The sequence below is a fragment of the Curtobacterium sp. PhB115 genome (genome assembly GCF_003752025.1).
Classification (GTDB): Bacteria; Actinomycetota; Actinomycetes; order Actinomycetales; family Microbacteriaceae; genus Curtobacterium.
Genome location: NZ_RJKR01000005.1, coordinates 398,495 through 511,040 on the forward strand (window position 1 = coordinate 398,495; position 112,546 = coordinate 511,040).

At 69.8% G+C, this 112,546-nt stretch carries 110 protein-coding genes and 1 riboswitch (1 of these 111 only partly in view); of the genes, 47 read left to right on the forward strand and 63 right to left on the reverse strand.

What is annotated here, in order from left to right:
- Window positions 1-644, reverse strand: partial view of an ATP-dependent helicase gene (locus EDF19_RS02085; protein WP_123679882.1) — the 5' end (the start) only. The gene continues 1,087 nt to the left of window position 1, outside the view; only the first 644 of its 1,731 coding nucleotides appear in the window; its start codon is at window positions 642-644; the stop codon falls past the left edge of the window.
- Window positions 645-763: 119 nt separating this feature from the next.
- Complete coding sequence (gene nudC, locus EDF19_RS02090; protein WP_123679275.1) at window positions 764-1,699, reverse strand: NAD(+) diphosphatase; 936 nt, start codon at window positions 1,697-1,699, stop codon at window positions 764-766.
- A gap of 104 nt (window positions 1,700-1,803) precedes the next feature.
- On the opposite strand from nudC, the gene EDF19_RS02095 reads away from it, so the two are divergent.
- Entirely contained in the window at window positions 1,804-2,802 is a 999-nt protein-coding gene (locus tag EDF19_RS02095; RefSeq protein ID WP_123679883.1) for a phosphotransferase, read from the forward strand.
- A 401-nt stretch (window positions 2,803-3,203) separates the two neighbouring features.
- Here EDF19_RS02095 and EDF19_RS02100 read toward each other — a convergent pair whose 3' ends face one another.
- Both EDF19_RS02100 and EDF19_RS02105 read right to left on the reverse strand, forming a co-directional pair.
- Window positions 3,204-6,455: an ATP-dependent DNA helicase gene (locus EDF19_RS02100; RefSeq protein ID WP_185022629.1), complete on the reverse strand. Its 3,252-nt coding sequence runs from the start codon at window positions 6,453-6,455 to the stop codon at window positions 3,204-3,206.
- A complete protein-coding gene (locus tag EDF19_RS02105; RefSeq protein ID WP_185022630.1) occupies window positions 6,452-9,607 on the reverse strand; it encodes a UrvD/REP family ATP-dependent DNA helicase in 3,156 nt (1,051 codons plus the stop codon). The genes EDF19_RS02100 and EDF19_RS02105 overlap by 4 nt, the downstream gene beginning before the upstream one ends.
- 127 nt (window positions 9,608-9,734) lie before the next feature.
- On the opposite strand from EDF19_RS02105, the gene EDF19_RS02110 reads away from it, so the two are divergent.
- Complete coding sequence (locus EDF19_RS02110; RefSeq protein ID WP_123679885.1) at window positions 9,735-9,959, forward strand: DUF3107 domain-containing protein; 225 nt, start codon at window positions 9,735-9,737, stop codon at window positions 9,957-9,959.
- A 4-nt stretch (window positions 9,960-9,963) separates the two neighbouring features.
- On the forward strand, window positions 9,964-10,260 hold the full coding sequence (locus EDF19_RS02115) for a hypothetical protein (RefSeq protein ID WP_123679277.1): 297 nt from the start codon (window positions 9,964-9,966) through the stop codon (window positions 10,258-10,260).
- Between the two features lie 30 nt (window positions 10,261-10,290).
- Here EDF19_RS02115 and EDF19_RS02120 read toward each other — a convergent pair whose 3' ends face one another.
- Entirely contained in the window at window positions 10,291-11,007 is a 717-nt protein-coding gene (locus tag EDF19_RS02120) for a ferritin-like domain-containing protein (protein ID WP_260216855.1), read from the reverse strand.
- Window positions 11,008-11,097: 90 nt separating this feature from the next.
- Here EDF19_RS02120 and EDF19_RS02125 point away from each other — a divergent pair, with 90 nt between their 5' ends.
- Window positions 11,098-12,600 carry a DEAD/DEAH box helicase gene (locus tag EDF19_RS02125; RefSeq protein ID WP_123679278.1) on the forward strand — a complete coding sequence of 501 codons (1,503 nt, stop codon included), beginning with the start codon at window positions 11,098-11,100 and terminating at the stop codon, window positions 12,598-12,600.
- A gap of 189 nt (window positions 12,601-12,789) precedes the next feature.
- On the opposite strand, the gene EDF19_RS02130 is transcribed toward EDF19_RS02125, so the two are convergent.
- The gene (locus EDF19_RS02130) at window positions 12,790-13,662 is read right to left on the reverse strand and encodes a PHP domain-containing protein (protein WP_123679279.1); all 873 of its coding nucleotides are present in this window, start codon (window positions 13,660-13,662) and stop codon (window positions 12,790-12,792) included.
- A gap of 69 nt (window positions 13,663-13,731) precedes the next feature.
- Here EDF19_RS02130 and EDF19_RS02135 point away from each other — a divergent pair, with 69 nt between their 5' ends.
- Both EDF19_RS02135 and EDF19_RS02140 read left to right on the forward strand, forming a co-directional pair.
- Window positions 13,732-15,216 (forward strand): aminopeptidase P family protein, encoded by a 1,485-nt coding sequence (locus EDF19_RS02135; RefSeq protein ID WP_123679280.1) that lies wholly within the window; start codon window positions 13,732-13,734, stop codon window positions 15,214-15,216.
- Between the two features lie 9 nt (window positions 15,217-15,225).
- Entirely contained in the window at window positions 15,226-15,702 is a 477-nt protein-coding gene (locus EDF19_RS02140) for a GNAT family N-acetyltransferase (RefSeq protein WP_123679281.1), read from the forward strand.
- A gap of 137 nt (window positions 15,703-15,839) precedes the next feature.
- Here the strand turns inward: EDF19_RS02140 and EDF19_RS02145 are convergent, their stop codons facing one another.
- The gene (locus EDF19_RS02145; protein ID WP_123679282.1) at window positions 15,840-16,766 is read right to left on the reverse strand and encodes a general stress protein; all 927 of its coding nucleotides are present in this window, start codon (window positions 16,764-16,766) and stop codon (window positions 15,840-15,842) included.
- A gap of 106 nt (window positions 16,767-16,872) precedes the next feature.
- Between EDF19_RS02145 and EDF19_RS02150 the strand changes: the two genes are divergently transcribed.
- Genes EDF19_RS02150 through EDF19_RS02165 form a run of 4 tightly spaced genes read left to right on the forward strand, consistent with a single transcriptional unit; the run spans window position 16,873 to window position 20,757 of the window.
- Window positions 16,873-18,192 carry a magnesium transporter MgtE N-terminal domain-containing protein gene (locus EDF19_RS02150; RefSeq protein WP_111084991.1) on the forward strand — a complete coding sequence of 440 codons (1,320 nt, stop codon included), beginning with the start codon at window positions 16,873-16,875 and terminating at the stop codon, window positions 18,190-18,192.
- Between the two features lie 52 nt (window positions 18,193-18,244).
- Window positions 18,245-18,745, forward strand: a complete 501-nt coding sequence (locus tag EDF19_RS02155) for a DUF1003 domain-containing protein (protein ID WP_123679887.1) — start codon at window positions 18,245-18,247, stop codon at window positions 18,743-18,745.
- Window positions 18,738-19,898 (forward strand): P-loop NTPase, encoded by a 1,161-nt coding sequence (locus tag EDF19_RS02160; RefSeq protein WP_123679283.1) that lies wholly within the window; start codon window positions 18,738-18,740, stop codon window positions 19,896-19,898. The genes EDF19_RS02155 and EDF19_RS02160 overlap by 8 nt, the downstream gene beginning before the upstream one ends.
- A gap of 10 nt (window positions 19,899-19,908) precedes the next feature.
- Window positions 19,909-20,757 (forward strand): bifunctional 2-polyprenyl-6-hydroxyphenol methylase/3-demethylubiquinol 3-O-methyltransferase UbiG, encoded by an 849-nt coding sequence (locus tag EDF19_RS02165; RefSeq protein ID WP_123679284.1) that lies wholly within the window; start codon window positions 19,909-19,911, stop codon window positions 20,755-20,757.
- A gap of 69 nt (window positions 20,758-20,826) precedes the next feature.
- Here the strand turns inward: EDF19_RS02165 and EDF19_RS02170 are convergent, their stop codons facing one another.
- Complete coding sequence (locus EDF19_RS02170) at window positions 20,827-21,195, reverse strand: twin-arginine translocase TatA/TatE family subunit (RefSeq protein WP_123679285.1); 369 nt, start codon at window positions 21,193-21,195, stop codon at window positions 20,827-20,829.
- A gap of 65 nt (window positions 21,196-21,260) precedes the next feature.
- Between EDF19_RS02170 and EDF19_RS02175 the strand changes: the two genes are divergently transcribed.
- The gene (locus tag EDF19_RS02175; protein ID WP_123679286.1) at window positions 21,261-21,893 is read left to right on the forward strand and encodes an O-methyltransferase; all 633 of its coding nucleotides are present in this window, start codon (window positions 21,261-21,263) and stop codon (window positions 21,891-21,893) included.
- A gap of 2 nt (window positions 21,894-21,895) precedes the next feature.
- Here EDF19_RS02175 and EDF19_RS02180 read toward each other — a convergent pair whose 3' ends face one another.
- The 4 genes from EDF19_RS02180 to EDF19_RS02195 all read right to left on the reverse strand — a co-directional run bounded on the left by EDF19_RS02180 (window position 21,896) and on the right by EDF19_RS02195 (window position 24,014).
- Window positions 21,896-22,444 (reverse strand): PIN domain-containing protein, encoded by a 549-nt coding sequence (locus tag EDF19_RS02180; RefSeq protein WP_123679287.1) that lies wholly within the window; start codon window positions 22,442-22,444, stop codon window positions 21,896-21,898.
- A gap of 2 nt (window positions 22,445-22,446) precedes the next feature.
- The gene (locus tag EDF19_RS02185; protein WP_221180602.1) at window positions 22,447-22,962 is read right to left on the reverse strand and encodes a helix-turn-helix domain-containing protein; all 516 of its coding nucleotides are present in this window, start codon (window positions 22,960-22,962) and stop codon (window positions 22,447-22,449) included.
- A 37-nt stretch (window positions 22,963-22,999) separates the two neighbouring features.
- A complete protein-coding gene (locus EDF19_RS02190) occupies window positions 23,000-23,728 on the reverse strand; it encodes an AAA family ATPase (RefSeq protein ID WP_123679288.1) in 729 nt (242 codons plus the stop codon).
- A gap of 115 nt (window positions 23,729-23,843) precedes the next feature.
- Entirely contained in the window at window positions 23,844-24,014 is a 171-nt protein-coding gene (locus tag EDF19_RS02195) for a DUF3117 domain-containing protein (protein ID WP_017887054.1), read from the reverse strand.
- A 238-nt stretch (window positions 24,015-24,252) separates the two neighbouring features.
- Here EDF19_RS02195 and EDF19_RS02200 point away from each other — a divergent pair, with 238 nt between their 5' ends.
- Window positions 24,253-25,350 carry an AI-2E family transporter gene (locus EDF19_RS02200; RefSeq protein ID WP_221180603.1) on the forward strand — a complete coding sequence of 366 codons (1,098 nt, stop codon included), beginning with the start codon at window positions 24,253-24,255 and terminating at the stop codon, window positions 25,348-25,350.
- Here the strand turns inward: EDF19_RS02200 and EDF19_RS02205 are convergent.
- Both EDF19_RS02205 and dapE read right to left on the reverse strand, forming a co-directional pair.
- A complete protein-coding gene (locus EDF19_RS02205; RefSeq protein WP_123679290.1) occupies window positions 25,329-26,573 on the reverse strand; it encodes a hypothetical protein in 1,245 nt (414 codons plus the stop codon). The two genes, EDF19_RS02200 and EDF19_RS02205, sit on opposite strands and share 22 nt — an antisense overlap.
- A complete protein-coding gene (gene dapE, locus EDF19_RS02210) occupies window positions 26,558-27,640 on the reverse strand; it encodes a succinyl-diaminopimelate desuccinylase (RefSeq protein WP_123679291.1) in 1,083 nt (360 codons plus the stop codon). Before dapE ends, EDF19_RS02205 begins: the two co-directional genes overlap by 16 nt.
- Window positions 27,641-27,771: 131 nt before the next feature.
- On the opposite strand from dapE, the gene dapD reads away from it, so the two are divergent.
- Window positions 27,772-28,758 (forward strand): 2,3,4,5-tetrahydropyridine-2,6-dicarboxylate N-succinyltransferase, encoded by a 987-nt coding sequence (gene dapD, locus EDF19_RS02215; RefSeq protein ID WP_123679292.1) that lies wholly within the window; start codon window positions 27,772-27,774, stop codon window positions 28,756-28,758.
- 752 nt (window positions 28,759-29,510) lie between these two features.
- On the opposite strand, the gene EDF19_RS02220 is transcribed toward dapD, so the two are convergent.
- From EDF19_RS02220 to typA, 7 genes are all read right to left on the reverse strand, one after another.
- Window positions 29,511-30,809: a citrate synthase gene (locus EDF19_RS02220; RefSeq protein ID WP_123679293.1), complete on the reverse strand. Its 1,299-nt coding sequence runs from the start codon at window positions 30,807-30,809 to the stop codon at window positions 29,511-29,513.
- A 186-nt stretch (window positions 30,810-30,995) separates the two neighbouring features.
- Window positions 30,996-32,114 (reverse strand): succinyldiaminopimelate transaminase, encoded by a 1,119-nt coding sequence (dapC, locus tag EDF19_RS02225; RefSeq protein ID WP_123679294.1) that lies wholly within the window; start codon window positions 32,112-32,114, stop codon window positions 30,996-30,998.
- An 11-nt stretch (window positions 32,115-32,125) separates the two neighbouring features.
- Window positions 32,126-32,443: a ferredoxin gene (gene fdxA, locus EDF19_RS02230; RefSeq protein WP_058728223.1), complete on the reverse strand. Its 318-nt coding sequence runs from the start codon at window positions 32,441-32,443 to the stop codon at window positions 32,126-32,128.
- A gap of 35 nt (window positions 32,444-32,478) precedes the next feature.
- Complete coding sequence (locus tag EDF19_RS02235; RefSeq protein ID WP_185022631.1) at window positions 32,479-33,663, reverse strand: PIG-L family deacetylase; 1,185 nt, start codon at window positions 33,661-33,663, stop codon at window positions 32,479-32,481.
- 19 nt (window positions 33,664-33,682) lie between these two features.
- Window positions 33,683-34,225, reverse strand: a complete 543-nt coding sequence (locus EDF19_RS02240) for a hypothetical protein (protein ID WP_123679296.1) — start codon at window positions 34,223-34,225, stop codon at window positions 33,683-33,685.
- A gap of 134 nt (window positions 34,226-34,359) precedes the next feature.
- Entirely contained in the window at window positions 34,360-35,553 is a 1,194-nt protein-coding gene (locus tag EDF19_RS02245; protein ID WP_260216856.1) for an amidohydrolase, read from the reverse strand.
- Window positions 35,554-35,615: 62 nt separating this feature from the next.
- Window positions 35,616-37,538, reverse strand: a complete 1,923-nt coding sequence (gene typA, locus EDF19_RS02250; RefSeq protein WP_123679298.1) for a translational GTPase TypA — start codon at window positions 37,536-37,538, stop codon at window positions 35,616-35,618.
- Between the two features lie 121 nt (window positions 37,539-37,659).
- Between typA and EDF19_RS02255 the strand changes: the two genes are divergently transcribed.
- The 3 genes from EDF19_RS02255 to EDF19_RS02265 all read left to right on the forward strand — a co-directional run bounded on the left by EDF19_RS02255 (window position 37,660) and on the right by EDF19_RS02265 (window position 39,710).
- The gene (locus EDF19_RS02255; RefSeq protein ID WP_123679299.1) at window positions 37,660-38,409 is read left to right on the forward strand and encodes a CPBP family intramembrane glutamic endopeptidase; all 750 of its coding nucleotides are present in this window, start codon (window positions 37,660-37,662) and stop codon (window positions 38,407-38,409) included.
- A 75-nt stretch (window positions 38,410-38,484) separates the two neighbouring features.
- A complete protein-coding gene (locus tag EDF19_RS02260) occupies window positions 38,485-38,964 on the forward strand; it encodes a peroxiredoxin (protein ID WP_123679300.1) in 480 nt (159 codons plus the stop codon).
- A 194-nt stretch (window positions 38,965-39,158) separates the two neighbouring features.
- The gene (locus EDF19_RS02265) at window positions 39,159-39,710 is read left to right on the forward strand and encodes a hypothetical protein (RefSeq protein ID WP_123679301.1); all 552 of its coding nucleotides are present in this window, start codon (window positions 39,159-39,161) and stop codon (window positions 39,708-39,710) included.
- Window positions 39,711-39,879: 169 nt separating this feature from the next.
- Here EDF19_RS02265 and EDF19_RS02270 read toward each other — a convergent pair whose 3' ends face one another.
- A complete protein-coding gene (locus EDF19_RS02270; protein ID WP_123679302.1) occupies window positions 39,880-41,655 on the reverse strand; it encodes an ABC transporter ATP-binding protein in 1,776 nt (591 codons plus the stop codon).
- Window positions 41,656-41,771: 116 nt separating this feature from the next.
- On the opposite strand from EDF19_RS02270, the gene EDF19_RS02275 reads away from it, so the two are divergent.
- Window positions 41,772-42,401, forward strand: coding sequence for a PH domain-containing protein (locus EDF19_RS02275; RefSeq protein WP_123679303.1), 630 nt, complete (start codon window positions 41,772-41,774; stop codon window positions 42,399-42,401).
- A 14-nt stretch (window positions 42,402-42,415) separates the two neighbouring features.
- On the opposite strand, the gene EDF19_RS02280 is transcribed toward EDF19_RS02275, so the two are convergent.
- The 3 genes from EDF19_RS02280 to EDF19_RS02290 form a co-directional block, all read right to left on the reverse strand.
- Window positions 42,416-43,441 (reverse strand): ABC transporter permease, encoded by a 1,026-nt coding sequence (locus EDF19_RS02280; RefSeq protein WP_123679304.1) that lies wholly within the window; start codon window positions 43,439-43,441, stop codon window positions 42,416-42,418.
- A gap of 79 nt (window positions 43,442-43,520) precedes the next feature.
- Window positions 43,521-45,044 (reverse strand): ABC transporter permease, encoded by a 1,524-nt coding sequence (locus EDF19_RS02285; protein ID WP_123679305.1) that lies wholly within the window; start codon window positions 45,042-45,044, stop codon window positions 43,521-43,523.
- Between the two features lie 237 nt (window positions 45,045-45,281).
- Window positions 45,282-47,042 (reverse strand): ABC transporter family substrate-binding protein, encoded by a 1,761-nt coding sequence (locus EDF19_RS02290; protein ID WP_123679306.1) that lies wholly within the window; start codon window positions 47,040-47,042, stop codon window positions 45,282-45,284.
- A 319-nt stretch (window positions 47,043-47,361) separates the two neighbouring features.
- Here EDF19_RS02290 and EDF19_RS02295 point away from each other — a divergent pair, with 319 nt between their 5' ends.
- Entirely contained in the window at window positions 47,362-49,368 is a 2,007-nt protein-coding gene (locus EDF19_RS02295; protein ID WP_221180604.1) for a S9 family peptidase, read from the forward strand.
- A gap of 159 nt (window positions 49,369-49,527) precedes the next feature.
- Here EDF19_RS02295 and gcvP read toward each other — a convergent pair whose 3' ends face one another.
- Genes gcvP through gcvT form a run of 3 tightly spaced genes read right to left on the reverse strand, consistent with a single transcriptional unit; the run spans window position 49,528 to window position 53,931 of the window.
- Window positions 49,528-52,449, reverse strand: coding sequence for an aminomethyl-transferring glycine dehydrogenase (gcvP, locus tag EDF19_RS02300; protein WP_123679307.1), 2,922 nt, complete (start codon window positions 52,447-52,449; stop codon window positions 49,528-49,530).
- The gene (gene gcvH / locus EDF19_RS02305) at window positions 52,446-52,823 is read right to left on the reverse strand and encodes a glycine cleavage system protein GcvH (protein ID WP_111084964.1); all 378 of its coding nucleotides are present in this window, start codon (window positions 52,821-52,823) and stop codon (window positions 52,446-52,448) included. The genes gcvP and gcvH overlap by 4 nt, the downstream gene beginning before the upstream one ends.
- A gap of 4 nt (window positions 52,824-52,827) precedes the next feature.
- Window positions 52,828-53,931, reverse strand: coding sequence for a glycine cleavage system aminomethyltransferase GcvT (gene gcvT / locus EDF19_RS02310; protein WP_123679308.1), 1,104 nt, complete (start codon window positions 53,929-53,931; stop codon window positions 52,828-52,830).
- A 49-nt stretch (window positions 53,932-53,980) separates the two neighbouring features.
- Window positions 53,981-54,086: riboswitch (glycine riboswitch) on the reverse strand.
- Window positions 54,087-54,368: 282 nt separating this feature from the next.
- Between gcvT and EDF19_RS02315 the strand changes: the two genes are divergently transcribed.
- Genes EDF19_RS02315 through EDF19_RS02330 form a run of 4 tightly spaced genes read left to right on the forward strand, consistent with a single transcriptional unit; the run spans window position 54,369 to window position 56,271 of the window.
- The gene (locus EDF19_RS02315; RefSeq protein WP_123679309.1) at window positions 54,369-54,743 is read left to right on the forward strand and encodes a BlaI/MecI/CopY family transcriptional regulator; all 375 of its coding nucleotides are present in this window, start codon (window positions 54,369-54,371) and stop codon (window positions 54,741-54,743) included.
- A gap of 13 nt (window positions 54,744-54,756) precedes the next feature.
- Window positions 54,757-55,497, forward strand: coding sequence for a M56 family metallopeptidase (locus EDF19_RS02320; protein WP_123679310.1), 741 nt, complete (start codon window positions 54,757-54,759; stop codon window positions 55,495-55,497).
- Between the two features lie 40 nt (window positions 55,498-55,537).
- A complete protein-coding gene (locus tag EDF19_RS02325) occupies window positions 55,538-56,020 on the forward strand; it encodes an FBP domain-containing protein (RefSeq protein WP_181437480.1) in 483 nt (160 codons plus the stop codon).
- Window positions 56,017-56,271: a hypothetical protein gene (locus EDF19_RS02330; protein WP_123679312.1), complete on the forward strand. Its 255-nt coding sequence runs from the start codon at window positions 56,017-56,019 to the stop codon at window positions 56,269-56,271. The genes EDF19_RS02325 and EDF19_RS02330 overlap by 4 nt, the downstream gene beginning before the upstream one ends.
- Window positions 56,272-56,292: 21 nt before the next feature.
- Here the strand turns inward: EDF19_RS02330 and EDF19_RS02335 are convergent, their stop codons facing one another.
- A complete protein-coding gene (locus EDF19_RS02335) occupies window positions 56,293-57,177 on the reverse strand; it encodes a LysR substrate-binding domain-containing protein (RefSeq protein WP_123679313.1) in 885 nt (294 codons plus the stop codon).
- Window positions 57,178-57,245: 68 nt separating this feature from the next.
- On the opposite strand from EDF19_RS02335, the gene EDF19_RS02340 reads away from it, so the two are divergent.
- From EDF19_RS02340 to EDF19_RS02350, 3 genes are all read left to right on the forward strand, one after another.
- Window positions 57,246-57,734: a GNAT family N-acetyltransferase gene (locus EDF19_RS02340; protein WP_123679314.1), complete on the forward strand. Its 489-nt coding sequence runs from the start codon at window positions 57,246-57,248 to the stop codon at window positions 57,732-57,734.
- 75 nt (window positions 57,735-57,809) lie between these two features.
- Entirely contained in the window at window positions 57,810-58,265 is a 456-nt protein-coding gene (locus EDF19_RS02345) for a GNAT family N-acetyltransferase (RefSeq protein WP_123679315.1), read from the forward strand.
- A gap of 17 nt (window positions 58,266-58,282) precedes the next feature.
- Window positions 58,283-58,468, forward strand: coding sequence for a hypothetical protein (locus tag EDF19_RS02350; RefSeq protein WP_123679316.1), 186 nt, complete (start codon window positions 58,283-58,285; stop codon window positions 58,466-58,468).
- A 36-nt stretch (window positions 58,469-58,504) separates the two neighbouring features.
- Here the strand turns inward: EDF19_RS02350 and EDF19_RS02355 are convergent, their stop codons facing one another.
- A complete protein-coding gene (locus EDF19_RS02355; protein WP_148071007.1) occupies window positions 58,505-58,882 on the reverse strand; it encodes a hypothetical protein in 378 nt (125 codons plus the stop codon).
- A gap of 378 nt (window positions 58,883-59,260) precedes the next feature.
- The gene (locus EDF19_RS02365; protein ID WP_260216857.1) at window positions 59,261-60,448 is read right to left on the reverse strand and encodes a MalY/PatB family protein; all 1,188 of its coding nucleotides are present in this window, start codon (window positions 60,446-60,448) and stop codon (window positions 59,261-59,263) included.
- Window positions 60,449-60,558: 110 nt separating this feature from the next.
- Between EDF19_RS02365 and EDF19_RS02370 the strand changes: the two genes are divergently transcribed.
- The gene (locus EDF19_RS02370; RefSeq protein ID WP_123679319.1) at window positions 60,559-61,335 is read left to right on the forward strand and encodes an isocitrate lyase/phosphoenolpyruvate mutase family protein; all 777 of its coding nucleotides are present in this window, start codon (window positions 60,559-60,561) and stop codon (window positions 61,333-61,335) included.
- Window positions 61,336-61,437: 102 nt separating this feature from the next.
- On the opposite strand, the gene EDF19_RS02375 is transcribed toward EDF19_RS02370, so the two are convergent.
- Both EDF19_RS02375 and EDF19_RS18950 read right to left on the reverse strand, forming a co-directional pair.
- Window positions 61,438-63,324 (reverse strand): amidase family protein, encoded by a 1,887-nt coding sequence (locus EDF19_RS02375; protein WP_123679320.1) that lies wholly within the window; start codon window positions 63,322-63,324, stop codon window positions 61,438-61,440.
- Entirely contained in the window at window positions 63,321-64,148 is an 828-nt protein-coding gene (locus EDF19_RS18950; RefSeq protein WP_185022632.1) for a hypothetical protein, read from the reverse strand. Before EDF19_RS18950 ends, EDF19_RS02375 begins: the two co-directional genes overlap by 4 nt.
- Before the next feature lie 137 nt (window positions 64,149-64,285).
- On the opposite strand from EDF19_RS18950, the gene EDF19_RS02380 reads away from it, so the two are divergent.
- The 4 genes from EDF19_RS02380 (at window position 64,286) to EDF19_RS02395 (ending at window position 66,244) form a co-directional block, all read left to right on the forward strand.
- Window positions 64,286-64,897 (forward strand): HD domain-containing protein, encoded by a 612-nt coding sequence (locus EDF19_RS02380; RefSeq protein ID WP_123679321.1) that lies wholly within the window; start codon window positions 64,286-64,288, stop codon window positions 64,895-64,897.
- A gap of 283 nt (window positions 64,898-65,180) precedes the next feature.
- Window positions 65,181-65,468 carry a hypothetical protein gene (locus EDF19_RS02385; protein WP_148071008.1) on the forward strand — a complete coding sequence of 96 codons (288 nt, stop codon included), beginning with the start codon at window positions 65,181-65,183 and terminating at the stop codon, window positions 65,466-65,468.
- A 315-nt stretch (window positions 65,469-65,783) separates the two neighbouring features.
- Entirely contained in the window at window positions 65,784-66,041 is a 258-nt protein-coding gene (locus tag EDF19_RS02390; RefSeq protein ID WP_123679323.1) for a hypothetical protein, read from the forward strand.
- The gene (locus EDF19_RS02395; RefSeq protein WP_221180605.1) at window positions 66,038-66,244 is read left to right on the forward strand and encodes a nucleotidyltransferase family protein; all 207 of its coding nucleotides are present in this window, start codon (window positions 66,038-66,040) and stop codon (window positions 66,242-66,244) included. The genes EDF19_RS02390 and EDF19_RS02395 overlap by 4 nt, the downstream gene beginning before the upstream one ends.
- Window positions 66,245-66,251: 7 nt before the next feature.
- Here EDF19_RS02395 and EDF19_RS02400 read toward each other — a convergent pair whose 3' ends face one another.
- From EDF19_RS02400 to EDF19_RS02415, 4 genes are read right to left on the reverse strand one after another with little or no spacing between them, the layout of a single operon-like run.
- The gene (locus tag EDF19_RS02400; protein ID WP_123679325.1) at window positions 66,252-66,716 is read right to left on the reverse strand and encodes a phage tail protein; all 465 of its coding nucleotides are present in this window, start codon (window positions 66,714-66,716) and stop codon (window positions 66,252-66,254) included.
- A gap of 60 nt (window positions 66,717-66,776) precedes the next feature.
- Window positions 66,777-67,304, reverse strand: a complete 528-nt coding sequence (locus tag EDF19_RS02405; RefSeq protein ID WP_123679326.1) for a GNAT family N-acetyltransferase — start codon at window positions 67,302-67,304, stop codon at window positions 66,777-66,779.
- Between the two features lie 3 nt (window positions 67,305-67,307).
- Window positions 67,308-67,580 (reverse strand): DUF1778 domain-containing protein, encoded by a 273-nt coding sequence (locus tag EDF19_RS02410; RefSeq protein ID WP_123679327.1) that lies wholly within the window; start codon window positions 67,578-67,580, stop codon window positions 67,308-67,310.
- A gap of 56 nt (window positions 67,581-67,636) precedes the next feature.
- A complete protein-coding gene (locus EDF19_RS02415) occupies window positions 67,637-67,870 on the reverse strand; it encodes a hypothetical protein (RefSeq protein ID WP_123679328.1) in 234 nt (77 codons plus the stop codon).
- Window positions 67,871-68,053: 183 nt separating this feature from the next.
- Here EDF19_RS02415 and EDF19_RS02420 point away from each other — a divergent pair, with 183 nt between their 5' ends.
- On the forward strand, window positions 68,054-69,811 hold the full coding sequence (locus EDF19_RS02420; protein WP_123679329.1) for a tyrosine-type recombinase/integrase: 1,758 nt from the start codon (window positions 68,054-68,056) through the stop codon (window positions 69,809-69,811).
- Between the two features lie 154 nt (window positions 69,812-69,965).
- Here EDF19_RS02420 and EDF19_RS18955 read toward each other — a convergent pair whose 3' ends face one another.
- From EDF19_RS18955 to EDF19_RS02460, 8 genes are all read right to left on the reverse strand, one after another.
- Complete coding sequence (locus EDF19_RS18955) at window positions 69,966-70,109, reverse strand: hypothetical protein (protein ID WP_185022633.1); 144 nt, start codon at window positions 70,107-70,109, stop codon at window positions 69,966-69,968.
- Window positions 70,109-70,840, reverse strand: a complete 732-nt coding sequence (locus EDF19_RS02425; protein ID WP_123679330.1) for a recombinase family protein — start codon at window positions 70,838-70,840, stop codon at window positions 70,109-70,111. The genes EDF19_RS18955 and EDF19_RS02425 overlap by 1 nt, the downstream gene beginning before the upstream one ends.
- Window positions 70,841-71,374: 534 nt before the next feature.
- On the reverse strand, window positions 71,375-71,638 hold the full coding sequence (locus EDF19_RS02435; protein WP_123679332.1) for a hypothetical protein: 264 nt from the start codon (window positions 71,636-71,638) through the stop codon (window positions 71,375-71,377).
- 182 nt (window positions 71,639-71,820) lie between these two features.
- On the reverse strand, window positions 71,821-72,279 hold the full coding sequence (locus EDF19_RS02440) for a hypothetical protein (protein WP_123679333.1): 459 nt from the start codon (window positions 72,277-72,279) through the stop codon (window positions 71,821-71,823).
- The gene (locus EDF19_RS02445; protein WP_148071009.1) at window positions 72,276-72,605 is read right to left on the reverse strand and encodes a hypothetical protein; all 330 of its coding nucleotides are present in this window, start codon (window positions 72,603-72,605) and stop codon (window positions 72,276-72,278) included. Before EDF19_RS02445 ends, EDF19_RS02440 begins: the two co-directional genes overlap by 4 nt.
- Before the next feature lie 115 nt (window positions 72,606-72,720).
- The gene (locus EDF19_RS02450) at window positions 72,721-72,942 is read right to left on the reverse strand and encodes a hypothetical protein (RefSeq protein WP_123679335.1); all 222 of its coding nucleotides are present in this window, start codon (window positions 72,940-72,942) and stop codon (window positions 72,721-72,723) included.
- A 58-nt stretch (window positions 72,943-73,000) separates the two neighbouring features.
- Window positions 73,001-74,176 (reverse strand): hypothetical protein, encoded by a 1,176-nt coding sequence (locus EDF19_RS02455; RefSeq protein WP_148071010.1) that lies wholly within the window; start codon window positions 74,174-74,176, stop codon window positions 73,001-73,003.
- A 652-nt stretch (window positions 74,177-74,828) separates the two neighbouring features.
- Window positions 74,829-75,590, reverse strand: coding sequence for a hypothetical protein (locus EDF19_RS02460; RefSeq protein ID WP_123679337.1), 762 nt, complete (start codon window positions 75,588-75,590; stop codon window positions 74,829-74,831).
- A gap of 865 nt (window positions 75,591-76,455) precedes the next feature.
- On the opposite strand from EDF19_RS02460, the gene EDF19_RS18770 reads away from it, so the two are divergent.
- From EDF19_RS18770 to EDF19_RS02480, 4 genes are all read left to right on the forward strand, one after another.
- Complete coding sequence (locus EDF19_RS18770) at window positions 76,456-77,538, forward strand: hypothetical protein (RefSeq protein ID WP_148071011.1); 1,083 nt, start codon at window positions 76,456-76,458, stop codon at window positions 77,536-77,538.
- Window positions 77,539-77,544: 6 nt separating this feature from the next.
- The gene (locus tag EDF19_RS02470) at window positions 77,545-79,329 is read left to right on the forward strand and encodes an FtsK/SpoIIIE domain-containing protein (RefSeq protein ID WP_123679339.1); all 1,785 of its coding nucleotides are present in this window, start codon (window positions 77,545-77,547) and stop codon (window positions 79,327-79,329) included.
- A gap of 132 nt (window positions 79,330-79,461) precedes the next feature.
- Window positions 79,462-79,989, forward strand: coding sequence for a hypothetical protein (locus EDF19_RS02475; RefSeq protein WP_123679340.1), 528 nt, complete (start codon window positions 79,462-79,464; stop codon window positions 79,987-79,989).
- 340 nt (window positions 79,990-80,329) lie between these two features.
- Window positions 80,330-80,581: a hypothetical protein gene (locus EDF19_RS02480; protein WP_123679341.1), complete on the forward strand. Its 252-nt coding sequence runs from the start codon at window positions 80,330-80,332 to the stop codon at window positions 80,579-80,581.
- 124 nt (window positions 80,582-80,705) lie between these two features.
- Here the strand turns inward: EDF19_RS02480 and EDF19_RS02485 are convergent, their stop codons facing one another.
- Entirely contained in the window at window positions 80,706-81,284 is a 579-nt protein-coding gene (locus EDF19_RS02485; protein ID WP_123679342.1) for a hypothetical protein, read from the reverse strand.
- A 267-nt stretch (window positions 81,285-81,551) separates the two neighbouring features.
- Window positions 81,552-82,625, reverse strand: coding sequence for a redox-regulated ATPase YchF (ychF, locus tag EDF19_RS02490; protein WP_123679343.1), 1,074 nt, complete (start codon window positions 82,623-82,625; stop codon window positions 81,552-81,554).
- Window positions 82,626-82,759: 134 nt separating this feature from the next.
- Here ychF and EDF19_RS02495 point away from each other — a divergent pair, with 134 nt between their 5' ends.
- The 4 genes from EDF19_RS02495 to EDF19_RS02510 all read left to right on the forward strand — a co-directional run bounded on the left by EDF19_RS02495 (window position 82,760) and on the right by EDF19_RS02510 (window position 85,397).
- The gene (locus EDF19_RS02495; RefSeq protein WP_123679344.1) at window positions 82,760-83,224 is read left to right on the forward strand and encodes a hypothetical protein; all 465 of its coding nucleotides are present in this window, start codon (window positions 82,760-82,762) and stop codon (window positions 83,222-83,224) included.
- Window positions 83,225-83,311: 87 nt separating this feature from the next.
- Window positions 83,312-83,950 carry an exonuclease domain-containing protein gene (locus EDF19_RS02500; RefSeq protein ID WP_123679891.1) on the forward strand — a complete coding sequence of 213 codons (639 nt, stop codon included), beginning with the start codon at window positions 83,312-83,314 and terminating at the stop codon, window positions 83,948-83,950.
- A gap of 135 nt (window positions 83,951-84,085) precedes the next feature.
- Window positions 84,086-84,544 (forward strand): SRPBCC family protein, encoded by a 459-nt coding sequence (locus EDF19_RS02505; RefSeq protein WP_123679345.1) that lies wholly within the window; start codon window positions 84,086-84,088, stop codon window positions 84,542-84,544.
- Between the two features lie 94 nt (window positions 84,545-84,638).
- Complete coding sequence (locus EDF19_RS02510) at window positions 84,639-85,397, forward strand: GntR family transcriptional regulator (RefSeq protein ID WP_123679346.1); 759 nt, start codon at window positions 84,639-84,641, stop codon at window positions 85,395-85,397.
- Between the two features lie 215 nt (window positions 85,398-85,612).
- On the opposite strand, the gene EDF19_RS02515 is transcribed toward EDF19_RS02510, so the two are convergent.
- The 10 genes from EDF19_RS02515 to iolC all read right to left on the reverse strand — a co-directional run bounded on the left by EDF19_RS02515 (window position 85,613) and on the right by iolC (window position 96,578).
- Window positions 85,613-86,020: a tautomerase family protein gene (locus EDF19_RS02515; RefSeq protein ID WP_123679347.1), complete on the reverse strand. Its 408-nt coding sequence runs from the start codon at window positions 86,018-86,020 to the stop codon at window positions 85,613-85,615.
- A 133-nt stretch (window positions 86,021-86,153) separates the two neighbouring features.
- Complete coding sequence (locus EDF19_RS02520; protein ID WP_221180606.1) at window positions 86,154-87,278, reverse strand: transaldolase family protein; 1,125 nt, start codon at window positions 87,276-87,278, stop codon at window positions 86,154-86,156.
- A complete protein-coding gene (locus tag EDF19_RS02525) occupies window positions 87,275-88,144 on the reverse strand; it encodes a sugar phosphate isomerase/epimerase family protein (RefSeq protein WP_123679348.1) in 870 nt (289 codons plus the stop codon). Before EDF19_RS02525 ends, EDF19_RS02520 begins: the two co-directional genes overlap by 4 nt.
- 3 nt (window positions 88,145-88,147) lie before the next feature.
- Complete coding sequence (locus EDF19_RS02530; RefSeq protein ID WP_123679349.1) at window positions 88,148-89,179, reverse strand: Gfo/Idh/MocA family protein; 1,032 nt, start codon at window positions 89,177-89,179, stop codon at window positions 88,148-88,150.
- A 43-nt stretch (window positions 89,180-89,222) separates the two neighbouring features.
- Window positions 89,223-90,176, reverse strand: a complete 954-nt coding sequence (locus EDF19_RS02535) for a sugar phosphate isomerase/epimerase (protein WP_123679350.1) — start codon at window positions 90,174-90,176, stop codon at window positions 89,223-89,225.
- 32 nt (window positions 90,177-90,208) lie between these two features.
- Window positions 90,209-92,116 (reverse strand): 3D-(3,5/4)-trihydroxycyclohexane-1,2-dione acylhydrolase (decyclizing), encoded by a 1,908-nt coding sequence (gene iolD / locus EDF19_RS02540; protein ID WP_221180620.1) that lies wholly within the window; start codon window positions 92,114-92,116, stop codon window positions 90,209-90,211.
- 14 nt (window positions 92,117-92,130) lie between these two features.
- Entirely contained in the window at window positions 92,131-93,069 is a 939-nt protein-coding gene (gene iolB, locus EDF19_RS02545; protein ID WP_123679352.1) for a 5-deoxy-glucuronate isomerase, read from the reverse strand.
- An 8-nt stretch (window positions 93,070-93,077) separates the two neighbouring features.
- Entirely contained in the window at window positions 93,078-94,589 is a 1,512-nt protein-coding gene (locus EDF19_RS02550; RefSeq protein WP_123679353.1) for a CoA-acylating methylmalonate-semialdehyde dehydrogenase, read from the reverse strand.
- Entirely contained in the window at window positions 94,586-95,575 is a 990-nt protein-coding gene (locus EDF19_RS02555; RefSeq protein ID WP_123679354.1) for a class I fructose-bisphosphate aldolase, read from the reverse strand. Before EDF19_RS02555 ends, EDF19_RS02550 begins: the two co-directional genes overlap by 4 nt.
- On the reverse strand, window positions 95,568-96,578 hold the full coding sequence (gene iolC / locus EDF19_RS02560) for a 5-dehydro-2-deoxygluconokinase (RefSeq protein ID WP_123679355.1): 1,011 nt from the start codon (window positions 96,576-96,578) through the stop codon (window positions 95,568-95,570). Before iolC ends, EDF19_RS02555 begins: the two co-directional genes overlap by 8 nt.
- 157 nt (window positions 96,579-96,735) lie before the next feature.
- Here iolC and EDF19_RS02565 point away from each other — a divergent pair, with 157 nt between their 5' ends.
- On the forward strand, window positions 96,736-97,998 hold the full coding sequence (locus EDF19_RS02565) for a DNA recombination protein RmuC (protein ID WP_123679356.1): 1,263 nt from the start codon (window positions 96,736-96,738) through the stop codon (window positions 97,996-97,998).
- 4 nt (window positions 97,999-98,002) lie between these two features.
- Here the strand turns inward: EDF19_RS02565 and glpX are convergent, their stop codons facing one another.
- Window positions 98,003-98,992 carry a class II fructose-bisphosphatase gene (gene glpX / locus EDF19_RS02570; RefSeq protein ID WP_123679357.1) on the reverse strand — a complete coding sequence of 330 codons (990 nt, stop codon included), beginning with the start codon at window positions 98,990-98,992 and terminating at the stop codon, window positions 98,003-98,005.
- Window positions 98,993-99,077: 85 nt separating this feature from the next.
- On the opposite strand from glpX, the gene fbaA reads away from it, so the two are divergent.
- Both fbaA and EDF19_RS02580 read left to right on the forward strand, forming a co-directional pair.
- Window positions 99,078-100,106, forward strand: a complete 1,029-nt coding sequence (gene fbaA / locus EDF19_RS02575) for a class II fructose-bisphosphate aldolase (protein WP_123679358.1) — start codon at window positions 99,078-99,080, stop codon at window positions 100,104-100,106.
- Between the two features lie 104 nt (window positions 100,107-100,210).
- A complete protein-coding gene (locus tag EDF19_RS02580; RefSeq protein ID WP_123679359.1) occupies window positions 100,211-101,470 on the forward strand; it encodes a M18 family aminopeptidase in 1,260 nt (419 codons plus the stop codon).
- 425 nt (window positions 101,471-101,895) lie between these two features.
- On the opposite strand, the gene EDF19_RS02585 is transcribed toward EDF19_RS02580, so the two are convergent.
- Together EDF19_RS02585 and EDF19_RS02590 are read right to left on the reverse strand one after the other, a co-directional pair.
- Window positions 101,896-102,609 (reverse strand): DUF6264 family protein, encoded by a 714-nt coding sequence (locus tag EDF19_RS02585; protein ID WP_123679360.1) that lies wholly within the window; start codon window positions 102,607-102,609, stop codon window positions 101,896-101,898.
- Window positions 102,606-103,670: a 4-hydroxy-3-methylbut-2-enyl diphosphate reductase gene (locus EDF19_RS02590; RefSeq protein WP_395859382.1), complete on the reverse strand. Its 1,065-nt coding sequence runs from the start codon at window positions 103,668-103,670 to the stop codon at window positions 102,606-102,608. Before EDF19_RS02590 ends, EDF19_RS02585 begins: the two co-directional genes overlap by 4 nt.
- 125 nt (window positions 103,671-103,795) lie before the next feature.
- Here EDF19_RS02590 and xseA point away from each other — a divergent pair, with 125 nt between their 5' ends.
- Window positions 103,796-105,031 (forward strand): exodeoxyribonuclease VII large subunit, encoded by a 1,236-nt coding sequence (xseA, locus tag EDF19_RS02595; RefSeq protein WP_123679361.1) that lies wholly within the window; start codon window positions 103,796-103,798, stop codon window positions 105,029-105,031.
- Between the two features lie 12 nt (window positions 105,032-105,043).
- Here the strand turns inward: xseA and EDF19_RS02600 are convergent, their stop codons facing one another.
- Complete coding sequence (locus tag EDF19_RS02600; protein ID WP_123679362.1) at window positions 105,044-105,817, reverse strand: alpha/beta hydrolase; 774 nt, start codon at window positions 105,815-105,817, stop codon at window positions 105,044-105,046.
- An 81-nt stretch (window positions 105,818-105,898) separates the two neighbouring features.
- On the opposite strand from EDF19_RS02600, the gene EDF19_RS02605 reads away from it, so the two are divergent.
- The 4 genes from EDF19_RS02605 (at window position 105,899) to EDF19_RS02620 (ending at window position 109,064) form a co-directional block, all read left to right on the forward strand.
- The gene (locus EDF19_RS02605; RefSeq protein WP_123679363.1) at window positions 105,899-106,144 is read left to right on the forward strand and encodes an exodeoxyribonuclease VII small subunit; all 246 of its coding nucleotides are present in this window, start codon (window positions 105,899-105,901) and stop codon (window positions 106,142-106,144) included.
- Window positions 106,141-106,776, forward strand: coding sequence for a DUF4245 domain-containing protein (locus EDF19_RS02610; protein WP_123679364.1), 636 nt, complete (start codon window positions 106,141-106,143; stop codon window positions 106,774-106,776). The genes EDF19_RS02605 and EDF19_RS02610 overlap by 4 nt, the downstream gene beginning before the upstream one ends.
- A 108-nt stretch (window positions 106,777-106,884) precedes the next feature.
- The gene (locus tag EDF19_RS02615; RefSeq protein WP_221180607.1) at window positions 106,885-107,499 is read left to right on the forward strand and encodes a carbonic anhydrase; all 615 of its coding nucleotides are present in this window, start codon (window positions 106,885-106,887) and stop codon (window positions 107,497-107,499) included.
- Window positions 107,500-107,660: 161 nt separating this feature from the next.
- On the forward strand, window positions 107,661-109,064 hold the full coding sequence (locus EDF19_RS02620; protein ID WP_123679895.1) for a class II fumarate hydratase: 1,404 nt from the start codon (window positions 107,661-107,663) through the stop codon (window positions 109,062-109,064).
- A 171-nt stretch (window positions 109,065-109,235) separates the two neighbouring features.
- Here EDF19_RS02620 and EDF19_RS02625 read toward each other — a convergent pair whose 3' ends face one another.
- Together EDF19_RS02625 and EDF19_RS02630 are read right to left on the reverse strand one after the other, a co-directional pair.
- Window positions 109,236-110,603 carry a PhoH family protein gene (locus EDF19_RS02625; protein ID WP_260216958.1) on the reverse strand — a complete coding sequence of 456 codons (1,368 nt, stop codon included), beginning with the start codon at window positions 110,601-110,603 and terminating at the stop codon, window positions 109,236-109,238.
- Between the two features lie 749 nt (window positions 110,604-111,352).
- Window positions 111,353-112,462 (reverse strand): aminotransferase class V-fold PLP-dependent enzyme, encoded by a 1,110-nt coding sequence (locus EDF19_RS02630; protein WP_123679365.1) that lies wholly within the window; start codon window positions 112,460-112,462, stop codon window positions 111,353-111,355.
- Window positions 112,463-112,546 lie beyond the last annotated feature (84 nt).

Below are 112,546 nucleotides of genomic sequence, written 5' to 3' on the forward strand. Positions count from 1 at the left end.
ACCCGCGGCTCGGACTCGACCATTCCGAGGGTGGTGAGGAGGACGTCCTCGAAGTCGAGCTGCCGGCGGTCGTCCTTCAGACGCTCGTACGCCTTCATCAGGTCGATCACCCGACGGGGCGAGGTGTCCCGCGGCATCACCCGGTCGGCGGCGGCGGCCTCGTACTCCTCGAGCGTGAGCATCTGCACCTTGCGCCACTCGACCTCAGCGGCCAGGTCACGGAGCACCGGGGTGTCGACCTGCATGCCGACGGTGTCCGCCGCGTGGGCGATCATGCGCCCCTTCGACTCGACGATCTTCGGCGCGTGTCCGCCCACGGTGTCCGGCCAGAAGTAGCTGAGCTGCGCCATCGCGGCGGCGTGGAAGGTGCGTGCCTGCACGGTGCCGGCGCCCAGCGATCGGAGTCGGGACCGCAGCTCCCCCGCTGCGCGGCTCGTGAAGGTCAGGGCGAGCACGTGGTTCGGCGCGTAGGTGCCGGTCGCGACGCCGTACGCGATCCGGTGCGTGATGGCACGGGTCTTGCCGGTCCCGGCGCCGGCCAGCACCGCCACGGGTCCGAGCAGTGTCCTGGCGACCGTGCGCTGTTCAGCGTCGAGCGCGGCGAGCAGTTCGTCGGGCGACGGCGGACGGACCTCGGCAGGAATGCCCGAGCGGGCCGAACCAGCGCCAGCGCCAGCGGCCGAACGAGCGCCGGCGCCCGAATCAGCGCCAGCGCCAGCGGCCGAACCGGAGCCAGCCGGCACCGGACCGCGACCAGCGGTGTTCACGGCAGGTCCAGCGGGCCGCCGTACCACTCCTCGATGATGGCGCGGGCGATCGAGGTGCGACCCGGCAGCAGCAGGGTGTCGCCCGCACGCTCGCGGATCTCGTCGCGCGAGAACCAGCGGACGTCGAGGATCTCCACCCCGTCCGGCCGGGCGGTCGACGGGTCGCCGTCCACCGCACGGGCGCGGAAGCCGACCATCAGCGAGGCGGGGAACGGCCACGGCTGCGAGCCGAGGTACTCCGGCTCCTCGACGTGCACGCCCGACTCCTCGAAGACCTCGCGGCGGACGGCGTCCTCCAGCGACTCCCCCGGTTCGACGAACCCGGCGAGCAGCGAGTACCGGTTCGCGTCCCACGCCGCGTTCGAGCCGAGCAGGATCCGGTCGTCGGCGTCGACGACGCCGACGATGATCGCCGCGTCGGTGCGCGGGAAGTGTTCGTGCCCCTCGGGGTCGCGGCGCACCCAACCCCCGGTGACGACGGCCGTCGCCGAACCGGTGCGGGGCGAGAACCCGTGCACGGCGTGCCAGTTCGCCATCGCGACGGCCTCCACCGCCAGACCCTGGTCGCGCGGGGACAGCTCGGTGCCGAACATGCGGAGGCTCTCCCAGGCGTGGTCCGACGGCTCGATGGCCGCGGCGGTCGCGGCGTCGACGAAGGCTGCGACGAAGCGGGTGCCGGCCGGGGCGTCGGCAGCGTCCGACACGGCACGGCCGAGGTACAGCGTCACCGTGCCCTCCGGGATCTCGGCAGCGGTCACGAACCGGAGGGCGCCGTCGGCGTTCCGGAGCATCTCGGCGCCGTGGACCGGCAGGTACCGGGTCGCGGGGTCCTCGCGGAGGACGCGCTCGAGGTCTTCCGTCGTGCGGAACTCGGCATCGCGGTCGAGTTCGTTGCGGGAGAGCGGGAGCCGGGCGGCGAACTCGACGGTCACGGCAGAGGGCTCCTCGGTTCGAGTGCAGGGAAGGCGGTGCAGGAAGGCTTCGGGAACAGCGTGGCGTGCACCCGTGCACGTCCCACGCACCTACCCTGATGGGCATGGCGGGATCCCAGTTCACTCTAGCCGCGTTGGCGACGACGGCCGTTCCAGGTCTCCTCGTCACGGGCACGCGCACGCTCGGCTCGGCCGCGGCCGGCGACTACGAATCTGCCCTCCTCCGCGACGCGGACGGCGTCGAGACGGTGATCCGTCGTCCCCGGAACCAGCGGGCGGAAGCCCGACAGTCGGCCGACCTCGTCGCGATCCGTGCGCTGAGCGCCGGGATCCGCACGCGCCTCCCGTTCGGCGTGGCCGAGTACCGCGGGCAGGCGCCGATCGGCTCGACCCGCGCCATCGTCACCACGCGCTTGACGGGCTCGCACCCGACGCTCGCGTCGCTCGTGGAGCGCCCCAACCTCGCCACCAGCGTCGGCCGCGCCGTCGCCGCGATCCACCAGCTGCCGACGAGCTTCGTCTCCGACGCCGGTCTGCCGTCGCTCACCCCCTTCGAGGTGCTGCGCTCGGCCGTGTCCGTGATGGACCGCGCCGTCGCCACCAAGCTCGTCCCCGCGGCGCTCGTCGAACGCTGGGAGGGTGCGGCTCGCGACCAGCAGCTCTGGCAGTTCACGCCCACGGTCGTGCACGGCTCCCTCGGCACCGGTGCGTTGCTCGTCGACGGCGACGCGGTGAGCGGGATCCTCGACTGGGGCGAGCTGCGGCTCGGTGACCCGGCGAAGGACCTCGCATGGGTGCTCGCCGGCCGGAAGGACGCGTTCGACACCGTCCTCAGCGCGTACGAGGCGAACGGCGGCGGCCGCGACCGCCAGCTCGCGCAGCGTGCCCGGGTGCACCACGAGCTCGAGACGGCGCACTGGCTGCTGCACGGCGTGCAGGCGAAGAGTACCGAGGTCGTCGACGACGCCGTCGCGATGATGCACCGGCTGGTCGACGCGGTGCACGCGCCGAGTGCGGCGCCGCTCGGGTCGGTCTCGCCCGAGACGATGGAGATCGGCGAGGTCGAGCAGCTGCTGTCGTCGACCGAGCGCCGGCACGGCTGACGCCGTCTCGTTCCACGCCGTCTCGTTTCATAACGCCACGCGGTGGTCACGACTCCCCGCTCAGTTCCGCCGAGCGGTCAGGATCTGTCGGTCGCAGGGTGTCCACCCGACGGTTTGTGACCACTCGCTGTGCGTCCTGCGGTGTGTCGTGACCGATCCCGGCTGCCGCCCGGGCACGTGACGCGACCGCCTGGAGGCCCGGTGCCGGCCCGGCGGACCGGCACCGGGCCTCCAGGGCGGAGCACGACACGAGCGCGGCTCGACACGGGCGCGGCTCGACACGAGCGCAGCTCGACACGAGCGCGGCTCGACACGGGCGGAGCACGACACGAGCGCGGCACGACACGACACGAGCGGAGCACGACACGGGCGCGGCGCGCCTTCCGCCCGACCGCGGGACGTCAGCCGATCGCCACCGACCACGCGCGCTCGAGCCCGGCACGGTCCAGCAGTTCCGTCGGACGCACCTCGAGGTCATCGGCGACGAAGTAGAACACCGCATCGACCTGCTCGAGCGGGCGGCCGGTGAACTCGGCGTAGGCGACCCGGTAGAGCGCCAGCTGCAGCGTGCGGCGACGGAGGTCCTCGGCACCGGTCGGCGGCTTGCCCGTCTTCCAGTCGACGACCTCGGCGCGTCCGTCGATCTCGTAGACCGCGTCGAGCTTGCAGATCACGCTGTGGCCGAGGAACGGGATGTGGATCTCGCGCTCGACCTCCACCGGGGTCAGTCCGGCCCAGCGTGACCGCGCGAAGGTCGCCTGGAAGTCCGCCAGGCGCCGTGCGTCGTCGTCGGTGACCACGGCATCCGGAGCGGCGTCGACGAGGTCGTCGGCATCGAGGTCGAGTTCGCCGTCCCAGACGTCGAGGGTCTCGAGCGCTCCCCCGTTGCCGGCGCGTCGCTCGACCCACTGGTGGAACAGTGTCCCGAGGCGGGTCGCCCGGTACGGCCGCTCCGGCATCGGCCGACGCAGGCGTTCCGCCACGGCGCTGGGTTCGGTCAGGTAGTCCTTGAACCCCGAGGCGGGCACGCGGTGCGGCACGACGACGGCGTGCTTCGCGTTCCGCGTCGCCTGTCGTTCCGCGAGCAGCAGGTCGATGTCGGCGGCGTACCGACCGGAGGCGCCCGGGTTCGCGTTCCGCACCCGTTCGGCAGCCGCGAGCACCCGCGGCGCCCGCTGTCCGAACGGCACGTGCGGCCAGGACTGGGTCGCGCCGTCCTCGCCCATCGGGTTCTCGTCGTGCACCGTGGTCTCCGGGATCGCGGCACCGTCGATGACCTCGGCGTCGACCAGGTCTCGGAGGTACCGGCTCGGCTCGGTCGGCTTGACCCCGCCGGCCCAGAACGACCCGGAAACGAGCAGGTCGTGCCGTGCACGGGTGAGCGCGACGTACGTGAGCCGTCGCTCCTCGTCCTCGTTGCGCGCCTTCACCTGTTCCTTGAACGCGTCGATCGCCGTGGTGACGTCCTTCTGGGTCTCCTGGCCGCGCCAGGCCAGGTCCGGCAGCTCGGCCGCGTCGCCGCGGAACTCGTACGGCAGGCGCCCGAACCCGATCCACCCCGACGAGCCCTCCAGCGGGCGGGCCGGCAACCCGCCCTCGACCATGCGCGGCACCGCCACGGCGTCCCACTCGAGGCCCTTCGAACCGTGGATGGTCAGGATCTGGACGGTGCCGGCCTCGGGTTCCTCGGACCGCGGTCCCATGTCGTCGCGACGTGCCGCAGCGTCGATCCACCCCAGGAAGGACCCGAGGTCGGCGCGGTCGTCCGTCGACACGAACCCGGCGAGCTCGTCGATGAACGCGTCGAGGTACGCGCCGCTGCCCTGCTCGTGGGCCGCGACCTCGATGTCGAGGCGCATCTCCTGCACGACGAGGGTCACGAAGTCCACCAGGTCGCTACCGGCACGCGACCGGAGCACCGCCAACTGCCCGCCGAGCTCCCGCATCCGGCTCCGGCCGGCGGCGGTGATTCCCTGCAGCGCACCGTGCTCGTCCGGCGCGGTCGCCACGAAGTCGAGGGCGTCGACGATCGAACCGTGCTCCCCCGCGGCGACGGACGCTCGGAAGGCCGCGGTCAGCTCGTCGTCGAGGCGCTGCTGGGTGTGGTCGCGCTGGAACAGCCACCGAGCGAGCTGGTGCAGCGCCGCGATGTCCGCCGCACCGACCCGCCAGCGCGCGCCGGCGAGCAGGCGGATGAGGTCGTTGCCCGCCGCGGGGTCGTGCAGCACCCGGAGGCACGCCACCAGGTCGACGATCTCCGGGCGCTGGAGCAGTCCGCCGGTGCCGAGCACGTGGAACGGCACCCCGCGTGCACCGAGCGCCCCGGTGAACGCGGCGAGGTCCTTCCGGGCACGCAGCAGCAGGGCCATCGAACCGCCGGGGTTGCGCTTCCGGTGGTCCTGGAACCACACCGCGACCTCGTCCGCTTCTTCCGGCAGGGTCTCCGGGAAGACCACGCGCACCGTGCCGGCGTCGGCACCGGGTCGTGGTGAGAGTCGTTCGACGGCGACTTCGGACGCATCCGAGAGCGGCGCGACGACGGCGTTCGCCCCGGCGAGGACGTCGACCGGGTTCCGCCAGCTCGTCGACAACGCGAAGGTGACGGGCCGCGGCGCGTCCGGATCGTCGCCGCCGAAGTCGCGCGGGAACCGGGCGAGGTTCGCGGCGCTCGCCCCACGGAACCCGTAGATGGACTGGTGCGGGTCCCCCACCGCCATCACCGAGTGCCCGCGGAACAGCCGCGCGAGGAACCGGGTCTGCACGACCGATGTGTCCTGGTACTCGTCGAGGAGCACCACGCGGAACCGCTGCCGCAGCTCGGTCACGACCCGCGGCGCCGACTCGGCCGCGGCGAGCGCGAGCGCGATCTGGTCGGAGAACTCGACGAAGCCCCGGTCGACCTTCTGCCGACGGAACTCCGCGACGAGGTCGGCCAGTGGTTCGAGGCCCCCGATCGCGGCGACGGCGTCGGTGATCGCGCGGTACGGCTTGCCCCGGTTGCCGGGGAGCTCGAGGACCTCGGAGAACTCGGCGGCGAAGCGACGGAGCTGCTCCGGCTCGACGAGGTGCTCGGACGTCGTGCCGGCGAGTGCCACGACCGCGGCGGTGAGCGTGTCGACGTCGCGGTCGAGTCCGGCCAGCCGGTCGTCGCGCGCCGCCACGACCACGCGGCGCGCGAGTTGCCAGGCGGAGGGTTCGGTGAGCACCTGGGACTCGCCGTCGCGTCCGACCAGCAGGGCGTTCTCACGGAAGACGGCGTTCGCGAACGCGTTGTAGGTCGACACGGTCGGCGCCTCGAACGCGTCGCCCGGGGTGATCAGCCCGACCGCCTCGAGTGCACGGATGCGGTCGTTGATGCGGACCGAGAGCTCGCCGGCGGCCTTGCGGGTGAAGGTGAGGCCGAGCACCTCGTCGGGGCGGACGAAGCCGTTCGCGAGCAGCCAGACCACGCGGGAGGCCATCGTCTCGGTCTTCCCGCTGCCGGCACCCGCGACGACGAGGGCCGGGGCGAGCGGGGACTCGATGACGGCGCGCTGCTGGGCCGTCGGGCGGGGACGCTCGAGCGCGTCGGCGATGGCGTCGGCGCCGTGCCGGACGGCAGCGGGCGCGGAGACAACAGCTGCCGTCGTGTCGGGCGCGGTCGTGTCGCTCACCAGGTCACCTCCGAGACCACGTGGATCCGGCACTCGACGCCGGTGCGGGCCTTCTCGCAGTGGTCGTCGACGTTCGCCAGGAACGTCCGGGCCGCCATACCGCGGGCGACCCCGTGCAGGCGCTCCCGGTAGGCGTCGCGGGCATCGTCGTCGAACGCGTGCTGGGTGCGCTCGGAGAACGCCTGACCGCCACGGGGGTTCTGCACGAAGACCAGCCGCGCGTCGGCCATCGGCGAGCCCGCCGGGACCCCCTCGACGGCGCCGTCCTCGACCGCCAGCTGGTACGCGCCGAGCTGCGGGTGCTCCGGCATGTCCTGCTTCTCACGAGGCATCGACCGGCCCGTCTTCAGGTCCACCACGCTCACGCGGCCCTCCGGGTCGATCTCGATGCGGTCGATGCTGCCGCGCATCCGGGCCGGCCCCGTCACGAGCGCGAACGAGGTCTCGGCGCCGAGCAGCCGTCGCCCCGCCCCGGCGAAGGTCCGCAGGTAGTCGCTGAGCCCCTCGATCATCCGCCGGGTCCGGGCGCGCTCGCGGTCGGCCACCCAGGGTGATTCGAACGTCAGCTCGTCCCATCGCGATTCGACGCGTTCCCACAGGGACTCGACGTCGATCTCGGTGGCGTGCTCCATCGCCTCGTGCACGATCGTGCCGATGCCCATCGCGGGGCTCGGTGCGCCACCGCCGAAGGTCTGCACGAACCAGTGCACCGGGCACTCCTCGAAGGTGCCGATGCGCGACGGTGAGACGGCCACGGTCGGCGCGACCGGCTCACCGCCCTCGACCTCTGGGGCGGGTTCGGCGTCCAGGTCGACCAGCGGAGCATCGGTGGTCGGTTCGACCAGCCCGTACCACTCGTCCGGCGCTGCTCCGGGGACCTCGGCGTCGGCCAGACGCGCGAGCGCCGACGCTGCCTCGTGGTCGCCCGATGCGACCACCCGGCGGCGGAGCGACCCGGCCAGGCCGCGCAGGGACAGCGGGTGCACGGTCGGCTGACGGTCCGGCGGGACCGGCACGAGGCGGACGAAGGGCGAGGGCGACTCGTCGTCGTTCGCGATCGTGCCGATGACGACCTGGGTGGTCGCACGCGACACGGCCCGGGCGAAGAGCCGCAGCTCGTCCGCGACCACGGCGGCACGGTCGTCGATCGGGGAACGCTCGACACCCGCCGCCGCCCGCACCAGGCCGTCGGGGTCGAGCAGGCTGCCACGGACCCGGGTGTTCGGCCACACGCCGTCCTGCAGCCCGAGCACAACGACGACGTCGCACTCGAGGCCGATCGTCGCCGACGGCGTGAGCACCCGGACGCGGCCAGCGGTCCGGTCGGGGCCGATCGAGTCCTCGGGCAGGTCGGCGCCGAGCAGGTCGTCGACGAACCCGCGAGCCGGGGCGTCCGGGGCGCGCTCGACGAAGCGCTTCGCAGCGGTGAACAGGCCGACCACGGCGTCGAGGTGCCGGTCGGCTTCACCGGCGCCGACCCCTCCGGCAGCCGACTGTGCGCCCCAGGACTTCGCCAGGCCGCTGCGCTCCCACAGGCCCCAGAGGATCTCCTCGATGCTCGCCCCGGAATCGGCGTCTGCCCTGGCCTGCACGAGACTGCGCGCGAGCCGGGTCGCACGCCGCGCGAAGCCCGCGTCGACGGTCGCCAGGCGCTCCGGGGCGCCGAGCGCGTCGATGAGGAGCTCGTCCGCGGTCCGGGTGCCCTCGCCCGCCAGCTCTTCGCGGCGCAGGGCGAGCCGGAGCCGGCGCATCGCGAGGGTGTCGAGCCCACCGAGCGGCCCGGTCGCGAACGCGGTCGCCAGTGCGGCGTCGAGCGGCAGCACCCCGAGTGCGACGGCTGCTGCGTCGAGGAGCGAGCGCGCGGCGGAGTCGTCACGGGGTCGCACCGGAGCGGCACCCGCCGTCGCCGGGACCTCGGCCACGGACAGCGCCCGGACGAGCTCGGGGATCGCCGCACCGCTGCGGGTCACGACGGCCATCCGGTGCCACGGCACACCGTCGAGCAACCGGTGTTCGCGGAGCCGTCGGGCGATCGCCACCACCAGGGCGGACCGGCTCGCGCCCTCGAGGTGCACGACCGCGTCGGACCTGGCGTCCTGGTCGGTCGCCGTCGCGGAGCGCTGCCGTCCGGCCGCAGCGGTGCCGATGCGCGCCGTGACGCCGGTGACGAGCGCCCGGATCGGCGCGGCGTGCCGGTGCACGGTCGTCAGGAAGCAGTCCTCGACGCGGTCGACGCCGAGCCGTACCGCGAGCCGACCGAGCACGTCCGGCTCGGCCCCGCGGAACGCCGAGGCCGCGATGTCCGGGTCACCGAACGCCACGATCTGCACGCCGGACCGGGCGAGTGCGCCGAGGAGCGCGATCTCGCCCTCGACGAGCTCTTGGGTGTCGTCGACGACGATCGTGCGGAGCGCCGCGATGCTCGCCGGGAGCTGGCCCCGGAGCACGGCGGCGGTGGCGAACGCGACGAGCTCGCCGGAGTCGAGACCGGTCGACCGGAACGCCGTCAGGGTCGCCCGGTACTCGTCGACGAAGTCCCCGATCGCCCGCCACTCGGGTCGTCCGCCGTCGTCGCCGAGCTCACGCATGTCGTCGGGCTCGACCCCGGCGGCGACCGCCCGCATCATCACGTCACGGAGGGCCGTTCGGAAACCGGCGCGCTCGCGGACCACCGCGGTGATCGGTTCTGGCCAGTCCGGGCCGGTGCCGTCGGTCTCGTGCCCGGCCAGCAGGTCGGCGATGATCCGGTCCTGCTCGCCACCGGTCAGGAGGGTCGGGGGTTCCTGCCCCTGCACGGCGGCGGCGTGCGTCACGATCTGGAAGGCGAGGGAGTTGACGGTGCGGGCGAGGGCGCCCGGGACCACCCGTCCGACGGCGGACGCCAGGCGGTCGCGCAGGGCGGTCGCGGCTGTCCGGGCCGACGTGAGTGCGAGGACCGTCGCGTGGCCGTCGGCGCTGATCGCGTCGGCTCGGTTCATCCGATCGGCGACGAGTCGCGCGAGCGTCGTCGTCTTGCCGGTCCCCGGGGCGCCGATCACCGCAGCGTGTCGGTCGTCCGGCAGCGCCAGGACCGCGGCCTGCGACGGATCGTCGACCAGCGCGCGCGCGAACCCGGCGTCTGCGGGGGCGGGCGTCAGCGTGGTCTGCGGCACGCTCGTACGGTACCCATGACCGCCGACACCACCCGGCCGGACGCGCGCAGCACCCGACAGCGGTCCGGCGAGTGCGCCCGCGGCGAACGGCCGATGCCGTCCGGGGGCGCTCGGATACGCTGTGCTCGTGGACATCAAGATCGGCATCATCAACAGCCCGCGCGAGATCGCGTTCGAGACCGCCCAGACCGCAGACGAGGTCGAGAAGGCCGTGTCGGAGGTCCTCGCGGCGAAGTCGACCCACCTGTCGCTCCAGGACGACAAGGGCCGCCGCTTCATCGTCCCCGTCGCCGCACTCGCCTACGTCGAGGTCGGCGCGGAAGAGGCGCGTCGCATCGGCTTCGTCGCCTGACGACGTGGAGCTGCTCTTCGCCGTCCTCGGCGGGATCATCATCGGCGGGATCGCGCACGTTGTCCTGCCCTGGCGGTCCAGCCGCGGCGTCCTGATCGGCCCCACGGTCGGTGGCATCACCGCCGCCGTGCTGTGGGAGGCCCTGACCTGGGCCGGCTGGCAGTACGGCGCCACCTGGATCTGGGTGGTGGCCCTCGTCGGGGCCGGCGTGGTCGCGCTCGTCGTGGAGTGGCTGCTCGGCACCCGCCGGGCGAAGGCCGACGTCGAGTTCTACGAGCGACTGAAGACCCGAGGCGCCTGAGCCGCACCCGGCACCGGCAGCCGGACCAGCTCAGGCCGTCAGGCCGAGCGCGTCCATCCGGCGCGTGTGCGCGGCGATGAGTTCGGTCCAGACCGGCTCGAGCCGCTCCTGGTCCTCTCGGGCGTGGGACGCGAGCGCCGACCGGGCCACCAGCAGGGTGTCCCCGACGAGCCGCCGCCCCCACATGGCCAGGCGCGAGCCGACCTCGGGGTCGTCCTCGATCCGTGCCGTCAGTTCCTCGACCACGGCGGCTTCCTCACGCGCGTCGAACACCGAGCGCAGCCGCTGCCGCACGTCGATGGGCAGCGAGCGGAGCAGGTTGCCGAACAGGTCGTTCAGGATGCCGGCGGTGACGTACCCGGTGAGCATCGACTCGTACCAGTCCGCGCCGCTCGTCCGTTCGAGGAACAGGTCGATCGCCTCGCGGTGCGGGGCCATCAGTGCCGCGGGGTCTTCACCGATCCGCTCGATCTCGGCGACGATGGTGCGGTGCCGGTCGAGCGCGGTCGTCGCCAGGACACCCGTGACCAGCCGACCGGAGAGCGTCGGGGCCGATGCCCCGGCTCGTCCCATCGTCTCGTAGACGGAGAGCTGCAGGTAGGCGGCCTGCCCGAGGTAGACGTCGAGCTCCGGGCTGACGTCGTCGAGCGCGAGGCGCTCGACCTGGGCGGCGTTCCGCGGGTTCCGCGACGCGAGCCACGCGGCTGCGAGCTGCGCCGCGCGCTTCCGGTTCCACCACGACACCACCCGAAGAGCATAGCGGGAACCGCGCCGCGCCCCGCTCGACCCACCCGTCGGTAGACTGGTCGGGACTTCCACCAGAACTAAGGTGATTCTTTGACTTTCGCAGACCTCTCCATCGAGCAGGACATCGTCGACGCGCTCGCCGGCAAGGGCATCCTCGAGCCCTTCCCGATCCAGCAGCAGACGATCCCGCTCGCCCTCACCGGCCAGGACATCATCGGCCAGGCCAAGACGGGTACCGGCAAGACCTTCGGGTTCGGTCTCCCCCTCATCCAGCGACTCGGAGCCGACCCGGCCCCCGGCGTCAAGGCGCTCGTCGTCGTCCCGACCCGCGAGCTCGCGGTGCAGGTCACCGAGGACCTCGAGGTCGCCACCTCGAACCGCCCGACGACCATCGTGTCGATCTACGGCGGCAAGGCGTACGAAGGCCAGATCGAGCAGCTCAAGGCCGGTGCCCAGATCGTCGTCGGCACCCCCGGGCGCCTGATCGACCTGCAGCGCCAGCGGCTCCTCGACCTCTCCCACGTGCAAGAGGTGGTGCTCGACGAGGCCGACCGCATGCTCGACCTGGGCTTCCTGTCGGACATCGAGCGCATCTTCCAGGCCATCCCCGAGGTGCGGCACACGATGCTGTTCTCGGCCACGATGCCCGCGCCGATCGTCGCGCTCGCCCGCCGGTTCATGAGCCGTCCGGTGCACATCCGGGCGACCGACCCGGACGAGGGCCTCATGCAGGCCAACATCAAGCACCTCATCTACCGCGCGCACTCCCTGGACAAGGACGAGGTCATCGCCCGCATCCTCCAGGCCGAGGGGCGCGGCAAGACCGTGATCTTCACCCGCACCAAGCGTGCGGCGGCGAAGCTGGTCGAGGAACTGAAGGACCGCGGCTTCAACGCCGCAGCGGTCCACGGTGACCTCAACCAGGAGCAGCGCGAGCGCGCCATGGCCGCCTTCAAGGCCGGCAAGCGCGACGTGCTCATCGCCACCGACGTCGCGGCCCGCGGGATCGACGTGGACGACGTCACGCACGTCATCAACCACACGATCCCGGACGACCCGGACACGTACCTGCACCGCGCCGGCCGCACCGGTCGCGCCGGCAAGACCGGCATCGCGGTCACGTTCGTCGACTGGGACGACCTGCACAAGTGGACGCTGATCGACAAGGCCCTCGAGTTCGGCATCCCCGAGCCCGTCGAGACCTACTCGTCGTCGCCGCACCTGTTCGAGGAGCTCGACATCCCCGCGGGGACGAAGGGCCGCCTGCCCGGCGCCTCCTCACACGCCGCGTCGGCGGGTGGACCCACCGAGAAGCGCGCCAGCGACCGTCCCGCGTCCGGTTCGCGTGACGCGTCGCGTTCGCGGTCGCGCAGTCGCACCCGGTCAGGAGGCTCTGAGCAGCCCGCCTCGCAGGCTCCCGCCACCGAGTCCGTGGCTCCGACCTCCGCGCCCACCGACGACACGTCGGCCACCGAGGGCGCGACCACCGACGGCGCCGCGAAGCGTCGCCGCCGTCGCCGCCGTCGCGGAGCCGGCACCGGCGATGCCTCGGCGACCGCCTCGGCACCGCAGGGCTCGTCGGACGGCGAGTAGCGCCTCCAGACCGAAGGGTCCGTCGCTGACGCGACGGGCCCTTCGTCGTCTCCACCCGCACACCGCCCCCGCGAAAGCGACAGATCGCCGCGAACTGTCGGAGGGAGTCTGTCGCTTTCGCGGATGGGTCAGGCCGCGCCGAACGAGATCTGTCGCTTCGGTGAGACGGCGCGTCGGGTCAGGGCTGCGTCAGGACAGGCGGGAGCCGGGTCCGACCACGGGCGCGCTGCCCGTCGCCTCGGACACGATGGCGTCGAACGAGGCCCGCGCCGTGCGGTGCTCGCCGAGCCGGTTCGGCTTGCCGGTGCCGTGGTAGTCGCTCGACCCGGTGACGAGCAGGCCGTAGCGCGACGCCCAGTCGAGCAGCGTGCGCTTGCCGTGGGCCAGGTTCTCGCGGTGGTCGACCTCGAGCCCGCCGAGCCCGGCGTCGACGAGGTCGCGCAGCATCGGCTCGTCGATGACGATCCCCCGCGACGACGCTGCCGGGTGGGCGATGACGGGCACGCCGCCGGCCTGCCGGATCAGCTCGACCCCACGCAGGGGCGTTGGTGCCTCGTGCGGTTCGTAGTAGCCGGACGCGGGGTGCAGGATGCCGCGGAAGGCCGCGCTGCGGTCGGACTCGAGCCCACGTGCGACGAGTGCGTCGGCGATGTGCGGCCGGCCGATCGTCGCGCCCTTGCTGGCCTGCGCGAGGACGTCGTCCCACGTGATCGGGTGGTCCTGGCCGATGCGGTCGACCATGCGTCGAGCACGCGAGAGCCGTCCGTCGCGGATGCGCTCGGTCTCCTCGACCAGGGCGGGGTCCTCGGGGTCGACCAGGTAGCCGAGCACGTGGACGCTTCGGTAGCCGACGCGGGTGCTCAGCTCGAGCCCGGGCAGGAGCGTGAGCGGGAGCTCGCGGGCGGCTGCCGAGGCGTCGGCCCAACCCGCGGTCGTGTCGTGGTCGGTCAGCGCGACGGCGTCCAGTCCGGCGGCCGCGGCCGCTCGCACGAGCTCCGCGGGTCGCTCGGTGCCGTCGGAGACACTCGAGTGCGCGTGCAGGTCGATGAACGGGTCGGGCACGTCGACAATGCTATCCACAGGTGAGCTCCCGCACAGGCCACGAGCCCCGGGCGGTGCGATGATGGAGGCATGGCCGACACGACTCCCCGCGCGACGAGCAACCGTTCCACGACCCCTGGTTCCTCCACCTTCAAGGACTTCATCGGGTCGCAGTGGGCCGAGCGGGACCAGGTGATCCCGGCTCCGCGTGAGCAGGCTGCCTTCGCCGCCGAGCGTCGCGCCCGCATCTCCGAGCAGCACCCGGGCCGCACCATCGTGGTCCCGGCCGGGCAGGCGAAGGTCCGCTCGAACGACTGCGACTACCCGTTCCGTCCGCACTCCACGTTCGCGCACCTGACCGGGTGGGGCACCGACACCGTCGTCGGCTCCGTGCTGGTGATGACGCCGAACGGTTCCGGACACGACGCCACGCTCTACTTCCGCGCCACCGCCGGACGCGACTCCGAAGAGTTCTACGCGAACCCCGAGATCGGTGAGTTCTGGGTCGGCCCGCGCCCCTCGCTCGAGGCGGTCGCCGCGGACCTCGGTCTCGCCACCGCCGACCTCGGAGCCTTCTCATCGGTCGCCGACGCGCTCGACGCCTCGGCCCTGGTGGTCCGCGACGCCGACACCGAGCTCACCCGCACGATCGACGAGCGCCTCGGTGCCGCGGTCGGCGGTGCCCCCGAGACCGACGACGCCCCGGCCACCGACGACGTCCTCGCCCGCGACCTGTCCGAGCAGCGACTCGTGAAGGACGCCTTCGAGATCAACGAGATGCGGAAGGCCGTCGACGCCACGAAGCACGGCTTCGACGACGTCATCGCCGACTTCGACGCCGTCCTCGCACACCCCCGCGGCGAGCGCATCGTCGAGGGCACGTTCAACCGCCGGGCCCGTGCGGACGGCAACACCGTCGGCTACGACACCATCGCCGCCTCCGGCCACCACGCCTGCATCCTGCACTGGACCCGCAACGACGGCGCCGTCCAGCCCGGCGACCTCATCCTCATCGACGCCGGGGTCGAGGTCGACTCGTTCTACACGGCCGACATCACCCGCACGCTGCCCGTCAGCGGCACCTTCTCGCCGGTCCAGCGCCTGGTGTACGAGGCCGTCCTCGAAGCGGCCGACGCGGCGTTCGCGATCGTGAAGCCCGGCATCACCTTCCGACAGGTGCACGCCACCGCGATGGAGGTCATCGCGCGGAAGACCGCCGAGTGGGGCTTCCTGCCGGTCTCCGCCGACGAGTCCCTCGAGCCGGACAACCAGTTCCACCGCCGCTACATGGTGCACGGCACGAGCCACCACCTCGGCCTCGACGTCCACGACTGTGCGAAGGCCCGTCGCGAGATGTACATCGACGGCATCGTGGAGCCCGGCATGGTCTTCACGATCGAGCCCGGCCTGTACTTCCAGCAGGACGACCTGACCGTGCCGGAGGAGTTCCGCGGCATCGGCGTGCGGATCGAGGACGACATCCTCGTGACCGCGGACGGCGCCGAGAACCTGTCGGTCGGCATCCCCCGGACCCCCTCGGAAGTGGAGGGGTGGATCGCCCGTTCGGGCCGCTAGCCTGAGCGGGTGACGACGCCAGAGGTCTCCCCGAACACCTTCTCCATCGAGGTCGAGCACTTCGACTCGCCGGACGCGCAGCGCCTCCGTGCTGCGCAGCGCCTGGAGATCGACCGCGCCTACGGTGGCGACACCGAGCCGGGTGAGAAGCCGACGGCCGAGTCCATCGCCGTGTTCTTCGTGGCGCGCGACGACGCCGGGACCCCGCTGGCGTGCGGCGGACTCCGGGTCGTCGACGACGGGATCACCGAGATCAAGCGGATGTACGTCCGGCCGGAGTCGCGCGGGACCGGCGTGGCCGCTGCCCTGCTGCGGCGCCTGGAAGAGGCCGCGCTCGACCTCGGGTCACCGGCACTCGTGCTCGAGACCGGCAACGAGCAGAAGCGTGCCGTCGGGTTCTACGAGCGCGAGGGCTTCACGCGCATCGCCAACTTCGGCCCGTACGTCGGCGCCCCGCTGTCGATCTGTTACTCGAAGGTGCTGTAGCCCGTCCGTCCGTCCGTCCGTCCGGCCGACCGGACGGTCCAGCCGCGCCGCCCGCGGTCGCCCGGCGCTCAGCGCCCGGCGCTCAGCGCCCGGCGCCCAGCGCTCAGCGCTCAGCGCTCAGCGCTCAGCGCACCCGCCTAGCGGCGGTCGTCCTCGCCGTCGCGCGGAGCGTCCTTCTCGAGCGACGGCGACGGCGACGATGCCGGCCGCTCCGGCGCGCTCTCCGGCGCCGGCGGCGTCGTACCGGGGACCCGCTCGCCGTACTGCGGCGGCTCCTCCGGCCGGCGCACCGGCACGGCGGGCTGCGCGGCGGGAGCCGCGGCCGTCTCCGGGGTCTCCCCGTACCGGGGTCCGTCGTTCGTGCCGTAGCGGGGTGCGGCGGTGGGCGCACCTGCCTGTGTGCCGGGGGCCGACGTGCCGGGCTGCTGCGGGCCTCCCGGCTGCTGGTGGGGTGTGGCGTGCCCGCCGTAGGGCGACTGCTGCTGCGGCGGGGCGGGACGCCACGGCTGCTGCTGTCCCTGGTAGGGGGAGCCGGGGGCACCCTGCTGCGGGCTCTCGTTCCAGTGCGTCGACTGGGTCGCACCGTGCTGGCCGAGGATGTTCTGGGCCTGCCCGGTCAGCTGCGGGTTGACGACGATCTGGTAGTTCGTGGCGAGCACCTGGTGGACGCTCGTGAAGTCGCGCTGCCGCTTCGTGATCGCGAACGAGACGATGCCGTAGAGCATGCCGAACGCGGCACCGATGATGGCGGCGGCGAGGATGAGCCCCCCGGCGCTCGGCGAGAACAGGGTGAGCACGATGCCGAAGAAGATGCCGAGCCAGAGTCCGGACAGGGCACCGGCGATGGCTGCGCGGCCGTACGTCATCTTGCCGGTCACGCGCTCGACGGTCTTCAGGTCGTTGCCGACGATCGAGAGCTGGTTCACCGGGAAGTCCGACTCGGCGAGCTTCGCCACCACGCGCTGCGCGTCGGGGTAGCTGTCGTACGTTCCGAGGACGTCGCCCTTGGGCAGCGTCGGGAACGCCTGGGCGGTCCTGCTGGCGAAGGGGCTCTGATTGCTCACACAGCCATCATTCACCGCACACCTTGCAATCGCACGTGCATCACCGGGGAACGGCCGGATCGGCGTCGGCACCGGGCGACCAGACGCACCGACTACGCTGGGTCGGGTGAGCGCCACGAAGGTCTTCGTCGCCCGCCTCGCCGGGTGCTCCGTCTTCGACCCCGCGGGCGACCGCGTGGGCAAGGTCAGGGACGTCCTGGTGGTCTACCGCCGGGCCGATCCCCCGCACGTCGTCGGTCTGATCGTCGAGGTGCCGGGCAAGCGCCGCATCTTCGTCAGCGTCGGCCGCATCACCTCCATCGGCGCCGGTCAGGTCATCACCACCGGGCTCGTGAACATGCGCCGCTTCGAGCAGCGCGGTGGCGAGGTCCGGGTGATCGCCGAGATGCTCGGCCGCAAGGTCCTGATCAAGAACCAGCGGATCCGCGCCACCATCGAGGACGTCGCGATCGAGGACCGCGGGCAGGGCGACTGGGAGGTCGCGCAGCTCTTCCTCCGCAAGCCGAAGACCACGCCGTCGCCGTTCGGCAAGGGTCCGACGACGTTCGCGACCTGGAACGAGGTCACCGAGGACGAGCTCCCCGGCGAGGCCCAGTCCGCCGAGCACGTCATCGCCGCCTACTCCGACCTGGTGCCCGCCGACCTGGCGTCCACGCTGCTCGACCTGCCCGAGGAGCGCCGGTTCGAGGTCGCCGAGGAACTCCCCGACGACCGGCTCGCCGACGTGCTCGAGGAGATGCCCGACCAGGAGCGCGTCGAGATCCTGTCGCGGCTCGAGGACTCCCGCGCCGCCGACGTCCTCGACCAGATGCAGCCGGACGACGCCGCCGACGTCCTCGCGCAGTTCTCCGACGAGCGGAGTGAAGCGCTCCTGCAGCTCATGGAGCCGGAAGAGGCGCAGGACGTCCGCATGCTCCTGGAGTACGAGCCGGACACCGCCGGTGGTCTGATGACCACCGAACCCGTCATCGTCTCCGCGGACGCGACCGTCGCCGAGGGCCTCGCCCTCGTCCGCCGGCACGACCTCGCCCCGGTGCTCGGTGCCGCGGTGTGCGTCACGCTGCCGCCGTACGAGCCGCCGACCGGTCGGTTCCTCGGGCTGGTGCACTTCCAGCGCATGCTCCGCTACCCGCCGAACGAGCGACTCGGCACGCTCATCGACCAGCAGACCGAACCGGTCCGGGTCGACGCGAGCGCCGCCGAGGTCACTCGTGTGATGGCGACGTACAACCTGCTCTCCGTCCCCGTGGTCGACGACGCCCACCGTCTCGTCGGGGTGGTGACGATCGACGATGTCCTCGACCACGTCCTGCCGGACGACTGGCGAAGTCAGGGCGAGGGGGAACCCTCGCCGCTTCCACGCCAACGCCCGCGCAAGACACCCGTGACGACGGGAAGGAGGACCACCCGTGGCCCGAACGGATGAGAACCGGCGCGATCGCGAGCGCTCCGAGGTCCGACTCGACTCCCCCAAGGGCATGCGCACGCGCGTGCTCCCGACACGACGCCGTGGTGGACGCGGCGACACCTTCGGTCGCGCGACCGAGGGCATCGCACGGGGCATGGGCACGCCGTGGTTCCTCATCGGCCTCACGCTGTTCTGCGTGGTCTGGATGGGCTACAACACGCTCGCGCCGAAGTCGTGGCAGTTCGACTCCGCGGCGATCGGTTTCACGGCGCTGACGCTCGTGCTGTCACTGCAGGCCTCGTACGCGGCTCCGCTGATCCTGCTCGCGCAGAACCGGCAGGACGACCGCGACCGCGTGCAGTTCGAGCAGGACCGGCAGCGCGCCGAGCGGAACCTGGCCGACACCGAGTACCTGGCTCGCGAGGTCGTCGCCCTCCGACTGGCGATGCGGGACATGGCGTCGAAGGACTTCATCCGCGCCGAGCTCCGTTCCCTGCTCGAGGAACTGGACCGGCGTGACGCCGACGAGGCCGGCTTCGCGGACGAGCCCGGCAGCACCGCCCGTGGCTGAGGCGGTCCCCTCCGACCAGCACCTGGGCACCGCGGTCCTCGCTGCGCTCGGTCGCGTCATCGACCCCGAGATCCGTCGGCCCGTGACGGAGCTCGACATGATCCGTGGTGTCGACGTCCAGCCAGGAGGCGCGGTGCGCGTCGACCTGCAGCTCACGATCGTGGGGTGCCCCGCCGCCGACACCATCGAGCGCGACGTGCGCGCCGCCGCCGGTTCCGTGGACGGGGTGTCGTCGGTGGACGTCGACGTGTCGGTGATGGCCCCCGCGACCCGTGCGGCGCTCACCGAACGCCTCCGGGCCGGCCGACCCCGGGGCGTCCAGTTCACGGCGGACTCGCTGACCCGCGTCATCGCCGTCACGAGCGGCAAGGGCGGGGTCGGCAAGTCGACGGTCACCGTGAACCTCGCCGTCGCACTGGCACGCCGTGGCCTGCGCGTCGGGGTCGTCGACGTCGACGTGCACGGGTTCAGCGTCCCCGGGCTGATGGGACTGACCGACGAGCACGGCGTCGCACCCCGCCCGACCCGGGTGGACAGCATGATCCTGCCGCCGGTCGCCCACGACGTGAAGGTCGTGTCGATCGGCATGTTCGTCGACGACGCCTCGACCGCGGTGTCCTGGCGCGGCCCGATGCTGCACCGCACCGTGAACCAGTTCCTGACCGACGTGTTCTTCGGCGACCTCGACGTCCTGCTGCTCGACCTGCCGCCCGGCACCGGCGACGTCGCGATCTCGGTCGGCCAGCTACTCCCCCACGCCGAGGTCCTGGTCGTGACCACCCCGCAGGCCGCGGCGGCCGACGTCGCCGAGCGGAGCGGGATCGTCGCACGCCAGACGGGCCAGCGGGTGATCGGGGTCATCGAGAACATGGCGGGGCTCGTGCAGCCCGACGGCTCGGTCCTGCACCTGTTCGGTGAGGGCGGTGGCGCCGAGACCGCTGCACGGCTGTCCCGCGGCCAGGACGCCCCCGTGCCGGTGCTCGGCAGCGTGCCCCTGTCCGTCCCGCTGCGCGAGGGCGGGGACTCGGGCGTCCCCGTGGTGCTCGGCGCACCGGAGGACCCGGCAGCGCGGGCCCTGAGCGCCATCGCAGACCGGATCACCACGATGGGCCGCGGGCTGGCCGGACGGAAGCTCGGGCTCTCGCTGTCCTAGGCTCGTCGGCATGAGCACGGATCACGTCAGCGTCGACTGGGATCACGCCCGCGACACGAACCGCGCGAACTGGGACGACCGGGTGCCGATCCACGAGGGTGCCTACGCCATCGACGATCTGTCCGACCCGGCGCACCGCTCCGACGTCGTGCGCGACGACCTGCCGGTGTTGACGCCCTGGCTGCCGAACGGCTCGCTCGCCGGCCTCGACGTCTGCCACCTGCAGTGCCACATCGGAACCGACACGGTGTCCCTCGCACGCGAGGGCGCCCGGCTGACGGGCGTCGACTTCTCCCCGGCGGCCCTCACCTCGGCCGCTGCACTCGCATCGCGGCTCGGACTCGACGTCACCTGGGTCGAGACCGACGTGCTCGACGCCCGGGCCGCGGTGAGGGGCGACTTCGACGTCGTCTACACGAGCATCGGCACGATCTGCTGGCTGCCAGACCTGGACCGCTGGGCCGCGCAGGTCGCGGAGCTGCTGCGCCCGGGAGGCGTGTTCTTCATCCGCGACGGCCACCCCGCGCTCTACGCCCTCGACGAGACCGCCGACGAGCTCGTCACCCGGTACCGGTACTTCCCGGACGGCACCGCGCAGCAGTGGGACGACGCCGGCACGTACGCCGGCGACGGCACCGTGGCGAACACCAGGACGTTCGAGTGGCCGCACCCGCTGTCCGAGATCGTGAACGCCCTGCTCGGAGCCGGACTCCGCCTCCGCTGCCTCGACGAGGGCCGCACCCTGCCGTGGCGGTTCAGCCCGCGGATGGAGGACACCGGAGACGGGTCGTGGGCCTGGCCCGAGCCCGACCGCGACCGCATCCCGACGACGTACACGATCGTCGCGACACGCGACTGAGGACAGACTGGAGGCCCGGTGCCAGCTGGCACCGGGCCTCCAGTCCGTCCTGTGGTCACGTGACGGGCGTCAGGTCGCTTCGCCGTCGAAGGGTGGCGCTTCGCCGACGGCCAACGGCACCACGGGTGCCGTCGCACGCACCTTCGACGCGGTCACCTGCGCCGTCTCGACCGCAGCGACACTGCTGCCGGAGTCGAGGAGGGCGTCACGGATGATCCGGCGAGGGTCGTACTGCCGCGGATCGAGCTTCTGCCACTCGATGTCGTCGAACTCGGGGCCCATCTCCTCGCGCATCCGGTCCTTGGCGGTGTCGGCGAACCGACGGACGGCCTTGACGAACTCGGCGAGTTTCTGGGCGTACATCGGCAAGCGCTGCGGCCCGAGCAAGAGCACGGCAATGATCCCGATGATCAGGATCTTGTCGAGCGGGATGTTCACGAGAGCGAGCCTAACCCGTGCGGCTCCATCGCACCCCGTAGAGTTGTCATCCGAACGGAGTGTGCGTGTCAGAGAAAGAGTCGAACTGGAAGTTCGCCGAGGACATCGTCTCGGAGTCAGAGGCGATCGTCCGTGCTCGTGAACACTCCCTGGAGCTCGGGGTCGAGGCGATCTCCCCCGCGATCGGTGCGCAGATCGGCGTCATCGCAGCGGCGTCCCGTGCGTCGAGCATCATCGAGATCGGGACCGGGCTCGGCGTCTCCGGCCTGTACCTGCTCGGCGGCGCCCCCGATGCGACCCTGACCACGATCGACATCGAGGTCGACCACCAGCAGTTCGCCCGCGACGCCTACATCAGCGCCGGGACCGCTCCCGCCCGCATCCGGCTCATCCCGGGTCGGGCGAACCAGGTGCTCCCCCGGATGAACGAAGCGTCGTACGACGTCGTGCTCGTCGACGCCGACCCCGAGCACGTCATCGAGTACGTCGAGCACGGGCTGCGGCTCGCGCGCCTCGGCGGGACCGTCCTCGTGCCGCACGCGCTCTGGCGCGGCCGCGTCGCCGACCCGGTGAAGCGCGACCGGGCGACGACCGACTTCCGGCTGCTGCTCACCGAGGTGTCGACGTCGGGTGCCGTGCGGAGCGCGCTGTCGCCGGCCGGCGACGGGCTGCTGCAGCTGACGAAGGTCACCGCGTAGCGTCAGAAGTACCGACGGACGTCATCGGCGAAGCGTGGGACGCCAGCTCGGCGCAACGTCTCGAGAACGTCGACGATCGACTGCGGCGGGTCGACGTAGTCCTCTGCGAGCTCGCCGAGGACCCTGGTGACCGCGCCGGGGTACAGGTCGAGTTGGTCGAGCAGGAACTCGTCCGGGTGGACCGCCTCGACGTCCAGCGCCGCCAGGGACGACGGTGGGAAGTCGCGGAGGTTGAACGTCACGAGGACGTCAGCGCTCCCCCGCACCGCGGCCGCCAGCACGTGCCGGTCCTTCGGGTCGCACGTCAGCCCGTCGACGAGATCGTCGTGACCGGTCACGAGCGCGTCCGGGAAGTACGTTCGCATCATCGCGAGGCGACGGTCGATACCGGCGGCGTCGATCCCGCCGTCGACCGCGTTCCGGCGGACCTCGTCGAGGACCTCGTCTGACCAGAGTGGGCGGAACACGCCTTCGTCGGCGAGTCGGAGGAGCAAGTCCGAGAGCGTGATCCCGTAGATCGTGCAGGCGTCGAAGAAGGCCGGGAACGCCACCGTCAGCGCTCCGCAGCCCCGTCAGCTTGCTCCGGAGCGTGCTGCTGACTGCGCCCCATGGCCTGGTCCTCACGTGCAGCCGCTCGCAGGGCCGCACGCCGGCGGATCCGGAAGTGTTCTTGGAACGAGACGAGGTCTCGCAGCAGCACACGGCGGTGCCGACCGCGCCGCTCGAACGAGATCGACCCGTCCTCGAGGTACTTCACCAACGTCGGGCGCGAGACCCCGAGGAAGTCAGCGGCCTGCTGGGTCGTCATCTGCGTGTCGTTCCGCGCGACGGTCACCCCGCTACCGCTGGCCAGCGCGTCCGCGACCTGCTCGAGGACCTCGAACACCTCGGCCGGGATCGCCCGCACCCGGCCGTCCGGCGCGCGCAACTCGGCGGTCCGACCGGCAAGGGCTTCGCGTTCGATCTCGTGCAGGAGCTGCGCGAGGCCGATCAGGTCGTTGCGGTCGTCGCCCGGGAAGTACGTGCGCGACGACACCTGGCGTCCGCTCGGCTCGGTGGTCATCGACATGACCCGAGCCTAATCGAAAGAACCGAAAGCCGCGCGATCACTCCAGGTGCCGCAAGTACCGTTCCGGCGACTCGAGGAACGCCCGCTGGTTCCGCACCAGGTCGAGGTCGGCCCACTCCGTCCGACGCAGCCCCCACTCGCCCACCTCGTGGATGGTCGCCCCGGGGAACGCCGCGAGCACGGGTGAGTGGGTCGAGAGCAGGACCTGACCGACACCGCTCTCGACGATCGACTGCAGCACGGCGATGAGTGTCAGGCAGCCGGAGAACGACAGCGCCGACTCCGGTTCGTCGAGGATCCAGAGCCCCGGCCAGCGCGCACGGTCGATGACGAAGTCGAGGAACGACTCCCCGTGGCTGCGCTCGTGGAACACCGGCTCGGGGCGGCTGCGGTTCGGGTTGTCCTCGAGGTAGGTGAAGAAGCCGTGCATGGTCTCTGCCCGCAGGAAGAAGCCGCCGCGGGGCGCCCCGAAGTCCCGGCGCAGGACGATGTGCTCCCACAGGCTCGACTCGGAGGGCCGGGTCGAGTGGTTCGCACCGGTCGAGCCGCCTTCCGGTGACATGCCGAACCGGAGCGCGATGGCCTCGATGAGGGTCGACTTGCCGACTCCGTTGTCGCCGACGAACACCGTCACCGGGTCGAGGTCGAGCCCCTCGTCGAGCAGCTGCCGGACCGGGGCGAGCGTCGCCGGCCACACGTCGCGCGGCATCCTGTCCGGATCGAAGTACTCCTCGACACGGCGGATGGGCATGTGGGTCCTCGGCACGGCACCATCCTGCCGGACGCGACCGACAGCCCCGGCTGCAGACGACTGGCCCGGATGCAGACGACTGGCCCGGAACGTACACGTTCCGGGCCAGTCGTTCTGGTGCGTCGACGTACTAGGCCGAGACGACCTCAGCGAGTGCGTCGTGGAGTTCCTTGGCCTCGGCGTCGTTGACCGAGACCACCAGGCGGCCTCCACCTTCGAGCGGAACCCGCACGATGATGAGTCGACCCTCCTTAACAGCCTCCATCGGCCCGTCACCGGTCCTCGGCTTCATGGCTGCCATCAGATGTCCCCTTTCGTGCAGTACATGCCGTCCCATTATCTCGTATCGATGGGGCAACTGCGAAACCGCCCAGGTTGGGGGTGTCGGATTGCCGTGTTCTTGCGGCTTTCGTTCCTAACCTTGGCAGATGCCGAACATCCGCTCAATGCGCCGTCAGTCCCCAGAGCGGGGCGGAGGGCCGGTCGAGCGGTTGCGGACGCGGGCCGAACGGTTGAGTGCCGGGACCGAGCAGCCGCTCGTGCGGGCGGATGACGCGGTACCGGCCGGCCTGCGCGTCGGCGCGGCCTTCACGTGGCGCATCCTCGTGGTCGCCGCGGGGCTCGCCCTGCTGGTGACGATGGTGATCCTGCTGCGGGACATCGTCGTCCCGTTCCTCATCGCCCTGCTGGTCTGCGCGCTCCTGATGCCGATGTCGTCGTTCCTGCAGCGACACCGGTGGCCGAAGTGGACGGCGGTGCTGTCGAGCCTCGTCGCCCTGGTGCTGGTGATCGGCGGGCTGGCGCTCCTCGTGACGCAGCAGATCCGCTCGGCGCTGCCGTCGCTCGAACACCGGCTGCACCACAGCGCGTCGTCGTTCCGGACCCTGCTCGACAGCGAGCCCTTCGGGATCACCGCGAAGGACGTGAACGGCTGGGTCTCGGACGGGTTCGACTACCTGCAGGCGCACGCCGCAGCGATCCTGTCCGGGTTCCAAGCGGCCGGGACGGGTGCGGTGCACGCACTCGAGGGTCTGTTCATCATCGTGTTCACGACGATCTTCGTGCTCATCGACGGTCCGCGCATCTGGGGTTGGGTCGTCCGGGTGTTCCCGCGGCGCGCCCGTGCCCGCATCGACGTCGCCGGGCACGCCGGGTGGAAGACCCTGACGAGCTTCATCCGGGTGCAGCTCGTCGTCGCGGTCACGGACGCGCTCGGCGTGGTCATCGGTGCGCTGGCCCTGCAGATCCCGCTGGCTCTGCCGATCGGCGTGATCGTGTTCATCGGGGCGTTCGTCCCCGTGGTCGGCGCGATCGTCGCGGGCGGCGTGGCCGTCGTCATCGCCCTCGTGTTCAACGGGTGGGTGCCGGCGCTGGCGATGCTCGGCGTCGTCATCGTGGTGCAGCAGCTCGAGAGCCACGTGCTGCACCCGTTCCTGACCGGGACGGCCGTCAAGGTGCACCCGCTCGGGGTGGTGCTCGGCGTCACGGCCGGCACGACCCTCGCCGGCGTCGTCGGGGCGTTCTTCGCCGTGCCGTTCATCGCCACCGTGAACGCGATGGTCGTCGCGGCCGCGAAGTGGCGACCGGGCGATCCCGAGCCGGGATCAGCGACCGATCACGGCGGGGTCCAGTCGTAGCCGTCGACCCACCAGGTGTAGTACAGCCACACCCACTGCATCCCGACGAACGCCACGACGACCGCCACCCGGTAGACCCGTGACCGCGGCAGCGCCACGATCCCGAGCAGCGGCGCGATCGGCATCAGGATGCGCCACGTGCTCGACTGCGGGAAGAACACGGCGAGCAGGTACACGACGTAGGCGATGCCCCACAGTCGCAGTTCCAGCCCGACCCGACGGGCAGCGGGCATGCAGACGAACACGGCGAACGCGACGACCACGAGCGCGAGCAGGACCCCGCCTGCCGGCTGCCCGAACCACCAGCCGAAGCCCTGGACCCACGGCGCGAACGGCACGAGTTCCTGCCAGCCGATGTACGACGAACGCCAGGCGAGCTCGGTGTCGGTGTACGCCTTCGGCACCCCGGTGGCCGCCCACGCGATGGCGGGCCAGGCGAGCCCGACCAGCCCGGACACCACCGCGACGACCGCCGGCGGGACGAAGCGCCGGAGCGTCAGCGGCTCGGACGAGCGCACCCAGGCCGGCCGGATGAACCAGGCGCCGAGGAACAGCACGACGAGCAGCGCGAACGCCAGCCCGGTCGGTCGGGTCATGCCGAGCAGCAGCACGACGGGCAGCATGGTCCACCACCGCCGGTCCACCATGAGCAGCAGCGCGACGATGAGCAGGAACAGCCCCATCGACTCGGCGTACGCCACCTGGAACATCGCGGAGACCGGTGAGACGCACAGGAGCACCGTCGCGAACGTCGCCCGCGCCGGATCGAGGAATCGTCCCATCAACCGGCGGAACACGAGCGCCGCACCCAAGCCCGCCAGCAGGGACACCGACACGGCGACGAGCTCGAACGACGCGCCGGTCAGGAGCATCAGGCCGCGCACCAGGAACGGGTACGCCGGCATGAACGCCCACGCGTTCTCGGTCACGTGCCCCGCGGCGTCCACGGGCAGGGTCGACGGGTACCCGCCGGTGGCGATCACCCGGTACCAGGCACCGTCCCAGATCGACGCGAACGACAGGTAGGCGGGGTGCTGCACGGTGAAGGAGTTCGCCGCCTGCACGCTCGCGAACGCCTGCAGCATCACGCCGGTGACGATCCGGGCGAGCACGTAGACGACGGTGATCCGCACCCACCACGGCACGACCCGGTACCGGGCGCGCCAGCGAGCACGGGAGGGGGTCGGCCGGGAGACCCCGGCCGTCGTCAGGCCGTCAGCCACCGACGGAGGCCGGCCTCGACCGCGGTGATCTGCTCGACCGGGACCTGCTCGTCGTCGTGGTGGGCGAACACCGGCTCACCGGGGCCGTAGTTGACCGCGGGGACACCGAGCGCGGAGAACCGTGCGACGTCGGTCCAGCCGTACTTCGGGCGGGGAGCGGGGCCACCGACCGCGGACACGAAGTCCTGGGCGAGCGGCGCGTCGAGGCCCGGTCGGGCGCCCGCGGCGAGGTCGACGATCGTGACCTCGTAGCCGTCGAAGAGCTCGCGGATGTGCGCGACGGCCTCGTCGGCCGACCGCGACGGGGCGAACCGGTAGTTCACGTGCACCATCGCCTCGTCGGGGATGATGTTGCCGGCGATGCCGCCGCTGATGCCCACCGCGTTCAGGCCCTCGCGGTACTCGAGGCCGTCGACCGTGACGGTGCGGGGCTCGTACGCGGCCAGGGTCGCGAGGATCGGTGCCGCCTTGTGGATCGCGTTGTCGCCGATCCAGCTGCGGGCGCTGTGCGAGCGCTTGCCGAACGTGCGGATCTCGGCGCGGAGGTTCCCGTTGCAGCCACCCTCGATCTGCGCGCCGGAGGGTTCGCCGAGGATCGCGAAGTCGCCGGCGAGCAGCTCGGGTCGGGTGCGAGCGAGGCGACCGAGGCCGTTCAGCAGGTCGCTGACCTCTTCGTGGTCGTACCAGACCCACGTGACGTCGACCGAGGGGTCGACCAGGTCGTACGCGAGCTTGAGCTGCACCGCGCACCCGGCCTTCATGTCGACGGTCCCGCGGCCCCAGAGGATCTCGGTGCCGTCCTCGGCGGTCCGGAACTCGGTCGGCAGGTTGTCGTTGAGCGGCACGGTGTCGATGTGCCCGGCGATCACGACGCGGCGGTCGCGGCCGAGGTTCGTGCGCGCGACGATCGCGTCGCCGTCGCGGATCACCTCGAGGTGCGGCAGCGGCGCGAGCACCGCCTCGATCGCGTCGGCGAGGGCCTGCTCGTTGCCCGACACCGATTCGATGTCGCAGATGGCGCGGGTGATGTCGATGGACGAGGCGGTGAGGTCGAGCTGCTCCGGCATGCGGTCACCTTATCGGCCACCGCTTGCGTCGCGCTGGCCCACGGCACTGCGGGCCGGGAGGCGCGGTGCGGCTCCGCAGCGTCCGTCCGGTCGGTCGGTGCTCCCGTCCGGGGCCTCGGTACCCTGGTGCGGTGACCGACACGACCGCTGCCGCCGACCCGACCGCCGCCACCGACCGCCCGACCCACGCCTGGGGCCACGGCCTCGCGACGATCGCCGCCGACGGCACGACCCTCGACACCTGGTACCCGGAGACCCACCTCGGCCCGCTGCCGGCCGACGCGGTCTTCCCGGCCGAGCTGCAGGCGCACGTCGGTGACGACCCCCGCCGGGAGGTCCGGATCGAGGCCGTCACCACCGAGGTCACGATCGACGCCGCCCCGACCAGTACCGAGGACGCGTACCTGCGCCTGCACCTGCTGAGCCACCTGCACGTGCGCCCGAACACCATCAACCTCGACGGCGTCTTCGGCCACCTGCCGATCGTCGCGTGGACCAACGCCGGGCCGGTCCACCCGGGGTCCCTGACGCGACTCCGCCCGTCGCTGCAGCGCGCCGGCATCGCGGTCCACGCGATCGACAAGTTCCCCCGTCTGGTCGACTACGTCGTGCCGGACCGTGTGCGGATCGGCGACGCCAACCGCGTCCGACTCGGCGCACACCTCTCCCCCGGCACGACCGTCATGCACGAGGGCTTCGTGAACTTCAACGCCGGCACCCTCGGCGACGCCATGATCGAGGGCCGCGTCTCGCAGGGCGTCGTCGTCGGCAACGGCACCGACATCGGCGGCGGGGCGTCCATCATGGGCACGCTGTCCGGCGGCGGTACGCACCGGGTCTCCCTGGGCGAACGTGCGCTGCTCGGTGCGAACGCGGGGCTCGGCATCTCGCTCGGCGACGACTCCGTCATCGAGGCGGGCCTGTACGTCACCGCGGGAACGAAGGTCGTCCTGGTCGGCGCCGTCCCGAACCCGGACGGCACCCCCAAGACCGTGAAGGCCGCCGAGCTCTCCGGCACCCCGAACATCCTGTTCCGTCGCAACAGCCTGTCCGGCGCCGTCGAGGCCCTGCAGCGCAAGGGCGAGGGCATCCAGCTGAACACCGCCTTGCACGCGTAGCCGAGGCGCCCTCGAGCGGTCACGACACGTCGTCGGCGTGCGCCGAGGGCGCACGAACTGTCGCCGTGGCACCCGCCCGGCAACAGTTCGCGACCACTCGGCGGAGGTGAGCGGCGCGTCCTGCGATCGCGCACGCACCGACGCACGCACGGGAGGCCCGGTACCGGTCCACGAGACCGGCACCGGGCCTCCAGTCGGTTGCGCCCCGTGCGCCTGCCGCACCCGCGCAGTCCGCTCCCGCCGCGCCCCGCGCCCCGCGCGTCGAGCCCCGCGCGTCGAGCGGGCGAAATGCCAGGGTGCCTCCGTGACCCACCCCGGGGTTTTCGCCCGCTCGGCCAGCCGCACCGACGGCGCTCGCCGCCCGACACCCGCCCGCCGCGACGAACGGGCGAAATGCCCGCGTCCGAGCGCGACGCACCTGGGCATTTCGCCCGCTCGGCCAGCCGCACCGACTGCGCACGCCGCCCGACACCCGCCCGCCGCGACGAACGGGCGAAATGCCCGCGTCCGAGCACGACGCACCTGGGCATTTCGCCCGCTCGGCCAGCCGCACCGACTGCGCCCGCCGCCCGATACCCGCCCGCCGCGGCGAACGGGCGAAATGCCCGCGTGCCTCCGCGAGGCACCCCGGTATTTCGCCCGCTCGGCCGGCCGCAACGGCGAGCAGCACCGAACGGCGAGCAGCACGGCACGGCAGGCGCACGAAGAAACGCCCCACCCACGGAACCGTGGGCGGGGCGCTCGTGAGCGCGTCAGCGCGCGGGGATGTCCCGCTTCGGCGCACCCACGTACAGCTGCTGCGGGCGACCGATCTTGTTGAGCGGGTCGTTGTTCAGCTCACGCCACTGCGCGATCCAGCCGGGCAGGCGCCCGATCGCGAACAGGACCGTGAACATGCGCGGCGGGAAGCCCATCGCCTTGTAGATGATGCCGGTGTAGAAGTCGACGTTCGGGTAGAGCTTGCGCTCGATGAAGTACTGGTCGCTCAGCGCGATCTGCTCGAGCTCCTTCGCGATGTCGAGCAGATCGTCCTGCACTCCGAGGGACTCGAGGACCTCGTCGGCGGACTCCTTCACGAGCTTCGCGCGGGGGTCGTAGTTCTTGTAGACGCGGTGCCCGAAGCCCATGAGCTTCACGCCGCGCTCCTTGTTCTTCACCCGCTCGACGAAGCGCTGCACGGGCTCGCCGGAGTCCTTGATCTGCTGCAGCATCTCGAGCACGGCCTCGTTCGCACCGCCGTGCAGGGGGCCGTACAGGGCGTTGATGCCGGCGGAGATCGACGCGAACATGTTCGCCTTCGTCGAGCCGACCATGCGCACCGTCGCCGTGGAGGCGTTCTGCTCGTGGTCCTCGTGCAGGATCAGGAGTCGGTCGAGGGCCTTGGAGAGCACCGGGTTCGGCTGGTAGGTCTCGGCCATGGTGCCGAAGTTGAGCCGCAGGAAGTTGTCGACGAACGACAGCCCGTTGTCCGGGTACAGGAACGCCTGCCCGATGGACTTCTTGTGGGCGTAGGCGGCGATGACCGGGAGCTTGGCGAGGAGCCGCACGGTCTGCAGCTCGACCTTCTCCGGGTCGTCGACGTCCATGTCGTCCTCGTAGTAGGTCGACAGGGCGCTCACGGCGCTCGACAGCACGGACATCGGGTGCGCGGAGTGCGGCAGGGCGTCGAACAGCCGACGCAGGTCCTCGTGCAGCAGCGTGTGGCGACGGATGCGGGCGTCGAAGTCGGCGAGCTCGGACTCGCTCGGGAGCTCGCCGTAGATCAGGAGCCAGGCGACCTCGAGGAAGGTGCAGTTCGACGCGACCTGGTCGATCGGGTACCCGCGGTAGCGCAGGATCCCCTCGTCGCCGTCGATGTAGGTGATCGCGCTCTTGGTCGAGCCGGTGTTCACGAACCCGTAGTCGAGCGTGTTCATCCCGGTCTGCTTCTTGAACGTCGAGATGTCGATGACGGCAGCGCCGTCGACGCTCGGCAGGATCGGGAACTCCGCCGTGCCACCCGGGTACGTCAGCGTCGCGGTCTCGGCCGTCTGCTCGGCAGCGGGACTCACGGGGACGGGCGTGGTGGGCGGTGTGGCCGTCTTCTGAGCGTCGTTGGCAGTGTCAGTCACGAGGACAGCCTAATCGCGGCGTCTGTCGCTCGTGCACACATCGATGGTCACGACTTGGTGGGAACCACCGGTTGCGCTCGAGCCGAGCAGCGCGCGGTCGCGCGTCACGACTCCCGCGGTCGCCCGCTACGCCGTGCCGAGTCGACGACTGCTGGCCAGTCGCTGGGCCGCCGCGGCGATGCGCTCGTCGGTGGCCGTGAGGGCCACGCGGACGTGTTCGCCCCCGGCAGCGCCGTAGAACGTGCCCGGTGCGACGAGGATGCCCCGGTCGGCCAGCCAGGACACCGTGTCGAGTGCGGGCTCGCCGCGGGTGGCCCAGAGGTACAGGCCTGCCTCGCTGTGGTCGACCCGGAACCCGGCGTCGACGAGTGCCCGTCGGAGCATGTTCCGGCGGGCGCGGTACCGGGCCTTCTGCTGCTGCACGTGGGTGTCGTCCTGCAGCGCCGTGATCATCGCCTGCTGGACCGGCAGCGGCGGCATCAGGCCGGCGTGCTTCCGGACGGCGAGCACGTCGGCGAGGACGGCGGCGTCACCGGCGACGAAGGCCGCCCGGTACCCGGCGAGGTTCGACTGCTTCGAGAGCGAGTACACGCTGAGGACGCCGTCGAGGGAGTCACCGACCACACGCGGGTCGAGGATCGTCGGCGTCGGGGTGGTCGCGTACTCGGGGTCCCACCCGAGCTCGGCGTAGCACTCGTCGCCGACGATCACGGCGCCGAGAGCACGGGCACGCGCGACGGCGGCACGGAGCTCGTCGATCGACAGCACCCGGCCGTCCGGGTTGCCGGGTGAGTTCAGCCAGACGAGCTTCGTCGAGGCCGGCCACGCGGCGGGGTCGTCGGACGCCAGGGCATCCGCGCCGACCAGGGCGGCACCGAGCTCGTACGTCGGGTACGCCGCGGCCGGGAACACCACGGTGTCGCCCGTGCCGATGCCGAGCCAGAGCGCGAGCCCGGCGATGAACTCCTTCGAGCCGATCGTCGGGAGCGTGTTCGCCTCGGTCAGGGTCACCCCGTGGCGTCGCCCGTACCAGTCCGCGATCGCCTGACGCAGGGCGGGGGTGCCGGCGACCTGCGGGTAGGCGTGCGCCTCGGTCGCCTCGGCCAGGGCGGTCTTGACCACCTCGGGCGTGGGGTCGACGGGTGAGCCGACGCTGAGGTCGACGATGCCGCCCTCGTGTGCTGCGGCCCGCTGCTTGAACGGGACCAGCTGGTCCCAGGGGAAGTCGGGGAGGTCGAGCGCCACGTGTCGGCCGTTCAGCCGCGCGGGGGCTCGGCCATGACGACGGGGTGGTCCTTGTGGATCACACCGACCTTCGCGGCACCGCCGGGCGAACCGACTTCCTCGAAGAACTCGACGTTGGCCTTGTAGTAGTCGGCCCACTCGTCGGGCAGGTCGTCCTCGTAGTAGATCGCCTCGACCGGGCAGACCGGTTCACACGCACCGCAGTCGACGCACTCGTCGGGGTGGATGTACAGCGACCGGTCACCTTCGTAGATGCAGTCGACCGGGCATTCGTCGATGCAGGCGCGGTCCTTGACGTCGACACAGGGCTGGGCGATCACGTAGGTCACGGTTCGGGTGCTCCCTTCGACGAGCGGGTTCGAGTCTACTCGCGGCCGGGGGCGGTCCGGGACCGCAGCCCCGACAGGTCCGGCCACGCCAGCACGAGCGCGGCGATCACGGCGGGGGCGAACGTCCAGACGTACCCGGCGGCGTTCGCGAGCACGAGCGGGGAACTCTGGCCGCCGACGGACACGAGCACCTGGGTGGCGACGATGACGCCGATGCCGATCGCCGCGACCATCGCCCGCGAACGGTAGACGAGCCGGACCCCGACCGTCAGCCCGAGCACGATCAGGGTGGTCAGCACCATGCCGACCGGGAACGAGCCGAGCGTCTGCTGGTGCGTCACGGTGCCGAGGCCGCCCGCGACGAGACCGAGCAGGAGCGCCACCACCACGGCGGTCGCCTTGCCCTGCCCGGACATCTCGGCGTAGGTCTGCGGGGCCGGGGCCTGCGGTTCGGTGCCGTGGCGGAACGCCTCGACGGACGGTGCGTGCTGCCGGACACCGTGCGGCATCACCCACGACAACGCCGTCGGGTCCGCCGGGTCGACGGGGTCGACGGCGACCTGCGAGCGGTACTGCTCGACGGCGGCGCGGACCTTCGCCCGCACGGGCAGGACGTCGACCGTGACGTCCGCCGCGCCGGACTCCGGGTCGACGATCATCGAGAAGGCGACGTCCTCGGCCTTGGCGGCGTACTGGGCCGCGTGGTGGACGCGGACGTGGTCCGGGTGGCCGTACCCGCCGTCGTCGGCGTAGCTCACGACGGCGTCGGCGCCGGTCGAGCGGATCGCGGCGCGGATGTCGTCGACGACCTCGCCGAGGTCCGCGGCGGTGAGCGAGTCGGCCGGGGCGTCCTCGGCCGCGACCGCGCGTCCGTCGTCTCCCCAGCGCATGCCGGAGTCGACGTAGCGACGTTCGGGCAGGTCGGTCGGACGGGCGCCGCGGCCGCCGAGCCAGAGGTGCGCGGGACCGCCGAGGGCAGCGAGCGCCGCGGCGATCTCGGTCTCCCGGTGGCGCGCGACCCGGGGGCCGTCGCCGGCGAGCGGGGCGAGCTGCTCGGTGAGCATCTCCCCGCGCTCACCGCGGGTCGCCGTGAGCACGGTCACCTCGGCACCGAGCTCCAGGAGGGTGGCGATCGTGCCACCGGACGACAGCGTCTCGTCGTCGGGGTGGGCGTGCACGAACAGGACGCGCTCGGCGCGGGTGACGGGGGCCTTCGACATCGCCCCCAAGGGTACGGGACTAGCGGGTCGTGACGATGTACGTCGCGGTGACGCCGTCATCGCCGTCCGAGAAGGTGAGCACCACGCGGTACCCGTCGCTCCGGAACATGCCGAACGCACTCGACGTGTCGGCACGCTTCGCGGACTCGGTGTACCCGGCGTCGGTGAGCTGCTGCGCCGCCGTCGCGAAGTCGTCGACGGAACCCGCCCGGACCTGCACGACCCACCCGGAGCCGTTCGGCCCCGCTCCCCCGCCGAGCACCGTGCCGTCGACGAGCGGGACGTCCGACGACGGGAACCCGTCGGGCGCCTTGCCGTCCGAGGTCACGTTCGAACCCTTGAGCGCCGTGTCGAGCGCGCCGTCGATGCCGCCGGCGACCGAGGACATGCCGTCCTGGATCGCCTTGCCGTCGATGCCGGCGACTCCGTCGGCGACGTTCGACGCGACGGAGGATCCGAGGTCGGTGGCCTGCTGGACGGCGTCGGTCGAGCAGCCGGTCAGTCCGGCCAGGGCGATGCCGGCGGCGACGGCGGCGATCAGCGGGGTACGGAGGGAACGCATGTCGCGACCGTAACGGGTGAGCCGGGAGGCCCGGGGCGAGTTGGCTGTGAACGTCCTGTCCCCGGGACCGTCACGCGCGCGGCGGGGCCGCCCCGCGCCTCCCGTCCGCCCCGCAGGGCCGGCTCGGACGGACGTCAGGCGACGTACGCGCGCGTGGCGGCCACCAGCGCGTCGACCCCCACCGGGATCGCGGTCTCGGCCTGCGGCGCGTAGAACGGCGAGTGGTTGCTCGGGATCTCCTCGCCGCGACGGAACAGCTCCGGGTCGGTGATGCCCGTGAACCAGTACACGAGCGGCGCTCCCGATGCGGTGGCGAGCTGCCCGACGTCCTCGGACGCCATCGCCAGCCCGATCTCCAGGTCGCGTGCACCGGGGACCTCCGCACGGATGGCCTCGAGGACGACGGCGGCGGACGCGGGGTCGTTGACGGTCACCTCGGCGCCGGGCGACCGGACGATCGTCGGTTCGGGCAGACCGCCGGCATCGCTCTCGGCGCGGACGATCCGCTCGATCGAGGCGATGATCCGCGCGCGGGTCTCCTCGTTGCGGGCACGGGTCGAGATCTCGATGACGGCCTGGTCGGGGATGATGTTCGCCCGGCTGCCCGCGTGGAAGCTGCCGACGGTCACGACGCCGGCGTCGCTCGGCGAGACCTCGCGGGAGACGACGGTCTGCAGCCGAACGACCGCCGACGCCGCGGTCACGATCGGGTCGAGGGAGGCCTGGGGCGCGGAACCGTGCGCACCACGGCCGTTGAAGGTCACGGTCAGACGGTCGCTCGACGCCATCACCGGGCCGGTGCCGACCGCGACGATGCCCACGGGAGCCGGCGCGGAGTGCTGCCCGAGCACGACGTCGGGCTTCGGGAACCGGTTCACCAGGCCGTCCTCGACCATCGCGCGGGCGCCGGAGATCACTTCCTCGGCGGGCTGGAACACCGCGACGACGGTGCCTTGCCAGTCCGCGGTGGTGGCGACGAGGCGCTCGAGGGTGCCGAGGAGCCAGGTGACGTGGATGTCGTGGCCGCAGGCGTGCATCGTCGGGACGTCGTTGCCGTCCTCGTCGGTGCCGCGGTGCTCGCTGGCGTACGGCAGGCCGGTGCGCTCCTGGACGGGCAGACCGTCCATGTCGGCACGGAGCCAGACCACCGGGCCCTCGCCGTTCGACAGGACACCGACGACACCGGTGCCACCGACGCCGGTGGTCACCTCGATGCCACCGATCTCCGCGAGCCGGTCGGCGACGATGCCGGCGGTGCGGTGCTCCTGGAAACCGAGCTCGGGGTGGGCGTGCAGGTCCTGGTACAGCGAGAGGAGGTCGAGAGTCACGGTGTCCACCGTAACCCCCGACCTCCTCAGGTCACGCGACGGATGTCGCGCCGGGTCGTCGCTTACGCGTCCTGACGCTTCAGGCGGGCGTACGAGCGCTGGCGAGCCTGCGCGTCGAGCTCGACCTTGCGGATGCGCACGGCGTCGGGGGTGACCTCGACGCACTCGTCCTCGCGGGCGAACTCCAGGCACTCCTCCAGCGAGAGCTGGCGCGACGGCGTCATCGACTCGAAGGAGTCGGCGTTCGCCGAACGCATGTTCGTGAGCTTCTTCTCCTTGGTGATGTTCACGTCCATGTCGTCGGCGCGCGAGTTCTCACCGATGACCATGCCCTCGTAGACCTCTTCGGTGGGGTTGACGAAGAACGTCATCCGCTCCTGGAGGTTCGTGATGGCGAACGGCGTGACGACACCCGAGCGGTCGGAGACGATCGAGCCGTTGATGCGGGTCTGGATCGGGCCGGCCCACTCGTCGTAGCCGTGCGAGATCGCGTTGGCGATGCCGGTGCCGCGGGTCTCGGTCAGGAACGACGTGCGGAAGCCGATCAGGCCGCGCGACGGGACGATGAACTCCATGCGCACCCAGCCGGTGCCGTGGTTCGTCATGTTCTCCATGCGGCCCTTGCGAGCGGCCATGAGCTGCGTGATCGCGCCGAGGTACTCCTCCGGCGTGTCGATCGTCATGTGCTCGTACGGCTCCAGCAGCTTGCCGTTGTCGTCACGCTTCGTGACCACCTGCGGCTTGCCGACGGTGAGCTCGAAGCCCTCACGACGCATCTGCTCGACCAGGATGGCGAGCGCGAGCTCACCACGGCCCTGGACCTCCCAGGCATCGGGGCGACCGATGTCGAGGACCTTGAGCGAGACGTTGCCGATGAGCTCGCGGTCGAGGCGCTCCTTGACCATGCGGGCGGTGAGCTTGTGGCCCTTGACCTTGCCGACGAGCGGGCTGGTGTTCGTGCCGATCGTCATCGAGATCGCCGGGTCGTCGACCGTGATGGTCGGCAGCGGGCGGACGTCCTCGGGGTCGGTCAGCGTCTCACCGATGGTGATCGTGTCGAAGCCGGCGACGGCGACGATGTCACCGGGGCCAGCCGACTCGGCCGGGTAGCGCTCGAGGGCCTTCGTGATGAGGAGCTCGGTGATGCGGGCGTTCGCGACGGTGCCGTCGTGCTTGACCCACGCGACCGTCTGGCCCTTCTTCATGGTGCCGTGGAAGATGCGGAGCAGCGCGAGGCGGCCGAGGAACGGCGACGCGTCGAGGTTGGTGACGTGGGCCTGCAGCGGGTGCTGGTCGTCGTACTTCGGCGCGGGGACGTGCTGGAGGATCGCTTCGAACAGCGGCTCGAGGTCGTCGTTGTCGGGCAGCGAGCCGTCGGCCGGCTTGTTGCGCGACGCGGCACCGGCACGACCCGAGGCGTAGACCACGGGCACGTCGAGGATGGCGTCGAGGTCGAGGTCGTCGACCTCGTCCGACAGGTCGGACGCGAGGCCGAGGAGCAGGTCCTGGGACTCGGAGACGACCTCGTCGATGCGGGAGTCGGGGCGGTCCGTCTTGTTGACGAGCAGGATCACCGGGAGCTTCGCGGCGAGGGCCTTGCGGAGCACGAAGCGGGTCTGGGGCAGCGGGCCCTCGGACGCGTCGACCAGGAGCACGACGCCGTCGACCATGGACAGGCCGCGCTCGACCTCGCCACCGAAGTCGGCGTGACCCGGGGTGTCGATCACGTTGATGGTGATGGGGCCGTCCGAGCCGAACTCGGTCGCGTGCTTCCCGTTGTAGAGCACCGACGTGTTCTTCGCGAGGATCGTGATGCCCTTCTCGCGCTCGAGGTCGTTCGAGTCCATCATGCGGTCTTCGCCCTCGAAGTGGGCGTCGAACGAGTTGGTCTGCGTGAGCATCGCGTCGACGAGGGTGGTCTTGCCGTGGTCGACGTGTGCCACGATGGCGACGTTGCGCAGGTCGGACCGGGTGGCGAGCGCCATACAGGACATCCTTCAATTTCTGGGAGAGTGTCGGGCCAGTGATTTGACGGCACCGCACCCGCGGGCAGAACGCCCGACACGCCAGTCTACCGGTAGTTCGCAACCGACAGGAGTACAGCGCATGAGCCGACGGCGAACGTGGGTCGAGATCACGATCGTGCTGCTCCTCTCGCTCGGTGCCAGCGCGCTCTACTCGATCCTGCAGATCATCGACGACCTGTCCCAGACGACCCCCCTCGGTGAGCAGTCGACGGCGCTGAACACCTCGTCGACCACGGTGCAGTACGTCGACCTCGCCCGCCAGCTCCTCGGCATCGCGGTGGACCTGGCTCCCGTCGCGCTCGTCTGCTACCTGCTCTGGAGCACGACGCGCCCGCACCTGTCCCGACTCGGCATCGACCGGTTCCGCGTGAAGCCCGACCTGGGCGGCCCGGCGCTCATCGCCCTCTGCATCGGGATCCCGGGGCTCGGCCTGTACTTCGCCGGGCGCGCGCTCGGCATCACGGTGAACGTCGACCCCGCCGCCCTGAACTCGTACTGGTGGACGGTGCCGGTCCTGCTGCTCTCGGCGATCCGGTCCGGGCTGCAAGAGGAGGTGATCGTGATCGGGTACCTCTACGCCCGGCTCGGTGACCTCGGATGGGGGCGCTGGCAGATGATCCTGTCGACCGCACTGCTCCGCGGCAGCTACCACCTCTACCAGGGCTTCGGCGCCTTCCTCGGCAACGCGGTGATGGGCATCGCGTTCGGCTGGATCTACACGAAGTGGGGCCGGCTGATGCCCCTGATCGTCACGCACTGCCTGCTCGACGCCGCGGTGTTCGTCGGCTACCCCTGGGTGGCGCACGCCTTCCCCCAGCTGTTCTCGTAGGCCACGGAGCGCATCCACAGCCCGCACACAGCGCGGCGACGCACCGCACACACCCGGCAGCCCTACCGTGAGCACATGAGCATCCCCGAGGTCGGCGAGTCCGCGCCCACGTTCACCCTGCCCGGGATGATCGTCCGCGACGGCGTCCGCACCGACGACGAGTACGACCTGTCCTCGGAGATCGGCCGCACCGTCGTGCTCGCGTTCTACCCGGGTGACGCGACGGCCGTCTGCACCGCGCAGCTCTGCAGCTACCAAGCGGAACTCGACGAGTTCGACGACCTCGGCGCCGTCGTCTGGGGTGTCAGCCCGCAGGCCCTCGACTCCCACGAGACCTTCGCCCGCGGCTCGTCCCTCACCTTCCCCCTGCTGAGCGACACCTCCGGCAGCGTCATCCGCGACTACGGGGTGCGTGCTCCCGGCATCGGACTCCGCCGGTCCGTCTTCGTGATCGGCCCCGACGGCGTCGTGCGCTGGCGGCACGTCGGCCTCGTCGGACTGCGGTTCCCGAAGGCCGAGACCATCCGCGCGCAGATCGAACTGCTCGTCTCGTAGTCCCCGGCGTGGCCTTCCCACGAATCCGTCGCGATGGGGTATTGACACCCGAACTGGGGGCGACGACCATTGACGGCACGAGAGGTCCAGAAAGGATCTGCCTCCCCGGGAAATCGGGTCGTCCGGAGATACGCGCTGGTGTGTCACACCCGCTCCCCGGGCGTTCCCGGGGAGGCATCTCGTAACCTCGTCCGGTGAACACCACCATCGTCGCCCCGGGTCTGCGCGTCCTGGCCCTCGTCCTCTGGGCCGCCGCGGTGGTGCTCGTCCCCCTCGCCCTGGTCGGCGGCGGCTCCCCCTGGCTCGTCCCGATCCCGAGCATCTGCGTCGCGTTCGTTGCGTGGGCCGTCCTCTGGCGTCCGCGGATCGAGCTGACGCCCGAGCACCTGCGCATCGTCGACGTCCGGCGCACCAGCACCTACGCCTGGCGCCGGGTCACCGACGTCCGGACCAAGTACGGCATCGAGGTCGTCTCGAGCGAGGGCGTCCGCCGCGTCTGGATCGCCACGCGTCCGACGGCGCGGCTCGCGATCAGCAGAGCAGGGCAGCCGGGAGGCACGGATCGCGTCGACGTCGAGGCTGCGGCCACGCGCATCCGGGCCCTCGTGCCCGCGCCGGTCGCGCAGGACGGCCCGCCCCCGGCGACCGTCGACGCCGCACCCGTCACGCATCGCACCCACGGGTGGACGGTCCTCGCGATGGTCGTGCTCGGTGTGGCCGCGTCGATGGCGGCCGCGCGGCTCTGAGAGCCGGCCACCCGCGGTCCGTCGGCGGTGCGCCGGACGCACCCCGCGCCTCCAGGCCGGGTCGTGCGGTCGTGCGGTCGCGCGTCGTGCGGTCGCACACTCGGTGAGCAGGAATGGTCGGGCCCCGTCACGGGACCCGACCATTCCTGCTCACGATGTGCGCGTGCGGCTACTCGTCCGAGCCCGCCGCCAGGATCTGGCGACGCAGCTCGCGACGCTCGCGCTGGACGTCCGGGTCCGGCAGCGGCACCGCGGCGATGAGTCGCTGCGTGTACGGGTCCTGCGGGTCGCGCAGGATCTGGTCACGCGTGCCGACCTCGGCGAGGTGACCGTGGTGGAGCACCGCGATGCGGTCCGCCAGCACGTCGATGACCGCCAGGTCGTGCGTCACGAACAGGCAGGCGAAGTTGAACTCGCGCTGCAGGTCCTTCAGCAGCTCGAGGACGGTGGCCTGCACCGACACGTCGAGGGCCGACGTCGGCTCGTCCGCGATGAGCAGCTTCGGCCGGAGCGCCAACGCACGGGCGATGCCGATGCGCTGCTTCTGCCCACCGGAGAGCTCGTGCGGGAAGCGGGTCGAGTACGCCGTGGGGAGCCGGACGGCCTCGAGCAGGGACTCGACCTCGCGCTCGAGCTCGCGGCCCTTCATGCCCTTGCCGAGCAGGAGCGGCTCGCCGATCGACTGCCCGATCGTCATGCGCGGGTTGAGCGACGACGACGGGTCCTGGAACACGATGCCGGCGTTCTGGTGCACCTGGCGGACGAGCGAACGGGTCGGCTTCGACAGGTCGACGCCGGTCACGTCGAGCGACCCCGACGTGATCGGGAGCAGACCGATCGCGGCACGGCCGAGCGTCGACTTGCCGGAACCCGACTCACCGACCAGGCCGACGACCTCGCCCTCGTGGACGGTCAGGTCGACGCCGTCGATGGCGCGGAACGCCTTGACGCGACCGCGACCCGGGTACTCGATGACGACGTCCTTGAACTCCAGGACCGCCGGGCCGAGCGTCGAGACGACGTCCGTGTGGGTGACCGTCTCGTTGACGTGCACGGGGCTGTCGTGCTCGACGACCGCCTCGAGCGTCTCCGTGAGGTCGATGACGACGTCACCGGCCTGGCCGAGGCGGGGCACTGCGTCGAGCAGCGTCTGCGTGTACGGGTGCTGCGGCGCCGCGAAGACGTCGCGGACCGTGCCGGTCTCGACGGCGATGCCCTGCTGCATCACGACGATGCGGTCGGCGAGGTCGGCGACGACGCCCATGTCGTGGGTGATCAGCAGGACCGCGCTGCCGAGCTTGCCGGCCAGGTCGCGGATGAGGTCGAGGATCTCGGCCTGCACGGTCACGTCGAGGGCCGTCGTCGGCTCGTCGGCGATGAGGAGCTTCGGGTCGCAGGAGATCGACTGGGCGATCATCGCGCGCTGCCGCTGCCCACCGGAGAGCTGGTGCGGGTACGAGTCGAACGCCTTCTGCGGGTCGGGCATCTCGACGAGGGTCAGGAGCTCGATCGCTCGGCCCTTCGCCTCGCTCGGCGAGATGCCGTAGTGGATGCGCAGTGTCTCGACGATCTGCGACCCGACGGTGAACACCGGGTTCAGCGCGGTCATCGGCTCCTGGAAGATCACCGCGATCTCCTTGCCGCGGTACTCACGGAGCTGCGCGGACCGGAGCCCGAGGAGCTCGGTGCCCTGGAACTCGATCGAGCCGTTCACGCGGGCGTTCCGGGGCAGGAGTCCGAGGATCGACATCGAGCTGACGGACTTGCCGGAGCCGGACTCACCCACCAGGGCGAGGACCTCGCCCGACTGGATCTCGTAGGACAGCTGCTTGACCGCGGGGGTCCAGACGTCGTCGACCGCGAAGTCGACGTCGAGTCCGGAGACCTTGACGACGGGGGTGCTTGTGGCGGCCGGGGTGGTGGCCGCGGAGGCGGGCGTGCTCAACGACGTCCGGTCCTTTCCCGGCCGTTCGTGACGGCCGCGTGGGTGGTGGTGGAGGTGCGCTGACGGCGGGGGTGCAGGCGTCGGGCGTGGGGGCCCCGACCTGCGACGATGGAGGCATGCCTGCCTCCCCGACGACGCGCGATGTCTTCGTGTCCCAGTTCAACCGTGGCCTGGCGATCGCCCTCTGGGCGATCGTGGCCCTGCTCCTCGTCACGACGGTGCTGAACGACCAGACCTGGCAGGCCCGCGTCCTGGCGCTCGTGCCGACGGCGTTCGGCGTCCTGCTCGGCTGGGTGGCGCTCTGGCGTCCGCGGATGACGATCGACGACGACGGCATCGAGGTCGTCAACGTCTTCCACACCGTGCACGTGCCCTGGTCGGCGCTCGTGCACGTCGACACCCGGTTCGCCCTGACGCTCGTCACGCCGAACCGTCGGGTGTCCGTGTGGGCCGCCCCGGCGCCGGGTCGTGCCGGTGTCGCCCTGGCCCGCCGGCAGAACCAGCGCCACGGCCGGGTCGTCCCCGACGCCGAGGACGGCAACCGCCGTGCTGGCGACCTGCTGTCCACGTCGTCCGGTGACGCCGCCTACCTGGTCCGGCACCGTTGGGACGCCCTGCGCGAGCGCGACGCGATCGAGCTCGGCGCGGCCGACACCGTGCAGGTGCCGGTGCGCCTGCACTGGGTGTCGATCGCGCTGCTCGTCGCGACCGGCGTCGGTGGCTGGTTCGCCATCGCCGCTCGCTAGGACACGGGGGGACGTCACGCGCTGATCATCTCCGAGCCGGAGGTGTTCTCCGGCCCCTTCGCCTCGCGCGTCTTGCGCAGGCTGAACCGCTTCGAGCGGGGGTCGAACGCGTCGCGCAGCCCGTCGCCGATGAAGTTCACGCACAGCGCGAGCAGCACGATGAACGACGCCGGCCACCAGAACAGGTACGGACGGGTCTGGAACGCCGACTGGTTCTGGCTGATGAGCAGACCGAGGGACGAGTCCGGCGCCTTGATGCCGTAGCCGAGGTAGCTCAGGGCCGTCTCGAGCAGGATCGCCGAGGCGATGAGCAGCGTCGCGGAGACGATGATCACGCCGATGGCGTTCGGCAGGATGTGCCGGAAGATGATCCGGACGTCGGACGCACCGGCGACCCGTGCCGCCTCGACGAACTCACGCTCGCGGAGGGACAGGAACTCGGCGCGGACCAGACGGGCGATGACCATCCACGAGACCAGGCCGAGCAGGAGCGCCAGCCCCCACGCGCCGAGGCCGTTCGCCGTCTTGCCGACGACGGCACCGATCACGATCGCCGGGATGACGATGAAGATGTCGGTGATGCGCATCAGGATCGCGTCGACCGTGCCGCGGAAGTAGCCCGCGACGGCGCCGACGACGACACCGATGAACGTCGCGAACACGCCGATCACGATCATGACGAGCACGGAGTTCTGGATTCCGCGCATCGTGAGGGCGAAGTAGTCCTTGCCGATGCGGTCCTGACCGAACGGGTGGTCCGACGTCGGAGCGCCGCCGTTCTGCAGGTCCTCCAGCGTGCGGTAGCCGTAGTGCCACCACCCGGGGATCGGTCCGAGACCGACCGCCGAGACGGCGAACACCAGCACCAGGATGTAGACGATCAGCGCGATCACCGCGAGGCGGTTGGCGAGGAAGCGGCGGAGGATGATCCGCCCCTGGCTCTCGCCGAGCTGCTTCTCGTGCGAGCCCGGGGTGTTGCCGGTCTCGATGCCGTCGCCGATGTTGGGTTCGAGCGGTGCCCCGCCCTGCAGCGTGCTCATCGGTTGTCCTCCTGGGGGTGCACTGCCGTGGTGTGGCCGGCCGCGCTCGTGGCGCGGCGGCGCTCCGTCGTGGGCGCGGTCATCGGACGCGCACCCGCGGGTCGAGGGCCGAGTAGGCCAGGTCGGCGAGGAAGTTGAACGCGATCGCCGTGATCGCGATGACGAGGAAGTACCCCATCACCGGGTTCACGTCCGTGATCGACAGACCGCTGTTGAACAGGCTGCCCATGCCGGAGATCGCGAAGACCCGCTCGGTGATGATCGCGCCACCGAGGAGGGCGCCGACGTCGGTCGCGACGAGGGTCGCGATCGGGATCAGCATGTTGCGGAGCGCGTGGCGCACGATGACGGTGCGCTCCGGCAGGCCCTTCGCACGGGCGGTGCGCACGTAGTCCTGGTCGAGGACCTCGAGCATGCCCGACCGGGAGTAGCGCGTGTAGCTCGCGAAGCTGATCAGCAGGAGCGAGATCGTCGGCAGCAGCAGGTGCGTGTAGGTGTCGATGCCGTTGATCCAGAAGTCACCGGTCAGACCGGGGGTCTCCGAACCGACCGTGGCGATCGGACGCGACACGTAGTTCTGCGTGTAGTCGATCCACGAGCGCATGAAGCGGTCGAGCAGGATCACGCCGGCGCTGAGGAAGGCGGTCAGCGCACCGATGCGCATCATCAGGCCGCGGTCGTGGCCACCGACGAAGAAGCCGGACGCGAGGCCCACCAGGACCGTGACGACGGCGAGGATGAAGATCGTCGCGCCGGACGAGACGTTGAGCAGCCCCTGCAGCGCGAAGTAGCAGATGATCGCGACGAGGACGTTGATCCCCGCGACGAGCCATGCGCGGCGGTTCTTCGTGCCGGCGAGCAGCGCGACCATCGCGACACCGATGCCGGCGCTGAACAAGATGACGAAGACCGGGCCGAGCGACGGGTCCGTGAACCAGCCGGTCGCCTGCATCAGCAGCAGCATGCCCGCGGTCACGACGGCGCTGATCGCACCGACGACGAGGCGCCGCTTGAGGATGCCGCCGACCACGAGCTGGATGATCAACCCGACGACGATCGCGATGAGCACGAGGCTGACCGGTGGGATCTTCGGGTCGACCAGGAAGTTGTTGTAGTCCAGCGCGATGAACGACTTCAGGAGCACGGCCATCAGGAACGACGGCAGCGAGTACAGGAAGAAGCTGACCAGGGTGATCGAGTAGTCGAAGCCCGAGTAGACGCGGAGCGCGGTGACCACGCCGAGACCGATGCCGAAGATGATCGCCAGGATGAACGAGAACGTCACCAGCTGGATCGTCGAACCGACGGCCTGCGGCAGGAGCTGCGCGACGGGCTGGTTGCTGAACGTCGTGCCGAGGTCACACTGCCCGATCACGCACTTGCCGACGCCGGTGATCCAGATGCCCCAGCGGAGCGGCGGGATGACGTCGAGGTGTTGGGCAGCGACGCGGGCCGCGATGAGCTGGTCGCGGTTCGGCGAGTTGCTGCTCTGGAGGTCCTGCAGGGGGTTCCCCGCGATCGCCGCCAGGTTGTACATGATGAACGACGCGGCGATGAGGATGAGGACCGAGACGAGGATCCGTCTCGCGATGAAACTCACCATGGGCGATGGGTGCCTCTCCGGTGTGGTGGATCGTGCTGCTGGTCGTCCGATCGGGCGGCCCGAGCAGCAAGAGTACTGGTTCCCGCGATGCGGTCGTCGTCGAGCGCGCACTGCGGCGGGGTGCCGGGGGTGTCCGGCGATGGTGGTGCCGGGCAGGGTCCCGGCTCACGGGAGGGCGCCGGACTCATCGAGTCCGGCGCCCCCTCGTGTGTGGTGCTGATCAGCGACCGGTCAGGCTCACTTGGTCCAGTCCCAGACGTTCCAGACGATGCCCGTCTGGCCGCCGAAGTACTTGACACCCTTGATCTGCGAGCTCGTGGCGAAGAGGCCCGGGCTCTGGAACAGGGGCAGGCCGTAGCCCTCGTCGAACGCGATCTTGTCGATCTGCTGCTTCATCTCGTCCAGCTTGTCCTGGTCGAGCGTGGTCTGCGTCTCGACAGCGAGCTTCGAGGCCTCTTCGTTGGCGAACTTGTTGTAGTTGCCCTCGTTGTTGGTCTGGAAGAGCTGCGGGATCGCGGCGTTGCCGGCACCCGGGTTGACCCAACCGAAGATCGAGGCGTCGTAGTCGCCACCCGCGAGGAGCGAGGACCAGTCGGGCGAGCCGCCGTCGACGACCTTGATGCCGGCCTTGGCAGCCGAGGACTGGATCGCCTGGAACGCGTCCACGCGGTTCGGGTTCTCGGTGTTGTAGAGGATCTTGACCGACGGGGTGGCGCCGTTCAGGAGCTTCTTCGCCTCGGCGATGTCGACCTTCGAGAACTCGTCGGAGTCGTTCGCGGCGACGGCCTCGTCGTAGCCGTCCTGGCCCGGCAGGTAGAGCTGCGAGTCGAGGACCTTGGCGTCCTTGTTGATCGGGGTGACGATCGACTTCAGGATCTGGTCACGCGGGATCGTGAGGAGGAATGCCTTGCGGACGTTCTCGTCCTTGAACACGGACGCGCCGAAGTTCAGGTCGAGGTGGTCGTAGGCGACCTGTGCACCCTCGATGACCTTGACGCCGGAGGCGGCGTCGAGGGCCTTGACGGTGTCGGCGGAGGCCTGCGGCTGGATCGCGTCGACCTCGCCGTTCTGGAGCGCCGTCACCTGGGCGTTGGCGTCACCGATGAAGCGGACGACGAGCTTGCCGAAGTTGACCTTGTGGTCGCCCTTGTACTCGGGGTTCGGCACGAGGGTCATCGACTGCTTGGGGGTCCAGGCGGAGACCATGAGCGGACCGCCGGAGACGAGCAGCTTCTTGTCGCTCGGCAGGCTGGTCTTGTCGTAGCCGGTGTTGACGAAGTCGGCGACCTTCTTGAGGGTCGAGTTCGCCGGAGCCGGGTCCTTCACGTCACCCGCGGGGGTGTCCTTGAGGGCCTTCAGGAGGGCGTCGGTCGTGGTGCCGGCCTCGTCCGCGACGACGTGCGCCGGGAACTGGATCGGGTTGACGAGGTTCCAGTCGACGTACGGGCTCTTGTACTTGAGCGTGATCGACGAGTCCGTGATGTCGGTCGGGTACTCCGTCTGGAACGGCGCCGCGGCGGCGAGGGAGAAGTACTGCGTCCCGCTCGTGACCTTGCCGTCGGCGTCCTGCGTCGCGGAGTCGTAGTAGCCGGAGTTCTGCGCCCAGCCGAGGAGGAGGTCGTCAGAGGTGATCGCCTTGCCGTCGGACCACTTCGCGTCCTTGTTCAGCGTGTACTTGACCGTCAGCGGGTCGTCGCTGAGCTTCTTGACCGTGCCGAGGTCGGTGTTCGGCGTGATCTTGTAGTCCTGACCCAGGGTCACGAACTGCGGCTGGGTCATGTAGTTGACCATGCCGTTCATGTCCAGGTTGCCCTGGGGGGTGTTGAAGTTGAACGACGTCACCTCGTTGACCTGCGCGATGGTGATGGTCTTGTTCGACGCCGAACCGGACTCGTTGGCACTCGGAGAGGTGGTGCAGCCGGCGAGGGCGATTGCTGCCGCCCCGGCCAGGGCGACGACGCCGAGCAGCTGGCGTCCCCGCTTCTTGGTGATGTTCACTCTGTGATCCTCCTGATGGAATGTGATCGAACGTGCAGGAGGCAAGGCTCCGCGGCGCGTTCGCAAGAACCATAGGTGCGTGCCGGAGGGGCCTCAAAATCTCCGGAGAAGTTGTTACACATCGGAAACGTGCGTGGCAGATCCTTGCGTGACACTGTGGATACTTGCGTCTTGGTGGTGCTATACGCAACGCAGACGCTTGACGCCGCAAGCAATTCTGAACAGTCTTGCGGCGAGGGTTGAACCCGATGAACGCTCGTGGAACGCCGCACGTCCTGCTCGGGGCGCATCCGACGGTGTCTGGCCGTAGCGTGAAGGCGTGCTCTCGAACCACATCGCCCACCTCCACGTCCCCTCCAGCCCGACGCTCAGCGGCGACCCGCGCGACGGCAGGACCGCCTTCGTCACGGTCTCCCGCCCCGACCTCGACCAGGACGCCTACCGGACCACGATCGAACGGGTGACCGCCGACGGCACCGCACGCTGGACCGCCGGCGACCACGACTCCGCGCCGACGCTGTCGCCGGACGGTCGCTCGCTCGCCTTCCTCCGCGTCGTCGCGGACGAGCACGGCGGCCGCAACGCCCAGCTCGCAGTCGCCCCCGTCGACGGCGGCGAGGCCCGCGTCGTCACCGCGCTGCCCCTCGGCGCCGGTGCGCCGGTGTGGTCGCCGGACTCGACCCGGGTCGCCGTCACCGCCCGCTTCCCGGAGCCGGGCCGCTACGGTTCGGCACTGCCGGAGTCCGATCGCCGTCCGGCCGCCGACGCCGAGGCGCCACGGCTGATCACCCGCCTCGACTTCCACGTCGACGGCACCGGGTACCTGGGCGACCGCCTGCAGCAGCTGGTCGTCGTGGACGTCACCGACCGTGACGCCGCACCCGTGACCACCGCCCTGACGAGCGCGCCGTGCTCGCTCGGCTCGCCGACCTGGTACCCGGACGGCACCGCGCTGGTCGTGACCGCACCGCGTGACCTCGGCGCGGTCGAGACCCACGACGAGGACCTGTACCGCGTCGACGCCACCGACGGCACCCTCGCGCTCGTCGTCCGGACCGAGGGATCTGCCGGTGCCAGCGTGTTCGGTCCGGACGGCACCCTGTACTACGTGGGCGCCTCGCACGCCGAGGGGCGACTCGTCGCCGAGCCCGAGGGACTCTGGGCAGCCCGGCCCGAGGCGGGCGAGACCACCGCGCCGACCGGTTCCGCAGCGCCCGTCCGCCTGACCGCGCGCGAGACCGTCGACGTCGACGGCGGCCCGGAGCTCCACGGCGAGGACGTCCTGGTGACCGTCCTCGACCGCGGCACCGCGACGGTCCGACGGGTGCCGGCCGGCACGACCACCCCGCTGCAGCTCGACGCCCTGCCCACCGTGCTCGGCGGACACGTCGTCGTCTCGGGGTTCGCCGTCGACGGTGACCTGCTGCTCGCCACGGTCGGCACGCCGTCCTCGCCCGGCGAGGTCGCCCTCGTCGACCTTTCGGCCGACGGTGCGGAGCCGACGACCCTCACCGACCTCGCCGCACCGCTCCGCGACGCCGACGGTGTCCGCCGCATCGAGGAGCTCAGCGGCACCTCGGCTGACGGCACCCCCGTGCACGGCTGGGTGGTCCTGCCCGAGGGCGACGGGCCGCACCCCGTGCTCCGCGTCGTGCACGGCGGACCGTTCGGACAGGACACCTGGGCGTTCTTCGACGAGGCCCAGGTCTACGCGAGCGCGGGCTACGCCGTCGTCATCGGCAACCCGCGCGGTTCGGGCGGCTACGGCCTCGAGCACGGTCGTGCCGTGATCGGCGCGATGGGGACCGTGGACGTCGACGACGTGCTCGCCCTGCTCGACGCCGCACTCGAGCGGCCCGACCTCGACGCCGCACGCGTGGGGATCATGGGCGGTTCGTACGGCGGCTTCATGACGAGCTGGGTCGCGGCGCACCACGGCGAGCGCTTCGCCGCCGCCTGGAGCGAGCGCGCGGTGAACGCGTGGGACTCCTTCGCCGGCAGCTCCGACATCGGCTGGTTCTTCGCGGACGCCTACGTCGGCGCCGACCCGGAGGAGCAGCGTCGCCGCAGCCCGCTGACGTACGCGGGCCAGGTGACGATCCCGTTCATGGTGGCGCACTCGGAAGAGGACTGGCGCTGCCCGATCGAGCAGGGGCACCGTCAGTTCGTCGCGCTGAAGCGCGCCGGGGTCGACGCGTCGTTCCTGGTGTTCCCGGGTGAGGGCCACGAGCTCTCCCGCTCGGGCCGTCCGCAGCACCGGGTGCAGCGGTTCGAGCACGTCCTGGCGTGGTGGGCGAAGCACCTGCCGGTCACGACGGTCGCCTGAGCGACGGTCGCCTGAGCGACGGTCGTCTGAGCGACGGTCGCCTGAGCGACGGTCGCCTGAGCGACGGTCGCTGACGCGACCCGATGACGGACTGGAGGCGCGGTGCCGGCTGGCACCGCGCCTCCGGTCCGTCCGTGGGTGCGTCGAGGACGCGACCCGCTACGCGAACGCCTCCACCGGCGGGCACGCGCACACCAGGTTGCGGTCGCCGTACGCCTGGTCGATGCGGCGGACCGGCGGCCAGTACTTCCGGCCGCTGATGCCGGGCAGCGGGTAGACGGCCTGCTCGCGGGTGTAGGCGTGCGCCCACTCCCCCGAGATCACCGACGACGCCGTGTGCGGGGCGTGCACGAGCGGGTTGTCGTCCGCCGGCCACTCCCCGCGTTCGACCGCCGAGGCCTCGGCGCGGATGGCGAGCATCGCGTCCACGAACCGGTCGAGTTCGGCGAGGTCCTCGCTCTCGGTCGGCTCCACCATCAGGGTGCCGGCGACCGGGAACGACATCGTCGGCGCGTGGAAGCCGTAGTCGACCAGGCGCTTGGCGACGTCGTCCACGGTGATGCCCGTGGTGTCGCGCAGCGGTCGGAGGTCGAGGATGCACTCGTGTGCCACGAGACCGTTCTCGCCCGTGTAGAGCACCGGGAACGCGTCGCGCAGTCGGGCCGCGATGTAGTTCGCCCCGAGCACGGCTGCCTCGGTCGCCCGGGTCAGCCCCTCGAGCCCCATCATCCGGACGTAGGTCCACGTGATGGGCAGGATGCTCGGGCTGCCGTACGGTGCGGCGCTGACCGGACCGCCGGCGTGTGCCAGGCGGTCGTCGGCGTCGGCTGACGTCGCACCCGACCGGCGGTCGGCCTGCTGCGCGAACGGGTGCCCCGGCAGGAACGGCGCGAGGTGGGCCTTCGCCGCGACCGGACCGACACCCGGGCCGCCGCCGCCGTGCGGGATGCAGAACGTCTTGTGCAGGTTGAGGTGCGAGACGTCTCCGCCGAAGTCGCCGAAGCGCGCGTGGCCGAGCAGGGCGTTGAGGTTGGCGCCGTCGACGTAGACCTGGCCGCCGGCGTCGTGCACCGCGTCGCAGATCTCGCGGATGTCGTGCTCGTAGACCCCGTGGGTGGACGGGTACGTGATCATCAGTGCCGCGAGGGTGTCGGCGTGCTGCTCCGTCTTCGCGCGCAGGTCGCCGAGGTCGACGTTGCCGTTCTCGTCGCACGCGACCACGACGACCTTCATGCCGGCGAGCACGGCGGATGCGGCGTTCGTGCCGTGCGCGCTCGACGGGATCAGGCAGACGGTGCGCTCGGTGTCGCCGTTCGCCAGGTGGTACCCGCGGATCGCGAGGAGTCCGGCGAGCTCGCCCTGGCTGCCGGCGTTCGGCTGCAGGGACACGGTGTCGTACCCGGTGACCTCGGCCAGCCAGGACTCCAGGTCGCCGATCACGTCGAGGTAGCCCTCGACGTCGCCGCGCGGTGCGAACGGGTGGATGTTCGCGAACTCCGGCCAGGTCACTGCGGCCATCTCGGTCGCCGCGTTGAGCTTCATCGTGCAGCTGCCGAGCGGGATCATGCCGCGGTCGAGCGCGTAGTCCTTGTCCGCCAGGTGCTTGAGGTAGCGCATCATGCGGGTCTCGCTGCGGTGCGCGCTGAACACGGGGTGCGTCAGGTACTCGCTCTCGCGCTGCAGAGCGGCCGGGAGGCCCGTGGCCGCGTCACGCACGGCGGCCTCGGTCGCGGGGACGGTCACGTCCGGTGCCCCGAACACGCCCGCCAGTCGGGTGACGTCGTCGGGGGTGGTCGTCTCGTCGACGGAGAGCTGGAACGTGTCCGCGTCCACCTGGTGCAGCAGGAAGTCGGCGTCCTGCGCGGCGGCGACGATCGCCTCGGCACGACCGGTGGCCCGCAGGGTGAGCGTGTCGAAGTACGCGTCGTGCACCACCCGGAGGCCGGCGTCCCGCGCGACCGCGGCGAGCGCCGTCGTGGTCCGGGCGACCCGGTTCGCGATGAAGCGGAGTCCCTCGGGCCCGTGGTAGACCGCGTACATCGAGGCCATCACGGCGAGCAGGACCTGCGCGGTGCAGATGTTGCTGGTGGCCTTCTCGCGGCGGATGTGCTGTTCGCGGGTCTGCAGGCTGAGGCGGTAGGCCATCGCACCGTCGGCGTCGAAGGACACCCCGACCAGGCGACCGGGCAGCTGGCGCTCGAGACCGGCACGGACGGCGAGGTACCCGGCGTGCGGGCCGCCGAAGCCGAGCGGGACGCCGAAGCGCTGGCTCGTCCCCACGGCGACGTCGGCGCCGAGGTCACCGGGGCTGGCGAGCAGGGTCATCGCGAGCAGGTCGGCCGCGACGACGGCGATGCCACCACCTGCGTGGACCCGCTCGATGACGGAGGACGGGTCGACGACACGACCGGAGGCGCCCGGGTACTGCACGATCACGCCGAACGCACCGTCGAGCTGGTCGTCGCTCGGGCCGGCGTCGGCCGCGAACGTCCGGAGCTCGATGCCGACGGCGTCCGCGCGGTGGTCGAGCAGTGCACGGGTCTGCGGCAGCAGGTCGTCGTCGACGAGGAACGCGTCGCCCTTGACCTTGGAGGCGCGACGGGCGAGGAGCATCCCCTCGACCACGGCGGTGCCCTCGTCGAGCATCGAGGCGCCGGCGGTGGCCATGCCCGTCAGGTCGGAGACCATCGTCTGGAAGTTGATGAGTGCCTCGAGCCGGCCCTGGGAGATCTCCGGCTGGTACGGCGTGTAGGCCGTGTACCAGCTCGGGTTCTCGAGCACGTTCCGCTGGATCACCGCGGGCGTGTGGGTGCCGTGGTAGCCGAGCCCGATCATGGCGCGGCGGACGGTGTTGCGTCCGGCCTTCGCGCGGAGTTCGGCGAGCGCCTCGGTCTCGCCGACGGCGGCCGGGATCACCGAGTCGGGGAGCGGAGCCGCGTGGATCGCCTCCGGGATCGCGGCGCGGACCAGGGCGTCGAGCGACGGCTGCCCGACGGCGTCGAGCATGACCTGCTGGTCGGCCGGGGTGGTGCCGATGTGGCGATCGGCGAAGGATGTCTGGAGGTTCTCGGACGCGGTCATGCGATGGACGCCCGGTACGCGTCGTGGTCCATCAGGTCCTCGGGGAAGGACGTGCCGTCCACCTTGATCTTGACGAGCCAGCCGGTGCCGAACGGGTCCTGGTTGACCGTGTCGGGGGCGTCGACCACGGCGTCGTTGACCGCGACGACCTCGCCCTCGATCGGCGCGAAGAGTTCGCCGACGCTCTTGGTCGACTCGATCTCGCCGATCTGCTCGCCAGCGGTGGTGGCGGTGCCGACGGCGGGGAGCTCGACGTAGACGACGTCACCGAGCTGCTCGGCGGCGTGGTCGGTGATGCCGACGGTGACGGTGTCGCCCTCGACGAGGAGCCACTCGTGGTCGGCCGTGTACTGGAGTGCGGTCTGGTCGGTCATGACATCAGCCTTTCGTGGCGCGGCGGTAGAAGGGGAACGCGGTGACCGTGCTGGGGATGGCCGTGCCGCGGACGTCGATGTGGAGGAGTCGTCCCTCGGTGGCGAGCGCCGGGTCGACGAAGGCCATCGCGACGGGGTGGCCGAGCGTCGGGGAGAGTGCGCCGGAGGTGACGGTGCCGACGACGGTCCCGTCCAGCACGACGTCGTACCCGGCGCGGGGAGCCCGGCGTCCCTCGGTGACCAGGCCGACGAGCACGCGTGCGTCCTCGGCCGGCGAGACCCCGGCGGCCCCGACGAAGTCGCCCTGCTTCGCGACGACCCGGCCGAGCCCGGCCTGCGCCGGTCGGACGTCGGTGCTGAGTTCGTGCCCGTACAGGGGCATGCCCGCTTCGAGTCGCAGGGTGTCCCGCGCTGCGAGTCCGGCTGGGACGACGCCGCGGTCGGCGCCCGCCTCGAGCAGGGCGTCCCAGATCGCCGGCGCGACGTCGGGGGCGCTGTACAGCTCGAAGCCGTCCTCGCCGGTGTACCCGGTCCGGGCGACGAGCACCTCGGCGCCGTCGAACAGGGCGTGCAGCGCTCGGTAGTAGCCGAGGTCGTCGAGCGGGGTCTCCGGCTGCAGGCGGTCGGCGACGACGAGGGCGTCGAGCGTGCCCGCTGCCGCCGGACCCTGGATCGCGACGAGTGCGGTGCTGTCCGAGTCGTCCGAGACCGCGACGTCGAAGCCGTCGGTGCGCTCGGACAGCGCGGCGACGGCGACGTCGCGGTTCGCGGCGTTTGCGACGACCAGGAACACGTCCTCGTCGGTGCGGTACACGACGAGGTCGTCGAGGATGCCGCCGTCCTCGGCGAGGAGCAGGGAGTACTTCGCGCGGCCGAGGGGCATCGCGCCGAACGACCCGGCGAGCGCGTGGTCGAGGAACGCGACGGCGTCGAGGCCGGTCACGCCGATCTCGGCCATGTGCGACAGGTCGAAGACACCGGCGGCCTGGCGGACGGCGTGGTGCTCGGCGAGGTCGGACGAGTAGCGCACGGGCATGCGGTACCCGGCGAAGTCGGTGAAGGTGGCGCCGGCTGCTTCGTGAGCAGCCTCGAGTGGGGACGAACGCATGGCGGAGTTCTCCTGGCATCAGCAGGGCCCGACGACGATCGTCGGGTGGAACTCCCCCTCTGTCATGGGCCTGAGAGTTTCACCGCGGCCCGTGAGGTCCGGCGGCTTTCACCGTGGGCGAGACGACCGAGCGTCTGCTTTTCAGAGTGGCCTGTCCGCTGCGGTGTGGGACCTGAGAGATTGACGGGGGGATTGCTCCTTCGGTGCCGTGCGCGTGCCCGAGGGCACGGTGTACCCGAGGGCACGGTGTACCCGAGGGCACGGTGTACCCGAGGGCACGGTGTACCCGAGGGCACGGTGTACCCGAGGGCACGGTGCACGGCGTCTCCCGCGGCGGATGAGCGGCCGAGATGTTCAGTTGTCCGCGGAGAGCCTACCGGGGAGACGTTACGAACGTGTGTCGCGTTCCACCGTTCGACATCTCGTAGAATGCGGGGATGGCCGGACAGCGATCGCGCCCCAGGGGGCAACTCGAGCAGGCGGTGCTCGACGCGCTCCGCGCCGCAGCCGACGGCCTCACGGCACGCCAGGTGCTCGACGCCTTCCCGGAGCCGCGTCCCGCGCTCACCACGGTGCTGACCGTCCTCGACCGGCTCGGCCGCAAGGGTCAGGTGGAACGGCAGGAGCACGACGACGCCCCGCTGACCTTCCGCGCCGTGCACAGCCGCGACGAGCAGACAGCGTCGCTCATGTCGAGTGCGCTCGCCGCCTCGGCCGACCGGGAGGCCGCGCTGCTGCAGTTCACCGGGTCGCTCGCCTCCGACGACCTCGAGGCACTCCGCCGCGCCCTCGACGCCCGCGCCCGCTCCTGACCGGCGGTCCCCCGTGGTCGTCACCGGCATCGTCCTCGTCGTCCTCGCCCTCGCGGTGGTGGTCTTCGCGCCGCGGGTCCTGACCCGGTCCGCCTGGACCATCGACCGCCCGCGGACGGCGCTGGTGTGCTGGTCGCTCGCCGTCCTGCTCGGCGTCGTCGGCTTCGTCGCGGGCATCGCGCTCGTCGTCCTCGCGGACCGTCCGCTCACCGAGGTGTTCGGCGGCGACGAGTCCCCCACGCACGGCTTCAACGTCGGAGTCGCCCTGCTCGCGGTGGTCGCGTTCGTCGTCGCCGTCCGCGTCCGCCCCGGGCCCGAGCACGAGGCCGTCCGCCGTGCGATGCGCGACGGCACCGCACCGCACCGCGAGATCGACGGCACGCCCGTCGCCGTCGTCGAGGCGGAGCACGCGCTCGCCTGCGCCGTGCCGGGCAGGAGCGGCGGTGTGCTGGTCAGCACCGGCTTGGCAGACCGGTTGCGCACCGACGAACTGGAGGCCGTGGTCGCCCACGAACGCGCCCATCTGACCCAGCACCACGCGGCTGCGGTCGGGGTCGCCGAATCGATCGAGCGTGCGGTCCCGTGGGTGCCGGGCGCGCGCGCCATGGCGCGTTCGACGCGCGTGCTCGTCGAGTTCGCGGCCGACGACGCCGCGGCCCGACGCGTCGGACGCGACGCCCTGCGCCGGGCGGTCCTGGTGGCGGACGAGAGCAGCGCGCTCGGGGCGATCCGCGCCTCCAGGCTGTCGTCCTGATCTACCCCGTGTCGGAGGCGAGGCATATGGTGTCAGGACCGTGAAGCCACTGACCGAAGCCGACATCCGATCCTCGTTCGTCAACGCCACCCCCGACGAGCTCGAGCAACTGCCGATCCCCGGCCTGCACGAGATGCTCTGGGACGAGCGCGAGTTCCTGGGCTGGCGCGACCCGCAGGCCGCCCGTCGTGGGTACATCGTGTCCTGGATCGACGACCGCCCCGTCGGCATCGTCGTCCGCTCGGCGGGCGGGTCCCTGCGCGCCGGCATCGCCGCGATGTGCTCGTTCTGCCACTCGCCCCAGCCCGCCACGCAGGTCCGGCTGTTCTCCGCGCCGCGTGCCGGAGAGGCCGGGCGCAACGGCAACACGATCGGCACCTACATCTGCGAGGACCTCGGGTGCTCGATGCTCATCCGCACCGCTCCCCCGCACCTGAACCCGCCGGCGACGATCGCGATGCGCGGCGCATCGCTGCTCCAGCGCGTGCAGAACTTCACCGCGGACATCATGAAGTCGGCGTGAGTCGCTTCGGCACCGCCCGCTGGGCCGTCGTCGAGGAACTCGGGGACGGCCGGTGGCGGCTCACCCTGCGCGACGAGGCCGACGACGAGCTCGGGGCGTTCGGCCTCGGTGTCGAGGGGCCGTGGGACCCCGACGTCGAACCGCACGTGGGGTTCGTGCTCACGCAGATCGGGCTGACCCTCCGTGGTGCACGGCCGTGGCAGGTCGACGAGCTCGGGGACCACCGGGCGCCGGTGCTCGCACTGGGCTGACTGCGATCACTCGTCGCCGGGTCACTCGGCCGCGACGAAGTTCCGCAGGATCTCCCGGTCGTCGTCCGCCCGCATCGCCCACGACAGCTCGCTCCGGTGCGTGCTGTCCGTCAGCGGGAGCAGCACGACGGTGTCCGGTGCGGCGAGCGCCGCACTCTCGGGCACGACGGTGACCCCGAGTCCCGCACCGACCAGGTGCAGCACCGTCGCCCAGGTCGTGGCCTCCTGCACGACCACCGGACGCCGACCTCCCGCCGTGACCGGGGCGAGGTTCCGCTCGGTCGCCAGGGACCCCGCGACGGCGGGGAAGAACACGAACGGATCGTCCAGCAGCTCCGGCCCCTCGATCGCGGCACGGTCCGCCAGCCGGTGCCCGCGCGGGACCGCGGCGACGAACGCCTCGGTCCGGAACGGCAGCAACCGCACCGCTGGGTCCGGGTCGGGGTCGCGCACGACGGCCAGGTCGAGCTCGCCCCGGACGATCCGCGCGAGCAGCGTCGACGTGTAGCCCTCGGTGAGTTCGACTCGGACCAACGGGTACCGCATCCGGAACGCCTGCACGCGTTCGATCGGTCCGAGCGGGAGCGCCGAGACGACGAACCCGACGTCGAGCCGGCCGGCCTCGCCGCGGCCGACGCGGACGGTCTCGTCGAGGTCGCGGCGGACCTGCCCGAGCACTGCCCGCGCCCGACCCTGCAGCACGCGACCGGCAGCGGTGAGCGCCACGCTCCGGCTCGTCCGGACGAACAGCTCGACGCCGAGCTCGCGCTCGGTCCGCCGGATCTGCTGGGACAGCGCGGGCTGAGCGATCCGCAGCCGCTCGGCCGCGCGCCCGAAGTGCAGTTCGTCGGCGACGGCGAGGAACGCACGGAGGTGGCGGAGGTCGACGTCGAGGTCTCGATCCATGCATCCAGCGTATCGATCGGAGCGAACGAGTATTGGACGCGACCTTATTCACGGTCGAGGATTGAGCCATGCCCGAAGCGACCTCCACCGTCACCATCAGCGACCTCGCGACCCCTGCAGACGCCGAGGCGTTCCGCGTCCTCAACGAGGCGTGGATCACGCAGTTCTTCGCCCTCGAGGACGAGGACCGGAAGTTCCTCGGTGACCCCGTCGGGCACGTCGTCGAACCCGGCGGCGCGGTGTTCGTGGCCCGGCTGGACGACGAGGTGATCGGGTGCATCGGCATCGTGCCGACGACTCCGGGTGTGTTCGAACTCGTGAAGATGGCCGTCTCCCCCGGCCACCAGGGCCACGGCACCGGGCGGAAGCTCATCGCCGCGGCGCTCGAGCGGGCCCGGGAGCTCGGCGCGCAGCGGGTCGACCTCGAGAGCAACGCGCAGCTCGCCAGCGCGGTGCACCTGTACGAGGCGTTCGGGTTCCGGCACCTGCGCGACGACGAACTCGTCCCGAGCCCGTACGTCCGCGCCGACGTGCACATGACGCTCGAACTGCGCTGACGAGCGGCGCTCGTCCGGGACGGATCCGGCCGGATACTGACCACGCAGCGCCGCCAGCCGATAGCGTCCGAGGAGATGCACATCACCGCGCGCGCCGCTGCTGACATCGACCCGTTGGTCGAGGTGCTCTGGCGCGTCCACCTCGGCGGCTACCCGGCAGGCTGGCCGGACGACCCCGCCGCGTGGTTGGACCCCGACGGCCTGCTCGGTGCCTGGGTCGCGACCGACGGCGACGAGGTCATCGGACACGTCGGACTCACCGTCCCCGCACCCGGTCGGATGCCCTCCATCACCCGGCTCTTCGTCGAGCCGGACCGCCGCGGCGCCGGCGTCGCGGACGCACTGCTCGACGCTGCGGAGCGCGCCTGCCCCGGGACGCACGTCCGACTCGACGTCACCGAGGAGACCCCGGCGGCGTGGCGTCTGTACGAGCGTCGGGGGTGGCGGCTGACCGGTCGTGGGCCGGCCGACTGGTGCAAGCCGACCGGCGAGGTGCCCACCCTGCGCTACTACGCGAAGCGCGTCGGCTGACCCGGTACGCTCGCGGCATGGCGACGTACGAGGTGCAGGCGGTCCGTGAGGCGGGCTCGTGGCAGGTGTTCATCGACGGCTTCATGGTCACCGAGGTGACCCGTTGGCCGTCCGTCGGCTTCGTCGCCCGTGAGCTCCTCGCGATGGACCGCGACGACGACCTCCGCATCCGCGTCGTCGGTCGCAACCAGTACGTCGCCTGACGCGTCACCACTGACAGCGTCACCGCCCCAGGTCGCTCAGCGCGCTGCGGCGACGAGCTGTTGCGCGCGCTGGTGGGACACGTGCAGGAGCGGGCCGATCTCCCGGACGGTGAGCCCGGCCTGGTGCAGCACCAATGCCGCTGCGGCGGTCTCCTTCGCAGCTTCGGCGCGGGCCCGTTCGGATTCCTCCCGCAGGGCACGCGCTCGGTCCAGGTGCGCCTGTGCCGCGTCGGGCATCCTCACCTCGACCTCGAGATCGAACGACTCCGGCAACCGGTCGTTCATCAGCGAGAGCCAGTCGCGGGCCATCGGTTCGATCTCCCGTTCCCGCTTCGCCTGGGTCCGCACTTCGCCGTCGATCCAGATGACCCTGTACTTCCTGCCGCGCTCGGCTCGCACCGTGTGGCGACTCATCGTCGCCCGCCTCCTTCTCGTTCGCAGTCGCGGAGGATCCCGCGCGCCGTCATCTCCTCCACTTCACGATGTCGAGGCACGATGACCGTGCTCTGCCCGAACCGGAAGACATCGTGACGTCCACCGTGTCGATGGAACACGAACTCCGTCCCTCGCTCTTCTGCGATGCGTGCGAGTCGAGCGAGGAGCACTGCACGCTCCACGGTAGCCGCCCAACGTGCGGTAGGCAAAGCTGCCTACTCGACGTAGACGGAAGATCGCTGAGAGGGTGCATCCCCCGACACTCGCGATCCCGGAGGCATCACGAGGCAGGGGTCGCGAGACCGGTGCAGATCCGAGGCTGGAGCGGCCTTGTGGAGGGATGGCGAGCACGACGCGTCACGCGACGTGCCAGACCAGCCCCTCCTGCGCGCTCGACGGGTACGCCGAGGCGATCCGGAACACGGCCTCGCGCAGGGTCTCCGGTGAGCATGCCAGGTTGAGCCGGACGAACCCGCGCCCCTCGGCGCCGAACCCGAGGCCGGAGTTCAACGCGACGAACGCGTGCTCCCGCAGCGGGACGGCCGGGTCGTCCCCGAGCCCGATGCCCCGGAAGTCGAGCCAGGCCAGGTACCCGGCGCGCGGCCGCGTGTAGACGACCCCGGGCAGGTGTTCGGCCAGGAGCTTCGCGAGCAGCCGGTCGTTCGCCACGATCCGTGACACCACGTCGTCGAGCCAGTCCGTCGCGACCGTGAAGGCCGCCAGGTTCGCGTGCAGCCCGAGGATGCTCGTGCGGCAGGCGACCTCTTCCCACAGGGTGTCGAGGAGCGCGGCGGTCCGGGCATCCCCGGCGACGATGATCGAGCACTTCACGCCGGCGAGGTTCCACCCCTTGCTCGCCGAGGTCACGCAGACGCTGCGGGCGCCGAGGGGCTCGGCGACCGCGGCGAACGGCGTGAACTGCACGCCGGGGTGCGTCAGCGGGGCGTGGATCTCGTCGCTGATGACGAGGACGTCGTACTTCGCCGCCAGCTCGGCGAGCGCCACGAGGTCGTCGCGGTCGTGCACGAGGCCGACCGGGTTGTGCGGGTTGCAGAGCAGGAAGACACCGGTGCCCGCCGCGAAGGACCGCTCGATGCCGGCGAGGTCGAGCCGGTACTGCCCCCACTGCTCGAGCAGCGGGACCTCGTCCACCTGACATCGGGCCTCTTCGACGAGCTCGAAGAACGGCGGGTACACCGGCGGCGTGATCGCCACGCGACCGCCGTCTGGCAGCGCGAGCCGCAACGACTCGACGATGCCGACGCTGACGTCGGTCGCGAGGTGGATCCGCGACGGGTCGATCTCCCAGCCCCAACGGTCGAGCGCGAACTGCGCGAACGCCGGTGCGAGCGGCCCGGGTCCGTCGAGGTACCCGAGGTCCGACTGCGAGACCCGTTCGATGAGCGCCTGCCGGATCTCCGGCGCGACGTCGTGGTCCATCTCGGCGACGAACAGCGGCAGCACGTCCGGGGCGTACCGCGTCCACTTGATGCTCGTCCGGACCCCGCGGAGCGTTCCGACCGGGTCCTGCTCGTCGCTCGCCATGCGTCCCAGCATGCCCCTGCCTGGAGGCCCGGCGCGACCCCGGCTGTCATCTCGCGTCGTCTTCGGGTCACCCTGGGACGCGGGGCGTCGCCCCGCCTACTGTCGGCGACATGACCACGAGCACCGCCGACAAGGCCACCACCCTCAAGCAGCTGCACGGAGCACCGGAGATCCTCCGGGTCGTGAACGTCTGGGACGCGATCAGCGCGAAGACCGTCAGCGACCTGCCCGAGACGAAGGCGATCGCGACCGCCGGGCACTCCATCGCCGCGTCGTACGGGTACGAGGACGGCGGGATGCCGCTCGACCTCGCCCTGTCGGGTGCCGCGATCGTGGCCGCCGCGACCGACCTGCCGGTCACTGCAGACCTCGACGACGGGTACGAGGACCCGGCCGAGACCATCCGCCGTGCGATCGGGTCCGGCATCGTCGGCGCGAACGTCGAGGACCGTCTCCGGCCGTTCGACGAAGCGGTCGCACGGGTCGCCGCGATCACCGCCGCGGCCCAGGCGGAGGGTGTCGACTTCCAACTGAACGCCCGGACCGACGCGATCGCCCGCGGCGGTGACCGTCCGATCGACGAGAGCATCGCGGACGCCATCGCACGCGGCAAGGCGTTCCTCGACAACGGCGCAGCACTGGTCTTCGTGCCCGGCGCCATCGACCGTGGAGTCGTGGAGCAGCTCGTCGCCGGCCTCGGCCGCGGCACGCTCTCGGTCATCGGCTTGCCTGGCGCACTGCCCGCCGCCGAGTACGAGGCCCTCGGCGTCGCACGCATCTCGTACGGCCCACTGACGCAGCGCGTCGCGCTGCGCGCGCTCCGCGACCTGGCGACCGACCTGTACGCCGACGGCGTCGTGCCGGAGGACACCCCGACACTGAACTGAACCAGGAGACGGACAGGAGGCGCGACACCAGCCGGTGCCGCGCCTCCAGTCTGTCATTCCGTCCCTTGAATAGTATGCCTATTCAAGGGACGGCGCTGCCTCTCAGCCGAGGGCGGGGTAGAGCGCGGGCGTGGTGCGCGCCTTCGTCGCCTGCTCGAAGGCGTAGCCGAGGCCGATCACGGTGCTCTCGTCGAACGAGCGGCCGAGGAACTCCAGGTTCACGCCGGCGCCGGTGATGGTGCCGTCGGCCGCGGTCGCCTGCCCCATCGGGACGGTGATCGCCGGCATGCCGGTGTTCGGGCTCAGACGCATGTTCGTCGACTGCGTGCTGTACGGCGTGCCCGACGGGTAGATCAGGGTGTCGAGGTCCTGGTCGTCCATCATCTGCGTGACGAGCTGCTTGCCGGTGGCGAGCTGCGTCGTGTGCGAACCGGTCGGACCGGCCCACGCCTGGTACTGCGCATCGGTGATCAGGTCACGGGACTCGTACGTGGACTTGCGGCTCGGCACGTACTCGCCGGAAGCGAGGATGCCCTGCAGCGACCGGGCGGTCACGTCGGGGTCCAGGTGCTTCGCGACGTACTCGTCCAGGTCGTGCTTGAACTCGTTCGTGCTGCCGCTGCCCTCGGACAGGACCCGGTTGAAGGCCGTCGTCGCGGTGATCGGGACGACGGTCGCGCCGGCGGCCTCGAGCTTCGCGACGGACTCGTCGAACAGTCGCTTCGCGGTCGCGTTCGTGCCGACCATCGACGTGACGTACCCGATGCGCGCACCCTGCAGCGCGGTGGGGTCGAGCGCTGCCGTGTAGGACGTCGGCACCTTGCCGGACTGCGCGCTGGTCGCGGGGTCGGCCGCGTCCACACCGGTCACGGCGTCGAGCGCCACGGCGGCGTCGGTCACCGAGCGGGCGATCGGCCCACCGGTGTCCTGCGACAGCGCGAGGGGGATGATGCCGTCGCGGCTCGTCAGACCGACCGTCGGACGGATCCCGACGAGCTGGTTGTACGTCGACGGGATGCGGATCGAGCCGCCGGTGTCGGTACCGAAACCGATGCCGGCGAGGTTCGCCGCGATCGCCGCGCCGGTGCCACCGCTGGAGCCACCCGCGGTCTGCGTGGTGTTGTACGGGCTGGCGACGAGGAGCGAGGAACCGGCGGGCTGGTTCGACGAGAACTCCGAGACGAAGCCGTAGGCGAACTCGTCGAGGCTGGCCTTCGCGAGGATCACCGCGCCGGCGTCCCGCAGCCCGGCGACCATCGTGGCGTCGGTGTCGGTCTGGTTGTCGTCCCAGCAGCCGCAGCCACCGGTGGTCGGCATGTCCTTCGTGTCGTAGTTGTCCTTCACCGCGATCGGGACGCCGAGCAGCATGCTCGTCATGCCGTGCTCGGCGCGCTCGGTGTCCGCCGTCTTCGCCGCGGCCAGGGCATCGGCGTTGGTGGTGACGATCGAGTTGAGCGCGCGGCCGTTCGACGCGGAGTCGACCTTCGTGCGGTCGTACGCGGCGATGCGGTCGAGGTAGTCCTGCGTGATGGCGACCGAGGTGGTGACCCCGGCGTTCATGGCTGCCTGCATGTCGAGGGTGGAGGCCTCGACGAGCTCGAAGGGGCCGTCGTCGTAGATCATGCGCTGCGACAGGGCGGCGATGTCCGCGACGGTGATCGTCGCATCGCCGTCGGTGTCCGCGGCGCTGACGGTGGACCAGTCGGCGCTCGAGCTCGTTGCGCCGAGGTGGGCGCTCAGCACCGTGAGGTCGGCCTTCGTCACCTGGTCGTCGCCGGTCAGGTCGAGGTCCGTGTAGTACGGCGCGAGCATCGCGGCGGGGCTGGCGTCGACGGCTGCCGGTGCTGCTGCGGCCGTGATCGCGGGGGTCGCGGCGAGGACGGTGCCGACGAGGGCGATGAGCGAGGCGCCGGCGACGGTGGTGCGCTTGCGGCTGGTGGTGGGCTTCGTGGCGGCCTGCTTGCTGATGGCAGGCTTCGTGGCGGTCATTCGGCTGCTCCGGTGCGCTCGCGGCGGGCGCGGCGCGCACGCAGGGTGATCAGGGTCCCGCCGGCGGCGAGGAGGGCCAGGGACGCGGCGATCCACGGGGCGACGTCGGCGCCGGTCCAGGCGAGTTCGCCGCCGGTCGGACGGTCACCACCGCCAGCGGCCACGGCGGTGGCGCCGCTGGTCGGGTCGGCGTCGGCCGGGGTGCTCGGGTCGTCCGTACCGGTGCCGGGGTCGGGGTCGGCCGTTGCGGTCGCGCCTGGGGTGGGCGTGGCCGTCGGGGCTGCGGTCGGAGTGGCGGTCGGAGTGGCGGTCGCCGCGGCTTCGACGACCACCGTGGTGGCCGCCGGGTCCGTCAGGGTCGTGGCCGCACCGGACGCGTCGACGAGCGTGATGCTCGTGACGGCGAGGTCGACCGTGCCGGCAGCGCCGGGCGTGAGGCTGATCGAGGTCGCGAGGTCGCCGCTGAGCGCCGGGGACGTCCCGAGGCGAGTGTGCACGATCGTCAGGGCGTCGCCGTCCTGCTCGACGCTGTCGAAACCGCCGTCGGGGCCGGCGACGCTGTCCTCCACGTACGCCACGGAGTCCGCGTCGGCGTCGAGGGTGATCTCGTAGGCGTAGACGTCGGTCGTCGCCGCGATCGTCAGGTCGACGTCGAACGCGGCGCCGACGGTCGCGGTGGTGGGGGCGTCGATCGTGGCGGTCGTCGCGGTCGGTGCTGCCTGAGCCGGCGAGGCGGTCAGGGCGGCGAGGCCGATCGCCCCGGCGGCGACGAGTGTCGAGGACACGATCGTCGCGCGGGGGCGCAGCCGGAGGCGGTGCTGCATGGGTGCAGGTCCTTCGGGAGGAGGTCGGGTGCTGAGCGGGTACTCAGTGATCCGAAAGCTAACGGTGCGCTGTTTCCGGCTCGGGCCCGGCACGTTTCCGCGCCGTTACGGCTCCGTCGCACCGCTACTGTCGTGCCATGTCGCTCGACGTCGAAGCCCTGCTCACCCCGCCCTCCCCCGTCGCCGCACGGGCGTTGGACGTCGTCCGCACCTGGTCCTCCCCCGCACTGGTGAACCACTGCCTGCGCTCGTGGGCGTGGGCGGTCCTGCTCGCACCGACGATCGACCTCGAGCCCGACCGTGAGCTGTTGTTCGTCGCGACGATGCTGCACGACCTCGGCGTCACGCCGTCGTTCGACGCCCATGCCGTGCCGTTCGAGGACGCCGGTGGCGCCGTGGGCTCGGTCTTCGCGCTCGGTGCAGGGTGGGAACCCGCACGTGCTCGTCGGGTCGGCGAGGTCATCGAGCGGCACATGTGGACCTCGGTCGACCCCGCGCTCGACACCGAAGGGCACCTGCTCGAGGTCGCGACCTCGCTCGACGTCTCGGGCGCCGGGTTCTCGCGGTGGTCCACGTCGGACCTGCACGCGGTCGCCGCCGCACTGCCCCGGCTGGGGTTCTCCGCCTCGTTCGACGGGCTCATCCACGCGCAGGCCGACCGCAAGCCGTCGTCGGCTGCAGCGCGGCTCGACGGATCGGGCAACGTGGCTGCCGGCGGCTCGCGCTGGGACGCGTTCCTGGCGTCCTGAGCTGGTCTGCTCGGCTGTTCTCCTGGTCTCCTGGACTTCTCGGCATCGAGGCCGTATAGTGTTTCTTTGGTGCACTGCAGCGAACCCATCTGACTCGCGCACACCAACCTCTCGACACCGACTCACCCGAGTCGCATTCCACTCGAGACACCGCTCGATCCGAACGGACGAGCTGCACGTTGAAACTCGACGTGCGCGCCCCGCACTCGATGCGTCGCGCCGGACTGAGACGTCCGCCGCCACCGAGTCGCCCTGGCGCCGAATGACCAGGAAGTACAGCACCATGACCAGCAACGAACGAATCACCGTGTTCGGGACCGCACTCGCGGCTCCGACGATCACCCCCGACCGCATCGCCGAGTTCCCGGTGCGCGACGACAGCTCGCAGCGCGAGTACCTCGTCCGCATCTCCGCCGACGACCTCGGGGCCTTCATCACCCGGGGCACCCGTCTCGACGCAGTCGGCGAGGCCGGCTGGACCGTGCCGGGCCGCTCCTGGGCGGGCGAGGCCAGCCGCACGCTGCTGCAGGCGCAGTCCGTCCGTGCGGGCGAGATGGCCCTCGCGGCCTAGGGTCCACCAGTACGAACGCGAAGCGCCGCCGGGTTTTCCCGGCGGCGCTTCGTCGTGCGTGGGGGGCTGCCCGCTCGGGCGTTCGGGCTATCCGGCCGGGCGCTCGGGTCGCCAGGGCCGGGCGGGCCGGGCTCTCGGTGCGAGGTTTCGCGCATGGTGCGAGGTACCGGCCGTCCCACAGTGCGCGGAACCTCGCACCGTGCGTCCGACGACGCGCGTCCTCACGGTCGATCCCCGTGCTCACCGAGTGAACATGTCGTATGTGTTCCGCGTCGACCCACCGCTCCGCGACGGGGCACTCGTAGGGTCGCACTCGTGGCGATGAACCAGGCAGCCGAACTCATCGGCACAGCGCGAGCCGACATCGGCATGTCAACCGGAGAACTCGCTCGCGAGGTCGGACTCCCGGTCGGGATGATCGAGGCTTACGAGGACGGGTCCGCGGCGCCGACCCGCTACCTGCTCACCGCGGTGCTCACCGCAGCGCGGCTCCGACCGGCGATCGCGCTCGCCGTCCTCGCGGCAGGATCCGAGCGGAGGCAGCACATCGGAAGCTCACCGACGTCCGCGTGATCGGTTCAGCGGCTCGGGGCGAGGACTGCGAGACGAGTGCGGTCGAGTTGCTCGTCTCCACCACACCAGGGGCGTCGTTGTTCGACCTCGGGGGATTCGCTGCCGCCGTCGAGGCACTCACCGGGTTCCACGTCGAAGTCCTGACCGACGGCGACACCGACGACCACCTCGCGCACCTCGCCGCCGACGCGCTCGTCCTGTGACGATGGGTCAGTACTCGCCCTTCACGACGAAGAAGGAACCGCGGATGGTCCCCGCGAGCTTCGACTTCTGCCGAGCGAACTTGAACTTGTCGGCCAGCTCCTCCGGGACCTCCATACCGTCGGAGAGCTTGAAGCCGACCGCACGCTTCCCGCCCTCGGCCAGCGTGTAGAGCACGTTGATCGCCAAGCCGGACTCGTAGAACACGTAGGTCCAGCGCACGCCGTCCACCAGCACCTCGGTTGCTTCGAGCGGCGGCGACGCGATGACCAGCCCGCGCTCCTCCTCGAGCACGCGTCGGACGTAGCTGACCAGATCAGGGACGTCCGCCGCCGCGTGCGTGGTGAACACGTGGTCGTACTTGTTCTTGAAGTACCGGGCCTCGTTCGCGCGCAGTCCTGCGAGGGCGTCGGCGGCCGGCGAGGACTCGAGTCCGGCGGTGGACACGTTCACGAAGTCGACGACGTACGACATGGGGCCTCCTACGGGGCTGGATCAGCTCAAACCTAGCCCCCGAGCGGAACGCGACCGGCGCTACCTCGTCGCGGCGGCCGCCACCGACGTCAGCGTCTTCTCCGCGTCGGCCACGAGCAGGTACATGCACCGAGCAGTCTCCGGCACCAGCTCGAACCCGAACCGTTCGTAGAAACCGACAGCGGCGTCGTCGAGCGCGTAGACGATCACTGCTCGCGCGCCGATCAATCGCGATGCCTCGATGCTCTTGAGCAGCGCGTCCTGCAGCAGGCTCACGCCGAGCCCCTGACCCTGGAACGCCGTGTCGACAGCGAGCCGACCGACGAGCACGACGGGGATCGGATCGGGCATGTTCCTACGCAGCGACCCCGGCAGCCCTTCCGTCCGGAGCGAGCTCGCCGCGAGGCAGTAGTAGCCGGCGATCCGGTCGGTTTCGTCATCGATGGAGACGAACGTCCGCGATGCGCCTCCCGCTTCGTTGCGGATCGCCCGGATCTGCAACCAACTCGTCAGGGTCGGCTTCGAGCAGTCGAAGGCGCTCGTGTCGTCGTGCGGGGTGATCGGGCGCGGGCGCCGGAAGACAGGCACAGGTCAGTCGACGAACACGCTGGGACGAGCGAGGAGGTCGGCGAGCCCGCGCACCGTCTGCGCCGGGCGGTCGAGCACCTCGGTGAAGGCCTCGAAGCTCCGGTCTGACATCGTGATCTCACGCTCCCGTCGGATCGTGTCCTCGGCATGCTCGACGAGCGCCGTGACGGAGAAGTCGGTGATCGAGCGCCCGCTGATCGCAGCAGCCTGCTCGATCTCGCGCTTCTGTGCACTGGTGAGACGCAGGTCGAGGCGATCGGACTTCCGAGTGGTCATGCCACCAATGTACGGCAGATCGCCGTACAGGCGCTAGTCGGACCAGAATCCGGCCATCAGTGCGAGAGGATTCCGACCAGTGCCGTCACGGCTGCCACCAGCCCGGCGCAGCCGAGCATCGAGCCCAGCAGACGAACCCACCAAGTTCCCCAATGAGCTTGCGGGTTCCGAGCAAGGCCGGCCTTCTCGGCGGCCACGGCGAACTTGATGATCAGCTGCGGGAACGTCATGACGAACGCACCCCACAGCAACAGGATCGTTCCGAAGGTCAGCTGAACACCGTGCCCCATGCGGACGACGGTACCGCCCCCCCCCCCCCCCGATCGACGCGGCCGATGGGCTAGTTGTTGAAGCGGAACTCGGTTCATGTCGCACATTTCATGACCACATCCGCATGTCTACGCGGATCGGGGCGTCCGGATCGTATGATTTGACACAACCACTTGACACAGCGACTCCGAGGAGCGTCCTCCATGGCACGCGGGATCACCGTACCCGACACCCTCGCAACGATCTACGAGCCGACGGACTCGTACCGATCTTGGCGAATCGTCTACACCGACCGAACCACAGGCAAGCGGAAGACCACCAGCGGCGGCAGCACCAGAGAGAATGCCGAACAGAAGGCGCGGGCGCTCAGTGGTGAGTATGTGCCCGGCTTCGGCAAGGGCGAGCAGCCCACCGTTCAGCAAGCGGTGGACAACTGGCTGGCGGCGAATCGGAGCAACTGGTCGAGCCGGACCTACGACCAATACTTCTACTTCAGCCGTAAGCTCACCGCGCTCTACGGGGACCGACTCGTGAAGCATGTATCCCCCGCCGACATCGGCAGGATCGACCTTTCGGAGCAATCCCGGGGCCAGCAGCAGAAAGCCCGTTCGTTGGTGCGCGGCATCTTCCGCCACGCGGCAGGACACATTACCCCGGAGCGAGCAGACGAACTGGCAAAGGGGATCGTTCTGACCGGGACGGCCCACAGCCGCCGCAATCCCCGGGTAGACACCAACGACATTCCCCGCTCGCCTCTGGTGGCTTCCTTCATCACCACGGCGTACCACACGATGCAGCTCGGGCCACTGGACGATCCGGCGGCCACCACCATTGACCAGCTCACCGGGGCCAAGACCCGGACTCTCACGGCCCGCAATGGACAGGGCCAGAAGATCGGATCGGCCACTCTCGCGAAGACACGGCGGGGAGACCCGTCGCCTCTCGATGCCTGCTTCCTCGACGGACTGCCACCCGAAGCGGTCAACGAGCACCGGCGCGGCATCCCGAAGCACTACAGCAACCCGGACGCACGGCGACGGGCAGAGGGCGTGGAGCTAGCGGAGCGCTACCGGATGGTGGGGCTTGCCACCGCGCTCGGAGCCGGTGGCGGGCTGCGCATCGGGGAAGTGCTCGGTCTCCGTGTCCGCCATGTGTTGAGCGTCGAGCAGATCCACGACATCTACGACAGAGATTGGGACCGCACCCGCTCGGGGTTCCGTGGCGTGATCGATGTGAGCGAGCAGGCGAGCCAGGCGAGCCGAGGAGCCATCTGGGTGACCGGCACCAAGGGCGCAACCAAGGGACGCACCGTTCATCTGCCGGCCTTCCTGCCGAACTGGGCCGATCACTCCGAGGGATCAACCAGGGAACAGATCACCGCCCTACTCCCACGGTTCGCCGATCCAGCGATTTCGCTCTGGGAGGCAACTGACGCCGAATCGGTGGAGCTGTGGCGACACGGCTTCACCCCTCTGGCCTACTTACTCTGGGACCGCCTCTGGGACGACCTCTGGCACCACCCCGCGATCGAGAAGCTATCCCTGAACCGGCGCATCGATGAGTTCCGAGAGCTTCTGATCTTCCCGACTCGCAATCGGGTGCGGCCAGGCCGGGAGATGCAGCCCGTCCAAACCGACCCCTCGTGGACCAACAGCATCCGCATCGTTGCAGGGACCGGCAGCTACCAGAGCCAGACAAACTACGCCAAGATCGCCAATCCGATCTTCGATCATGTGGCAGAGGAGTTCCGGTCGTACCCGCGCCACCGGACGAACCGGGACGGCCGCAAGGGTTGGACGCACCACGGCCTCCGCCACTGGGCGGTGAGCACGAGACTCCGGGCAGGAGTCCCCGTCCCACTCATTGCCAAAGAAATGGGCCACAAGAACAGCAGCTTCACCCAAGACCGCTACGGCCATGTGGTCGATGAGGGCGTTGGACCCCGGGGCTTCGAGTACTAAGGCGGTAGCTGGCCACCTCTGCGACGCGTGGCGCGATTCGGTGAGCATGTGCATGACCAACGAGTAAGCGCCCGAGGCGGGGAGCTACGGGCGCAGAGGGCATGACAAAGGGCCGGGGCGAGAGACCAATCAAACCCCGGCCCTGTCGAACCGATCAGCTGAACATCGACACCACCGCCTCCGCGAGATAGAGCACAAGTGCCAGCCCAGCAAGGAGCACGATGGGCTTGTACTTCAGTGGGATGCGCCGCCAGATCGAGCCAGCGACACGCCTCGACTGCTGCTTGAACTTCCCCATCAGCTCTCAGCTCCCACCGGCTCGAGTCCGAGCACCGCACGGGCGGCCATCCGTTGGCGCATCTCACGGCTACGCCGCTCGTAGGCTTCCCGGCTCTCGTACTCGCCGCTGAGCGCCCGCTTGATGGTCTCGGCCGAACGATTAATGACCTTGCCATCCTTCTTCTGAACCTTCGCCATGACGATCCCGATCGCCGTGTAGCCGAGACCACGCTCACGGAGCACACGGATCTTCGCGAGGTCGGCGTCCGTCAGTTCCGGCTTCCGGCCGAGGGGCACCTCGTTCTGCGCCAGGTAGTCGAGCGTGCGCCTGGTCTTCTTAGACACCTCGACGCGGTAGGTCTCATCGGTAAGCGAACGAAAAGTCAGCTCGATGGACTGCGCCGCCTCCTCGGCATCGTCGTAGGTCCTACCCTCGCGGACAACAAAGATCGAACCGCCCGCGTCTGTGATGTCCTCTACCTCGCTGAGCACCTTGCCCTTCTTGCGGCCGATGCGGTCGTAGGTATAGACAACGATCTGAGTGTTGGCCGGATCTTCGAGGAACAGCGGTCGAACCTTGGTGGACCATTCGGACTTAGGATCGGTGAGATTCCTCTCTCCGGAGATTCCCTCGTCGCCGAAGATCGGCATCTTGGGATCATGCGCCCGAAGAGCCTTCTTCTGGCTCTCGATGCTCATGGACTTCGAATCCTCGCGGCTCAGCCTGTAGTAGCCGATTCTCTTGGTCATGGTCTTCCTCCTGGGTAGCGTCCATCGAGCCAGGATTGCCACGCCTCGAACTCTGCTGGGGTGATGGTGAGTGTGCGGACGAGATTGAACTCTCGGTCTAAGGCGCTAGGTCGGGGATCGGTGAAGCTGACTCGATACTGATCTGGCTCGGCGGTCAGCACGAGACTCACCCGATGCTCGGGGATTGTCCTACCAGTCTCGGAGCGAATCAGCTTGAGAGCTTCGATCACTGCCTTCGGTGTTGTCTTCATCAGATCGTCCTCCTACTGAACTCAGCCCAGGAGGAACGGATAGCGAGCTGCACGCCTTCCTGGTAGTCGAAGAAGCGATCGAGCCAGACGAGCAGCCGCTCGCTGTCGATGTCTTCATAAGCTGGCCTCATCCACTCGGCTCGTAGATCGAAAAGGTAGTGAGTGGCATCTAGCGCTATGTCCCCGCTCGGGTCGCTCATGCCTCGGGTAGAGACCTCGTCATGAGAAACTTCGGACGCTATGGTCCAGGCTTGCTGCTTGGCTGGGTCGTTGAACACTCGCATCAGATCTCACCCCCGCCTCGGCCGGAGCCGGTGATGCCGAGGATTGGTTCGCCGTGCCTCTCGCGCATGATCGTCCTGATCTTCTCGAGTAGCTCGGAGTGATCCTCGAACTCATCGAAGCTCAGAGGCTCGAAGAGCTCGCTGCGCTCATAGACGGACAGATCAACCACCATGGGATCGAAGGAACTGAAACCAGTCAGCTCGACGGGAATCAGCCCGTGCTTGGGATCTGCACGGAGCGTAATCTTCTTCTCTTGGTACATCGGAGTGTCTCCTAAGCGACCATCTCAGCGTCCGAGCCTGTCCCTGACGGTTAAGTCGCAGAAACCAATATCAAAACGGGGGGACATAAACGGGGGGACATAACTGGGGGTATAAGTTCGACACGAGAAAGGGCCACGATCCGGAGTTGGATCATGGCCCTAGCCGTGGTGTCACACATCAGTCAGCGGAAGGTGACCCGCCCCCTGTCGAAGTCGTCGCCGGTCATGATCTTCGAGCCTCCCTTCAAGAACTCCAGGTCCGAACCCACCGGCAGGAAGTTGCCGTCCACTCGGACGCTCACATCCGACGCAGCATCCCGGTCCCAGCTCCGGGCGACGAAGCCGACGGCGTTGGTGAGCACGAAGCTCGAAGCGGTCTTCTCCTTCACCTTCCAGCCGGAACCGACGACCACCCTGCTGATGGTGCCGGGATAGGTGTAGCGAACTTCAACCACTCCCACACCCACCGCCTGATCCGCGCCGGTCGGCCAGATCTTCAGCGTGCGAGTTTGACCTTGCCAGCTCACGGCCTTGGTGTCGGCCACAGCCGAAGCCGACTGTGACTCTGCGATGGTGGCAACACCCGCGATCACCGTCAGTAGAGCAGTGAGCGCAAGCGCGGCGAGCTTCAACCTGCTCATCGGGTCTCACCTACACGGAGGTAGCGAGTCTGATTGGAGGAGCCGACCCGGAGCACCAGACCGGCCGCGACCAGAGCAACCATGGCGCGGTGCTCCATGTTGGTCGGCGCGATTTCATCGACCCCGTGGACGGCTGCGGCGATCTGCCGGAGCGTGCGAGGCTTCTCCTCGCTCATGTGGGCGAGGAGCACAGCGGCACCCGCGATGCGGAGGAGCATGCTCCGGCTCAGGCCACCATCGCCGACGAGGGCGGCGTACTGGTCCTCCGTCAGCTCGGCGATGCGTCCGCTGGGGGCGGGGAAGCGGAATGCGGTTGGGGTTGTCATGGGATCTACCTCCTGGTTGAGTGGCCGACTCTCGGCACGGGACTCCATATCAAAAGGGGCACGGGAAAGGGCCGGGGTCCATCGAGACCCCGGCCCCTGTTGTGTCACACCACCGTCAGCGTGGCGCGCGAAGGCCGAAGGCCCGGTAGATGTAGCCCGACTGCCGCAGGAAGTCGAGGTCGTAGAAAAGCTCCCGGTGGTGCTTCTTGAACTCGGGATCAGTGAGTAGCCGCTCCCGGAGGATGTTCTTGCTCAGCACGGAGCGAAGGGTGCGGCCCGCGAGCTTACCCTCTGCATAGGGGCTGTCGGGAATGGTCTGGTCCAGGATCTCTTTCATCGGTCATGGTCTCCTCTTTCTGCCCGCCTCAGCGGGGATTGGGTGGTTGGTAGGTCTGTCAGTTGCCGAAGAACTCGTCCGCTTCATCGGCAAACTCTCCGTCCTCGAAGTGGTCGTCGTCGGCAAGTGCCTGGACAGAGGCGAGGGAGCATTGCGTCGGCTTCTCACCTGGGAGCAGGATTTCGACCGGCCTCTGTTCGAGGTAGTGATTGAGCTGAGGCGGCATGCCCTTCTCAACCTGGAGCTTCCCCCCAGGCAGCATCTCGGAAACCGAGGTGAGCCGCGCCTTGAACGCCTCCCACTGCTCCGGGTGTTCTTCTTGAAGCGTGCGATGCTGCTGAGACACGCGGAGGTTTGAAACGATGAAGACCTTGGTGAACTTCGCGGTCTTGTCGGAGAACCGAGCGGCAAGCTCCAAGGGGTAGCCCTCGAGGATCTTGAGCATGTCGACCATCGCAACGCTCGTGTTGTACTCATCAAGCACAACGATGTCCTCACCCTTGTAGCCATCGAAGGGATTCCGCCAGTTCGGAACGCGGAAGATACCTTCGTAGCCGTAGGTCTCGTAGAGCGCCGATGTCTTCCCCGTCCTGGTTCCGCCGTGGATGTAGTGGACCTCAACCTCTCGGAAGACATTGCCCCAGGTCTTTCGATCCCGGATCAGTTGGAGCGAGTTGAGCTGCTTCTCAAACTTCACCGCCCGAGCGTCATCCCAGATGACCTCATCGGCCGACTTGCCCTCAATCATGATCTGCTCTGCGTAGGAGTCGAGGTCCGTTCGCTTGCCCTGCTTCACCGCGAAGTTGAGCTGACCAAGATTGAGCTGCTCTCCAACGCGGGAGGTTTCCTTCGTGCAGTAGCGGACACACTGAATCCGTGTCTCCCTTGCAGGCGTGTAGTGGCCCTTGGGGAAAAGCTTGCGAAGCGTGGAGAAGCGGACGGCCGACTTCGCCTCCAGGTAGAGCTGCCAGTGACGGTAGCCCGTGGTCGGAGCCTCTTCGAGCTGTCCGATCACAGCCTTGTACTTGCCGAGGCGCTTCTCCACCTCCGCTCGGTCGTACTCACTCTCAGGGAGGGTGAGCATCCAACGCCGAGACTCGCGATCCTTCGGGTTCGGAGCAGGTGCAGGCGAGGGGTTCGCCGACTCGGGGGCCTCTGTCCGATCGAGTGCAGCAGCCGACTCCGCGTTGATGCGGTCCTCGGTCTGCTGTTTGTCTAGTTGAGCTAGGTCCATCGGCCTACTCCTCCATTGCGTTCGATGTCTGCCCCGCTGGTGAACGGAGCGGAGTCCTATATCAAAACGGCCACGGAGAGCCAGAAGCGGGCAGCTACAACGAAAAAACGGCCCGGAGCGAGAGAGGACATCTGGGCCATTGGAGGAACCCAACTCATCTCGCAACCGGACCGTATGCTTTGGGCACCACCCCGAAGCCTCACCGAAGGTGCGAATCTACTATATCAAAGCGGTCACGGACCGATCCCGCGACACAAGTAGGATCCTGCGACACAAGTAGGATTCTGCGACACAAGTCGAAAAGCCCGAACTACAGAAAAGCGGACCTCTAGCGCGAAGTTGCGACACATGTCTTCGGCAAAGTGTCGCAAGTGCAGCCTAGAGGCGCGTAGAAGCAGACTTCGCGACACTGCGACACAAGTTGGCTAAAGGTAATACTAGGGAGCGGTGGAGCACCGAGCCGTGGTGTCGCACACCAAGGAGGACGGGAATCGCTAGCTGCCCGCTCCCGACATCGGGACCATTGAGGCGCATCGTCATCGCATCCGACACGGAAAGCGCCTGAGAACAGCTCCTAGGGTCAGCGGATGGTGAGTCCACACGAAGGAAGCCCCGGAGCGGTGTGCTCCGGGGCTTCCCTTTCGGCATACGGTCAGTTGACACCACCAACCAGAGCCGCAACCTTTCCGGTGATCGCCTCACTCATTGGCTGAACCGAGCTGGTCACCATACCTGTGAGCACGGCCTGCTGGCTTCCGAGGTCGTAGCCCTTGAATGACGCCGCCGCCTTGACCGTATACGCCTCGAAGGCTCTGTCGCTGGTCGCCCTGTAGTCCGCCACCGACATACGCGTTCCCAGCAGGGTCGCTGTTAGCTCGGCCGAATAGTCGAGCTGAACCCGCATCGCCTTCAAGGGACTCAAGCCATCGCAGACCGCGTCAGCAGCTGCCTCGTCATCGAGCGAGAAGGTGAGTGAGTTGAGCTTGCTGGTTCCGACCTTGATCGACTGTCCAGTGCTGGATGCGAGGCCGGTCATGGTCTGATCGAGGGTCTGCTTGAACGCATCACGGGAGTCATTGAGACGGGCCACCTGGACCTGTGCGGTGGCGACCCGACCGACCGTCTCGTCGCTGGTCTCGCAAACTTCCGGCATCGTCGGCTCGATCACTGGATCTGAGCCAGCCCCGCAGTCCTTCCAACCAGCCTGACCCTTGAACTTCCCCGCATCGCTGACCGCCTGGATGCAGAACTTGCCATCGTTGGTCAAGGCATCGGTACTCGTACTGTTAAGCAGCGGGATGCTGGCCACCACAAGAGCGATGGCAGCCCCGATGATGCCGAGCTTGATCCAGCGGTCACGGTCATCGGTGTTCTTCGGTGCGGGGTTCGGGTTGGTGGTGTTCTTCTTGAACATAGGTTCGTCTCCTTGTTGTAGTGACGACAGCCCATATCAAAACGATGACGGAACCGAGCCGACCCGGAAACAGAAGAAGCCGGAGCGCGAGAGAAAGAGAAGAAACTCGCGCCCCGGCTTTTCATCGATACCAAGGAGGTTGCCGCATCCACCTTCGAACACCCGATGCGACAGAGACCATATCGGAGCAGTGGTGTCACACACCCGTCACAGCGTCCAGAGGTCTCAGGTGGCGGTGTCACCCACGACCACCTCACCCGCCCAGCCGTGGTGTCGCACATCGATGCCGGCCCTAGAGCCGTGCTGTGGTGTCACACACCCGTGCCGGCCTCAGAGCCGAGCTGTGATGTCACACCACCGCGCGAGAACGGCTGAGCCGTGGTGTCACACAAGAGCTTGACCGCCTGAGCCGTGATGTCACACCACCCTCGAGGGCGGACCGAGCAGCCGAGGCCGAGCGGCGGGCAGCGGAACCGGGGAGCGGAACTGGGTGAGCGGGAGCGGAACTGGGTGGTGGTGGTAGTAGGAGACCAACAGGTGAGTGCTGACAGAGGCCTGCCGATGGACTGCCGACACCTTGATGGACTCCTGCTAACAGCCTCACCGACCGGGCCTGCGGGCGAATCCAATAGTGGTAGAAGGAGAAGTGTTTAGTTAGTAGATGGAGAACTAAACATGTTTGGGAGCTCCGACACGCTACAGGCGCGACGGGCTGTGCGTTCGGGTGGTGGAGGTCAGCACTCCCACCCATTTCCCCAACCACTCCACCAACCATTTCCCCCACCATTTCCCCCTCACTGCGATATCTCCTCCTGCGGCTGCACCACCCAGACGGCCGCGTCCAAACCGAAGAGGAGAAAACACCATGGGACTTCCCATTTCAGCAGTAGCAGAAACCGAGCAGCAGGAGAAGAAGCTTCCGCAGCCCGTCGAATCCAACGCTGAGGAACCGCAGAAGCGCAGCTCTGAACTGTACATCGGACCCCGAATCACGGAGGGTAACGCGCAGCGTTTGCACTTCATCGGTAAGTTCCCCGGCGCAGATGTGGAGGCGTGCTCAATCATTCTCGATCGCCAGGACGCACCCGGCACACTGCCCACGATCAAGGGAACAGACAAGCTCCTGACCAAACTCCGATCCCTCGGAGTGATCGGACGGGCAGCGAACCCGGACACGAAGCGGTCGGTCTATTCGCTCACCAAGAGCGGAAGGATCTCAGCTGAGTCCTTCGGCCACACCGTTCCCGGTTCCGCAACCCTCAACGGAACGAGCCAGAGACGGGCCAGCCACTACCAACTGATCGCCCATGTAGCGGCCCAGTTCGCATCTCCAGCAGGCTTTTTCCGAGACAGTCTCGGCATCGAACCAGTCGGAATCGATGGCGTCATCAGCGAGCACGAGATGCGGATTGCGTACGAGAAAGTGGCAGTGATGCTCAAGGAGCGGAAGGAGCGAGGCGAGTCAGGAGACTTCGGAGCGTGGCGAAGCGGTGCCATGGCGGCATCCATCGAAGCAGTCAGCAAGGGTCGAATCGAGTGGCCCGACATCACCGCGGCACTACCAGCACTACTCACGCTCGGTGAGAAGGAGGAAGAGAAGATGGTCACCAAGCTCGTTCATCAGCCCGACCTCGCGGTGATCCTCGACGGCGATCGGAACAGCCCAGCAGCGAAGAACCTCCTCGTTGAGGTCGAGCTGAACCCCAAGAGCTGGGAAGCCTACGAGCAAATCCTTCGGACCTACGACAAGGAAATCGAGCGGGGATTCGTCTACTCCCGCGTCGTCTACTTCACCATCGGCAACCGCGTCGAGACCATCCTCCGCAAGGTGGACAGGAAGGCAAAGACCGGACTCTTCGAGTCAGGACGACTTGTCGTCTTACCTCTCACCCACCGCGACAACACCCCGGTGCGCTTCGAAAAGCGCATCACGATCCAGGAGAACTGATCCAAAATGAAAGGACTAACCGAAGGAATCCAGCCACTACTCGATTCACTCATCGACCACCTGCCGCTCATCGCTGGGGTGGTGCTCGCGCTCTGGCTCGGAGGCTGGGCCGTCGTCAGGCTCGTGCTGATCTACGGCGAGCGGTGGAAGCGCAATGGAAAGCGCTACGGCGGAACGAGGCGCTTCCTCCGTCCGAAGAGCTGGCTGCGGCTTCAGCCGGCCCACCTCTTCAAGATGCAGGGGGAACTACTCAAGAGCCGCACGGTCGTCGAGTTCGCGGCACCCGTTAAGCACTTCTCCGAGGAGCGCAAGGAGAAAGGCTTCTATCCCGGAGAGGCATGGAGGTCGCCATACCCGAAGGCGGTCAAGGTCATCCACGACGAGAACCGGGACCTTACCAAGGGCAAGACCGGAAAGCATCTCCGGACCCGAGCACAGATCGCCCGGGCAGCCAAGTGGGCAGTGGTCAGGCCCCTGCCCGAGGATGTGTTCATCGGCGGCGACCAGAGCAAGCACTTCATGGTCGCCATCGGACTCAACAACCACCGCCGCAATCTCGTGGAGGCGCTGGAGGAGGATGTGCGCTCAGCCTTCAAGGCACAGAGCATCGAACCCTACTCAAGCGAGGAGTACGACCGGGTGAACTTCCTGGTTCATCTATCGATGCCCGAGGACATCCTGGTGGAGCGGATGTTCGGCGTGGAGTTCTTCGAGGAGCACCCAGCTCTCTCGCCCTACTCGCTTCCCCTCGCCGTCATGGAGAACGGGAAGCCCTGGTGCCTCGATCTGCACCACACGCTGATCTACGGCATGACCGGCGCAGGAAAGGGTGGACCGATCCAGGGCGCGATCCGGCAGCTCGCTCCATTCGTCCACGAGGGCCGGGTCAAGCTCTACGGCATCGATCCCAAGGGCCCGGAACTGGGAGCCTACGCGAAGAAGGGCGTTCGCATGTTCGAGCGCATCTCCATCGGCCTGGCTGAGGAGAACATTCGCCAGCATGTGACGACCATCAACCAGATCGCCGCCATCGTGGCAGCACGGGGAAACACCATCGACCCAGACTTCCGCGAGGGCCACGAGGACCTGGGCCGAGACTTCCCCGCCACGAAGAAAACACCCTGGATCGTGCTCTTCATCGATGAGTACCTGACCCTGGTCAAGGGACTCAAGAAGCTCGGCAAGGAGGGCGCAGCGCCGCTAGCCACGCTGGACCAGATCCTCGCCACCGGTCGAAGCTTCGGCGTGTATGTGATCCTGGCAACTCAGGTCGCAACCAAGGAAGTCTTCGGAGATGTCCGAGACAATGTGCCTAACGCCATCGTGCTCAAGCACAAGGCAAGCGACTACTGGACCAAGGAGTTCCTGGGAGAGGACGCCCTCGACCTGGGGTTCGACCCGAAGACCAAGATCGGACCGAGCAACAAGGCCAACGGCTACAAGACGGCCGGTATCGGCTATGTCTCGACAGCCTCCGGCGTTGTCCGGGTTCGCTTCGGCTACCTCAGCGACAAGGACATCATCGCCCTAGCCCGGGAGTTCATGGAGCCAGGAGCCGACCTCGGGGTGTTCAACGAGAAGACTCCGGTGTTCGATCCCAACGACTACGGACTCGGCCCCACCGCCGACGAGCTAGCCGAGGGTGGAGCTAACGGTGACCCCAACGCCGACGACGATCCCGACGACGACGGCGGCTTCGAGGTCCACGAGGCTCCCGCTCAGCGAAACGACGAGTTCACCCTGGCACTCCAGGAGTATCAGAAGACCGCGAGTACGAAGCGCACGCTTTGACGGAACAAAGAACGACCGAAGGGCCACGATCCAGCTGGATCGTGGCCCTTTGCGTTGCCGTTTTGATATTGGACTCCGAACCGATCGGTTCTCACCATCGCTCCACGAAGGAGCACAACGAGGAGGTACCCAATGCCAAACTTCAACTCACTTGCTGACCACCTGAACTACGGCGCAGGAGCCGACAGTCACACCCTCATCACGGATAGCGGGAACGCCTCGCTTCTGGATGTACTCGAACTGATGGCCCCATCAGTCCGCGAGGGCAAGACGCAGATCGTGGGAATCGGTCTCGATCAGGCCCTCGTCGAGCAGCACGGCTTTGCCGACATCTTCGAGGACCAGTCGAACGATGCGGGCCGTGCTCTCGCCGCCGTCATCGGCAGTATGCTCGCCCGGATCACTGGTCAGCCCAACATTCGAAACTTCTCGAAGTGGCCGGATTCCCTTTTCCGGCCCATCTTCGTCCTGATCGATGACTACACCACGATCACCAGCGACCCACTCGTGAGTAGCCAGGTCAGGCAGATCCTCATTCAGGGCAGAGCGCTCGGCGTGTATGTCCTCGGCTTCACCAAGCCCCTGGAGAACGAAGTGCTCAAGGCTAAGTTCAGCGCAGACTTCCACAGCGTCTGGGAGGACGAGCCAGAGGACGCATGAACTGAGTGACCATCAGGGCGGCGATTCGGCTTCGGCTGGATCGCCGCCCTTCTTCGTGCTCGCAGATGGTCAACCTTCTGCAGGAATGGCGACCTCGTGCGTCGTCATTCGAAAGCACGCCCACTCGCCGGAGGTTGCCCGTAGAGCGCAGAAGGGCAGCGCAGAGGGACGATCACATCGGGGCTGTAGCCTGCGCGCTCAGAAGGCAGTTTCAGCTCCAGGAGGACGGTCAGGAAAAGCGGTATCCGAGCCATGGACACGCCGCAGCGGTTGACAGGTCTAGGAGTCCATTCATGATTGCCACCAACACCACTTCCAAACCGCTCGAAAGGGAATCACCATGGCGAACACCGCGAACACCGCGAACACCCAGACCCCCGCTCCCAAGGCCGAGAGCTTCGACCGCTCCAGCGTGACCCGCACCTTCGCTCGCCTCAAGCACGAGGTCGGCGGCCTGGTGGACGACGCCGGTCGGACGCGCCCCTTCTACGCCGCCTCGAAGGAGGAGGCCATCGCCAAGCGTGACGCGGCCCTCAAGGTGCTGGACGAGCTGGCACAGCGCATCGACACCCTGAAGAAGGAGGGCAACTAGCCCTCCCCACGAACCGCAACGCCCCTGGGACCCGAACCCGGGGGCGTTGCTTCGTAGAACGCAAGAAGCCCCCGGTCCTGATTCCCGGGGGCTTCTTGCTGTGCGCCGTAGAGGCAGACTTCGATTAGCGGGCGCTGCTCGCATTCGCTGGCTTGCGGGCCGCGTTCCAGATCTTGCGGACCTCACCAGACGGACGGAACTTCGCTGTCTTCTTGGTGCGCGTGGAAACGAGGTCACAGTAGATCTTCACGAAGTCATCGCTGGGAACGATGCCCTCCTCACGGACATCTTTCGCCATGGCCATGAGCTGCGTGGTGCTGATGCTGTAGGTCACGAGGAGATTGACGAGGTCCGTCTCGTTCTTCACCTTGTCCATGAAGTGCGGCACGATCTTGCGAGCGGCAGCGAGCTTCTCCTGCTTCGCACGCTCGTCCGCCGTGCCGTAGGCGTCGGCCAGCTTGTGGATCTCCACATCGCCGCCGTGCTTCTCGACATCCTCTTCCGAGGCGACACGCACCACCAGGCCGAACCGCTTCGTGATGCCACTCTCGCAGTCGGCGGCGAACTCCTCGTCCGAGGCGAACGGCGCGTAGCGCTTGTGGTACGGCTTCAGACTTGAGACCAGCTTCGCCGGCTTCGGCTCCTTGCTGATCCTGTCGTACTCGATGACGATGTAGCGGGTGTCTTCGATTTGCTGGGCCATTGGCTCCCCCTTGCTGTGATTTGAACCCTCACAGGCTATCGGGAGCCGAGGAACCATCACAGCGCGCAGAGCTGCCCGTCTGCGGCCTTTTCGGGGGCCAAACACACATCGACACGGCTCGATGGAAGAATCGCCTGAGATCGCAGGCTGGCGCTCCGAGGATCAGATGTCGCCAGCGTCGGACTTGACACAAACATGACACAGACTGCGATTTGACACGCGATTCTGTGTCACGAAACGGGGCAAAAACCGCGTAGATTCAATGATCTAGTTATTGAATCGAAACTCCACCACGTCGCCGTCCTGCATGACGTAGTCCTTGCCCTCGATGCGAGCCTTGCCGGCGGCGCGGGCCTCGGCGATGGAGCCGGTCTCGATCAGGTCGTCGAACGAGATGACCTCGGCCTTGATGAACCCCTTCTCGAAGTCGGTGTGGATGACGCCGGCAGCCTGGGGCGCCTTCCACCCCTTGCCGATCGTCCACGCACGGGCTTCCTTCGGACCGGCCGTCAGGTAGGTCTGCAGTCCGAGGGTGTCGAACCCGATGCGGGCGAGCTGGTCGAGGCCGGACTCGGTCTGACCGGTCGACTCGAGCAGTTCGGCGGCGTCCGCCGGGTCGAGGTCGATGAGCTCGGACTCGACCTGGGCGTCGAGGAACACGGCCTGGGCCGGGGCGACCAGCGCGGCCAGTTCGGCCTTGCGGGTGTCGTCGGTCAGGATCGCCTCGTCGACGTTGAAGACGAAGATGAACGGCTTGGCGCTGAGCAGCCCGAGCTCCGCGATCGGCGACAGGTCGATCGAGGTGGCGGACAGCAGCGTGCCCTGCTCGAGCGCGGCACGGGCCTCGCGAGCGGTCTCGAGCACGATCGGCTCGGCCTGCTTGAGCTTCACGGTCTTCTCGTACCGCGGGAGCGCCTTGTCGATGGTCTCCATGTCGGCGAGGATCAGCTCGGTGTTGATGACCTCGAGGTCGTCCTTCGGGGAGACCTTGTTCGCCACGTGCACGACGTCGTCGTCGGTGAACCCACGGACGACCTGCGCGATCGCGTCGGCTTCGCGGATGTTCGCGAGGAACTTGTTGCCGAGCCCCTCGCCCTCGCTCGCACCCTTGACGATGCCGGCGATGTCGACGAACGACACCGGCGCAGGCACGGTCTTCTCGGAGTGGAAGAGCCCGGCGAGCTGGTCGAGCCGCGAGTCGGGCAGGTTCACCACGCCGACGTTCGGCTCGATCGTCGCGAACGGGTAGTTCGCGGCGAGGACCTGGTTCTTGGTCAGGGCGTTGAACAGGGTCGACTTGCCGACGTTCGGGAGACCGACGATTCCGATGGTGAGAGCCACGGAAGAAGAGCCTACCGGCGGCGGCCCGCCGGAGCCGACCCGTGCCTCCAGTCCGTCCGCCTGAACCGGGCGTGCCCGGTCGTGGCAGCGTGGTCCCCGTCGTCCGGACCGGGCGACGGGACAGGAGGACGTCGATGTGGTTCGAACGCGACCAGCGAGGAGTGCACTCGGTGGGCATGGGGGCGCCGGGGCTGAAGCAGCGGTTCGCCCCGGAGACGCTCGCCGCGCTCGAGAGCGTCTCCCCCGCTGAACTCGAACGGCTGCACGACGCGATGGCCGAGCTCGAGGCGGACGTCCTCGTCGAGTACGACCCCGAAGACGACGCGATCGACTACACCGAGGAGGACCGGTTCCGCGGCATCCCGCTTCCCCGCGACGCCGCCTTCCCGATCGTGACCGAGGACCTGGCCGATGGACTCACCGCACACGTGCAGGGACTGCCGCCCCGCTGGCGTCTCGACGGTGCCGCCGTGGCATTCGAGATGGTGGGCACGCTGCTGGACCCGTACCGGAAGCGCGAACGGGCACGGCGGACGGCCACGTGGCGCGCGACCGCTCGGCGGCGACGGAGCGGCTCCCGGTCCAGTCGACGGCGCTGACCGACCTGCCGCAAGCGCGAGGCCACGACGCCGCAACGCCGACCCGGCTCGGCGGCGATGTCGGCGCCCCGTGCGACGATCGGAACCGTGCCGTTGAACTTCACCGCGATCGACTTCGAGACCGCGAACAGCTCGCCCGCCAGTGCGTGCTCCGTCGGGCTCGTCAAGGTCCGCGCGGGGAAGGTCGTCGATCGGGCGTCGTGGTTCATCCGCCCGCCGCTCGGCCACGACGCGTTCCTCGAGTGGAACACCCGGATCCACGGGATCGTCGCCGAGGACGTCGTGCATGCCAAGTCGTGGGAGCTGCAGTACCCGGATCTGGTCGAGTTCGCCGAGGGTGACGTGCTCGTCGCGCACAACGCCCGGTTCGACATGGGCGTGATCGCCGGCGGCTGCTCCGCGACCGGCATCGACCTGGCCGAGCACCACTCGATGTGCTCGCTCGCCGTCGCCCGCAAGACCTACACGCTCGACTCGTACCGCCTGCCGGTCGCCGCGATGGCCGCCGGGTTCGAGGGCTTCCAGCACCACGACGCCGCCGCCGACGCCGAGGCCTGCGCCGCGATCGTCGTGCACGCGGCCGGTCGGCACGGCGTCGAGACGGTCGAGGCACTCGGTGCCGCCACACGGGTGACGATCGCCCCGGTGCAGGCTCGTGCCGAGAAGCCGAAGACCTCGTCGCCCCAGCCCCGGCTGTCGAACCGCCCGATGGTCTTCGCCGACTGACTCGGCAGAACGGACCGAGTCGGCCGAGCGGCACGAGTCGGCCGAGCGGCACGACTCGGCAGAACGGCCCGGCTCGTCGGAGCCGACCGGCTCGGGACGGGTGCCCCACGCGCTCCGCAGCACTACTGTCAGCACATGGCTGCGCCCACCATCATCGAGCGCGAGACCGTCATCACGGCTCGCCCGACCGACATCACGCCCTACTTGGCGGACCTCCACCGATGGGTCGAGTGGTCGCCGTGGGAGGGCCAGGACCCCGCGCTCCAGCGGCAGTACAACGGCGAGCCCGGAACGGTCGGCTCGACCTACGCCTGGAAGGGCAACCGCAAGGCCGGCGCCGGCAGCATGGAGGTCACCCGGGTCGCGCCGCTCGAGGTCGGCGTCGACCTGCAGTTCACCGCGCCGTTCACGTCCTCGAGCACGGTCGTGTTCCAGCTCGCCGAGGTGCCAGGTGGAACCCGGGTGGTGTGGTCGATGACGAGCCCGCAGAACCTCATGTCCCGAGTGATGGGCGTGTTCATCAACATGGACAAGTTCCTCGGCCGGGACTTCGAGAAGGGGCTCGCGAAGCTCAAGACCACCGTCGAGCACTGACGGGAGTGGCACACCGGGCAGCCGAGCACCCGGTGGTATTGTCACGACATTCCCTCGGCATCGATGCCGAACCCGCAATTCCCGAAGGACCGCGATGACCAACGATGGCCAGCTGCCGTCCGACCTGTTCATGGACCTGGACCGGTCGGGTCCCATGCCCCTCTACTTCCAGGTGGCCTCGCGCATCGAGGAGTCGATCCGCTCCGGCGCGATGCCCCCGGGTGCACGCCTCGAGAACGAGATCGCGCTCGGTGAGCGCCTCGGGCTGTCCCGTCCGACGATCCGCCGTGCGATCCAGGACCTGGTCGACAAGGGCCTGCTCGTCCGCCGTCGCGGCATCGGCACCCAGGTGGTGCACGGCCCGGTGACCCGCAAGGTCGAGCTGACCAGCCTGTACGACGACCTGGCGCAGGGGTCGCAGGCGCCGGCGACGAAGCTCCTCGAGCGCAACGACGTGCCGGCTCCCGACGACGTCGCGGCTGCCCTGAGTGTCGCTCCCGGCACGATCGTGGCCCACATCCGTCGTGTCCGGTTCGCCGAGGACGTCCCGATGGCGATCCTCGAGAACTACCTGCCGCCGGAGTTCCTGGAGATCACCGACGAGGACCTGCAGGCACACGGCCTGTACCAGCTCCTGCGTGGCCGGGGCGTGACGATGCGGGTGGCGAAGCAGCGCATCGGCGCCCGTGCGGTGACCGACGAAGAGGCCGGCCTGCTCGAGATCGAGGACGGCGACCCGGTGCTCACGATGAGCCGCACCGCGTACGACGCGTCGGGCCGTGCGGTCGAGTACGGCGTGCACTGCTACCGTCCCGACCGGTACTCGTTCGAGGTCACCCTCGTCGACAAGTAGGCCGACGGGTCACGATCTGTCGGCTCGGCTGACTGTCGAGGGGTCACAACACGCTGTCGGCGGTGCGCCGAGTGATCACGAAGTGTCGCTCGGACGCCCGGCAGCCGACAGTTCGCGACCACCCGGCAAAACTGAGCGGGGTGTCGTGACACCTCGACCGGCACCCGACTCACGCGAGCGACACGACCCGACTCAGGCGAGCGACACGACCCGCCTCAGGCGAGGGCGGGCACCCCGAGCTCGCCCGTGACGTACTGCGCCCGACCGAACCCGAACGACCAGTCCTGCGGGCCGTTCTCGACGTAGCCGATGAAGACGTCCTCGGACGCGACACCGATCGCCGCGAGCGCGTCGTGGATCGCCGCGTACAGCGTGGTCTTCGCCTCGTCGGTCCGCCCGCGCTGCGTGAACACCTGGATGACGATGACGCCCTCGGTGCGCTCGAACCCGAGTCCGGCGTCCTCGGCGATGATCTGCTGCGCCGGGTGCTCGGTGATCACCTGGAACCGGTCGCGCACGGGGATGGCGTAGACGTCGACGATCGCGGTGTGGATCGCGTCGGCGATGGCGCGCACCGCCTCCGGCGTGCGGCCGGTGGCGAGGTCGATTCGGACGAGCGGCATGGTTCCTCCTGCAGTTTGGGACTTTGTCCTGACAATCTAACATGGATCGGGAACCAGTAACAGAACAGACGGGAGGCGCGGTGCCAGCTGGCACCGCGCCTCCCGTCCGTCAGGTGGTCGTCGAGACCCCCCGTCACGCCGCCGGCACGATGATGTCCCGGACCAACGCATCGAGCTTCGCGTCAGCGTCGAGGAACTGTCGGAGCGTCGTCACCGTCGCACCGAAGCGGTCGAACTCGTCGATCGTCATCCCGTCGACGTCGTAGCCGCGGGCGAACTCGGGCGTCGCGGCACGGAGCGCGTCGATGACGTTCGCTGGCACCTCGTCGTGGATCGCGTCCGGGCGGAACGGGAACGCGCTGTCGTTGATGTCCTTCGTCCACTGGAACGGCGGTGAGACGACGAGGTCGCCGCCCTGGAACTCCGACCACTGCAGCGCATTGCGGAAGGCCGCGACGAGCACGCGTGAGCGGTAGCCGCGCTCCTGGAAGACGCGGTAGGCGTTCTTCACCGCAGCGACGCCGGCCCACTCGAGGATGCCGGGGTCGACCATGACGTGGTCCCGCTTGACGACGGTCTTCAGCCAGTCGTCGAACCGGCCGGCCATCAGCGTGACGACGTGGCCGAACTCCTGGTCCGGCAGCCCGTCGGCGGCGCGGCGGTCGAGCGCGCGCTCGATGGCAGCACCGACGGCGACGACCTGCGGCACCGTGAACGAGACCGTCGCGTTGATCGAGACCCCACGGTAGGCGGCCTCCTCGATCGCGGCGATGCCGACCTTCGTCGCGGGGATCTTCACGATGATGTTCGGCGCGAGCTGCGAGAACCGGACGGCCTGCTCGACCAGGGCGTCGGCGTCCCGGTGGAAGCGCGGGTCGGTCTGCATCGACAGCCGGCCGTTGCGGCCACCGGATGCCTCGAACGCCGGCAGCAGCTGCGCCGCGGCGGCGACGGAGAGCTCCTCGACGGCCTTCCAGCCGATCCAGGACTCCCCCGCGGTCGGGTGCTCGGCGGCGATCTCGCGGATACGCGGCACCCAGGTCTCCGGGTCCTGCTGGATGCACGTGTACGCGATCACCGGGTTGCACGTCGCCCCGACGGCGCCGTACTCGTGGATCGCGGTGGACAGCTCACGCGGGTCGGCGGAGTCGTTCCAGAGCGCGGTCGGGGTCTGCGACGCAGCCTGCAGGGTGACGGGTCGGGTGTCGACGTCGGTGGGCGTCGTGCTCTCGGAAGCCGTCTGGACGGGGGTCGTCATCGGGTGAGTCCCTTCTTGATCGTGTCGAGCTGGAAGCGCGAGACCGCATCGGCGTTCTCGTCCTCGGCGAAGACGCTCGACACCGCGACGGTGTCCTCGCGGGCCGCGAAACCGACCCGGTCGAGGGCCGCCCAGAACGCGTCGAAGTCGACGTCCGCCTGGCCCACCGGAAGGTGCTGGTGCACACGGACCGGGTTGCCGGGCGGATTGGTGATGTAGCGCAGGCCGTGCGAACGGCGGTGGTCGTACGCGTCGGCCACGTGGACCAGCTGGAGCGAGTCGCCCGCGGCGTCGATGATCTCGTCCATGTTCCCGCCGTAGTGGAAGGTGTGGCAGGCGACGTAGACGAAACCGACGCTCTTCGAGTTGAGGCCGCGGATGACCCGCAGGGCCTCCAAGCCGTCCTCGACGAAGTCGTCGGGGTGCGGATCGATGAGCACCCGGATGCCTGAGTCCTCGATGATCGGCAGCAGTTCCTCCATCGACCGGTAGAACTGGTCCTCGGATTCCTCGGGCAGCTCGGGGCGGCCGGAGAACTCCGTGTTGATGGTGTCCACACCGAGGCGCTTCGTGATCTCGATGACCCGTTTCCACTTCGTGACCGCAGCCTGACGGGCGTCCTCGTCGGGGCCGGACCACCGCAGCACGGGCAGCACCGACGCCACCTGGACGCCGGCCGCCGTGCACGCCGCAGCGAAGGCGTCGACCAGTTCGTCGTCGGCCTTCGGGTGCCGGTAGAAGGGGATGAAGTCCTTGTGCGGGGTGAGCTGCAGGTACTCGTAGCCGAGGTCGGCGACCTTCTGCGGGAACTCCAGCAGGGACAGGTCGTGGTGGAACGGCGTGGGGTCGAGCGCGATCTTCGGCATCGATCAGGCCGTCTCGTAGAACGCCGGCTTCGCGGTGGCGTAGGTGATCTGCTCGAGCGCGCCGGACTGCTGGGCCCGAACGGCGACCTCGGCGACGACGGACGCCGTGTAGCCGTCCCATGCGCTCGGGCCGTCGATCCCGCCGTTCTTGGCGGCGTCGACCCAGCGCTGGACCTCTTCGTCGTAGGCGGCACCGAACCGCTCGACGAACGACGGCGTGACGCCCTGGCCGGACACCCCCTGCGAGACCAGGTTGAGCGAGGTCTCGCGGCCGATGTAGGCGACACCGGACTCGAACACCGCGTCGGTGGTGACCTGGTAGCCGAACTGGGCGTTCACGTTGATCTCGACGATCGCCATGGTGCCGGACTCGGTGGTGAACAGGACGAACTGCGGCTCGGGCAGGTCGGCCGGCGCGTGGGAGTTCTTGCGCGGCTTCTTCACCTCGACGCTCGTGATCGGTTCACCCGTGATGAACGGGATGATGTCGATCTCGTGGATGACGGAGTCGTGGATGAGCATCGACTCGCTGAAGTTCGGCGGCGTCGTCGGGTTCCGGTGCGCGTGGTGCAGCGCGAGCAGGGCGCCGTTCGACCCGGACTCGCGCAGCGCCTTGAGCTCCTGGTAGCCCTTGTCGAAGCGGCGCATGAAGCCGACCTGGATCTTCGGGCGGTCGGCGTGCTGCTGTTCGAGCTCGACGATCCGCAACGAGTCCGAGGCCGACGTCGTGAGCGGCTTCTCGCACAGGACTGCCAGGCCGCGCTCGAGCGCCGGGACGAGGACGGGCTCGTGCAGGAAGCCCGGCGTCGCGACGATGACGGCGTCGATCGGGGTGGCGTCGAGGGCTTCCTCGAACGAGGCCGCGGTGATCGCGCCCGGGGCCTTCGCCGCCGCTGCGGTCGCCCGTGCCGTGTCGGGGTCGACGATCGCGACGACGTCCGCGCCGGCGATGGTCGACGTGATCCGACGGATGTGGTCGCTGCCCATGGCGCCCGCGCCGACGACGGCGACGCGGAGGTTGTCAGTGCTGCTCATGTGGTTCTCCTGGGGTAGGTGACGCTGCGTGGACGGGGCGGCGTCAGGATGCGCGGGCGGCGGACGTGGAGCCGAAGATGTGCTGGAACGTGCGCTCGGCGATCGGGCCGGGGGCGTCGACCGAGCAGCCGTACATGTCCTGCTCGACGATGCCGAAGATCTCCGGGTTGATCTGCGCGACGGCCTCGATGATCGGTGCGAGCTCCGGGGTGCCGTGCGGCGGCTCGGTCATGATCCCCTGCGACACCGCGGTGGCGAACGGCACGTCGTTCTTCAGCACGTCGAAGAGCAGGTCGGTGTCGACCTGCTTGAGGTGCAGGTACCCGATGCGCTCCGGGTGCGCGGCGATGAGCTTGAGGTTGTCGCCGCCGTAGTACGCGAAGTGCCCGGTGTCGAGGCAGAGGTTCGTGTACTCGGGGTTCGTCACCTCGAGGAACCGAACGGTCTCCTTGTAGGTGCCGACGTGGCTGTCCGCGTGGGTGTGGAACTGCTGGTGGACGCCGTACTCCTCGAGCAGCGCCTTGCCGAGCTGGTCGTGGCCCTTGCCGAGCCGGTCCCACTGCTCGTCGGTCAGCGTGCGGGCCTCGAGGACCTCTTCCGTCGCGTCCGAACGCCACAGGTCCGGGATCGTGACGAGGTGCTCCGCGCCGAGCGCTGCTGCCAGCCCGGCCACCTTGACCGCCTGGTCCCACGCGCGCTGGAACTGGTCCTCGCCCTTGTGGAACCCGGTGAACACGGTGCCGGCGGAGAGCTTGAGCCCGCGGGACTCGAGCTCGTCGGACAGCTGGGACGGGTCGGTGGGCAGGTAGCCGTACGGCCCGAGTTCGATCCACTCGTACCCGGCCGCGCTGGCCTCGTCGAGGAACCGCTTCCACGGGACCTGGCCCGGGTCGTCCGGGAACCAGACGCCCCACGAGTCGGGGGCGGTGCCGATCCGGATCGACGCGGCCGCCGCGTCGGTGGACGGGCTGCCGAGGGGTGTGGCGGTGTCGGTCATGACGTCGTCGTCGCTTTCTGTCTCAGTGGGGTTCAGCCGAGCAGCGGGCGCTGCGTGGCGACCTGCTGCTCGTAGGCGGTCCGGGCGGCCTGCGTGCTCGGCAGGGTGGAGGTCTGCGCGACCGGCACGTCCCACCAGCCGTCCCCGTCGGGGGCGTAGACCAGCGGGTCGGAGTTGATGTGCACGAGGGTCGTGTGGTCGTTCGCCTTCGCCTGGCGCACCGCGGCCTTCAGGTCCTCGATGCTGTCCGGGCCGGGCTGCACCTCGATCACGTCGACGCCGTACGAGCGGGCGTTCGCGGCGAGGTCGACGGGCAGCGGCTCGCCGTTCTCGAACGACTGGGTCTCGTCCAGGTACCGGTACTTCGTGCCGTAGCGCTCGGACCCGACGGTCTCGGACAGGTGCCCGATCGAGGCGTACCCGTGGTTCTGGATGAGCACGACGATGATCTTGATGCCCTCGGCCACGGCGGTGACGAGCTCGGTGTGCAGCATCAGGTAGCTGCCGTCACCGACCATCACGATGGCGTCGCGGTCGGGGGCACCGCGGCGGACGCCGATGCCGCCGGCGATCTCGTAGCCCATGCACGAGAACGCGTACTCGACGTGGTAGCCGAGGGCGTCCCGGACGCGCCAGAGCTTGTGCAGGTCACCGGGCAGGGAGCCTGCGGCCTGGATCACGACGTCGCGGGGGTCGGAGACCTCCTGCACGGCGCCGATGATCTCCGGCTGGCCCGGCAGGGCGTTGCCGGACGGGGCGAACGCGCCGTCGACCGCTGCGTCCCACGCAGCCTTCAGCGATGCGATCTCCGCAGCGTAGGCGGCGTCGACGACGAACGCGGGCTCTGCGGCGGACGAACCGGCGGACGTGAGTGCCGCGGTCAACGCGACCAGTGCCTCCCGGGCGTCCGCGATCAGCGGCAGCTGCGAACCGTGCTTGTACGCGTCGAACGCGGCGACGTTGACGTTCACGAACGTCACGTCCGGGTTCTGGAACGCGGTCCGCGACGCCGTCGTGAAGTCGCTGTACCGGGTGCCGATGCCGATGACGACGTCCGCCTGCTCGGCGATCGCGTTCGCGGCGGCGGTGCCGGTCGCGCCGATGCCGCCGAGGTACTGCGGGTGGTCCCAGACGAGCGACCCGCCACCGGCCTGCGAGGTGCCGACCGGGATGCCGGTCGCCTCGACGAAGGCAGCGAGCTCGCGCTCCGCGCCGGAGTACAGCACGCCACCACCGGCGACGATCACCGGACGCTGGGCGCCCCGGATCGCGGCGACCGCACGCGCCAGCGGCCCGTGCTCGGGCAGCGGTCGACGGATGTGCCACTCGCGCGGCTGCAGGAACGCGACGGGCACGTCGAACTCCTCGGCCTGCACGTCCTCCGGCAGGGCGATCGTGACGGCACCGGTCTCGGCCGGGTCGGTGAGCACCCGCATCGCCGCGAGCGCGATCGAGAACAGCTGCTCGGGGCGCTCGACACGGTCGAAGTAGCGCGACAGCGGACGGAACGCATCGGTCACCTGCAGCGAGGTGTCGTGCGGCAGCTCGATCTGCTGGAGCACCGGGTCGGTGGTGCGCGTGGCGAACGTGTCCGACGGCAGCAGCAGCGCCGGCAGCCGGTTCGTCGTCGCGAGCGCGGCAGCCGTGAGCATGTTCGCGGCACCGGGGCCGACCGACGCCGTCGCCGCGAAGGTCGCACGACGACGGTGCATGCGGGCGAAGCCGACGGCCTCGTGCACCATCGCCTGCTCGTTGCGGGCCTGGTGGTACGGCAGCAGACCAGGCTGCTCGACGTGGAGCTGCTTGATCGCCTGCCCGACGCCGGCGACGTTGCCGTGCCCGAAGATGCCGAAGATCCCGGGGATGGTGCGTTCGCGGACGTCGCCGTCGACCGTCCACTGGTTGGCCAGGAACTCGACGAGCGCCTGACCGACGGTCATCTTCCGCGTGGGGGTCACGCCTGCTTCCTTTCGTAGGGCAGTCGCGGGTCGATCGATTCCGATGCCCACGCCTGACGGACCCACCCGTGGGCCGGGTCGTCGGTGATGTTCCAGACGCGCTCCGGGTCGGGCCCGGCCATCACGTTCAGGTAGTACATGTCGTAACCCGGCGCGGCGACGGCGGGACCGTGCCATCCGTACGGCACCAGGGCGACGTCGCCCGTGCGCACCTGACGGAACTCGTCGATCGGGCGGTCGTCCGACGCGTAGGTCCGGTGCAGCGCGAACGGGTCGGCGGCTTCCGGGGCGATCCCCTCGAGACCGCGGGAGACCGCTGCCTCGTAGTAGTAGATCTCCTCGAGGTTCGACTCCTCGCCCGGCACGTTCGTGTCGTGCTTGTGCGACGGGTACGACGACCAGTTGCCGGCCGGCGTGATCACCTCGCACACGATGAACTTGACTGCGTCGAGCGCGGCCGGGGTGCCGAAGTTGTGCACCTGTCGGCTCGACTGACCGGCACCGCGGAGCTCCACGGGGACGTCCTGGCGGGCCACGTACGTCGTCGGCTTGACGCTGTCGGTGGGTGCCTCGGCGACCGCGAGTCGTCCCGTTCCGGTGATGGTCGCCGCCGAGCCGGACCCCAGGTACAGGACGTCGGTGGGGCCCTCGAAGACGCTCGCGCGTCCTTCCAGGGCCTGCTCGCCGTCGCCGGCAGCGCCCGCGTAGGTCACGTGGAAGCTCCCGGCGAGCGGCACGACGATGCGCTCCACGGCGTCGGCCGGGAGGCGCAACTCGCGTGTGCCGGTCGGGTCACCGTCCGACAGGGTGCCGGTGCGGAGCCCGGTGTGCGCCCACCCCGCGACGCGGCCGTCGATGACGTCGGTCCAGCCCGCCTCCGGCCGGCTGCCCTTCGGGTTGAACCAGCTGTCGTGCTGGCGCTGTTCGTTCGTCATGCTGCGCGTCAGTTGTTCGACGGGAAGCCGAGGTTGATGCCGCCGTGCGACGGGTCGAGCCAACGGCTCGTGATCGCCTTCTGCCGGGTGAAGAAGCTGACGCCGTCGGCGCCGTACGCCTTGTGGTCGCCGAACAGCGAGTTCTTCCACCCACCGAACGAGTAGTACGCGACCGGCACGGGGATCGGGACGTTGATGCCGATCATGCCGACCTGCACGTCGCGCTGGAACCGACGGGCTGCGCCACCGTCGTTGGTGAAGATGGCCGTGCCGTTGCCGTACGCGCCGGAGTTGATGAGCTCGAGGCCCTCTTCGTAGGTGGCGACCCGCACGACGCTCAGCACCGGACCGAAGATCTCCTCGGTGTAGACGCGGCTCGTGGTGGGCACCTGGTCGATCAGCGTCGGGCCCAGCCAGAAGCCGTTCTCGTCGCCGTCGGGTCGGACGGTGCGGCCGTCCACCACGACGACCGCACCGTCCTGCTCTGCGACCTCGATGTACGAGGCGACCTTGTCACGGTGCTGCTTCGTGACGAGCGGGCCCATGTCGCATCCGCGACGCCCGTCGCCGATGCGCAGGGTGGCCGCACGCTCCGTGATCTTCTGGATGAGCTCGTCGGCGACGGGCTCGACGGCGACGACGACCGAGATCGCCATGCAGCGCTCACCGGCGGAGCCGAAGCCCGCGTTGATGGCGTTGTCCGCGACCAGGTCGAGGTCCGCGTCCGGCAGGACGAGCATGTGGTTCTTCGCACCGCCGAGGGCCTGCACGCGCTTGCCGTGCTTCGTGCCGGTCTCGTAGACGTACTGCGCGATCGGCGTGGAGCCGACGAACGAGATGGACTCGACGTCCGGGCTGGTGAGGAGCCCGTCGACGCTCAGCTTGTCGCCGTTGAGGACGTTGAAGACGCCGTCGGGGAGGCCGGCTTCCTTGAACTTCGACGCGAGCCAGATGGCGGCGCTCGGGTCCTTCTCGGATGGCTTCAGCACGACGGTGTTGCCCGCGGCGATCGCGATCGGCAGGAACCACAGCGGCACCATCGCCGGGAAGTTGAAGGGGCTGATGATGCCCACGACGCCGAGCGGCTGACGGATCGAGTACACGTCGATGCCGGTCGAGACCTGGTCGGAGAACTCGCCCTTCATCAGGCTCGGGATGTTCGTCGCGAGCTCCACGACCTCTTGCCCACGGGCGATCTCACCGAGGGCGTCGTCGATGACCTTGCCGTGCTCGCTCGTGATGATCTCGGCGAGCTCGCCCTTGTCGCGGTTCAGGATCTCGCGGAACGAGAACAGGATATGCTGGCGCTTCGACAGGGACAGGTTGCTCCACTTCGGGAACGCGGCCTTGGCGCTCGCGATCGCGGCCTGGATCTCGTCCTCGTTCGCCAGGGCGACCTGCTTCGTCGCGACACCGAGGGCCGGGTCGTACACGGGCGCGGTGTTGCCGGAGCGCGAGGGGACGTGCGCCCCGTCGATCCAGTGTCCGACGGTGGTGGTGGTCGTGTCGGTGAGCGTCATGCGTTCGTTCCTTCCGAGATGGACGTGTCCATGGTGGTGGCGCCCTCGAGCCGCGCGGCTGGGTCGTGGACATCTGTGGGGAACCCGCCCCGGGCCTCCCGGCTGTGGACGAGGCCGGCGGCCACGTCGACGGCGGCGGCGACGTCGCCGTCCGGCGGGTAGAGCAGGGTGCGTCCGACGACCAGGCCGCGGACACCGGGGAGCGCCAGGGCGTCGGCCCACTTCGCGTACGTCTCCAGGGGCCGTGAAGCCGGGTCGCCACCGAGCAGCAGCGTCGGCAGCGTCGTCGCCGCCATCACCCGCTCCATGTCGTCGACGACCGGGATCTTCAGCCAGCTGTAGGCGCTGGACTCGCCGAGACCCGCGGCGATCGCCATCGAGCTGATCACGGCGTCGGCGGTCAGGTCGTTCACGACCCGGCCGTCCTGCCACGAGGACATGAACGGCTCGAGCATGATCGGCAGCTGCAGTGCAGCGGCCTCGCTGACGGCGCGGGCCGTGGCCTCGAGCGTCGGGGCGGTGCCGGCGTCCTCGAGCGCGATGCGCACCAGGAGCTTCGCGAAGTCGAGCCCCGAGTCCTTGATCGCCCGAGCCGAGTACGCCGTGTACCGGTCGTCCATCTCGAACGTCGCGCCGCGCAGACCGCCGCGGTTCATCGACCCGACGACGACCTTGCCGTCGAGGGCACCGAGCAGGGCCAGGTCCTCGAGGATGTCCGGCGTCCCGAGCACCCCGTCGACCCCGGGCCGCCCGAGTGCCGTGACGAGCCGTTCGAGCAGGTCGTAGCGGTCGGCCATCGCGGACTCGTCGTCGCGGACCGCCAGCGCCCCGCGGGCCGGGTGGTCTGCGGCCACGATGAAGAGCTTGCCGTCGTCGGCGAGCAGGGAGCGCTTGCGGCGGGCGTCGAGCGTCGCCTGCACCAGGTCGGGCTGTCCGGCGCGGATGTCCCGGAGGCGCTGGAAGTCAGCGGGGCTGATCTCAGGCATGGGCCTTCTCCTCGGTGCTGGTCGTGCCCTCGGCCGGGTTGTCGGTCAGGAACTGCTCGATCTCGTCGCTCGTCGGCATCGCGGTCGAGCACTCGAACCGGGTCGCGACGATGGCGCCGGCGGCGTTGCAGAAGGCGAGGATCCGCTCGAGGCCCCAGCCCTGCAGCAGGCCGTGGGTCAGCGCACCGCCGAAGCCGTCGCCCGAGCCGAGGCCGTTGACGACGTCGATGTGGTGCGGGCGGAACTCGACGAACTCGTCGCGGGTCTTCGCCAGCACGCCCTTGGGGCCCTGCTTGACGATGGCGATCTCCACCCCGCGCTCGAGCAGGGCGTCGGCGGCGCGGACCGGGTCGGTCTCACCCACGGCGACCTCGCACTCCTCGCGGTTGCCGACGGCGACCGTGGCGTGCTCGAGGGCGACGGCGACCTCGCGCGTCGCGGCCTCGGGGCTCGACCAGAACATCGAGCGGTAGTCCAGGTCCAGCACGGTGTGCGTCTTCGTGCTGTTCTGCGCGGCTGTGCGCGCTTCGTACGCCACGTGGTGCGCCTGCCGGCTCGGCTCCTCGCTCAGGCCGGTCACCGTGGTCCAGAAGATCTTCGCGCGCTCGATCTCGTGCAGCGGCAGCGACTTCGCCGTGATCATCAGGTCCGGCGCCTTCGGGGCCCGGTAGAAGTACAGCGGGAAGTCGTCCGGCGGGAAGATCTCGCAGAAGGCGACGGGGGTGTTCAGCCCCGCGACCGTCTCGACGAAGTCGTTCGCGACGCCGAACTCCGGCAGGGTGCGGGCGATGTACCGGCCGAACGGGTCGTTGCCGGTGCGGGTGATGACCGCGGCGTCCGCACCGTGGCGGGCGGCGGCGATGGCGACGTTCGTGGCGCTGCCGCCGACGGACTTCGAGAACGTCGAGACGTCTTCGAGGGGCCCGGTCTGCTGGGGGTAGATGTCGACGCTGACGCGTCCCATCGTGATCACGTCGTAGGCGTGGGGAGCTTGGTTCGTCATGCGACGCGGGGGACCTTCCGTGCGGCTTCATCGGCGGACGATCACGACTGTACACCGTGTTTGCCCTAATGTCATGACATGGTTCCGGCGGTCCGGTGGGCGGTCGCCCTGCCAGGCCTGGAGGCGCGGTGTCGGTGGGTCCTGCCAAGGTCACGACATGCAGATCCTCGCCCTGGTCATCGGTCTCGTGATCGGCGTCGCCGTCGGTGCGGTCGTCGCCTGGTCGCTCGCCCGCTCGCGCGCCGGCGTCGACGCGGCGTCCGCGCGCGCGAGCGCCGAGGCGCTCCGCTCGCGCCTGGACGAGGTCCGTCGCGACGCCGAGGAACGACTCGACGCGCAGGACACCCAGTACCGCCGACAGGTCGACTCGCTCGAGCGGCGGTCCGCCGAGCTCGAGCACCTCGTGCAGCGCATGCACGGCGCGGACTCCGCCCGGAACCAGAACGAGTCCAAGGTCCTGTCCGCGCTCAGCCCTGTCGCCCAGACGCTCGACGTCATGCGCGCCAAGATCGCCGAGCTCGAACAGGCCCGCAGCGAGCAGTACGGCGCGCTGTCCGCGCAGCTGCGATCCGCCGCCGAGTCCGAGGAACGTCTGCGCGCCACGGCCGAGACCCTCGCGAGCGCGCTGTCCGCCAACAGCACCCGCGGGGTGTGGGGCGAGACCCAGCTGCGCAACGTGGTCGAGGCGGCGGGGCTCCTCGAACGGGTCGACTTCGACGTCCAGTCCCAGGTGACGACGTCGGTTGGCACGGCCCGGCCGGACATGATCGTGCACCTGCCCGGCGGCAAGAGCATCGCCGTCGACGCCAAGGTGCCGTTCAGCGCCTACCTGCAGGCGATGGAGATCCCGGCGTCGGCCGTGGGCGCCGAGGGGGCACGGCGGTCAGAGCTGATGGCGCAGCACGTCAAGGCCCTTCGAGCACACGTCGACGCCCTCGCGGCGCGCGAGTACTGGTCGGGCTACGACGCCTCCCCCGAGCTCACCGTCGCGTTCATCCCGTCCGAGTCCCTCATCGCCAGCGCCCTCGCCGCCGATCCCGGGCTGCTCGACCACGCCTTCCGGAAGCGCGTCGCACTGGCCTCCCCCGTGACCCTGTGGTCGGTGCTGAAGACCGTCGCGTTCTCGTGGCAGCAGGACGTCGTCTCGCAAGAGGCCCACGAGCTCTTCCGGGTCTCCCGCGAGCTCTACGGTCGCCTGTCCACCATGGCCGGGCACGTCGACAAGCTCGGGCGCTCGATCCGTGGGTCCGTCGTCGACTACAACCGGTTCGTGGGGTCGCTCGAACGGCAGGTGCTGCCGAGTGCCCGTCGCCTGTCCCTGCTCGACGAGTCGAAGGTCATCGCGGACCCGTCCTCGATCGAGGACGAGCCGCGACTGCTGACGGCGCCGGAACTCGTCGGCGCCGTCGAGGACGACTAGCGGCCTAGAACCACTTCTCGGCGCGGTGGTCCGCCTGGATCCGGCGGATGGTGTTCGAGCGGGACCGCAGCACGAGCGAGTCCGTGTGGATGACGCCGCGCGAGCGACGGACACCGTCGACCAGGACGCCGTCGGTGACGCCGGTGGCGACGAAGAACGTGTTGTCACCCGTGACCAGGTCGTCCTGGTCCAGGACCTTGTCCAGGTCATGACCGGCGTCGATCGCCTTCTGGCGCTCCTCGTCGTCCTTCGGCTGCAGCTTGCCGAGGATCACACCGCCGAGCGCCTTGATCGCGCAGGCCGTGATGATGCCCTCCGGGGTGCCGCCGACGCCGACGCACATGTCGATCGTCGAGCCGGGCAGGGCAGCGGCGATGCCACCGGCGACGTCGCCGTCGAGCAGCAGACGCGTCCCGGCGCCCGTCGCACGGATCGCGCGGATGAGCTCGTCGTGGCGCGGGCGGTCGAGCACGGCGACGACCATGTCCTCGAGGTCCTTGCCCTTCGCCTTCGCCAGCGCGCGGATGTTGTCGCCGATCGGCTTCTCGAGGTCGAGGACCCCGCGGCCCTCGGGGCCGGCGGCGATCTTGTCCATGTAGAACACCGCGCTCGGGTCGTACATCGAGCCGCGGTCCGAGACGGCCATCACGGAGATGGCGTTCTGGCGCCCGGCTGCGGTGAGCGAGGTGCCGTCGATCGGGTCGACCGCGATGTCGCAGGCCGGGCCGTGGCCGTTGCCGACGTGCTCGCCGTTGTAGAGCATCGGCGCGTTGTCCTTCTCGCCCTCACCGATGACGACGACGCCGTCGAAGTTCACCGTGCCGAGGAACTTCCGCATCGCGTCCACCGCTGCGCCGTCCGCGAGGTTCTTCTCACCACGTCCGACCCACGGCTGCGCTCGGATCGCCGCCGCCTCGGTCGCACGCACGAGCTCGAGCGCCAGGTTGCGGTCGGGCTGGAGGAACAGGGAACCGGTCTCAGTGGTGGGAGTCACGACCCGAGCCTACCCGCGGTCGCGTCACACTCCAGGGGGGCTGACTACGATCGGCGAGGACACCACCACGTCGAAGGAGATACCAGTGCCCATCGCAACGCCGGACCAGTACGCCGAGATGATCGAACGCGCGAAGGCGGGCAAGTTCGCGTACCCCGCCGTCAACGTGTCGTCGTCACAGACCATCAACGCGGTCCTCCAGGGTCTGCAGGAGGCCGGCTCCGACGGCATCCTCCAGGTCACGACGGGTGGTGCCGACTACTTCGCGGGCCACACCATCAAGAACCGCGCCGCCGGCGCCCTCGCGATGGCGAAGTTCGCCCACGAGGTCGCCAAGAACTACGACATCACGGTCGCCCTCCACACCGACCACTGCCCCAAGGACGCCCTCGACGGCTTCGTCCTGCCGCTGATCGCAGCGAGCGAGGAAGAGGTCCGGGCTGGTCGCAACCCGATCTTCCAGTCGCACATGTGGGACGGCTCGGCCGTGCCGCTCGACGAGAACATCGAGATCGCGAAGACGATGCTCGAGAAGACCCGCAACATCAACGCCATCCTCGAGGTCGAGATCGGCGTCGTCGGCGGCGAGGAGGACGGTGTCGAGCACGAGGGCACGAACGACGCGCTCTACACGACCCCGAACGACGTCGAGAACGTCGTCGACGCGCTCGGCCTCGGCGACGCGGGCCGCTGGATCGCCGCCCTCACCTTCGGCAACGTGCACGGCGTCTACAAGCCGGGGGGCGTCAAGCTCCGCCCCGAGCTCCTCGGCGAGATCCAGGCATCGGTCGCCGCGAAGCACGGCACCGGCGAGAACCCCCTCGACCTCGTCTTCCACGGTGGCTCCGGCTCGACCGACGACGAGATCCACGAGGCCGTCCGCAACGGCGTCATCAAGATGAACATCGACACCGACACGCAGTACGCGTTCACGCGCTCGATCGCCGGTTCGATGTTCACGAACTACGAGGGCGTCCTGAAGATCGACGGCGAGGTCGGCAACAAGAAGCAGTACGACCCGCGCGCCTGGGGCAAGGTCGCCGAGACCGCGATGGCCGCCCGCGTGGGCGAGGCCGCGAAGGTCCTCGGTTCGGCCGGCAACACCAAGGGCTGATCAGGTCGACCGGTCCGGATCTCGGGCCTGGAGGAACGGGGCACGTCCGACGGACGTGCCCCGTTCTGCGTCCGGTCACCTGCACCACATGCCACGATGGGCGGGTGACCGTCGACGCCATCGCCTCCGAGTTCGCCCAGTTCGTCACCGAGTCGCCGACCGCGTTCCACGCGGCAGCGGCCGCACGGGACCGGCTCGTCGCCGCCGGGTTCACCGAGCTCTCCGAGCTCGACGCCTGGCCGACCGAGGCCGGCGCCTACGTGGTGGTCCGTGACGGCGCGGTGATCGCGTGGCGCCTGCCCGACGTGGCGACCCCGACGACCCCGTTCCGGATCCTCGGCGCGCACACCGACTCCCCCGGGTTCCGCATCAAGCCGAACCCCGGCGTCCGCACCGGCGGCTGGGAGCAGCTGAACGTCGAGGTCTACGGCGGGGCGCTCCTGTCCACGTGGTTCGACCGCGACCTGCGCATCGCCGGCCGGGTCGTCGACGCCGACGGCACGGTCCGGCTGGTCAGCACCGACGCCGTCGCCCGCATCCCGAACCTCGCGATCCACCTCGACCGTGGGGTGAACGACGGCAAGGAGATCGACCGCCAACGCCACACGCTGCCGATCGTCGGGGTGGACGGCGACGCCGGAGGGGCACCGGTCGTGGAGTGGTTGCGCGCTCGCCTCGGAGACGACGCAGTCTCGTGGGACCTCTTCCTGGCCGACACCCAGGCCCCCGCCCGCATCGGCATCGAGAGCGAGTTCCTGGCGTCGGGCCGGATGGACAACCTGACGAGCGTGCACGCCGGGCTCCGCGGCATCGTGGACGCCCCCACCGACGGCGACCACATCCCGGTGTTCGCGGCCTTCGACCACGAGGAGATCGGGTCCTCCACCCCGTCGGGTGCGGGCGGACCGTTCCTCGAGGACGTCCTCGGCCGTGTGCAGGAGGGCCTCGGCGCCACCCGCTCCGAGGCTGCTCGGGCTTTCCGCGCCTCGTGGCTGCTGTCGAGCGACGCCGGACACCTCGTGCACCCGAACCAGCCGGAGAAGCACGACCCGACGAACCGCCCGCGCCCGGGAGCCGGCCCGCTGCTGAAGATCAGCGCGAACCAGCGCTACATGACCGAGGCGAAGGGCGAAGCCGTCTGGGCCGCCGCGTGCGAGACCGCCGGCGTGCCGTGGCAGCCGTTCGTCAACGTGAACACGATCCCCGGCGGCTCGACCATCGGCCCGATCGCGGCGACCCGGCTCGGGATCCCGACGATCGACATCGGCGTCGGGCTGCTGTCGATGCACTCGGTCCGGGAGCTCGTGCACGTCGACGACCTGGCATCACTGCACGGCGCCGTGGCTGCGTTCCTGGCCGGCTGAGCCCTGGCCGGCGGATCCAGCCCGGCTGACCCAGCCCGGCTGGGGTGGTCTCGACTCCCCGCGCGCGCAGGGCCGAGTGGTCACGAACTGTCGGTCGCGCCGGTGCCGGACGACACTTCGTGACCACTCGACAGCGGGCCCGCGGCGTGTTGCGACCACTCGGCAGTGGCTGCTGCGCGCGCCCGCGAGGCTGACGACGATCGCCGGAAGGGCACCGGCACCGCGACTTGCCAACGGACGGGCTGCCGAGAGTTCTCGACTCCCCGCACGCGCAGGGCCGAGTGGTCAAGAACTGCCGGTCGCGCCGGTGCCGGACGACACTTCGTGACCGCTCGACGACGGGAGTGCGGCGTGTTGCGACCACTCGACGCGCGGATGCCAGCGCCGCGAGCAGCCGGGCGGTCAGCGGTCAGGCGATCAGACGGTCAGCCGCCGGCCTGGCGCATCATGAACTCGACGAACTGCGGGTCCTGGAACACCACGACGACGAACGCGACCGTGCTCACCACCGTCGCCACGACCGCGCCGAGCACCGGCACCCAGAAGGTCCGCTTGCGCGCCCGGAGCCGGCGGATCGACCACCACGCGACGAGTGCGAACACCACGACGTTGGCGATCGCCCCGACCGCCGCGGCACCGCTCAGTGCACTCGGGTCGTTCAGCGCCGTGTACTGCGTCTCGAGGGTGCGACGCACCGTGGACGCGACGTCCCCGACGGCGAGCGACTGCACGACCGAGACCAGCCCGAACGCGAGCAGCCCGACGGTCAGGACGAAGTCGGCCGGCGTCTTGCCGAACCGGCTCCGCGGCACCGCGCGGGCACCGTTCGTGGGCGCACCCGGTCGACCGCGGCCCGACGAGCGGGCGTCGCGCACCGCATCGGTCGCCGCCTGCTCGCGGAGCGCCCGCGACTCGCGCTCGCGCTCCTGTCGTTCCTGCTCGACGAGGACCGGGTTCACCCAGCCCTCCGGCGCGTACTCGCCGTACGCGGGTGCGGGACGGCCGTGGACCCGGCCGTCCGCACCGCTGTCGGCCTTCGTCAGGGAGACGCCCCGGGCCTCCTGGCCGGCGGTGCCGTCGTCGGGGACGTGACCCGGCTCACGAGCCGGCACCGAGCCCCAGCCGTCCGCGCCGCTCACGAGCGCCGCCCGCCGAGCGCGCGCGTCGGGTTGCCCGACGCGTCGGTGCGGAGCTCCTTGGGGAGCGAGAACATCAGGTCTTCGTGGGCGGTGACGACTTCCTCGACCGCACCGTACCCGGCGTCGGCGAGCTGTTCGAGGACCTCGGCCACGAGTTCCTCCGGCACGGACGCGCCGCTCGTGACCCCCACGGTGCTGACGCCGTCGAGCCACTCCTGCCGGATCTCCTCCGCGTAGTCGACGCGGTGCGCGGCCTTCGCGCCGTGCTCCAGCGCGACCTCGACCAGGCGGACGCTGTTCGACGAGTTGGCGGACCCGACGACGATCACGAGATCCGCTGCCGGAGCGACCTTCTTGATCGCGACCTGGCGGTTCTGCGTGGCGTAGCAGATGTCGTCCGAGGGCGGGTTCTCGATCGCGGGGAACTTCTCGCGCAGCAGGCGCACCGTCTCCATCGTCTCGTCGACGCTCAGCGTGGTCTGCGACAGCCAGACGAGGTTGTCGGGGTCGGGGACCTGCAGGGCCGCGACGTCCTCCGGCCCGTTGACCAGGATCGTGCGGTCCGGGGCGTGGCCCATCGTGCCCTCGACCTCTTCGTGACCGGTGTGGCCGATGAGGATGATCGTGCGCTCCGCCTTCGCGAACCGGGTCGCCTCGCGGTGGACCTTCGTGACGAGGGGGCAGGTGGCGTCGATCGCGTGCAGGTCGCGATCCGCGGCGCCGGCGACGACCGCGGGCGAGACACCGTGCGCGCTGAAGACGACGTGGGATCCGCGCGGGACCTCGGCCACGTCGTCGACGAAGACCGCGCCGCGCTGCTCGAGCGTCGACACGACGTGCACGTTGTGGACGATCTGCTTCCGGACGTAGACCGGTTCGCCGTACTGCTCGAGTGCTTTCTCGACCGCGACGACCGCCCGGTCGACCCCGGCGCAGTACCCGCGCGGCGCCGCGAGCAGCACCTTCTTCGTGCCGGCGACCGGCTCGTCGCGCAGTCGACCGCGCGCCGCGTGCACCCGCGGCGGGGCGAGCGGGACCGTGTGGCCGTTGGTGATCGTCACGTCCCCGATGATAGGTGAGCCGGACGCGCACGACCTGGGCGCACGGAGCAGCTGTGGACAACCGCCGGTCGCCCGCTGTCACCGGTCTCGGGCACGATGGACCTCCGGCACGACAAGGAGCTTGCATGGCGATCGAACAGGGCCCGCCGACGGCCGACAACCCGTGGCCGGTCGCGCTCCTGGGCGCGAAGCTCCGCGACTGGATCGACCGGCTCGGCACCGCCTGGGTCGAGGGCGAGATCACCCAGTGGAACGTCGCCGGCGGCAACGTCTACGGCAAGCTCAAGGACGTCGAGGTCGACGCCACGGTGTCGTTCTCGATCTGGTCCAGCGTGCGCTCCCGGGTGCCGGCGGACATCAAACAGGGCGACCGCGTGGTCGCGGCCGTCAAGCCGAACTACTGGGTCAAGGGCGGCTCGCTCACCATGCAGGTGGTCGAGATGAAGCACGTCGGTCTCGGTGACCTGCTCGAACGACTCGAGCGACTCCGCCGCACCCTGGCTGAGGAAGGGCTGTTCGACCCCGCGCGCAAGCAGCGTCTGCCGTTCCTGCCGCACCGGATCGGACTCATCACCGGCAAGGACTCCGACGCCGAGAAGGACGTCAAGCGCAACGCGCAGCTCCGCTGGCCGCAGGTCGAGTTCCGCACCGTGCACACCGCCGTGCAGGGCGACCGGACCGTGAGCGAGGTCACCGCGGCGATCCTCGAGCTCGACGCCGACCCCGAGGTCGACGTGATCATCGTCGCCCGTGGTGGTGGCGACTTCCAGAACCTGCTCGGGTTCAGCGACGAAGGCCTCGTCCGGGCGGCGGCCGCGGCGTCGACCCCCATCGTGTCCGCGATCGGACACGAGGCCGACCGGCCGATCCTCGACGAGGTCGCCGACCTCCGCGCCTCCACCCCGACCGACGCCGCGAAGCGCGTGGTGCCCGACGTCGCCGAGGAACTCGCCAACGTCCGGCAGGCCCGCGCGCGGCTCGGGCTCCGCCTGTCCCACACCCTGTCGGTCGAGGCGGACCGGATCGCGTCGCTGCGGTCCCGGCCGGCGCTCGCCTCGACGGCCTGGCTCGTCGACACCCGCGCCGAGGAGATCGCCCGTGACCTGTCCCGGTCGCGCGAGCTCCTGGACCGTCGGCTCGAACGCGGGCACGCCGAGGTCGGGCACCTGACCGCACGACTCCGTGCCCTCTCACCGCGCGACACGTTGCGGCGGGGCTACGCGATCGTGCAGCGCTCGGACGGTGGCGTGGTCCGCTCGTCGGACGACCTGGCGGGGCAGACGCCGGTCCACGTGACGCTCGGCGCCGGCACCGCGACCGGGACGCTCGAGCCGGACGGACCGGGGCCGGACGGGTCCTGACGGTCCTGCCGGTCAGGGTCCCGCCGGGGCGTGCGCTTCGCGGAGCCAGCCCCGGTCGCGGAGCCAGCGTTCGGCGACGCCAGGCCACGCGGCAGCGGTCCCGATCCCCTCGGCCAGCCCGATCCCGTGCGCGCCCCGCTCGAAGACGTGCAGCTCGAAGGGCACCGCGTGCCGCGCGAGCGCCTGTCCGTAGCGCAGCGAGTGCGTGACGTGCACCGAGGGGTCCTCAGCGGTGTGCCAGAGGAACGTCGGCGACGTCGCTTCGTCGACCATGAGCTCGGCGTCGAGTGCACCCTGCGCCCACACCGACGCACCAGGACCGAGCAGGTTGTCCGCACTCCCCCGGTGCTGGTGGTCGGTCATCGAGACCACCGGGTAGCAGAGCAGGGTCAGGTCGGGTCGGTCGTCGACCTCCGACACGGCGCGTTCGTCCGGCGTCGGCGCGTTCGAGACGAGGGCGGCGAGGTGGCCGCCCGCCGACGAGCCGACCAGCAGGACGCGGGCAGCGGACGGGAGGCCCGGGGCACGTCCGGCACGCAGGTCGCGGAGGAGCGTCCTGGTCGCCACCACGGCGTCCGGGTGCCGGTGCGGTGCGATCGGGTACGCGAAGACGACGGCGTCGATACCGAGGGTGTTCAGCCAGCGGGCGTAGCCCTCGCCCTCGTGGGGTGCGTGGGCCTGGTAGCCGCCGCCCGGCAGGACGAGCGCGATGGGGCGGTCCCCGTCGTCGTCGGGCTGCTGTCGCGGAGCCGGGTACCAGTCCACACCGTCGGGGAGATCCGTCATGGCGCGACCCTACCGGCGCTCGTTCTCCACAGGCGCACCGGCGTCGACCGTGCGTCGGTGGGCGCTCGGTAAGATCGAGTCGTGCCATCCCAGCAGGAACCCGAGCAGACCGACGTCCAGTCGCTGAGCTACGAAGCGGCCCGTGACGAACTCGTGCGCGTCGTGAGCGAGCTCGAGCAGGGGTCGGCGACCCTCGAGCGCTCGCTGTCCCTCTGGGAACGCGGTGAGGCCCTCGCCGCCCGCTGCGAAGAGTGGCTCGTCGGTGCCCGTGCACGGCTCGACGCCGCCCGCGCGGCCTCCGCGACCGAGGACGGCTCCGCTCGATGACCGACCCGAACGGCCGCCCGATCGTCGCCGAGCTCGGCCGCCCCGAGACGGCTGAGGAGACCTGGGCCCGCAAGGACGCCGCACGCACCGCGCGGCGGCAGCACCAGACGGCGTTCAACCTCGTCATCGCGCTCATCGCGTCGCTCGGCATCGTGCTGTTCCTCGTCGCCGTCGTGGTCCGACCCGACGCCACGGTGGACCGCACCGTCGACTACCAGCAGATCGCGGCGAAGGCCCACGTCGGCGACGCCACGCTCGCCGCACCGGCGCTGCCCGACGGCTTCTCGGCGAACCGGGCGGACTTCACCGACAAGACCTCCGACGGCGTCGACGTCTGGACCGTCGGGTTCCTCACGCCCGACAAGCAGTACGTCGGCATGCAGCAGGGCATCGGTGCGAACGACTCCTGGGTGGCGAACCAGCTCGAGCAGCACCCGGCGACCGGCACCCGCACGCTCGCCGGCACGAAGTGGACCGTCTACGACCGACGGGCCGAGGGCGACGACGCCGAGAACCACGCGTACTCACTCGTGACGACGTTCGGCGAGAACACGATCGTGCTCTCCGGTACCGCCGACGACGCCTCCTTCCGCACGGTCGCGACGGCCGTGTCGAAGCAGCTGGCCGGCTAGCAGTCCCCAGCACCCGCACTCGCACCCGCACTCGCACCCGCACTCGCACTCGCACTCGCACTCGCACTCGCACTCGCACCCCGACCCTGACCCGATCCGAGGAGCCCCATGCCCGACCGCGCCGCCTCCACCCCGTCCGACGCCCTTCGTCTGCTCGTCGACGGCAACGCCCGCTTCGCCGCCGACAAGCGCCGCATGGGCCGGACGGACCCCGACCGTCGCACCGAGCTCGAGGGCTCGCAGGCGCCCTTCGCGACGGTCCTCGGCTGCTCGGACTCCCGCGTGCCGTTCGAGCACGTGTTCGACGCCGGCATCGGTGACCTCTTCGCCATCCGCAACGCGGGTCAGATCGTCGACGACGTCGTGCTCGGCTCGATCGAGTTCGCCGTCGTCGCCCTCGGCACCCCGCTGGTGGTGGTACTCCGCCACACCAAGTGCGGGGCCGTCGCCGCCGCTCGCTCCGGTGAGCCAGTGCCCGCACCGCACCTGCAGGCCCTCGTGGACGCCATCGCCCCGAGCGTCGAGAAGGTCCGTGCCACCGACGCCGAGCTGCCGCAGGAGTCGATCGGTGCCGCACACCTCGAGGCCACGCTCCGTCAGGTGATCGAGCGCTCCGGCGCGGTGTCCGACGCGATCGCCGAGGGCCGGCTGGCCGTCGTCGGCGCGACCTACGACCTCGGGACCGGCGAGGTCACGATCGACACGGTCGTCGGCACCGCCTGACGCTTCGGCGGTGGCCACGCCGCATGTCCTCCCCCGGCCGCACCGGTACAGTCGAACGCGACGCCCGGCGCCGGTTCCGTGACCAACGGACACCTCGTGTGCCGCCGCAGTCCCCCGACGCGACCGCGTCCGGCGAGCACCCCAGGAAGGACCACGACGACGTGACCGACACCACCGAGACCGAGTTCCGCATCGAGCACGACACCATGGGCGAGGTGCGGGTGCCGAAGTCGGCGCTCTACCGTGCCCAGACCCAGCGCGCGGTGGAGAACTTCCCCATCTCGGGCACCGGGCTCGAGTCGGCGCAGATCGTGGCACTCGCCCGCATCAAGCGTGCAGCCGCGATCGTGAACGGTGAGCTCGGCATCGTCGAGCCGGCCGTGGCGGACGCCGTCGCGCAGGCGGCGGACCTGATCATCGGCGGCGCGCACCACGACCAGTTCCCGGTCGACGTCTACCAGACGGGCAGCGGCACGTCGTCGAACATGAACATGAACGAGGTCCTGGCGACCCTGGCCTCGGACATCGCGGGCTCGGCCGTGCACCCGAACGACCACGTCAACGCGTCGCAGTCCTCGAACGACGTCTTCCCGACCTCGGTGCACGTCGCCGTGACCGAGGCGCTCATCCGCACGCTCGTGCCGGCGCTCGAGCACCTCGCCGAGTCGCTCGAGGCCAAGGCGACGCTCTGGGCCGACGCCGTGAAGTCCGGCCGCACCCACCTGATGGACGCCACGCCGGTCACCCTCGGGCAGGAGTTCGGCGGCTACGCGCGGCAGATCCGACTGGGCATCGAGCGCGTCACCGCGACCCTCCCCCGTGTCGCCGAGGTCCCGCTCGGCGGCACCGCGGTGGGTACCGGCATCAACACCCCGACGGGCTTCCCGCAGCGCGTCATCGCCCAGCTTGCGAGCGACACCGGCCTGCCGATCACCGAGGCGGTCGACCACTTCGAGGCGCAGGGCGCGCGCGATGCCCTGGTCGAGGCCTCCGGTGCGCTCAAGGTGCTCGCGGTGAGCCTGACCAAGATCAACAACGACCTGCGCTGGATGGGGTCGGGCCCGAACACCGGCCTCGGCGAGCTCCACATCCCGGACCTGCAGCCGGGGTCCTCGATCATGCCCGGCAAGGTCAACCCGGTGATCCCGGAGGCCACGCTGATGGTCGGCGCCCGGGTCATCGGCAACGACGCCACCATCGCCTGGGCCGGTGCCTCCGGTGCCTTCGAGCTGAACGTCGCCATCCCGGTGATGGGCACGGCACTGCTCGAGTCGATCCGTCTGCTGGCGAACAGCTCGCGGGTCCTCGCGGACAAGACCATCGACGGCCTCCAGGCGAACCTCGAGCGAGCCCGTGCCTTCGCGGAGTCCTCGCCGTCGATCGTCACGCCGCTCAACCGGGTCATCGGCTACGAAGCGGCTGCCAAGGTCGCGAAGTACGCCGTCGCCGAGGGGATCACGGTCCGCCAGGCGGTCGTCGCCCTCGGACACGTCGAGCGTGGTGAGGTCACCGAGGAGCAGCTCGACGCGGCCCTCGACGTGCTGAGCATGACCCACCCGAACTAGCGCGACGCTCCTGACGCGCCCCCAGGACGGACGGGAGGCCCGGTGCCAGCTGGCACCGGGCCTCCCGCCCGTCTGATGGGCGACTCGACCCGCCTCACGCGCTGAACGACAGGTCACGCGCCCGGAGGCGCGTGACCTGTCGGTGAGCGCGAAATCCGGCCAGCGCCCGCCCTACACCAGGTCGGGCGAGTCCAGCAGGTCCGTCACCAGCGCCGCGATCGCGGACCGCTCCGACCGCGTCAGCGTGACGTGGGCGAACAGCGGGTGGCCCTTCAGGCGCTCGATCACCGATGCGATGCCGTCGTGCCGTCCGACCCGCAGGTTGTCGCGCTGCGCGACGTCGTGGGTGAGCACGACGCGGGAGTTCTGCCCGATGCGCGAGAGCATGGTGAGCAGCACGTTCCGTTCGAGCGACTGGGCCTCGTCGACGATCACGAAGGCGTCGTGCAGCGACCGACCGCGGATGTGCGTGAGCGGGAGCACCTCGATGAGCCCGCGTTCGATCACCTCGTCGAGGACGTTGTCGGACACCACCGATCCGAGGGTGTCGTAGACCGCCTGCGCCCACGGGTTCATCTTCTCGCCGGCGTCGCCGGGCAGGAAGCCGAGGTCCTGCCCGCCGACCGCGTACAGCGGCCGGAACACCATGATCTTCTTGTGCTGCTGGCGCTCCAGCACCGCTTCGAGCCCGGCGCAGAGGGCGAGGGCCGACTTGCCCGTGCCGGCGCTGCCGCCGAGGGAGACGATCCCGATCTCGGAGTCGAGCAGGGCGTCGATCGCGAGCCGCTGTTCGGCGGACCGGCCGCGGAGCCCGAAGACCTCGCGGTCGCCGCGCACCAGGGCGACGGCACCGGCGGTGTGCACCCGGCCGAGGGCCGAGCCGCGCTCCGAGTGGATGACGACCCCGGTGTTGACCGGCACCCCGTCGAGCTGGACGGACCGGATCTCCTCCTTCTCGTACAGGTCGGACATCTGCTCGCCGGAGACCTGCAGGTCGGCGATGCCGGTGTAGCCGGAGTCGACCGCGAGTTCGGCGCGGTACTCCTCCGCCGCCATGCCGATAGACGATGCCTTGACGCGCAGGGGCAGGTCCTTCGAGACCACGACGACGTCGAGTCCGTCGTTCTTGAGGTTCGAGGCGACGGCGAGGATGCGGGAGTCGTTGTCGCCGAGCTGCAGCCCCGACGGCAGGACGGACTGGTTGGAGTGGTTCAGTTCGACGCGGAACGAGCCGCCGTCGCCGATCGCGATCGGGAAGTCGAGCCGTTCGTGTTCGATGCGCAGTTCGTCCAGCAGCCGCAGGGCCTGGCGGGCGAAGTACCCGATCTCCGGGTCGTTGCGCTTCGATTCGAGTTCGCTGACGACCACCACGGGCAGGACCACGGCGTGCTCGGCGAAGCGGAAGAGAGCCCGCGGATCGCTGAGGAGCACCGATGTGTCGAGCACGTACGTGCGCTGGGCGACCGATGTGGACGAGTCCGCGGTGTGCTGCTGCTGTGTTCCGCGAGAGACGTTCTGAGAGGTCACGACCCACTCCATCCCCGGGCCGCAACAGGCCCGGTCCTTGTCCTCGAACGCGGCCACGGAGCGGTCCCGAAGCACCGACTGTGGCCGCTTCGATCGGGCGCGGTGCCCGATGGGGACAACGTACGTCCGGCCTCTGACACCCCGCCAGCGACACGCGGTTTCGCGTATTACGGTCACGTGAACAACGTGACTCCGGCTCGCGACGCCGCGCGCGGCGCTGGCGCCGAGTGGTCACGAACCGTCGGCTGCGACGCCGCCAGCCGACAGGTGGTGACCACTCGGCGGACGTGAGCGGGGTGTCGTGAACGCTCGCGGGCTGCGGAGGGGAGGCCCGTGGCGGCCTGGCACCGTGCCTCCAGGCCGTCAGTTGGTCGCGAATCGTCGCGCGCGCAGCGTCGACTGGTCACGAACCGTCGGCTGCGACGCCGCCAGCCGACAGGTGGTGACCACTCGGCGGACGTGAGCGGGGTGTCGTGACCGCTCGCGGGCTGCGGAGGGGAGGCCCGTGGCGGCCTGGCACCATGCCTCCAGGCCGTCAGCTGGTCACGAACCGTCGCGCGCGCAGCGTCGACCGGTCACGAACCGTCGGCTGCGACGCCGCCAGCCGACAGGTGGTGACCACTCGGCGGACGTGAGCGGGGTGTCGTGACCGCTCGCGGGCCGCGGACGCGGACGCGGACGGGCTCGCAGGACGCGGACGGGCTCGCGGGACGCGGACGGGCTCGCGGGACGGGGACGCGGACGCGCGACACCAGCCGCTGCTACTGCATCGTGGCGTACGAGACGCAGGCGTCGCGGAACATGTCCAGGGTCTCGTCCGTCGTGGACGCGAACACCGACACCCGCGCGACCCCGAGCCGCGTCGTGGCCGTGACCCCGTGGTTGTGGAACGAGGCGGAGAGCGCCGTCAGACGGTCCTGCATCGGCCGGAGCACGACGATGCCAGCGCGCTCGGCCGGGTCGCGGCTGGACTCGACCTCGAGGCCGAACTCGTCCGCGATCGCGAAGACCCGCTCGACCCGCTCGGACACGCGCTCCTGCACCGCTGCGACGCCGACCGCGGTGAGCCGGTCGAGGGACACGGCCATCCGCGCCTGCGACACCGGGTCGATGCGGGTCATCTGGAACCCGGCAGCACCCGGACGGACGGAGGGCACGTCGACGGGCCACCCGGTCGTGCCGTGCGGACCGGAGAGCGCCGGACGCAGGCGGTTCAACGCGCGGTCGCTGAACGCGGTGAAGCCGGTGCCCCACCCGGCGTGCAGCCACTTCTGACCACCGGTGGCGACGACGTCGGCGACCTCGTACGGGGCGTCGACGACACCGAAGCCCTGGATCGCGTCGACGATGAGCAGCCGGTCGCCGATGACCTCGCGGATGGCGGCGAGGTCGGCGAGGTACCCGGTGCGCCAGTCGACCAGGGACACCGCGACCGCCGTGACCTCGTCGGTCAGGCGCTCACGGATGAGCGACGGGGTCATCCAGCCGGCACCTGACTCGATGACGACGGGCTGGACCCGGCCGCCGGTGGCGGATGCGGCACTCGCCAGCGCGAGCGGCAGCGACGGGTACTCGTCGGCGGCCACCAGCACGCCGCCGGTCAGGCCGAAGGCGGTGTGCAGCAGGCCCGGGGTGGTGGCGCTCTGCGACACGACCTGGTCCTCGCGGCGGCCGACGAGCCGAGCGGCGACGGTGCGGACACGGGCGTCCTGTTCGTCGAGGGTCTCCATCGCGCCGAAGCGCATGTGCTCCTGGATGGTGCCGAGCACGCGCTGTTCCTCGAGCACGGCGGTCTGCACGGGGCCGAACGCAGCGTGGTCGAGGTAGCCGGGGTCTTCGGCGAAGCCGGCGGCGTACTCGTCGATGTTCACAGTGGTGCACCTTTCGGGGGTCGAACCCTGTGAGCCTACTGGGACTCGGGTTCTGCCGACGAACCAGTGCGTGACCTGGCTGCG

What these genes read in the sequence shown, in the direction of transcription:
- EDF19_RS02195 (WP_017887054.1), bottom strand. Translation starts at nt 24,014, where the DNA reads ATGGCAGCCATGAAGCCGAGGACCGGTGACGGGCCGATGGAGGCTGTT.
- EDF19_RS02520 (WP_221180606.1), bottom strand. Translation starts at nt 87,278, where the DNA reads ATGACGACCCCCGTCCAGACGGCTTCCGAGAGCACGACGCCCACCGAC.
- EDF19_RS02240 (WP_123679296.1), bottom strand. Translation starts at nt 34,225, where the DNA reads ATGCGTTCCCTCCGTACCCCGCTGATCGCCGCCGTCGCCGCCGGCATC.
- EDF19_RS02525 (WP_123679348.1), bottom strand. Translation starts at nt 88,144, where the DNA reads ATGCCGAAGATCGCGCTCGACCCCACGCCGTTCCACCACGACCTGTCC.
- EDF19_RS02470 (WP_123679339.1), top strand. Translation starts at nt 77,545, where the DNA reads ATGAAAGGACTAACCGAAGGAATCCAGCCACTACTCGATTCACTCATC.
- EDF19_RS02345 (WP_123679315.1), top strand. Translation starts at nt 57,810, where the DNA reads ATGCACATCACCGCGCGCGCCGCTGCTGACATCGACCCGTTGGTCGAG.
- EDF19_RS02455 (WP_148071010.1), bottom strand. Translation starts at nt 74,176, where the DNA reads ATGGACCTAGCTCAACTAGACAAACAGCAGACCGAGGACCGCATCAAC.
- EDF19_RS02165 (WP_123679284.1), top strand. Translation starts at nt 19,909, where the DNA reads ATGAGCACGGATCACGTCAGCGTCGACTGGGATCACGCCCGCGACACG.
- EDF19_RS02550 (WP_123679353.1), bottom strand. Translation starts at nt 94,589, where the DNA reads ATGACGCTCACCGACACGACCACCACCACCGTCGGACACTGGATCGAC.
- EDF19_RS02280 (WP_123679304.1), bottom strand. Translation starts at nt 43,441, where the DNA reads ATGAGCACGCTGCAGGGCGGGGCACCGCTCGAACCCAACATCGGCGAC.
- EDF19_RS02255 (WP_123679299.1), top strand. Translation starts at nt 37,660, where the DNA reads ATGAGCCGACGGCGAACGTGGGTCGAGATCACGATCGTGCTGCTCCTC.
- EDF19_RS02435 (WP_123679332.1), bottom strand. Translation starts at nt 71,638, where the DNA reads ATGTACCAAGAGAAGAAGATTACGCTCCGTGCAGATCCCAAGCACGGG.
- EDF19_RS02425 (WP_123679330.1), bottom strand. Translation starts at nt 70,840, where the DNA reads ATGACCAAGAGAATCGGCTACTACAGGCTGAGCCGCGAGGATTCGAAG.
- gcvH (WP_111084964.1), bottom strand. Translation starts at nt 52,823, where the DNA reads ATGACCGACCAGACCGCACTCCAGTACACGGCCGACCACGAGTGGCTC.
- EDF19_RS02565 (WP_123679356.1), top strand. Translation starts at nt 96,736, where the DNA reads ATGCAGATCCTCGCCCTGGTCATCGGTCTCGTGATCGGCGTCGCCGTC.
- EDF19_RS02475 (WP_123679340.1), top strand. Translation starts at nt 79,462, where the DNA reads ATGCCAAACTTCAACTCACTTGCTGACCACCTGAACTACGGCGCAGGA.
- EDF19_RS02530 (WP_123679349.1), bottom strand. Translation starts at nt 89,179, where the DNA reads ATGAGCAGCACTGACAACCTCCGCGTCGCCGTCGTCGGCGCGGGCGCC.
- dapE (WP_123679291.1), bottom strand. Translation starts at nt 27,640, where the DNA reads ATGCCGGAGCAGCTCGACCTCACCGCCTCGTCCATCGACATCACCCGC.
- EDF19_RS02445 (WP_148071009.1), bottom strand. Translation starts at nt 72,605, where the DNA reads ATGACAACCCCAACCGCATTCCGCTTCCCCGCCCCCAGCGGACGCATC.
- EDF19_RS02155 (WP_123679887.1), top strand. Translation starts at nt 18,245, where the DNA reads ATGCGCACGCGCGTGCTCCCGACACGACGCCGTGGTGGACGCGGCGAC.
- EDF19_RS02370 (WP_123679319.1), top strand. Translation starts at nt 60,559, where the DNA reads ATGACCACGAGCACCGCCGACAAGGCCACCACCCTCAAGCAGCTGCAC.
- EDF19_RS02440 (WP_123679333.1), bottom strand. Translation starts at nt 72,279, where the DNA reads ATGAGCAGGTTGAAGCTCGCCGCGCTTGCGCTCACTGCTCTACTGACG.
- EDF19_RS02420 (WP_123679329.1), top strand. Translation starts at nt 68,054, where the DNA reads ATGGCACGCGGGATCACCGTACCCGACACCCTCGCAACGATCTACGAG.
- EDF19_RS18950 (WP_185022632.1), bottom strand. Translation starts at nt 64,148, where the DNA reads ATGCAGCACCGCCTCCGGCTGCGCCCCCGCGCGACGATCGTGTCCTCG.
- EDF19_RS02235 (WP_185022631.1), bottom strand. Translation starts at nt 33,663, where the DNA reads ATGTCGAAGGCCCCCGTCACCCGCGCCGAGCGCGTCCTGTTCGTGCAC.
- EDF19_RS02610 (WP_123679364.1), top strand. Translation starts at nt 106,141, where the DNA reads ATGACCGACCCGAACGGCCGCCCGATCGTCGCCGAGCTCGGCCGCCCC.
- EDF19_RS02615 (WP_221180607.1), top strand. Translation starts at nt 106,885, where the DNA reads ATGCCCGACCGCGCCGCCTCCACCCCGTCCGACGCCCTTCGTCTGCTC.
- EDF19_RS02350 (WP_123679316.1), top strand. Translation starts at nt 58,283, where the DNA reads ATGGCGACGTACGAGGTGCAGGCGGTCCGTGAGGCGGGCTCGTGGCAG.
- EDF19_RS02495 (WP_123679344.1), top strand. Translation starts at nt 82,760, where the DNA reads ATGTGGTTCGAACGCGACCAGCGAGGAGTGCACTCGGTGGGCATGGGG.
- EDF19_RS02505 (WP_123679345.1), top strand. Translation starts at nt 84,086, where the DNA reads ATGGCTGCGCCCACCATCATCGAGCGCGAGACCGTCATCACGGCTCGC.
- EDF19_RS02365 (WP_260216857.1), bottom strand. Translation starts at nt 60,448, where the DNA reads ATGGCGAGCGACGAGCAGGACCCGGTCGGAACGCTCCGCGGGGTCCGG.
- EDF19_RS02340 (WP_123679314.1), top strand. Translation starts at nt 57,246, where the DNA reads ATGCCCGAAGCGACCTCCACCGTCACCATCAGCGACCTCGCGACCCCT.
- EDF19_RS02380 (WP_123679321.1), top strand. Translation starts at nt 64,286, where the DNA reads ATGTCGCTCGACGTCGAAGCCCTGCTCACCCCGCCCTCCCCCGTCGCC.
- EDF19_RS02515 (WP_123679347.1), bottom strand. Translation starts at nt 86,020, where the DNA reads ATGCCGCTCGTCCGAATCGACCTCGCCACCGGCCGCACGCCGGAGGCG.
- EDF19_RS02335 (WP_123679313.1), bottom strand. Translation starts at nt 57,177, where the DNA reads ATGGATCGAGACCTCGACGTCGACCTCCGCCACCTCCGTGCGTTCCTC.
- EDF19_RS02185 (WP_221180602.1), bottom strand. Translation starts at nt 22,962, where the DNA reads ATGTCGATGACCACCGAGCCGAGCGGACGCCAGGTGTCGTCGCGCACG.
- EDF19_RS02415 (WP_123679328.1), bottom strand. Translation starts at nt 67,870, where the DNA reads ATGGGGCACGGTGTTCAGCTGACCTTCGGAACGATCCTGTTGCTGTGG.
- gcvP (WP_123679307.1), bottom strand. Translation starts at nt 52,449, where the DNA reads ATGACCGCGTCCGAGAACCTCCAGACATCCTTCGCCGATCGCCACATC.
- gcvT (WP_123679308.1), bottom strand. Translation starts at nt 53,931, where the DNA reads ATGCGTTCGTCCCCACTCGAGGCTGCTCACGAAGCAGCCGGCGCCACC.
- EDF19_RS02285 (WP_123679305.1), bottom strand. Translation starts at nt 45,044, where the DNA reads ATGGTGAGTTTCATCGCGAGACGGATCCTCGTCTCGGTCCTCATCCTC.
- EDF19_RS02535 (WP_123679350.1), bottom strand. Translation starts at nt 90,176, where the DNA reads ATGACCGACACCGCCACACCCCTCGGCAGCCCGTCCACCGACGCGGCG.
- iolC (WP_123679355.1), bottom strand. Translation starts at nt 96,578, where the DNA reads ATGACGAACCAAGCTCCCCACGCCTACGACGTGATCACGATGGGACGC.
- EDF19_RS02480 (WP_123679341.1), top strand. Translation starts at nt 80,330, where the DNA reads ATGGCGAACACCGCGAACACCGCGAACACCCAGACCCCCGCTCCCAAG.
- EDF19_RS02450 (WP_123679335.1), bottom strand. Translation starts at nt 72,942, where the DNA reads ATGAAAGAGATCCTGGACCAGACCATTCCCGACAGCCCCTATGCAGAG.
- EDF19_RS02485 (WP_123679342.1), bottom strand. Translation starts at nt 81,284, where the DNA reads ATGGCCCAGCAAATCGAAGACACCCGCTACATCGTCATCGAGTACGAC.
- iolB (WP_123679352.1), bottom strand. Translation starts at nt 93,069, where the DNA reads ATGACGAACGAACAGCGCCAGCACGACAGCTGGTTCAACCCGAAGGGC.
- EDF19_RS02355 (WP_148071007.1), bottom strand. Translation starts at nt 58,882, where the DNA reads ATGAGTCGCCACACGGTGCGAGCCGAGCGCGGCAGGAAGTACAGGGTC.
- iolD (WP_221180620.1), bottom strand. Translation starts at nt 92,116, where the DNA reads ATGACCGTCGGTCAGGCGCTCGTCGAGTTCCTGGCCAACCAGTGGACG.
- EDF19_RS02315 (WP_123679309.1), top strand. Translation starts at nt 54,369, where the DNA reads ATGGCCGGACAGCGATCGCGCCCCAGGGGGCAACTCGAGCAGGCGGTG.
- EDF19_RS02410 (WP_123679327.1), bottom strand. Translation starts at nt 67,580, where the DNA reads ATGACCACTCGGAAGTCCGATCGCCTCGACCTGCGTCTCACCAGTGCA.
- EDF19_RS18770 (WP_148071011.1), top strand. Translation starts at nt 76,456, where the DNA reads ATGGGACTTCCCATTTCAGCAGTAGCAGAAACCGAGCAGCAGGAGAAG.
- xseA (WP_123679361.1), top strand. Translation starts at nt 103,796, where the DNA reads ATGGCGATCGAACAGGGCCCGCCGACGGCCGACAACCCGTGGCCGGTC.
- EDF19_RS02385 (WP_148071008.1), top strand. Translation starts at nt 65,181, where the DNA reads ATGACCAGCAACGAACGAATCACCGTGTTCGGGACCGCACTCGCGGCT.
- EDF19_RS02135 (WP_123679280.1), top strand. Translation starts at nt 13,732, where the DNA reads ATGGCCGACACGACTCCCCGCGCGACGAGCAACCGTTCCACGACCCCT.
- EDF19_RS02275 (WP_123679303.1), top strand. Translation starts at nt 41,772, where the DNA reads ATGCCTGCCTCCCCGACGACGCGCGATGTCTTCGTGTCCCAGTTCAAC.
- EDF19_RS02375 (WP_123679320.1), bottom strand. Translation starts at nt 63,324, where the DNA reads ATGACCGCCACGAAGCCTGCCATCAGCAAGCAGGCCGCCACGAAGCCC.
- EDF19_RS02625 (WP_260216958.1), bottom strand. Translation starts at nt 110,603, where the DNA reads ATGGAGTGGGTCGTGACCTCTCAGAACGTCTCTCGCGGAACACAGCAG.
- EDF19_RS02400 (WP_123679325.1), bottom strand. Translation starts at nt 66,716, where the DNA reads ATGTCGTACGTCGTCGACTTCGTGAACGTGTCCACCGCCGGACTCGAG.
- EDF19_RS02600 (WP_123679362.1), bottom strand. Translation starts at nt 105,817, where the DNA reads ATGACGGATCTCCCCGACGGTGTGGACTGGTACCCGGCTCCGCGACAG.
- EDF19_RS18955 (WP_185022633.1), bottom strand. Translation starts at nt 70,109, where the DNA reads ATGGGGAAGTTCAAGCAGCAGTCGAGGCGTGTCGCTGGCTCGATCTGG.
- typA (WP_123679298.1), bottom strand. Translation starts at nt 37,538, where the DNA reads ATGGCGCTCGCCACCCGGTCCGACCTGCGCAACGTCGCCATCGTGGCA.
- EDF19_RS02460 (WP_123679337.1), bottom strand. Translation starts at nt 75,590, where the DNA reads ATGTTCAAGAAGAACACCACCAACCCGAACCCCGCACCGAAGAACACC.
- EDF19_RS02095 (WP_123679883.1), top strand. Translation starts at nt 1,804, where the DNA reads ATGGCGGGATCCCAGTTCACTCTAGCCGCGTTGGCGACGACGGCCGTT.
- EDF19_RS02510 (WP_123679346.1), top strand. Translation starts at nt 84,639, where the DNA reads ATGACCAACGATGGCCAGCTGCCGTCCGACCTGTTCATGGACCTGGAC.
- EDF19_RS02555 (WP_123679354.1), bottom strand. Translation starts at nt 95,575, where the DNA reads ATGCCTGAGATCAGCCCCGCTGACTTCCAGCGCCTCCGGGACATCCGC.
- EDF19_RS02260 (WP_123679300.1), top strand. Translation starts at nt 38,485, where the DNA reads ATGAGCATCCCCGAGGTCGGCGAGTCCGCGCCCACGTTCACCCTGCCC.